Consider the following 112928-nt stretch of genomic DNA (forward strand, 5'->3'; position numbering starts at 1 on the left):
TCGGCGAGTATGAGGAAGATCTCCAAGTCCCGCCGCTCCACTTCGTGAACCTCCATGTTAACGATCGTTGCCGACACTCTCATTGTTGCCGATCCGGGCGAACAGCATCGTTGAGGCATGACAAACATGACTCTTGTCCTTGGCGGAACCGGCAAGACCGGGCGGCGCGTGGTCGAGCGGTTGACCGCGATGAACGTGCCGGTCCGGATCGGCACCCGCTCGGGCGGTGTCCCCTTCGACTGGGCGGACCGCTCGACCTGGGCGCCCGCGCTCGACGGAACCCGCACCGCGTACGTCTCCTACTACCCCGACCTGGCCGTGCCCGGCGCGACCGACGACATCGCGGCCTTCACCGAGCTGGCCGGCTCACGGCGGCTGGTGCTGCTGTCGGGCCGCGGCGAGGAGGAGGCGCAGCAGTGCGAGAAGATCCTGGCCGCCTCCGCGGCCGAGTGGACCGTGGTGCGCTGCAGCTGGTTCAACCAGAACTTCAGCGAGGGCTACATGCTCGAACCCCTCCAGGAGGGACACGTCCACCTCCCGGCGGGTGAGGTGCCCGAGCCGTTCGTGGACGCCGACGACATCGCCGACGTGGCGGTCGCCGCGCTCACCCGGGACGGGCACGCGGGCGAGGTCTACGAGCTGACCGGGCCAAGGCTGCTGACGTTCGCCCAGGCCACCGCCGAGATCGCCGCGGCCGCCGGGCGCGAGATCGGCTACACGCGGATCCCGGTCGAGGCGTACGTGGAGCACGTGCCCGAGGACCTCGCCGGCTTCCTGACCTACTTGTTCACGACCGTGCTCGACGGTCGCAACGCCTCGCTCGGCGACGGGGTCCAGCGCGCTCTGGGCCGGGAACCGCGCGACTTCGCCGACTACGCCCGGGAGACCGCGGCGACCGGGATCTGGCGCGCGCGATGAGATCAGCACCACTGCTCGGGGCCACCCTGGCCGCCGCCCTGATGGCCGGGCTGTTCGCCGGGTTCGCCTACGCGGTGATGCCGGGGCTGGCCGGCGCGGGTGACGCGACGTTCGTCGAGGCGATGAACCAGATCAACGTCGCCATCGTGAATCCGCTGTTCTTGCTGGTGTTCCTGGGCGGGCCGGTGCTCGGCCTGGTGGCGCTCGTCCTGGAGCGCCGCCGGGCGGTCGCGGTCGGGTTCGCGCTGTCGGTGGTGATGCTGCTGGTCACCATGGCGGCGAACGTGCCGCTCAACGACGCGCTCGCGGCGGGCACGGTGACGCGGGCCGGGTTCGAGGGGCCGTGGGACACCTGGAACGTGGTGCGGGCGGTGGCCGGCACCGGCTCGCTGGTGGCCTTCAGCTGGGCGCTGCTGACCAGAGGAAAGCCTCAGTTGAAAGGGTGACCGCGAGCGCCCACTCGCACGACCGGCCTCGCACCGCCATCAGCACACCGAAACATTTCGAAATTAAAATTCCATGAGAATGGCGGATTGATAAATCTTCAACCCTTGAATTCGAAACGAAGGGGATGACAATGTTTCCTGGAAGATGTCAAGTTCCTTCGCCTTGAATTCCTGGAGGTTCTGTGAGATCAATCCGACGTGCGGTCAGGCTGCTGCTGGGCGTCACCGCCGGCGTGGCACTGACGCTGACCTGCACCTTACCGGCCTCGGCCGCCACGACCGGGGCCACGTGGGAACTGCGCGACCTCGGGCAGCGCATGTGCGCGCCCGGCGGCCATCCCAATACGTACTTCGTCGCGTACGTCTACGGAAAGTGGAAAGACAAGATCACCCTAGGCATCCGGAACCTGCCGCCCGGATCATACAGCAACGGCGGCGCCGTCTGGCCAGGAGAGAATTACGGCAACACCATCCTCGGATTCGTCCACGTATCCATCGCACCGGCCACGCCCGCCGTCTACGTCGCCGAACTGTGGGCCTCGGACGGAACCGTGGAGCAGACCAACCCCATCCGCATCAACATGCGGGAGGATTGCTGGTCACACGGGAACCCGGATATCTGGCCCTGACAGTCACGCCTTTCCACGCGAGGCAGGCAGCCGACCGGCCACCCGGACGGTGGACCGTCCGTCGACGGCTGAGCGTCGGTGGTACCTCTTCCTGATCGCGTCCTTGGCCGGGGTCAGGAAGAGGCTCGTGTTCGAGGTCCACGCTCACCGTCTCTCGACTCTGTGTTGCCTCTTCGGCGTAACCGCTGGCTGAGCTTTCACTCTGGCCGATGGGCAGCATCCGTCCGCGTCACAAGGCTCTCGTCGGGTGAGTGATGCCGTTGGCGGCATGCCAGGCTTTCCAGGTCTCGGGGCGGAGTCTGCCGCGGTCGGCGACCGGGAGTCCTTGTTCACGTCGCCGAAAGCCCGATTCAGCGCTTCACCGCGACTTGACGGATGGCGGCCTCGGCGGCCGGAGCGCCCACCTAAGGTGACTGTCATCCTCATGCGGACCGAGCCCTCGACGCCCCCGAATCCACAGCACTCGCGAAGGAACAACTTACTGTCGTAGGTCACAGACCATGACCACCGTCTGTCGTCGGTGAGTTCCTTCGGCGTCGGCCCGCCCCGCAGAAGAAGATCTCACCTGCCGGTCAGGTCATCCGGTGCCACCAGCACGGGGGTCGGCCAGCGTGGCCATCGTCTCGAGCAGCGTCGTGTAGACAGGTCCGGGCTCAGCGGATTCCTCCCAGCCCGGCTCCTCCCCGGCCACCGGCTCGGTTTCCGCCGCAGGAAAGAACAGCCACCACAGGTTGTGCCAGGGGTCGAGGAACCGGGCGATGCCGTACCCGCCGTAGAAGGCAGACACCGGAGTGACGACGGTCGCACCGCGTTCGACCGCTCTGCGCATCGTCTCCTCGGGGTCGGCGACGTACACCTGGGTCAGGGCCGGGGTGAACGGCCAGCCGCCCTTGCGGTCAGCGACCATGAGCAGCGAGTTGCCGATCTCGACTTCGGCGTGGATCAGCGTTCCGTCTCCGGCGTAGAAGTCAGGGGTGTGGGCTTCCCTCCGCTCGGTCGCATCGAAGACAGCGATGAGGAAGTCGATGAAGGGCGCGGCTCCGTCAACGACAACGAATCCGTTGACGGTGTTCTCGCCCTGGGGTTCGGGATCTTGCTGGGTCATCTCCATGCCGTGAGGCTAGGGATGATTGCGGTCGGTTTGCTGCCGCAATAGCGGCCCGGGGGGCGCCCTGCCGGGTCCGGCTCGTTGGCCTGAACCGCCGCCATGGTGGCCGCCACACTGGAGGAGGCGGCCGGGGGCAGCGCGGAAGGTGCCCGAGCCGGTGCTGCCAGCCGGGCATGTGGTCACGTGTCAGAGCGGCGACAGGGTGTTTCTGTCAGGGGGTGAGGGCGCTGGTGAGATGGGCGGTGATGGCGTCGACGGTCTCCAGGTCCCAGGCTAGTTCGGCGTCGACGAGCAGGCCGAAGTGGTCTTCGATGTCGACGCTGAGGGTGAGGGCGAGAATCGAGTTAAGGCCGTAGGTCTGCAGGGGGGTGGCCGGGTCGATGAGGTCGGCGGGGAGGCTGAGGTAGTCGGCGATCTGGCGGATGAGCCAGGCGCGGATTTCGGTGTCGCTGGTCACAGGATGGTCTCCCTCAGGGCGTCGTTCAGGGCGTCGTTCAGGGCGTCGGTCAGGGCGTCGGTCAGGGCGTCGGTCAGCGGTTCGGGCAGGGGGGCGCCGCGGCCGGTGCGGCGTTCGCCGAGGCGGTGCAGGCAGGCGGGAAGCCGGACGGGGTCGGCGGCCCAGTGGTCGGCGCACGCGCGCGAGGCCAGGGCCAGGAGGTGGTCCTGGGGGGCGTCCTCGCGGTCGAGGAGGTCGGGCAGCGCGCGCAGCCAGGCGCTGTAGGGCGCGTACTCGCCGTCGCGGAGGTAGCCGCGGGCTCCGAGCAGGACGCTGAGGTCGCGCATCGCCTCCCGGACGCAGCGGGCGGTCACCTGGCGGCGGGCGGCGTCCTCGATCGTGCGGGCGGTGACGGCGTCGACGATGAGCAGGTCGGTGTAGGCCCCGGCCAGCAGGGCGCGGGCGTGGGGAAGCTCGGCGACGGTCGTGCCGTACATCCGGCGGGTGCGGGCGAACCGGGCGGCGAGTGCCAGCGACTCGGCCAGGGCGGTGCGGGCCGTCACGGCAGCACCGTCAGGGGCCGGTCGGCGCGGGCCTTGGAGAGGAGGTCGTCCAGGAGGGCGCCGTCCAGTGCGGGGTCGGCGGGTGGCCGCAGGCCGAGCCTGGCCAGCGCCCGTCGCACCACCGCCAGTGGCCACTGTCCGCCGTCCCAGAGCGGCTCGGTGGGCGCCGCCGCCGTGGCCTGCCAGATCTCCAGGGCGGACGCGGCGAGGGCGCAGTGCGCCAGGCGGGCGGCGCTGTGGAAGTGCGCGGCGGCCGGATGCCGCCGCACGCCGGGCAGCCGGGCCAGTTCGTCGGACGCCTGCTCGTGGAGCAGTTGTGCGGCCTGCGCGAGCGGGCCGGGTGGCAGCCGCCGGACGGTCTCGGGCAGGCGGGCCAGCAGTGACAGTCCGTTGCGTGACAGCGGCGTCAGATCGGCGAGGCGCGGGGCGGGTGGTGGCCGGTGCAGGTCGAGGGGGGCGCGGTCGGGGCAGGGCCGGGTGAGGGTGGGGAAGTGGTTGATGATGGCCTGCAGATTGGTCACGGTGTTCCCGTCGAAGATGCCGACGATGGCGCTGTCGCGGGCGGCCTTGCGGAAATGCGGGTCTGCGGCGGCGCCGAGCGCGGCGGTCAGGGCGGAGACGGCGTCGTCGATCCAGGTCGGCACGGTGTACTTGGCGATGGCGCTGATCAGGGCGGCCTCGTCCGGCTGGGTCTGGAGCATGCGGGCGGCGGCGAGGGTGAGCGCTTGGGCGCCGAGCAGGTCGGCGTAGGCGTCGCTGAGGATCTGGCGGGCGGCGGGTCGCTGCCGGGCGGCCAGGCGCAGTGCCTGTTCGCCGGTTCCGGTGGCGAATCCGCAGCACATGGTCCGGGTGATGGTGAGAGTCTTCAGCAGGGTGGGCATCCCGCTGCCGGACGGTCCGATCCTGGCGGATTCGGGAACTTCGGCGCCGCGGAAGACGATGCCGGACAGGTCGAGCCCGCGGATTCCGTGGGTGGGCGTCCTGGGCAGATGGTCGTAGGTGGCCGGGTCGAGGGCGTGCTTGTCGACGATGATCAGGTCGAAGGCGTAGATGCCGGGCCTGGCCGAGGTGCGGGCCAGCATGATTACCATGTCGGATCGGGTGGCGTTGTTGATCGGCCATTTCTCGCCGTCCAGACGGTAGCGGCCCTGCCGGAGCGTCGCGGTCGCCTCGCCGGACAGCAGGTCGCCGCCGTGTGCGCGCTCGGAGATCCCCCAGGCGAGGGTGGTGCCCGCCAGGATGCGGTCGGCGAGCCGGGCCGCCTGCTGCTGCTCGCCGGCCAGCCAGACCGCGGCGGCGGCGCCGAAGGTGATGAAGTGGGCGGCCGCGACGGTCATGTCGGCCCGGGACACCTCGGTGTTGAAGCGGATGAGCTCCTCGTAGGAGGTGAACCGACCGCCGTGCGCCTGCGGGACGTACCACTGTGGCAGCCCCCAGCCGTCGAGGACGCGGCAGGCGGCGGCGGGGTACTCGGCGCGGTCGTCGCGGCCGAGCACCGCGGCGGGCGTGAACTCGCCGGACGCGGCCAGGTGCCGGGCCAGGCCGGTCACGCGCCCACCAGCTCACTGACCCCGGGCTGAAGTGCCTGGTGCAGGGGCCGGAGCTCCCCGCGAAGGAAGAGTTCGCGCATGTGGCGTCGCCTGACCTTTCCACTGGTGGTGCGCCGGATTGCGCCGCGGGTGAGCAGGACCAGGCTCACCGGCACCCCGAACTCCCTGCTCACCCGCCGCAGCACGCTCGCGGCGACGGCGTCGGGCGGCCCGTGGTGCAGCTCCTGTATCAGGACGACGTGCTCGGTGTCGGCCCGGCTCAGCCCGAACGCGGCGGCGGCCCCGGCGCCGGTGTGGGCCTCGTGGGCGGCGTGCTCCAGGTCCTGCGGGTAGAGGTTGCGGCCGTTGACGATGATGAGGTCGCCGTGGCGTCCCGTGACGTACAGTTCGCCGTCCAGGCGGAAGCCCAGGTCGCCGGTGCGCAGGTAGGGGCCGTCGCCGTCGGAGGTGTGGGCGTGGAAGACCTCCTCGGTGGCCGCAGGGTTGCCGTGGTAGCCGCCGGCGACGCTGCTGCCGCTGAGCCAGATCTCACCGACCCGCCCGTCCGGGAGCGGGGCGTGGCTGCGCGGGTCGACGATCCGCATCTCCAGGTCGACCGGGCTGCCGCACGACACCAGCGGTGTTCCGGTGGCCGAGGGGACGGCCCGGTGCGATTCGAGGTGTTCGGTGGCGAAGCCGCGGACGGCCGCTCCACGGCTGCAGGAGGCCAGCAGGGTCGCTTCGGCCAGCCCGTAGCAGGGGTGCCAGGCGCCCGGATCGAACCCGGTGGCGGCGAAGCGCTGGGTGAAGGCGTCCAGCGTGGCCGGGCGTATCGGCTCGGCACCGGTGATCGCCACCGACAGGCCGGACAGATCGAGGCCGGCCAGTTGCTCGTCGGTGACGCGCCGCGCGGCCCACGCGTACCCGAAGTCGGGCGCGACGGTGAGCCCGGCCCGGGAGGAGGTCAGCAGCCGCAGCCAGCGCGCGGGGCGGGTGATGAAGGCGGCAGGCGAGCAGAACGTGAGGTCCGCCCCGAGGTAGAGGGCGGACAGGTGCAGCCCGACCAGCCCCATGTCGTGGTGGTGCGGCAGCCACCCGACCATGCCTCGCCGGGCGGCGGGGCCGAAGAGCCGATCCAGCGTCGCCAGGTTGTGGTGCAGGGCGTCGTGGGTGACGGCGACGCCGCGCGGCTCGCTGGTGGAGCCGGAGGTGTACTGCAGGTAGGCGGTCTCGCCGGGGGCAGGAGGCGTCCAGCGGCCGAGGCCCGGGTCGGGCCCGCTGGGGACGGAGCCCGGCCCGAGAACCGCGGCGGCGCTCGCGTCGCGGCGGATCCGGTCCAGCCGGGCCTCGGCGAGGCGGGCCCCGGCGGGGTCGGGGACCGGGATGGCGAGGACTCCGGCGTACAGGCAGCCGAGGAAGGCGGCGGTGAACTCCGTGCCGGGCGGGTAGGCGAGCAGCACCGCACGGCCGGGCAGCCCCTGCTCGGTGAACCATCTTGCGGCTGCTCTGGCCTGGGCGGCGAGTTCGGCGTGGGTGATCCGGGCCGCGGGCCCGGTGTCGGGCTGGAAGGTGAAGGTCGCGGTCGCGCTGATCCGCTCGTGGAGGATCATGGCCGGGGCAGCCCGTGCCGGACGTACCAGGACACGAGCCGGTCCAGGACGGCGGCGTCCACGTCGGGCGGTTCCGGGCCGATCAGGCGGTCCAGGTTGCCGCGCGGGAACTCGTAGTGGTGGGCCATGTAGGACGTGAGGTATTTGCCACGCATGTTCAACACCGCCTCGAAACGGGTGTACGGACGGTCGGCGATCTCCTCGGGATCGACGGCGACCAGTTCGATGGGCAGATGCTTGTTGATCGTCTCCAGCAGCGCGCCGATGCTGACCGGGGCGGCGTCCACGACGTGGAAGACAGCCGGATCGGGATGGTCGGCGATGCGCATCAGTCGCGGCACGCACCGGTCGATCGGGCTGAGGTGCAGGTTGGCCTTCGGGTGGCAGGGGATGCGGGCGCGCCGGCCGGGGTCGCGGCGGGCGAAGAACCCGACGGTGCGCAGGAAGTCGTACAGGCCGAGGTCCGTGAGCGTCCGGCCGGTACCCGAATGGCCGCACATGGAGGCGAGCCGGGCCACGATCGCGGAGCGGCCGAGCGCGTGCTCGGCGGCTCGCTTGGAGTACTCGTAGTCGTTGCGGTAGGCGGCCGGCTCGCGGGTCGCCGGCCAGTCTTCGGGGACGTCCCGGGTGTCGGAGCCGCACTGGTAGGCGGTGCTGAGGTAGACGAAGCGGGAGCCCGGCCTGGCGTGCCGCTGGAAGGCTGCCATGGCGTGCGCGGCGCCGGTGGTGTTGACGCGGAACAGCTCCGCGCGGCGCCGTGGGAAGTAGCTGATGAGCGCGGCGGTGTGCCAGAACACGCACGGCTCGGCGAAGACCGCGGCCGGGTCGGCCAGGCCGAGGCCGGAGTCGGCGAGGGAGAAGGGCAGGAGCGACGGTTCGGGCCCGGCGGCCAGGCCCAGGCAGTCGCGGGCGTCGGCGAGCCTGCGACGGGTCGTCTCCGGCGCGGCCCTGGCCAGGCCTATCACGCGTTCCCCCCGGTCGATCAGGGCCGCGATCAGGTGCGCGGCGATGAAACCGTTGGCGCCGGTCACTACGTGAGTGCTCATCGTTACTCCCTTCACGAACAAGCTAACAGAGAGTAACGTTTAACTACAGTGAGTAGTCAAACAGCAAAGGGAGGGTCATGCTCAACGCCTTGCAGGAGCGCAAACTGGGGCACCTGTTCACCCTGCTCGACACCGACGACGACGGCGTGCTCGACAGCACCGACTTCACCGCCATCGCCGACCGGCTGGCCACCAGCTTCGGGTTCGCGCCCGACTCCGCGCAGGCCGCCCGCCTGCGCGCCTGCTACGGCCACCTGTGGCAGGGGGTCATGAAGCCCGTCGACTCGGACGGCGACGACCGGGTGAGCCCGGCCGAGTACGCCAGCGGGTTCGGCGCCCACGTCGCCCTGCCGGAGGACGGCTACCTGCGGCACCTCAGCGCCGTCGCCGACGCCTTCTTCGACATCCTCGACGGCGACTCCGACGGCCGGATCGGCGAGACCGAGTACGTCCGGGCGGCCACCAACGCCTTCCGGATGGACGAGGCCGCCGCCCAGGCCGCGTTCCGGCGGCTCGACGCGAACGGCAACGGCTGGCTGAGCCGCGAGGAACTGCACACCGCGACCGAGCAGTACTTCCGCAGCCCCGACCAGACGGCACCGGGCAACTGGATGTTCGGCCCGCTGTGAGACCAGGCGCCGGGCCGGGTCCCGCGCTCGTCGTGGAACCCGGTCCGGCGGCCTCCGCTGAGCGCGACGAAGCGGTGGGCGCACGCAGCCCGACCCGACCGCGGTATCGGACAGTCAAGCCCTTCTCTAAGCTGAAGCCGGACCGCCATTTCGAGTCGACCTGGCCAGCCATCGGGTCCACCGCAGGACCATCCTCGGTGGAAGGCTCGGGCGTTTCCCGGGGGCATTCCTCCCGCACCTGCGGCTGATATCCAGTTGGCAGCAGCCAACGTCGTCGTAATACTGCCGGGATGTTCACCGATGCTGACGCTGCTGCCCTGTATGACCTGCTCAACCCGTGGGACCCCACTCGCCATCCCAGCGACGCGTTCTTCAACGAACTGGTGATGGCTGCGGACGCGGTGCTGGATGTGGGATGCGGCACTGGCAGCATGCTGCACCAGGCGCGAGAACTCGGTCATCGCGGGCGACTTGTCGGGCTCGATCCGGATCTGGCTGCGCTCGATCGGGCTCGGCGACGTACTGACATCGAGTGGGTTGCCGGTGTTGCGGCGGACGCGGCCTGGGATCGCGAGTTCGACTTGGCGACCATGGCCAGCAACGCTTTCCAGTGCTTGGTCAGCGATGAGGAACTGTCCACCTCGCTGGCTGCGATTCGCAGGGCGCTTCGTGACGGTGGCCGGTTCGTGTTCGACACGCGTAACCCCAGGGTGCACGCGTGGGAAGAGTGGAATCCGTCGAACGCCACCGAGGTCGTGGACGGAGCCGGCCGTACGCTTCGCGTGGCTCACCATGTCGAGTCGTTGGTCGGCGGTGTGGTGACGTTCACCGAGACGACCAGCGCCGATGATGGCGCCGTCTTGCGAGTCGATCGTGCGAGTCTGCGATTCCTGGACGTGCCCACGCTGGGGATGTTCCTGAACGAGGCCGGCTTCGAAGTCGAGGCGCACTATGGTGGCTGGCGCCACGAGCCGGTCTCTGATGCCAGTCGCTCGATTGTCACGATCGCACGGCGAGTCTAGCCGCGTCCCGCACGTCATCGGCCTGCACTCGATCCAGGTGTTCGCGCTCACGGTGCTGCGCCCTCGCAGCCCGGATCGGGCTCTTGCGCCATGAACGCGTACGCGCCCAGCTCACCGGGGTCACCATCACCGCCTGGCAGGCCCTGCGCGGCCAGTCGCTGATCCACCCCGACACGGCCACCTGGACCGCGCTCGCGGCGCCGATGGCCCGGCCCATCGCAAGAAGCTCGCGTACGGCGATATGGTGCGTCTCCGTGAGCGTTTCCCGGACCGATCCCGCGCAGGAGAGTGGCAGTGATCTGCATCTGGAGCTCACCGGGAGCGGCGGAGCACGCGTACGCCTGATGCGGGCACTGCGCGAGGCCATCCACTCGGGGCGGCTGGCGCCCGGTACCCGGTTGCCGCCGTACCGCGCTCTCGCGCTCGACCTGGGCATCGCCCGCAACACCGTCGCCGCCGCGTACGCCGAGCTGGTCGAGGAGGGCTGGCTCACCGCGCGTCAGGGTTCCGGCACCCAGGTCGCGCACCGTGCCACGCCGGTGGGGCCGGATCTGCGCCGCGCGCCCGTACGCCCGTCCCGCCCGCGGATCGTGCACGATCTGGCGCCCAGCTCTCCTGACGCGGCCGCCTTCCCGCGCTCGTCCTGGGCCGCCTCGGCCCGGCGGGCGCTGGCCGCCGCGCCCAGCGACGCCTTCGGCGTCGGCGATCCCCGAGGCCGTCCGGAGCTGCGCCAGGCGCTGGCGGACTACCTGGCGCGCACCAGAGGCGTGCGCACCAGGGCGGACCGCATCGTGATCTGCTCGGGGTACGCGCACGGGCTGCGGCTGATGTGCGAGGTGTTGCGCGGGCCGGTCGCCGTCGAGGCGTACGGGCTCGGCTTCCACCGCTCACTCCTGACCGAGGCCGGCCTGACGACCGTGCCGCTCACCGTGGACGCCCACGGCGCGCGCGTGGAGGAGCTCCCGGCCACCGGCGCGCGGGCCGTCCTGCTCACGCCCGCCCACCAGTACCCCACCGGGGGAGCCCTGCACCCCCGGCGTCGCGCGGCGGTCATCGACTGGGCCCGCGCCACCGGCGGCCTGGTGCTGGAGGACGACTACGACGGCGAGTTCCGCTACGACCGCGAACCGGTCGGCGCCGTGCAGGGCCTCGACCCGGACCACGTCGTCTACTTCGGCTCCACCAGCAAGAGCCTGTCACCGGCGCTGCGGCTCGGCTGGATGGCGCTGCCCGGCCGGCTGGTGGACGACGTCCTCGCGGCCAAGGGCCCGCGCGAGTTCTGGTCGGGCGTCACCGACCAGCTGACCCTGGCCGACTTCATCGTCTGCGGCGCCTACGACCGCCAGCTCCGCCACATGCGCAAGATCTACCGGCACCGCCGCGACCTGCTCACGGCCACCCTCGCCCGGCAGGCCCCGCACATCACCGTCAGCGGCATCGCCGCCGGCCTGCACGCCGTGCTCGACCTGCCCCCGGGCACCGAGCAGGCCACCCTCCGCGCCGCCCGCCGCCTCGGCCTCGCCCTGGACGGCCTGGGCCCCTACCGGCATCCCGGCAGCACGATGCCGCCCCGTGACGGCCTGGTCATCGGGTACGGCACACCGCCCGAGCACGCCGTCCCGGCCGCGCTGGAAGCCCTCTGCCTCGCCCTGCCCGACGGAAATTGACCCAAGAAATGCTCGCTCTAATGCACCACACCATGGGCCGATCGCGTCCCTAGCGTGGTGGTCATGACGAACATCGCCATTGCCGAACGAATGAACCTCTCGCGTGTCGCCCCCAGGGTCTTCAAGGCCGTGCTGGCCCTGGACGCCGTGGCCCGCGAAGGGCTGGACCCGGTGCTGGTCGAGCTGGTGCAGATCCGCGCCTCGCAGATCAACCGGTGCGCGTACTGCATCGACTACCACACCGGCGACGCCCGCCGGGCGGGCGAGAGCGAGGCGCGCATCTACCAGCTCAGCGCCTGGCAGGAGTCCAGCCTCTACACCGCGGAGGAGCGCGCGGCCCTGGCGCTGACCGAGGCGGTGACGCTGCTGCCGCAAGGGGTGGAGGACGAGGTGTACGAAGAGGCCGCCCGGCACTTCGACGACAAGCAACTGGCCCAGCTGATCGCGCTGATCTTCACGGTCAACGCCTGGAACCGGATGAACGTGACCACGCGCAAGACCCCCGGCACCGAGTAGCCGCGCCCTTTCCCCTTCCGGCGGGTGGCGGCCGTCCCTTCGCGGCTGCCGTCCGCGCCTTGACCACGCCCGGAAAGGCCGACACTTGTGACCTCCATCGACGTGCGACCTGCGCCTCGCGACACGGTGCGCGGCTGGCTCGCCATCCTCGCCGTGACGCTGGGCATCTTCGCCCTGATGACCTCCGAGCTGCTGCCCGTCGGGCTGCTCACCCCCATCGGCGCCGCCCTCGACCTGTCCGAGGGCACCACGGCGCTCATGGTCACCGTGCCCGGACTGGTCGCCGCCGTCGCGGCGCCGCTGGTCACCGTGGCCACCGCCAGGATCGATCGCCGCCTGGTGCTGGCCCTGCTGATCGGCATCGTGGGCGCGGCCAACCTCGCCTCCGCCTTCGCCACCAGCTTCGCCGTCGTCCTGCTCGCCCGCTTCCTGATCGGCGTCAGCGTCGGCGGCTTCTGGTCCCTGGCCGGCGGCATCGCCCTGCGCCTGGTGCCGGAACGCTACGTCACCCGCGCCACCGCGGTCGTCTTCGGCGGCGTCGAGACCGCCTCCGTGCTCGGCGTGCCCGCCGGCACCCTGGTCGGCGACCTGGCCGGCTGGCGCACCGCGTTCGGCGCCGTCGGCGTGCTCGGCCTGATCTCGCTGGCCTGCATGGTCGTCGTCATGCCGAAGGTGCCCCCGGAGCGCACGATGACCTTCGCGGACCTGCCGCGGGTGCTGCGCGCCCACCAAGCGGTACGCGTCGGCATCGCCATGACCTTCCTGGCCATCACCGGGCACTTCACCGCCTACACCTTCGTCCGGCCCGTGCTCCAGGACGACGGCGTCGCCGACGGCCTGATCAGTGTGCTGCTGCTGGTCTTCGGCGTGGCCGGCATCTGCGGCAACTTCCTCGCCGGCGCCCTGATCACCAACCGCCTGTGGCAGACCGTGTGCGGCATCGGCCTCCTGCTCGCCGCCGCCATGGCCGCCCTCGCGATCGGCGAGCACGACGTCCTCTCGGCGGCCGTGGTCCTCGTCGTCTGGGGCCTCGGTTACGGCGCCGTCCCGGTCACCTTCCAGACCTGGATCCTCAACGCCGCGCCTGCCGCGACCGAGGCCGCGTCCTCCCTGTACGTGTCGATGTTCAACCTGTCCATCGCGCTCGGCGCCCTGGCCGGCGGCCTGGCGGTCGACCTCGCCGGGACGGCGAGCGTGCTGTGGATCGGCGCCGCCCTGGCCGTCCTGGTGCTGCCCCTCGTCGGCGCCACCCGCCGCAGGACCTGACGCCCCCGCTCAGCGTTCGCCGCGCAGAGCGGGGATGATCCGGTGTCCGCTCTGATAGACGAGATTGTGCAGGTCGGCGGTGGCGATGGCGCGCAGCGTGGGCAGCTCGGCGGCGGCCTGCTCAGGGGTGAAGACGTTCAGCGGCCATTGGCCGACGGTGCCGCCCTGCAGGTGCGGGTGGTGGAAACCGGCTCCGTAGAAGGCACGCAGCCGTACGGGGGAGAGGCCGGTGTCACGTTGCGCGGGCCAGGACAACTCCCAGAGCGCGTCCAGGCCGCGTTCCAGGGTGCGGCGCACGCCGGTGGCGCTGGTCAGGCCGGCGTCGAGCAGCAGATGGGTGTTGATCTCGGCCAGGGCCTGCCGGGCGTAGGGGTCGAGGAGCGGCACCGTACGCAGGAACAGCAGCTCCTTGTCCTCGCGGGTGTGCGCGGAGACCGCCGGCGGGTGGCCGTGGGTGCCGTCGCGCAGGTCGGCGAAGTGCCGCAGCAGCGCGGCCAGATGCGGCGGGGGCGTACTGGAAGGGGTCATGGGACTCCTGCCCGTCGGGCCGTCCCGTCCGGGACGAACGTGCCCGGACGGGACGGCTGGGTCGTGGCTTGCTCAGCTCAGGTCGTCGAGTTCGAACGCGTCGGCCATGGCGCGGTAGCCGGCCGCGTTGGGGTGCTTGTGGTCCCCGCTGTCGAACGCGGAGCGCAGCCGTTCGGGGTTCTGCGGGTCGGCGACGGCCTTGTTGAAGTCGACGACCGCGTCGTACTCGCCGGACGTGCGGATCCACTGGTTCAGCCGGTGGATCTTGTCGGCCGACTCGGCGGTGTGGTACTCGGCGCCCTCCATCGGCAGCAGCGTCCCGCCGATCACCTCGATGCCCTGGGCGTGCGCGCGCTTGATGATGGCGCGGTGCCCCGCGATCAGCTCGGCGACACTGCGGTCGGGGTTGGGCTTGAACGTCGGGAGGTCCACCTCGCTGAAGCCGATGTCATTCAGCCCCGCCAGCACGATCAGCGTGCCCACCCGCGGGTTGTCCAGGACGTCCCGGTCCAGGCGGGTGCCGACCTTCTCGCCGTACCAGGCCGAGTCCGACAGGACCATCCCGCCGCCGATCCCGGCGTTGAGCACCGGCCGGGACAGGCCCGCGGCGCTCAGCCGGGCGGCGAGCTGGTCGGGGTAACGGGTGTTGGCGTCGTTGCCGGACCCGAACCCGTCGGTGATCGAGTCGCCGATGGCCACCACCGTGTCACGGCGTACCGGGGCGCCGCTCACCTCGACGCCGGACAGGTAGTACCAGGAATGCGTGCTCTCGCCCTGCTCGAACGCGGCTCCACCGGTGTCGGCCCGCCGGTCGCCGGAGGCGCGGTAGGAGGTGGCGTACCCCTGCAGGTGGGTGGTCGCCGGTCCGGTCGTCTCAGGCAGGTAGAGGGTGACGGTCAGCGACTCCAGCGGCTTGACCCGCAGGCCGGCCAGGTCGCTCACCACCTCGCCGCCCGCCGGGACGACCACTGACCGCGCGCCGCCGCCGAACGTCAGGTGGCGCAGCGTGCCGGGGCTCACCGCGGCTCCCTGGCCGGCTCGCGCGATCGTCGCACCGGCCACCTTCAGCGGTGAGCCGCCGTACTGGTTGGACAGCCGGATCCGCACCTGCGACCCGGCGGCCGTGACGCGCACCACCTGGCGGACGCTCTGGTCGGAGAACCCGGTCTCCGACCAGTTGGGCTCGAAACCGGCGCTCGGTCGCTGCATCGCCGCCGACCAGGCCTCCGTCACCGCGGGCTGCCCGCGGTCCTGCGTGGTCGCGACGGCCGCTCCCGAGGTCGCGAGGACCAGCGCCACGGCCGGCACGAGCATGGTCAGCGGACGTCTCATCGATGACATGGGGATTCCTTCACTCGCTGCTGGATCAACAGCCCGATCCGCCGTCGCCGGGCACGGCGGCGCCGTACGACCGGGACACCACATGGCGTTTCGGGCATGTCCACAATCCGGGGCCGCGCACGTCCGGAACAAGACCGATCTGTAGCGGAATCGGTGAGCGAAACTCATCGATACAGGGTGGCGGGATGGAGCGGCACGAGATCGAGACCTTCTTGGCACTGTCCGAGGAGCTGCACTTCCGTCGTACGGCCGAACGGCTGGGCCTGGCGCAGGGCCGCGTCAGCCAGATCGTCAAGAAACTGGAGCGCGGCATCGGCGCGCCGTTGTTCGAGCGCACCAGCCGTCGCGTGGTGCTGACCCCCGTCGGGCAGCGACTGCGTGACGGACTGCTGCCCGGCTACCAGCAGATCCAGCGCGCCATCGCGGAGGCCAGGGCCGCCGCGCGCGGCGTCGCCGGCACCTTACGCGTCGGGTTCTCCGCTCCGTGGTGCGCCGAGACCCTCATCGCGGCCGCCGACCTGTTCCTCGGCCGCAACCCCGGTCACGAGGTGAACATCACCGAGATCCAGCTCCACGATCCGCTCGGCCCCATGCGTGCCGGGCAGCTCGACCTGCAGCTCACGGAGCTCCCGATCGACGAGCCCGACATCACCGTCGGGCCGGTGGTGTTCCGGGAGCCGCGCGTGCTCATCGTCCCGGCCGCCCACCCCTTCACCGGGCGCGCCTCGGTCTCGCTGGAGGACTACGCCGCCGAGCCAGTGATCTCCATCGGCGGTGCGGTGCCGGACTACTGGCTGGAGTATCACTACCCGTCCAGGACCCCGGCCGGACGCCCGATACCCCCTGGACCGGTTGCCACCTATTGGTCCGAGATCCTGCCCCTGATCAGCTCGGGCAGAGGCGTCTCGCCCTCCAACCTGCGAGCCGCCCGCTACCACGCCTATCCCGGCACCGCCTTCGTCCCGGTGCACGACGCCCCGGCGATCGAGTACGGGCTGCTGTGGCCGGCCGCTCGCGAGAGCGCCACCGTCCGCGAGTTCAGCGAACTCGTCCGCCAGGTGGCCGGCCGCCCACCCGGCGGCGTGGACGGTGAGCCGGGTTCACCGGTCGTTCCCTGATCCGTGACTGTTCGCGACCTTCGGCCGTCGGCAGACTTCTGAGGCGACCACCGCAGGAGGCCGAGGCCACGAGCGGGCGAGCCGGAGCGGTGGTCAGGCGCAGCCCTCCACATGACCCCTGATGGGTGTGTGGCGTCCTGCGAGTCATCGCTGAGCACAGCGGCGGCCACCTCGAAGGGAACCACGCCGTCATGTCCACCACCGCATCGCTGTCATCCCTGGCGCACGAGGCGCCGCCGCGACGTCTGACCGGCCGGCTCAAGGTCGTCCTGGCCGTGCTGCTGGTCGCCCAGTTCATGCTGGCCGTCGACTTCTCGATCCTCAACGTGGCTCTGCCCGTCATCGGCGACGGCCTCGGCTTCTCCCTGGCGAACCTGCAGTGGATCGCCACCGCCTTCGCCCTGTCCGCCGCCGGCTTCACCCTCATCATCGCCCGCGTCGCCCAGGGACTCGCCACCGCCGCCGCCACACCCGCCGGGCTCGCCCTGCTCACCACCTCCTTCCCCGAAGGGCCGCTGCGGCAGAAGGCCCTCGGTTTCAACGGCGCCCTCATGTCCGCCGGGTTCATCGCCGGAGCCGTGCTCGGCGGTGTACTCACCGACCTGCTCTTCTGGCGCTGAGCCTTCTTCATCAACGTGCCCGTCGCCCTTGCCGTGCTCGCCGTCGCGCCCGCCGCATATCGTCTGTCGCGTGAACTGCTCGGCCGGGGCGGCGACGCAGCGGCCGGCCATGCTGTCCCGTGCGGCGGGAAGACGGCATGGCCGGTGCGACGATCACGACCAGTGGGCTGAACTCCTGCGTCCAGCCCACCACACGTCAGCCGACGGCGGTGACGACCCATTCAGGGACGATGACCCCACCGGAGCGCGGCTGGTACCGGGTGCCGAAACGACCGTTACCCAGTCCGGGATAGACCCACAGATCGCGGTCCCCGCTGACGGCGACCAGGTCGGTCTTGCCGTCACCGCTCAGATCCATGGCCGCGACCTTGTAGTTGGTCCAGCCGCTGCCGGCGTGGGTGCGGGCGCCGAGGGTGATGCCGCTCTGGCTCGTGTTGGGATAGAACCAGAGGTCACCGTTGCGGTCGATGGCCATGATGTCGGTGCGGTTGTCGCCGTTGAAATCGAAGGGGAAGGTGCGGTAGCCGGTCCAGCCGCTGTTGCCGATCTGGATCCTGGTGGCACCCGCTGCCCCGTCCGGGTAGTGGAACAGCGTGCCGTTGGCGTTGTGGATGGCGAACAGGTCGGCGTGCGGGTTGCTGTTGGCGTTGCCCGCGGTGAAGGTGTATTTCTCCCAGCCGGAGCCGACATCATCTCTGCTACTGGTGGTCAGATATCCGCCCTTGTTGGGATACATCCACAGAACGCCGTCGGAGCCAGACCTGAGGAGGTCGGCCAGGCCGTCCCCGTCCCAGTCGGTGACGACCCATCCCATGCCCCAACCGCTGCCGATCTTGACCCGGTTGCTGACGCTGACCGTGTTCTCTCCCGAACTGCTCTGGTTCGGATACATCCACAGGTCACCGGCGCTGTCGGTGAGAATGAGATCGTTGCGGCCGTCTCCGTCGAAGTCGTGGTTGTTCTTGGCGGGCGTCAGCGAGACCCTGTTCCAGGTCCGGACCGTGGACAGCACACCGCTGAAGTAGCCGCCGAGGCTCGCGGCGCCGGTCTTGTGCGCGCCTACGCGCAGCGCGCCGGTGGCCTTCCACTTCGTTGTGTGCCGGACACTGGCGACGTTCTGGCCGTTGACCCAGAGGATCACCAGGCCGGAGGCGGCTTTGTAGGTCACGGTGACCTGCGACCAGACACCCAGCGCAGCGCTGCCCGCGGGCGCGACGACGGTGTCCCAGACGGGACTGGCCACGTCCGACTGGCTCATGGCGAAGTGCCAGGCCCCGTTCTGGATCCAGAGCTTGAAGCCGGCGGTGTTGACGCCGTCCTGGGAAAGTACGGTGCCACCGGCGGTGGAGGGGGCGGAGTTAGTGCCCTGGATGGTGGGTTTGGCCCAGGCGCTGAGGCTGAAGTCGGCGTCGGTGGCGACGGCGGGGCCGCCGGCCGCGAGCGTTCCGGTGGTGCGGTCGAACGTGATGGCCGGGCTGTAGGTGTCGCCGGTCTTCCAGGTCGCGCCGGCGGTGGCGGTCAGCGGGAGGCCTGTTCCGGTGAAGGCGCTGTCGGCGACGGTGCCGACCGCGGTGCCCGACGTGGCCGTGGCGGGCAGGTCGGCCAGGGTCCAGGTGTGGTCCGCCGCGGCGGTGGTGATGGAGTTGACCCAGGTCGTCAGATCGTCAGCGCGGGCGGCGGTGAGGGAGCTGTCGCTCCCGGCGGGGTCGGGGCATCCGGCCTGGCCGGCCTGGCTGAGCACGGCGGCGAGCTTGCCGCCGTTGAGTACGGGTGCACCGGCCATCCCGCTGCACACGAGCGGGCCGGTCGCGGTGGTCAGCGTCGTGGCGGTCGCGGCCGTGAACGTGACCTGCGCGGTGCGCTGCTGGTCGTTGGTCCAATCGGCGGCGGTCACCCCGGCGCGGCTGTAGCCGACCGTGGACAGTTCGACACCGGTGGGGGCGGTGGTGGCCAGCGGGATCGGGGTGATCCCTTCGACCGGGGTGGCCAGCCGGGCCAGGACCACGTCGCGGCCGGGGCGCGGGCTCAGCCAGTCGGCCTTGATGCCGGCCTTTCCGGGGAACGTGACATAGGTCGCGCCGGCCGGCGCGCCTTCGGCGAGCTGCGGTTGGTTCGGGTCGGGGGCCAGGCAGCTCGCGGCGCCCAGCACCCAGCTCGGCGCGACCAGCGTCGCGGTGCACTCGCGGCCGTCGCCGGCGAGTTTGCCGACTGCCGCCTGTGCTCCGGTGCCGGGCGCGGGGCCGGTGCCGGCGCGCAGCTGCAGCAGCATGGTGGGGGAGGCGGTCGGGTCGGTGCCCTCGCCGACTTGGGTGTAGCCGTCAGGGTCTACGTTGACGGTGAGGCTTTCGCCGTCGTCGTTGCGTAGTTTGGCGGTCACTTGGTGGCCGGTGCCCTCGCGTAGGCCGTCCCCGCGGATCTCGTACACGCCGGGAACTTCGAGGTTCAGTACGCCGGAGTTGGCGGCTACCCGGAAGCAGACACGGCCGATGCCGTCGGCGCCGATGGCCTCGTCGGTGGTTCGGATCTTCAGCAGGCCGATGTCACCCTGCACCGGCGTGGCGCAGTCGGCCAGCAGGATGTGGCCGTCGCCGGAGATCAGTCTGACGTTCTGCGCCTCCAGGATCTCCGCCGCACCAGGGTAGGGATAGACGCCGTTGTCCACCAGTGACGGAAGCGAGATCGCAGACGCGCCGGCCGCCGCCGGCCAGGCAGCCACCGATAAGGACGCTGCCATCGCTGTGGCGACGCCCAGCGTCACCCAGCGTGGGAATGACTTCATGACCACAAACCTCCGATGTTGCCTGTGCGGAAGTTCCGATAGGCCTGCTGACGCTTGAAGGGTTCACGACCCGTGCACGTTGCTCGCGCCTCTGCGGATATGGAACGAGGCTAGAGAAGCCCGGTATGCCGGTGGTATGTCCGATCATGTCTGGGATTGCCCGGCATTCGAGCATCGTGTGACACTCCGCTGTGCTGAATGGCGGGTGAACCGGATTCGCCTCGTCAGCGCTTCCCGTATGCGAAACCCTTGAGTGGTGATGGAGGCTGCGGTGCAGCTGAATGTGTGTGCGCGGATACCCATACGGTGGCAGGCGGTGATCGCGACATGCACCGTCCTGGCTGTGCTCGCCAGCCTGCTGTACGCGCCGCCGGCGTATGCCCAGGGGACGGTTCCCGCTGATCGCCCCCTCGTGGTGTCGGCCTGGCAGGAGGGCGGTCCGCAGGTCCGATTAGCTGCCGAGGCCGCGTTGCTGGGTTCGGACGCTCAGGTCAGCGCGTTCCTGGATGGCGGATGGGCCCAGGCCCAGCGTCTCGATCAGCGGGAGAATCTTGCGCGGGTCATCAGTAACGGTGGTCCCGCCCTGCGCGCGAAGGCGCAGGCCGCCCTGGACGCGGACGTCGCAGGTGACCAGAACGCGATCCCCACGTTCCTGAAGAGCGGTTGGCAGGGCCCGTCGGACATCGACACCCGGGTGTCGGTGAACCAGCTGATGGCCTCCGGCGGCGATCAGGTCAAGCAGGCGGCGCAGGCCGTACTGGACTCCGGGACCGCCGAGGAGATGCGGAACTTCCTGGAGTCCGGCTGGCAGGCGCAGTGGAACACCGACCAGCGGCTGCGGATCAACCAAGCCATAGCCACAGGTGGCCCGCAAGTCCGCGCCGCGGGCCAGAAGGCACTGGACGCAGGCGCGCCGGAGGCACTGGAGGCGTTCCTCTCCTACGGCTGGGCCGTGGCCTCGGCGCGGGACGAGGAGACCGCGACCCTAGAAGACCTGCTGGGCCAGGCGAAGGAGGCCAAGGCGCTGGCGGAGCAGGAGACCGCCAACGCCACGAGCGAGGCCGATCGCGCCAGGGACTCCGCAGCCGCGGCGCGCCGGTCGGCGGCGGAGGCCGCTGCCGCGACCGCGGACGCACGCGACAACATGGCTGAGGCGAAGGCGCAGGCCAAGCGGGCGGCCAGGGCGGCGGAGCAGGCGGCTGAGGCGGCGCAGGTGGCCGTTCAGGCTGCGGCTGCGGCGAACCGGGCGGCGCGTGCCGCAGCCACCGCGGCGGCACGCGCCGCGCAGATGGCGTCGAAGGCCAACCAGAAGGCTTCCGAGGCTTATCAGCATGCCGCAGCCGCGGCCGTCGATGCCACTTTTGCGGAGAACGCACGGCAAGCGGCGCAGGCAGCCCAAAGGATCGCCCGGGAGACGGACGAGTTCGCCGAGCTGGTCAACTTGGCGCTCACGGCGGTCAGGGCCAACTCCCACGCGGTCACAGCGGCTACGGCTGCGGCTGAGAATGCTCTGGCGGCAGCGGCTGCCAATGACGAGGCTGTACGGTACGCCAACGCGGCCGGCGCGAACGCCCAGGAGGCGGTCGCCGCGGCGGCAAGGGCACGGGCCAACGCCGAGCGGGCCGCGCGGGCGGCACGGGCGGCACAGACGTACCTCCAGACGGCCATCGATGCCGCGATCAAGGCGCGAGACGCCGCCATCAGGGCGGCAGCCAACGCCCGGGCCGCGGCCGCCGCGGCCCTCGAAGCCGCCGAGCACGCGGGCGACGCCGCCAAGGCGGCGGAACGGGCCACCGAATACGCCAACCTGGCCACCACGGCCGCGCAGCAGGCGCTGGACACCGCGACCCAGGCAGCCGCGGTCTACGAAGCGGCGCGTGTCGCCGACGCCGAACGCCTGGCGGTGGCCCGGGACGAGGGGTTGGAGACCGCCCGGACAGCCAACGTCGCGTATGAGAGGCAGCAGCGGGCCGCCGACTGGGATGTCGACCAGGCCGCCAAACGCGACGCCGAGACCAACAGGCTCATCGCGGTGGTCCTCGACCCGGCCACCGAGCGAGCGGCCGCGGTCGCGGCCGCTCGCAAGGTCGCGCTCAATCTGGCCGGCGGCCAGAGCGCCTGGACCAAGCAGGCGGCGCTGGGCGCACTGGGCGGCGCCGACGATCTCGTGCTGGAGTTCGTGCGCGCCGGCCTCGCCCGCGCTGAGGCGCAGGACAACCGCATCGCAGTGACCAAGCTGTCGGTGACCGACAACGCCGCCCTGGAGACGGCGGCCATGAACGCCCTGGCCGGCAGCGACCAGACGGTTGCGACCTTCCTGCGTACGCAGAGCTATCCCGGCCGGTACACGGCGGACCGGCTGAAGGTCAACCAGATCCTGGCCGCGGCCAAGACGGCCGGCGATGCCGTGCTGGCGCAGCGAGCCGAGCAAGCCCTTGATGCCGACACGCCGCAGGCGTTGCGAGACTTCCTCGACACCGGCCAGTACACCGCGGCGGTCATCGGTGAGCGGGTGCGGGTCAACCAGATCCTGGCCAGCCCGGACAGCGGGCCGGAGGTGAAGGCGGCAGCGCAGATAGCCTTGGAGGGACCCGCTCCGGGTCTGCGGCAGTTCCTCAGCACCGGACGGTTCACCGCGGCCGAGCGGGACCACGAAACCGCGGTTCACCTCGCTGTGGTCGCCGGCCTGCTGACAAAGATCAGCCAGGCCGCCGAGTCGGCCGTGGAGAGCGCTCTGGAAGCGCAGGCCGTAGCCGCCCGCGCCCGCGACGACGCCGCGTTGGCCGCATCCTACGCTGAGCAGGCGATCGACTCGGCGCAGCGGGCCGCCGGCCACGCCCAGCAGGCCAGGGTGCACGCCGACCAAGCCGCTGCCTCGGTGGAGAAGGCCGCGGCTGCGGTCAAGACCGCCGTCGGGGCGGCCACGAAGGCCAGAACCTCCGCCCACAGCGCCCTCCGGTCGGCCACCTGGGCGATCGCCTCCCACGCGATGGCCGTCGACGCCGCCAACAGCGCCACCCGAGCAGCACGCCTTGCCTACGATTCGGCCATCAACGCCGGTCAGAGTGCCGACGCTGCCGCCAGGGCGGCCGATGCGGTTTCCAAGGATTACGAGTACGCCGCCGGCGCAGAAATCGCCAAATGCGACTTCGAGTACAACCGGGATGACTATGCTCGGCTGGAGGATGCATACGGCTTAGAAGAGGGCCAGTTCTATCGCGACTGCATCTACAATGTCCTCGGGGACCCGGAGGAGCTGGCCACAAGGGTATACCTCAACTCCGCCTTCTGTGACATCTATCCGCAGGACAGCCAGTCCTACGAGAACTGCATTGCCTCCACATCGGCTCCCGGCTTCGAAGCGATACAGGAATACAACCTCACCTTCGAGGCGCTCAGGTACGCGCTCACGATGTTCGAAGTGGGGTGGATGCCGGCCATTGTCGGCTGTCAGGTCACACTGGTCTGCGGAGCAGCACTTACCATCGCCACGGTAGGTGTTGAAGTATATCGTTTCGTCCAGGGCGACCAATCGCTGGCCAAGACGCTGCTCAACGTCGGCACGATCGCTCTTGAATCGCTGGCCGGATATGGGATCGGAAAACTGCTCAGCAGTGGGTTCCGGGCACTCAAGAGGGCCTTCGCGGCTTCCAAGACGGGCACGAGCGCGATATCGGAGATCCGTAGAGGCCTGCTCCAGACCGAGCAAAAGCTGGTACTCGCGCACGTCCGGGCGATGCTTGCCAGCGACTACCCCACGGTCAGGGACACCGCCTTCTTCTGGTCCGGCCGCACGCAGATAGCACCCGACAAGTATGTGAATGCCGGACCCGATCTCGTCGCTGAGATTGCGAAGGCGAAGGGCGGCACCTCGCTCGAAATGCTCATGGACAGCCGTGGGATTCCACAGGCGCAAATTCCGAAAAAGACGGAGTGGGACCCTTGGGAGGTGCCATGGGACGCCATCGAGGACCAGGTCAATGATGCGTGGACCCAGGTCTCCCTGAATTACGCGCGAAACGCCTCCGGCGTGGTCAGGGTGGTGCACGGGACAAGCCTGCGCCCGGGCAACGTCTGGGAGACGACGGAGTTCCCCGCGCTCAAGGCCAATCCCAACGTCACCAAAATAATCAGAATAACCATCGTCGACGCGACTACGCGGACGGAGGAAGTGATCTTCGAGCGATAGTCGACAGAAGACCGTGCTGGTACCCTGTTTCGGTGGAATTTGCGATCAGCGAAGAATGGAAAGAGCGGGTCGTCTACCGCGAACAGGGTGCCAGCTTCACTTTCGACTGCGCCTGGGGCGTCAAGCCTCACACCGTCTTCGTGCCATCCGCCGCATACTGGCCGCAGGCGACTCCGGCCTGGATGCACGATCGGCGGGACGAGATCATCGGTCGCCTCCGCGCTCATTTGGGTGCGCGCTACGTCATCGAGGAGTTCGAGAAGAGCGACACGGGTCCCCGGCCATGGGTGACGGTTCTGGGGGCCCGCCATTCGGATGGGTCAGTTCCCGGCGAGTGGATCGCCGTGCTCATGGATCCCGAAGAAACAGCCACCCCCCACGCCTCCTGGACGCCCGAACAGCGCAGTCGGTTCTTCGCTGATCACGCGGGGCGGGTCGGCGGTGGGTCCACACCGGACGAGGCGGTGGAAGATCTCCGGCAACGGGTCGGCCAGCCCGAATTGCGCTGGGGAACCTGAACGAGACATCCGCGTGCCGCACAGCCACAAGGGCTGCGGCCGGGAACGGTCAGATCCAGTCGGCGACCCTGCGGGGCTCAGGAACACGATTCGTCGCCAGCGCCGGGGTTCGTCGTCTGGTCGGGCCGGGCGTTTCTGGGACAGCGGGCGACTGGTGTTCGGGTGGTGTTGTGCCGTATCAGGTGCCGACGAGCAACCACGCGGCGGATGGGCATCCCTTGACCCTACGCATCCATGCGTTGGCCGACCGGAACACGTGATCCATCCGTGGTCTCGGTGGCTCGGATCGCTGACTCGCAGACCTGGAATCGCCGGTTACTCGGCTGTGAGGCCCGCGTCGTTGAGCCGCTTGATGAAACTGGGCTTGCCCTGGTGCCGTTCGCGCAGACGGGTGAGGCGCTGGGTGAAGGTGGGGGTGTGATCGTCGCGGATGGCCAGGGCGCGCAGGTCGCGGAGGAGTTCGACGGCCTGGTCGTATTCGCGGGGCTTCTTGGTGTCGATGGAGGCTTCCACCACGTCCCACGCGGCGTCGAGGTTCTGGGCGAGCCGGTTCAGGCGCAGTTCCCTGGCCTGCCGCTTCTCTTGCTCCCTGCGGGCCTGCTCTTCGGCGCGCCGGGCCGCCTCCTGCTGCTCGCGGCTGTGACGGCGGGCGGCGGCGGCGTCCAGCAGCTCGGCGACCGTCCGCCCTGTCTCCACCTCCTGGCCGGTGATGCCACCGCCGAACTCGCGCAGCAGTTCCCACCGAACCTTCGCGCCGTCTTCCTCGATCACCCGCAAAGGCAGCGCGTCCTTGCGCTTGGCGGACAGAGCGCCGATCCAGGCGGCCAGGGCCTTTTGATCGTGCTGTACGGGTTGCACCGGAGCGCTGGCCTCGGCGGCTGCCGCGAGCAGGTCGTCGTCCAGGCGCAGAAAGTCGGCCAGGGCCCGTTGTGGTGCGCTGAGCGAGCCTAATCCGGGTGGGATGGGCGGCTCGAGTTCGTCCTCCTCCTCGTAGTCGAAGGCGTCCTCGTCACGCTCCCAGCTCCCGTACGCCGACAGCCAGGCAAGATAGAGCGGCCGCAGGTCACCGGCGGCCAGTTCGGCGCGGATGCCGACGATCGCCGACAGGGAGCGTTCGACGTCGTCTTCCCAGGACTCCTCCTCCGCCTCGCTGGTGAAGTCGAGGATGAGGTGGCCGCCGCTGGTCCAGGTGCTGACCTGCTCGCCGACGCGGTAGCGTTCGGCTTGCTTGGGGTCGAGCACGGCCTTGGGCAGGCGCAGCATGATGCGGTGGGTGCCCCAGTTGGCCAGATACAGGTGGGCGTCGTAGTAACGCTCCATCAGGCGGGACGGGTCTCCGTGGAAGTCGCCCCAGTGGTACTCGTTGGTGAAGCTGCTTGCGGTGATGTGGGCCCGGGTGGACAGGGCGCACCTCGGCCTGCTGCTGGTCGGTGAGCGGCCGGTCGATGGCCAGGAACTCGTAGTACTGGTACTCGCTCACGCTCTCACTCGATCCAGCGTCCGAACGCGCCGGTCCCCTCGGCTCCGGCCGATGACGGGTCGGGCAGCAGCACGTCGAGGATGCCGATCGCCGGCTGGATCGTCAGGGGGCCGAGTCACAGGAGCACACGATACTCCTGCGGGAATCCCTGTGATCACCTTGGCGAGGGCTGCTGGACCGTCAAGGCTGCGCGGGGGTGATGTCAGTGTGCGGGAAGTCCTCGTCTTTGAAAGAGCAGGGGCTGGTCGAGGGCGTAGGCGATGCAGTTGCCCATGTTGAGCTTGCCCTTGGAGTTGTTGCCCTTGCCGTAGGTCTGGTACGCCCGGCGCGCGATCCTGGCCTGATGGGGCGTTCGGCTCGACCATGAGGCCCACCATCTCATTGATGAGCGGTCGACAACTCCCCAGCTATGCCGCCGAACTCGCCAGCATTTCGATTCTTATCGGATGCCACCGGCGACGCTATTCCCTGGAGGGAATCGCGGCACCGCAGGCCGGGGCTGCATGCTGCAGCGCATGAACAACCAACTCGATGTGAAGCTATGGGCTGACCGTTATGTCGCCCAGTGGAACGAGTCCGATCCGGACAGGCGGAGCGCGCTCATCCGTACGCTGTGGGCCGCCGACGGAACCCAGGTACTGGTCAACCCGCCCCAGGAAATCCACGACGCCGCGGTTGCCCTCGCGTTCCCGGTGCCGCCGCTGGAGGCCCGCGGGCACGACGCCTTGAACGCCAGGGTAGCCCGTGCCTATGAGACGTTCGTGTTGCTGCCCAACGTGCTCGGCGTCCGCTGGTCAATGGTATCGACCAGCACGGGGCAGGCCGTCGGCGGCGGCCTGGACATCCTCGCTCTGGACGGCGATGGTCGGCTCCGCACTGACCACCAGTTCATCGGGGTGAGCTGATGCGCTACACCAGAATTGCCCGCACTGAGGACGGCGGATCGGCGTTCGAGGACGGCCAGATCGCGCTCGAACACCGGCATGTCGCCGATGGGGTGCCCGCCATGGCAGTCGGCATGATGCAGTCCGGCGGCGGCGCGCAGTTCTTGCGCAGCGCCGCGTTCGACAGCACCTCACATCCGGCGCCACGCGAGCAGTGGGTGGTGATGCTGCGCGGGATGATCGAGGTAACGGTCAGCGACGGCAGCCGGCGCCGCTTCGGCCCTGGCGACCTGGTGCTTGCCGCAGACACCACGGGAATGGGGCACGTCACGACCGGCGTCGGCGACCCACCGTACGAGGCACTGTTCATCCCAGTCTGACCGGCACATACGGCCCAAGCCGAAAGGCGATGGGTACGGCTTCTCCTGAGTGGTGCGACACGAAGTCTCGGTGCGCTGGACTTCCGGTCCGGCTTGTCGCGTCTGAACGTGACCGCCCGCGCAGGAAGCGCAGCGAGGAGAGCCGGCTCGCGATCCTGACCGCAGCCTGACGATCGAGGGCATCGCGGCCCGCTCCGGCACCGGCAAACAGACCATCTACCGCTGGTGGCCGTCCAAGGCCGACGTGCTGATGGACGCGATGGCCATCAAGGCCGGCCTGTTCATCCCGATCCCCGACACGGGTCGCTACGCCGCCGACCTGCGGGCCTTCCTGGGCGCCGGTCTCGCGCCGGCCCGCCGGCCTGCGCGCTCTCATAGCCGAGGCGCAGATCGACCCCGCGTTCGGCGAACGCGTCCACGCGTCGTTCCTACTGCCGCGCCGCGAGGCGCTCGGCGTTGTCCTGAGCCGCGCCGTGTCCCGAGGATGAGGCCCGCTGTTGGCGGTGTCGAGGAGAACCCGTCGCCCATGACGGGAGAAGTGCGGGGGGCCGCTGTTGCGGGTTCGCGCGCGGGGAGGTGGGAAGCCGTCATCAGTGGATGTGGGAGCCGCCGTTGACGTCGTAGGTGGCTCCGGTGATGTAGCCGGACTCCTCCCTGCACAGGTAGGCGATGAGATCGGCGACGTCCTCCACCCGGCCGGTGCGTCCCGCCGGGATCGCCTCCAGGAGCCGCGCCCTGTGCTCCTCGTCCAGGGCGCCGCCGGTGATGTCGGTGTCGATCAGCCCGGGCGCGACGGCGTTGACCGTGACGCCGGCCGGCCCCAGCTCGCGGGCCAGCGCCCGGGCGAAGCCGAGCTGGGCTGCCTTGGCGGCGGAGTAGGCCACGCCGCCGAAGACGCCGCCGCCGCGCTCGGCCGACACCGACGACAGGAAGACGATCCGCCCGAAGCCGCGCCCGGCCATGCCGGCGGCGACGCGGCGGGTGATGTTGTAGGCGCCGCGCACGTTGACGGCGAAGATGCGGTCCCATTCCGCCCCCGTGACCTGGAGGAATGGGACGGGTGAGGTGATGCCGGCGTTGTTGACAAGGGCCCCGGCGGGCGGCGCGGCGCTGTCGAGGTAGGCCAGCGCGGCCTTGACGGAGCTCTCGTCGGTGACGTCGCAGCCCAGGCCGAACGCCTGGACGCCGTGGCGGTGCGCGACCTGGTCAGCGCTCTCCTTGGCGCCGGCTTCGTCCAGGTCGAGGACGGCGAGGTGCCAGCCGGCGGCGGCCAGGGCGTGGGCGGTGGCGCGGCCGATGCCGCGCGTGGAGCCCGCGCCGGTGACGATGGCGGTCCGATCGGTGATGGGCATGAAGGTTCCCCCGAGGGTCAGGAGCGGGCCAGTTCGGCCCGGATGGTGGTGATGACGGCGCCGGTCGAGAGCCCGTACCTGTCATGCAGGGTGGGCAAGGCGCCGGCGGCCAGAAACTCGTCGGGCAGGCCGATGGGGACGATGCGGGTGCCCGCACCCGCGTAGGCCAAGGTGGCGGCGACGGATTCGGCGAGCCCGCCGATCACGCTGTGGTTCTCCAGCGTGACGACGAGCCGGTCGGGACGCGCCGCGCGCAGGATGGCCTCGGTGTCGAGGGGCTTGATGGTCGGCACGTGCAGGACGGCCGCGTCGATGCGGTCGGCCTCCAGCCGGGCGGCGGCCTGCAGCGCGCGCATGGTCATCAGCCCGGTCGAGATGAGGACGACGTCCCGCCCGGTACGCAACTCGGCGGCCTTGCCCAGCTCGAAGCGGTAGTCGTACTCGTCCAGGATCCTGGGCACGGCGCCGCGCAGGAGCCGTAGGTAGGTGGGGCCGGAGGTGGCGGCGAGGGCGGGGACGGCCTGTTCGATGTCCACGGCATCGCACGGGTCGACGATCGTCAGGTTGGGGCAGCCACGCAGGATGGCCAGGTCTTCGGTGGCCTGATGGCTGGGCCCGTAGCCGGTGGTGAGGCCGGGCAGGGCGCCGACGACGTTGACGTTGAGGCGGGGTTCGGCGATGTCCAGGCAGAGAAAGTCGTAGGCGCGGCGGGTGGCGAACACCGAGTAGGTCGAGGCGAACGGCACCAGCCCGGCCTCGGCCAGCCCGGCGGCGGCGCCGAGCATCGCCTGCTCGGCCATGCCCATCTGGAAGAACCGTCCCGGGTGGGCGTCCCGGAAGACATGCATGTCCGTATATTTCGCGAGATCGGCGGACAGGCCGACGATCTCCGGCCGCTGCTCGGCCAGGCGGGCCAGCGCGTGCCCGAAGGGGGCCGGCGTGGTGCGCTGACCGGGGTCGGCGATCGATGCGATCATCGCCGACGTGGTGAGCCGCTTGGTCGTGGTCATCGGCGCGAGCCCTCCTCCAACTGATCGCGGGCGATCTGCCATTCGTGCTCTTCCACCCGCATGAAGTGCGCCTTGTCGCGGTTCTCCAGCAGCGGCACCCCACGTCCGATACGGGTGTCGCAGATCAGCACGGACGGCGCGTCGCGATGCTCCCGCAGCCGCTCGAACGCGGACAGCAGCGCGGCTATGTCGTTGCCGTCGACCCGCAGCGCGTGCCAGCCGAAGGCGCGCCACTTGTCGGCCACCGGCTCGGTACGCAGGACGCCCGCGGTGGCCCCGTCCGCCTGCAGCCCGTTGACGTCGACGATCGCCGTCACGTTGCCCAGCCCGTGATGCGCGCAGGCCAGGGCGGCCTCCCAGGTGGAGCCCTCATCCAGCTCGCCGTCCGACAGCAGGTTGTACACGCGAGCCGGGTTGCCGGTGTGCCGCAGCCCGAGCGCCAGGCCGCAGGCCACCGCCAGCCCGTGCCCGAGCGAGCCGCCGGAGATCTCCACGCCGGGCGTGTAGGAGGCCATGGCCGACATGGGCAGCCGAGAGTCGTCGCTGCCGTACGTCCGCAGCTCCTCCACGGGAATGACCCCGGCTTCGGCCAGTGCGGCGTACAGGGCGATGGCGTAGTGGCCGATCGACAGCAGGAACCGGTCCCGTTCCGGCCGGCGAGGGTCGTCCGGGCGGTGCCGCAGCTGGCTGCCGTAGACGACGGCGAGGACGTCCGCGACGCCCAGGGCCTGGCCGATGTAGCCCTGCCCTTGCACCTCGGCCATCTGAAGCGCGTACCGGCGGATCCGGTGAGCGGCTGCACGCAGCCGCTGCTCCTCTGTAGTGACGGTGGACGATGAGGTCACCGCGCCGTCCTCCCTTCTTCGGTGTTCGTCGCGAGCTCCAGCGCCGCCACCCTCGCGCGCTCGTCCGGGCCCCAGGTCTCCCGAGTCACCAGCGTGGCGAACAAACCCAGCAGCCCGTACGCGCTGACCAGCGCGGCGGGGCCGATCCAGCCGAACGACGCGTACAGGGCCGTGGCCAGCAACGGCGTGAACCCGGAGACGACCGCGGAGAGCTGGTAGGCCAGCGACGCCCCGCTCGTGCGGGTCCTGGCCGCGAACAGCTCCGAGAACCACGCTCCCTGCACCCCGGCCAGCGAGTTCTGGCAGACCGCGTAGCTGATGACGAACGCCACCACGATCCACGCCGCCGCGCCCGTGTTGACCATCAGGAACATCGGAACGCCCCAGACCAGCGTGATCGCGGTGCCCAGCAGGTACACCGGCCGGCGCCCGATCTTGTCGGTCAGCGCGCCCCAGAGCGTGGTGGCGGCGATGCCGATCCCGGCCGCCAGCATCAGCCCGGCCAGGGTGACGGACCTGTCGGCCAGCTTCTCGCTCGTCAGGTAGGACAGCATGAAGGTCACCGTGACGGCGTAGCCGGCGGTCTCGGTGATGCGCAGGCAGAAGGCGCGCAGCACGTTGCGCCAGTCGTCCCGCAGCACCTGCAGCAGCGGGTTCTTGACGATCTCGCCGCCTTCCTTCAGCTCCTCGAACTCCGGCGACTCCTCGATCTTGAGCCGGATGACGATGCCGACCACGATCAGCACCACGCTGAGCAGGAACGGCACTCGCCAGGCCCACTGCTCGCCGAGCGGGACGCTGATCAGGAAGGCCAGGTTGGCCAGCAGCAGACCGACCGGGAAGCCAGCCTGGGTGATGCCGGTGTACAGGCCGCGTCGCCGCCAGGGCGCGTGCTCGAAGCACATCAGGATCGCGCCGCCCCACTCGGCGCCGAAGGCCAGCCCCTGCACCACCCGCACGGCGACCAGGAGGACCCCCGCCCAGATCCCCACCTGCTGGTACGTCGGCAGCACCCCGATGAGCACCGTCGCGACGCCCATCAGCAGCAACGAGCCGACCAGCACGGGTTTGCGCCCGATCTTGTCACCGAGGTAGCCACCGATGATCCCGCCGAGCGGCCGCACTGCGAACCCGATGCCCAGAGTCGCGAACGAGAGCAGCGTTCCCGACAGTGGATCGCTCGCCGGGAAGAAGACGTCGTTGAAGTACAGGGCGGCGGCGGTGCCGAAGCCGATGAAGTCGTAGGTCTCGATCGTGGCGCCGATCGAGGTGCCGACGGCGACCTTCTTCTTCTCCGGCGTGCCGTCGATCGGATGCCGTGGATGGAGATGCGTGTCAGCCATGGAGTGCTCCAGGGGGTGGGTGGGGAGGGTCATGGCCCGTCCTCACGTCGGCTAACTGCCAACTGTTAACAGTCGGTTGTATGACTGTGGACACCAGCATGGCCTCCTGTCAAGGGAGGATCGATTGAACTGTTAACAGTCGCCACTCGCGCGGCCCCGCATTACGATGGGCACGTCAGCGACCGAAGGAGCGTGCGTGACCAGCGTCGAACCTCTCCCCAGTCTCGACCGCAGCACCCTGCGCGAACGCGCGCTCCAGGCCCTGCGGTCGGCGATCACCTCCGGCCAGTACCGGCCCGGTGACCACCTCGGAGAGGTCGAACTCGCCGCCCGTCTGGGCATCAGCCGGGGCACCGTCCGCGAGGCCCTGCGCCACCTGCAACAGGAAGGCCTCGTCACCCCAGGCCATCGCGGCATGCTCCGGGTCAACACCCTGACTGCCAAGGAGATCCGGGGCCTCTACCAGGTGCGGGCCGCCCTTGAAGGGCTCGCGGTGGCGACCGTCATCAACTCTCCGAACCGCGACGCCGCCGTCCGGACGCTCCGCTCGGCCCTGTCCCGGCTCTCCGCCGACCACGCCGGCCTTCCCGAGCGCGTCGCTGCCGACCTGGGTTTCCATCTGCTGCTGTGTGAACTCGCCGACAATCCCATGCTGGTGGAGTCGTGGAAACACCTGGAAGGGCGCATCCGGGTCGCGATCATGAGCCACGACGCCGCTCAGCTACCGGAGATCATGTCTCATGACCGGCACGCGCCCATCCTGGAGGCGATCGAGCGGGGTGACGTGGCCGCCGCGGTCCAGGTGGTCGAAGACCACATGGCCGCCGCCGCCAAACTCTACGCCGGCGTGTGATCCAGCAAGAGATCATCAGCGGACGGAGGGTGTGCTGGACCTGGCTGATCCTCGCCGTCTGCACCCAACTCCGGCCGGCCCGTCCTTGGAAGGAGCCGGAAATCCGTTACCCCACGTCCTCGACGCACAGGTCTGCAGATCAAGCTCGCTCCTTGCGATGAGTCGTCGCGACGGCCAGGGCCATCGGCGGCGCGGTCATGACGGCCGTCGCCGCGAGCGCGACCCAGGTGGCCGCGTCGGGCTGGATCAGCGACTGGCCGCGCAGTGCCTGCCAGGCGGTGATGGTGAACACCGCGCTGTAGCCCAGGATGACGACTCCGGTGAGCTGGGCGCGTACGCGTTCATGGCGCAAGAACCCGATCCGGCCGCGAGGGCGGTGAGAAGCAGCACCGTGAGCACGAACACCTGGATCGAGTGCAGGCCGATGACGTGCGGACGAGCATGAAATTGGCCATCTTCGCCTCGCGGAAGACGGCCGAGCGCCGAGAAAATGCAGGTCAAATGGGGTCTGGAGTGGTAGGGCGCCCGGGGCTCGAACCCGGAACCTACGGATTAAAAGTCGCAGTTCTCAATGTCGCCCACTATCGGATCGTGTCTTATTGTGTCACGGTGTCATCGGTTGTCCTTGCTCGAAATGCTCAGAAATGCCGATCGGTGTTATGTCGTTTCAGGTGCCGATGAGCAACCAGCGAGCAACCACAGCGTGGATAGCATCCCTTGACCATTGAATCTGTCAGTCTGATTACTGGTCTCGCCTATGACCTGTGCCCTTGAGGAGCCATCAACGATCAGCATCGAGCTACAGGGCGCTCCAAAAAATGCTGGTTTAGCCCTATGCGGCCGGTTTCGATACGGCACAGTTCGTCGAGATGCGGTACGGGCGAAGCTGGAAGTTCCAACCTTGTTGAAGGACGATGGCCGCGATCTCGATGCTCGTCAGCGGCTTTTCATTCCTCAAGTGCAAAATGTCTGACCAGTACAGGTCTCGTTTCTTCAGGGCGCTGAGCAGCAGTTCCACCGTCGTCGGATCGACCGTCAGATCGGCCAATTGTCGCATATGGCGAGCACCGTCTGTCACGATGTGGCCCCATCCGCGCTCGGCGCAGTACGCAAACATGGCTGCAGCCTTGACACGGTTGATGGACGTGGCCATTTCAACATGTGGTTTGACCTCAACGAGAAAGCACCGTTGGTCCTTTGTCACGGCCAGGAGATCGGGATAGTAGGTGTGTTTCTCGCTGCCGAACTGGTAAGGGATGGCCACAGGTTGTTCGCAATACCAGGCGATTTGATCGGCTAGATCAAAGGTTTGAATCACTCGCAGTTCAGCAATTGACTCGTAGGCGACCTTGCGGCCCAGCTTAAGGGAGTCCCATAGGCCGCTGTGTTCCCGTTCACGGATTGAGCGACGTGCCCGTACCTGTCGTGCGTCCGGAAGGCTGCCTCTGGTGGAAGGCCACACAACCGCGGCGAGCAGCCTGGTACAGCGTTCGGTGGCACGCCTTGCCGCACCCGTCTGCCGAAGGTGCTGCCGCTCCCTCTCACGCCGCCGGGCGAGGATGCTGGTGGTCTGCGCAGCGAATTGCTTGCCTTCCTGCAAGCTGTACTTGGCGACTGCGGCCATGAACCGGACGGCCAGGCGCGGATCGGCGTTCGGTAGTGCAATCTCGGAGATGGTGAGCAGAGCTTCAGCGGAATCAACCGAGGACTCGCCGGCCTGTTCCAACGACCGGTGGACGAGGCTTCGGACATGATCGATCGCCCATGGCATCCGGTGCTCGGCCCGCAGCCGCTGCAGGGCCTTCTCCTGAAGCTGACGTGCTCGCTCTTTGCTCACCTCATGTGCTGCACCGACGGTCTCCAGAGACTGCGGCTGATAGTCGTACAAGCCGAGTCTACGGGCGAGGACGTCTCGACGACGGGAGTTGCTGACGCCGCTGATCGCTGCTGCCGGCAACTCTCGAGCGTGGATATGGGTATCTTCATCGGCCGAGCGGAGCGCCTGCCAGCTCAAGTCAACCAGTCCCAGCCCAGGCCAGGAGCATTCCACCACCCACGGCGTCAACAGTAGGCGGCCAGTGTGTTCCAGTAATGCGCGGCCTGCCCGATCGAGATCGCCCTTCGAGTACCTAAGCAGGTCGGCGATCTCCGGTCGGGTATGAAACTCTGCCTGCCGCTCGGCGTCCAGGCTGGTGCCCGTGATGGTCTGCCAGATGTTCAGGACGCGATCGATATGTGCTCGATGCCAGGTGTATGCGTCGAGGGGATCCACACCTTCGCTGGGAGGAATCATTTCGGCCAGGCGTACCTGAAGGGTACTGATGGTGCGTCCGTGCAAGTTCGCAATGTCTGCAAGGGGGATCCCTGCTCGTAGCTCGGCGAGGAGCGTGTTGATTTCCTGCCGTTCCCATCGGGCTCCGTGCCGTGGGGGCAGTACAGCTGTGGCGGGTGGTCGTGTTATTGAGCTGTGGTCTGCCGCTTCAGGCAAAGCGTGCTCCATACCATCGTGAACTATGAGATTGGCTGATCTCGCGGTTTGGAATCAAGTGCTTGGAAGGTTGGTGACGAGCTGTCGTCTTGATAGTGGACCGTCCGGCACATGAGGCTGTGGCTCGCCGGCCTGAGCGCCATCGGGCCGGCACAAGAGCGACGGGTTCATCGGCGGTGTGGCGGGCGCTTCGGCAAGCTGATGAGAACGTCGAGCCCCAGATGCTCCTTGCACAGGTAGACGAGTTCCTCGCACTCGATGAGCTGGATGCGTCCGTGGCGGGAGGCGAAGTCACGGCTGTCCTTGCCGACCCAGGAGGTGGTTACGAGGATGCCTTTGGTGGCGTGCTTGTCCTCCATGACGCCGGCCAGGGCGCGGACTGGTTCGATGCCGACGGTGCTCTTGGTTCGCTTGGCTTGGATAATGCATACACCGCCGAATACTGGGTCTTCGTTGACGGCGACGGCGTCCACGCCGTCGTCGCGGGAGGGCTGGGTGACCCAGCTCTTCATTCCCATGGCTTCGAAGAGTTGGCGGGTCAGGTGCTCGAACTCCGTGGGGGTCATGGCCAGCAGGTCGGGGCGGCTGTCGAGTCCGGCGACGGCGTCGATGCCTTCGACGAACTTGTACTGGGCCAGGAGAGCTTCAAAGTCGACGACTGGACGTACCGCTTCCAGTTCGTACGGGTGCGGTGATACCAGGGCGTTGAGTTTTTGCTTGAGGCAGTGGACGGGGTCGAGGTCGGTCAGCACGAACGTGGAGAACACGTCCCTGGTCGCGGTGACGCTGATGAGGCAGGGCCGGATAGGTTGGCCCGTCGCCCGGTCCTTCGTCGACGCGTGGCCGTTGAAGGTGGCAGTGTCGACGAGGCTGGCGAGGACGGAGCTGAAGACGTCGTGCAGCGTGCGCAGGGAGACCTGGGCGATGAGGTTGCCGTACCGGTCTTTGATCTCCTTGGGAGGGCGGGGCAGGGCGTCGAGCTCATCGCGTGACTGGACGTAGCGGTATCCCCGGGTAGTGGGAATCACGTCCTGGGAGGGGAGTTCATACTCGACAACAAGTTCTTTGGCTTCTGGGCGGTAGATCACTCGTGTCTGGTGCGGAAACGTCTCCGGGTACGGTGAGGCGTCGAGGACCAGGGTGAAGAATTGCGCCACAGCGTCGGAGTCGCCGGCTCGTGCCCTTCGCTCGAAGTCGTCGACCTGGGCGTTATAGTCCTCTGCTTCCTTGCGCTGGCTAACCACCCACTGCTGGTAGGAGCGCCGCCGCTTCTCCAGCTGTTTCTGGCGCTCGGCGACAGCTGCCTCGTAACGCGTCACTTCGCCCTGGTATCTCTGCCGGGCTTCGGCTTCCGCGCGCTCGTATCGTGCGGCGTTGAAGAGCCGGCCGAACACGCCGGGTGGGCGGGGAGCGAACGAAGCCCAGTGCGGCTTGCCAGGCGGAGGGGCATCCAGACCCGCAGGGTCGAAGGTGGTCGGCTGAACGGTGCGTTTGAGGGAGGCAAAGGTGAGCTCTGGCCGCCGTCTGACGCCTGTGACGAGCACGGAGTCTAGTTCCTCGACGACGGACTGAAGGTCGGCCGTCGATTCGGCGGCCTCGGACTTGCGGGACTCGACATATAGACGTTTGCGCTCACGCTCGTTCACAGCGGCACGCTGCGCGGCGGCACGCTGAGCACGCACCTGTTCACGTTCTGCTCTGGCCGCTGCCTGAGCTGCTGTTCGGCGGGCCTGCTGCTCCAATCGCTGCTGACGTGCTCGCTCACGCTGCAGTTCGGCCCATATGCCGCGCTTCTTGGCCATGTCCCCTCCGAGCTTGCTGATCTTGTTCAGCACCTCCGTAAGTAACGTAGCGAAGCCCTACGACAGTTTGAAGTGGATAAACTTAATTCACTTTTCGGGCATGCCGATAAAGCGGTCTCGTCATAGCGGGGAGACTGGTGTTTGAGGAGAATCTTTGAGGCAGGGCCAGCCGCTAATAGAACGAGGCGTCGGCGCTGGCTGTATCCATCACTGACGTCGACGTCAAAGAAGCACTTCGCCCCGTTTCCTTAAAGAAGGTGATGCACGATGGGTGGGAACGCGCTGATCGTCTACCGCCGCTGCGGGTGCCAGGGAGCGGAACGGTCTTGTCTGCGATTGGCCGAGCCCCGGCATGGGTCGTGGTACTTCGCGGTCCAGGTGGTCGGCGCAAGCGGACGGCGTGAGCGGGTGCGCAAGGGCGGTTTCGCCAGCGCAGAGGAAGCCGAGCAGGCAGGCGAACAGCTGATTGCGGCTGATCGAGAAGGAGCGGTTGGCGCCACCTGCACCGTGGCGCAGTGGCTTCGGGCCTGGCTCGGCAGCGATCAATCGATCCGCCCGCGGACACGGCAGGGGTATGCCGACCACGTCCGGCTCCATCTCGTCCCCGGCCTGGGGCGCGTGCGGCTGGCGGAGCTGTCGAGCCGGAATGTGCGCCAGCTGTTCAGTGCGCTGGCCCGGCGCCGTAACCGGTATGGGCGGCCGTTGTCGCCGTCGACGTTGCAACGAATTCACGCGACGCTGCGGGCGGCCCTGAACGCGGCGGTCCGTGAAGGGCTGCTGACCAGCAACCCTGCCCGCCACCTGCGGTTGCCGCGACCACGACGTCCTCATGCCGTGGTGTGGTCACAACGTCGGGTAGCGGCCTGGCAGGCCGACGGACAACGGCCGGCAGTGGCCGTGTGGACCACGCAGCAACTGAGAGCGTTCCTCGCGTTCGTTCACGGTGATGCCTTGTTCGCACTGTGGTGGTTGGCGGCGTTGCGCGGGCTGCGTCGCGGGGAACTGGCTGGACTGCGCTGGGTGGAGGTCAATCTGGAGGCCGCCGAGTTGACCGTGGCCCAGCAGTTGATCCAGCACGGCGGTCAGATTCGGGTCGTGCCGCCCAAGAGCGCGGCCAGCCAGCGCACCGTAGCCCTGGACGGTGAGACGGTTCGGCTACTGCTCGAACACGAACGACGTCAGGCCGAACAGCAACAGCGCTGCGGCTCGGAGTGGAACGCCGACGGGTATGTGTTCGTCCGGGGTGACGGCCGACCCATAGCACCGGACTACTTGACGCAAAGGTTCAGGCAGCTTGTGCTGGCCAGCAGACTCCCACCGGTGCGGCTCCACGACCTCCGTCATGGAGCCGCCTCAACCGCGCTGGCTGCGCAAGTGGATCTGCGTACCGTTCAGGGGCAACTCGGGCACGCCAGCATCGTGCTGACCGCGGACACCTACACGTCCGTGCTGCCGGAGCTGTACCACGAGGCGGCGGAGGCAACGGCCCGGCTGGTGCTGACGACGGCGCGCACGACCGCCAGAAAAGTCCGAAGAATCCGGTTGCCCCAGACGTGACCCAAGCATGACCCAGATCAAGAACCAGGATCTTGCACAGACCAGAAACCCAAGGTCGGAGTGGTAGGGCGCCCGGGGCTCGAACCCGGAACCTACGGATTAAAAGTCCGCAGCTCTGCCAATTGAGCTAACGCCCCTCGCACGAGCAAGGGTACAGAGATTACCGCCCTGCCCGCGACGCCTCCATCACCGGTAAGCCGCCATCCCCGTCAGCGCCTCCCCCAGCACCAGCGTATGAATTTCTTGCGTCCCCTCGTACGTCAGGACGCTCTCCAGGTTGTTCATGTGCCTGATCACAGGGTACTCCAGCGTGATCCCGTTCCCGCCCAGGATGCTGCGGGCCTGCCGGGCGATGTCGAGGGCGGCCCGTACGTTGGCGAGCTTGCCGAAGCTGATCTGCCGAGGCTCCAGTTGCCCCGCGTCCTTCAGGGAGCCGAGGTGCAGGGCGGTGAGGCCGGCCTGGGCGGTCCCGACGTACATCCAGGCGAGTTTCTCCTGGGTGAGCTGGAACGACCCGATCGGCTTGGAGAACTGGACGCGGGTCTTGGCGTATTCGACGGCCGACTCCAGGCAGGCGCGGGCGGCGCCGGTGACGCCCCAGACGATGCCGTAGCGGGCTTCCGAGAGGCAGGAGAGGGGGCCGCGCAGGCCGGTGACGCCGGGGAGGGCGGCGGAGGCGGGCAGGCGGACGTCGTCGAAGTACAGGGAGGACGTCACGGAGGCCCTCAGGGACATCTTCTTGTGGATCTCAGGGGCGGAGAAGCCGGGGGTGGAGGTGGGGACGACGAAGCCGCGGATGCCGTCGTCGGTCTGCGCCCACACGACGGCGACGTCGGCGACGGAGCCGTTCGTGATCCACATCTTGGAGCCGTTGAGCACCCAGTCGGTGCCGTCCTTCTTGGCGTACGTCCGCATGCCGGCGGGGTCGGACCCGTGGTCTGGCTCGGTGAGGCCGAAGCAGCCGATGGCCTCGCCGGCGGCCATCCGGGGCAGCCACTCCTCTTTCTGCTCGTCGGAGCCGTACTTCCAGATGGGATACATGGCCAGCGAGCCCTGCACGGACACGAAGGAGCGCAGGCCGGAGTCGCCGGCCTCCAGCTCGCGGCAGGCCACCCCGTACGACACCGCGTCCGTGCCGGCGCAGCCGTACCCCTGGAGGTGCATTCCGAGCAGGCCGAGCGCGCCGAGCTCGGGCGCGAGCTCGCGGGCGGGGAAGACGGCCTGGTCGAACCAGTCCCCTACGTGGGGGAGGACGCGGTCGGCGACGAAGGATCTGACGGTGTCGCGGATGAGCCGCTGGTCAGGGTTGAGCTTGTCGTCCAGGCGCAGCAGGTCGTCCATGGCGGGTCCTCTCGTGCAAGGGGGACTACCAGGGTTCTACCAGGGGCAATCCTGATGTGCGAACACCGGGCCGCCGGGCAGTCTTGAGGCATGAGCGAATACAACGTCAAGAAGCTGCGTCGCACTCACAAGGGTCGGATCATCGCGGGTGTCTGCTCGGGCGTCGGCGAGTTCGTGGGGATCGACGCCAACCTGGTGCGGATCGCGCTGGCGATCGCGACCCTGTTCGGCGGTGCCGGTGTCGCGCTGTACGCGATCGGCTGGCTCCTGATGCCGGACGAGGAGCACGACACCTCGATCGTCCAGGACCTCATCAACAAGCAGCAGAACAAGGCCACCTCGACCGACTGGAGCGGCGAGCAGAAGCCGCAGCAGTGATCAGGCGGCGGCCTCGGCGGGCACCCGGGCGGTCTTGTCGCGGGACTCGGTCCAGATCATGGCCAGCACGGCCGCGCTGATCACCCCGGCGATCCCCGCCAGCGCGACCACCGGCTCAGGGCCGAGTCTCTCCGCCGCGAACCCGCCCACCAGGATGCCGATGCCCTGCACGGCCATCAGCCCCGACTGCACGAGGCCGAACGCCTGCGCGCGACGTTCGGCCGGTACGTACTGGACGAAGGCGGCGTTCGCCGCGAGCTGGTAGGCCCCGCCGATCCCTGACAGCACCCACGCGGCCAGCACCACGGCCAGCGGCGGGCGGATCGCGGTCACGATCAGGGGCGCGCAGCTCAGCATGGCCATCCAGCCCATGAGCCGCAGCCGCCGCTGCGGCGTGACGAACCTGCTGAACAGGAACGCGCCCACGACCGTCCCGGCGGGCATGGCCGCCATCAGCAACCCGGTGATCACGGGTACGGGCAGGTCTCCGGTGGCGAGCCTGGCCGCGTACGGGGCCGCGATGCCCTCGGGCAGGATGTAGAACCCGCACAGCCAGGCGAACAGCACCAGCGTGCGCAGCTTGCGCGAGCCGAACACGAGCCGGGCGCCGCTCGCGGTCATCGACCACATGGACGGCTTCGCCGCTCCCACGCTGGCAGGGCGGCGGCGTACGCCGGAGACCAGGATCAGCGCCGATCCGAGGAACGTGGCGGCGTCGAGGGCGAGCGCGCGGTACGGCCCCATGGTCGCGATGAGCGCTCCGCCGGTGGCGAAGCCGATCATCTGCACGGCCTGGTTGGTCATGTTCTGGAGGGCCGAGCCGATGACGTACGCGTCGCCGTCCAGCACCTCGGGCAGCAGCGCGGCCCGCGCGGCCGAGAACGGCGCGCTGAGCAGCACGACCAGGAACACCAGCGCGCACAGCGCCCAGAACGGCACGCCCGGCACCGCCATCACGCCCACCAGCGCGGCGCGCAGCAGGTCGCAGGCCAGCATGACGCCCCTGCGCGCGAACCGGTCGGCCAGCCCGGCCAGCAGCGGCCCGCCGACGATGGAGGGCAGGTACGTCAGCGCGTACACCGCGGCGGTGGCCAGCGGCGAGCCGGTGCGGTCGTAGACGAGGACGGCGAGCGCCACCTGGGCGAGTTGGTCGCCGAGGAGCGACAGGCCCTGGCCGTACCAGAGAGCCCGGAACTCCTTGACGGCGATGACTTCCCGATATGTGACTTGTCGTGCTTCTCCGGCACGGCGATGCCGTCCCGGCGGCCGTCGCGCCCGCATGGCCCCCACTGGACTCCGCTGTGCCTGACTCAGGGTGCTCGCTATGTGACCTAAGGTGCCCGACGTCAAGGGGTGACCGCAACCGAAAGCAGCCAACCAAAAGCAAAGGGTTACCAGCCCAATTCGTGAAGGCGGGCGTCGTCGATGCCGAAGTGATGCCCCACTTCATGGACGACCGTGATGCGGACCTCGTCGATCACGTCTTCCTCGGTATCGCAAATTTCGCATATGGGATTGCGGTAGATCTCGATCCGGTCGGGCAGAACTGCTGAGTACCAGTCGCCGCGTTCGGTGAGGGGGACACCGGTGTACAGGCCGAGCAGGTGGGGCTCCGGCGGGTCATCGACGACCGTGACGACGACATTACTCATGGCACGCGTGAGATCCGGCGGAATCGTGTCCAACGCCTCGGCCACGAGCTCCTCGAACTTCTCCCGCGAAACCTCAATCACCCTTGCCATTCTGCCCCGCCCGACAGGTAAGCAAGAAACCGTATGAAGTTCGTGCACAGGTCAAAGGCAGTCCTTCGATCGCGCGGCGCGAGGATCGCCGCGGTGCTCCTCGTGGCCGCCGTGGGTGCCTGGCTCGGCATCTTCCTCAGCGGCACCGTACGCGCCCAGGTGGGCCCGGTGGAGACCGGAATGTCCCTCCGCCCGGCTTGGGACGGCGAAACGGTCGTGGACGCCAGCCCGCTCGGCACCCTCACCTTCCAGACCCACAGCGCGCCGCTCCGGCTGCGCATCACCCTCGAGAACATCGACCAGGAACGCGCCAAGGCCTTCCTGGAGGACCCGCGCATCGCCGACCGCCTGCCGGACGTGATCGAGCAGGACCTCCTGGACGGCGTGCGCGCCCTCGTGATCCGCTCACTGCTCTGTGCGGGCGCGGGAGCCCTGATCGCGGTCCTGATGGTCTTCCGGCGTCCGAGAACGGCTCTGGTGGGCCTTCTGGCGGCTTCTGTCGCCCTCGCCGCCACCGGAGCCCTCGCAGCCTTCACGTTCCGGCCCAGCTCGCTCGTCGAGCCGCGCTACTCGGGCCTCGTCGCCGCCGCGCCGTCACTCGTCGGCAGCGCCGAGTCGATCGTCACGCGCTTCGAGTCGTACCGCTCCCAGCTCACCAAACTCGTCACGAACGTCTCGAAGCTGTACGACACGGTCTCCACCCTGCCCCTGTACGACGCCGACCCCAAGACCATCCGTGTCCTGCACATCTCCGACATCCACCTCAACCCGATCGCCTGGAACGTCATCCGCTCCCTCAAGGACCAGTTCGCCGTGGACGCCATCGTCGACACCGGCGACATCTCCGACCACGGCACCAAGGCGGAGAACAAGTTCGTCGACGAGATCGCCGGCCTGGAGGTCCCGTACGTGTTCGTCCGCGGCAACCACGACTCGATGACCACGCAGAAGGCCGTCGAGAAGCAGAAGAACGCCGTCGTCCTGGACGACACGTCCAAGCAGGTCGCCGGCCTGACCATCTACGGCCTCGGCGACCCCCGCTTCACCCCGGACAAGTCCGTGACCGTTGACTCCGACCCGGCCGCGCTCGCCGAGTTCGGCCGCGCCCACCAGTCCAAGGTCGGCAAGGCCGACCTGATCGCCGTGCACGACGGCGAGGTCGGCCGCGGCTTCTCCGGCGCGGCCCCCATGATCCTCGCCGGCCACACCCACGAACGCCGCACCACCATGCTCCCCTCCGGCACCCGCATGCTCGTCCAGGGCTCCACCGGCGGCGCCGGCCTGCGCGCACTCGAACACGCCCAGCCCACGCCCGTCCAGGCCTCGGTCCTGTACTTCGACAAGGAGACCAGACGCCTCCAGGCATGGGACGACATCACCCTCGGTGGCCTGGGGGAGCAGTCGGTGTACATCCAGCGTCACGTGGAGCCCGACCCACAACGTATGATTTCCCCGGAGCCAACGAACGCCCCGTCGCCAACGGGATCGGTCACTGGCACCCCCGCTTCGCCGGTCGCCGGTCCGCCACTTTGGCATCAAGGGCAATCGTCCCCTATGCTTCAGAGGTCCCCGACGGAAGGCGACAGGGAAACCTAAGCCCCCATCGTCTAGCGGCCTAGGACACCGCCCTTTCAAGGCGGCGGCACGGGTTCGAATCCCGTTGGGGGCACCGCGAGCGCCTAGCGCACCCGCAAAACGGCCGGTCGAAGACCACCGAAGAGCTGGTAAGCTAAGCGAGCGCAAACAGAACGAAACGCAAGACGCAAGGTCCTGTAGAGCAGTTTGGAGTGCTCGCCACCCTGTCAAGGTGGAGGTCGCGGGTTCAAGTCCCGTCAGGACCGCTCTGGGTCAGGTAGCTCAGTTGGTACGAGCGTCCGCCTGAAAAGCGGAAGGTCGGCAGTTCGACCCTGCCCCTGACCACCAGCATTGAGCAGTAAAAACGCCCCATCCACGATCATGTGGACGGGGCGTTCGTGTTTCTGCGTGTCTAGCCGAGTGACTACGGTGCCGGGGCGAGGGACTGGCCTTGACATCGCCGGGAACGAGAGCCTGCCGGGCCGCCGGGGTCTTCGCCTGCATGCTCGGCGACGACGACAGATGGACCCTTGATGGCCATCTGGTCCGGCATGAAGGGACCCTGGGCGGACCGGCACTTACCGCGAGCAGGCTAGCTGTGATCCCTTAGCCCTTCTTGACCGCCTCGCTCACCGAAGCCGGTGAGTGCGCCAGGGGACGCCGTGGCCGGGAAGCACCCAGGATGCCAACAGCCCGGTGAGCCGGTCCAGGGAGGACAGTACTGTGGCGGGGTCGTCGGTGAAGGGTGCGGGCTGCGGGCCTGTGCGCCCGGTGAGGACGTGCCGCGTGGTCAGGGCGTCGCCGATGAAACCGCGTCGGCGAGTGGGATGTGCACCGCCACGCTGCCCGGCGAGTGCCCGGGCATGCCCACGATCACCGGCTTGCCTGGCAGGTCCAGGACGTCGCCGTCCCCCACTCGGTGACTTCGCTGACGTAGCGGGTGCGCAGGCGTTCCAGCGGAGGGAGTAGGCGAAGAAGCCGAGCGTCGGGCCGAGACGCATTGGGACCCATCGGGGTCTTGGGCTTTTCTCCGTGCGGGTGCGGACCGCGTCGGCGGCGTGCACGAACACCGGAACTCCGTGTTCGCTGTCGGTGTCGACGAGGTAGCAGGGCACGGTGTCGTTGCCGAAGCGGTGCAGATGGGGCGAGAGTTTCCTAGGTTCCCTTACGAGGCTGGGCGAAGGCGTGCGATAGCTAAAGATGTTTGCGCTGACGACGAACGTCAATAGCCTTCATCGGGAGGACAACGATGCCCACTCCTGAGAAGAACCTCGCGGGAGAAGATCTTCGCTGCGGGACGTGATCTGCTCGGGACAGGCGGCCCACAGGACCCGACGATGCAGAGAGTCGCCGAAAAAGTGGGCGTGCGCGCTCCGTCCTTGTACAAGCACGTCGGCAACCGCGCGGCCCTGATGACCGCCGTCGCCGAGGCCACCGTCCACGACCTGGTGGTCCGGCTGGAGTCGACCGACGGGTCGCTCGAGGCGTTGGTGCGCGGCTTCCGGCAGTTCGCCGGGACCTGGCCGGAGGAATTCCGGCTGATGCACTCCGCGCAAGCACCTCCCGAGGTTCTCGCCCGCGTGGCCGCTCCGGTGCTGCGCGCATCGAGGGAACCCGTGGGCGAACAGGAGGCGCTTGACGCCGCCCGCCTGGTGACGGCCTGGGCCAGTGGCTTCCTCGGGATGGAACTCATCGGCGCCTTCCGGTTCGGGGGCGATATCGACCGCGCCTTCGAGTACGGCCTGGCCGGCATACGCCGCGCACTGACAACCGGTCACCAGAGCAGTGGAACGGCCCCTTGACCTGCCGCTGGGCACGGCCACAACGCCGGCGCAAGGTGGCAGCCCACGGCAGCTTCAGCCGGGCTTGATGAGGGCCATGAGGGCGTCGATCACTTCCGGGGAGTCCCGCAGGACGTCCATGCCCGCGTACTCCTGACTCGTCTGTTCGTGTGACTGCGGAGGCGCCACCCACACGACGCGCGCCATCTCCGCGAGCTCGCCGTGCGACCGCAGCGCGGCGGGATCGGGGACGGGCGCCGCCGCCGAGTAGAGGACGACCGTGGCCGGGGGAGTGAATTCACCCGACTGCAGGTCGCGGTGTACGGCGGTGCTGAGCTCGGCGAAGAGCGCGCTGAATCTCGGCCGGAGGTCCGGCCGTCGCAAGCGCCTGGTGGTCAGCCGGCCCGCCGGTTCCGGGGGGCTGATCGAGAGCCGGGCGGGGTCCGAGAGGATCCGCACCTGGAACGCGGCGTCCATGCGGGCGGCGAGCGCCTGGTCGAGGGCCACCATCAGCGCGCAGCCCCGCTTCCACAGGGCTTTGTCGTCGAGAACGGGGCGGTAGGCGACGGCCAGGTGGACGAGCATCCGCGGACACGGTCCGGCAGGCAGGTGAGCCGGTGGCCGGTGACGGGCGCCGCGCGACCAGGGGAGCCATCGCCGGGGTGACGGAGCGGCCTGCTGCGGCCCAAGGAACAGTGGCGGGATCTCCGCCGGAGAGCGGTTCTTCGCCTCCTGGAGCAGGATGACGGGGTCGTCGGGGGTGCCTAGGCTGAAGCCCGCACTCTTGCGCAACCTGAGCAGGTCGGCTGTGTCGAGGCCGGGTTCGTTCCCGCTGGAGAACTCCAGGAGCAGCGCGTCTGCCCAGTCGCGCAGTGAGGCGACCATCGTCTGCTGGGTCCAGACACCGGAGCGCGGAACGGCGATCTCGAAGCCTGTCTCGCCGGTGAGATCCCGGTGGGCGGCCAGGCCGCGGAGCCGGAGGGGCAGCGCCGCGATCGTGGGGTCCGCCTGGCAGGCGGTCAGGAGCCGGGCGGCGTCGCTCTCGTCGGCGTCGATGACGACGAGGCCGAAGTAGGTGCGGCTCACCCCGCTGATCTGCCGGGTGAGCTCGTCGGCTATTCGTGTCACCGCGTCGGGGCGGACGGTGTCCTCCTTCGGCCTGCGGCCGAGGTCGGCCGCGCGCAGCTCGATGAAGTCGCTGAGGGTGGGGGACATCGAGATCCGGTCGACAGTGTCGTCGATCGGCGCCCCGATGGCTCGGAAGATGTCGGAGTAGCTAGCGACGACGAGCACGCAACCCTGCGACCCGGATTCTTCGGACATGTCGCTCCTACAGGTCGTTCTCATCGGGCAGGGGGGTGACCGGGCGCAACTGGATGGTCGGCGGGGCGTTGTTGCCGTTGGCCTGCGCCGTGGAGGCGTTCGAAGGCAGGGCCGTCTGCAGTCGCGTGCTCCAATCGTGCAGCGAGCGGCCGATCACTGTCTGCATCTCCTTGGCCACGTACTTGTTCACGTCCAGACCGAGCTGCTTCTCCCGCTGCCTCATGTCCTTCTCGATCTCCGTGCGGACCTGCGCGCGGTCCTGCGCGATGATCCGGTCCACGTCGTGGTAGGCCTCGCTCTGGATGATCCGCGAGTTGTCGCGGAGCTGGACCTCGGTCTCGTAGGGGGTGATCGGGCCGAGGTTCATGAGGACCTTCACGGTCACGGGAAGCATCTCGAAGAGCACGAACAGCAGGAACAGCACGAGATGCATGGTGCCCAGCGCGCCGTCCTCCTCGCTGAGCTGGAAGAGCGCCTGGATCTGGGCGGAGATGTTGTTGTTCGCCGTGTTGATCCGGGTGCCCTCGTCCGCTCTGCTCTTGAGCACGGTGTTGATCTCCGCGAGCTGCTTCTCCCAGGTGACCAGGTCGGTGCGCGCCTGCTGCTGCGCTTTGACCAGGAGTTCGTTCCGGTTGTTCGTGATCTCGTTCTGGGCGGTGCGCACACTCGCGTTGGCGGTGGCCAGTTTGCCGGTCACCTTGGCGTAGGCCCGCTGGGCCGCGTCGTACTGGCGCTTCTTGGCCTCGGCCAGCGGGCCGGGGCCCGGCAGGTCGGTGGCCCGGTGACAGCGCGGGCCCTGGCCGTACAGCTCGCACTGCCATTCCTCGTACTTGCGGTCGCGTGCGGCGCGCTTCTTGTCCTGGTCCTTCGTCAGGTCGTCCACGCGTTCCCTGGCGGCCTGCAGTCGCGGGGTGGTCACGGTCTGGGGCAGCTTGCCGCCCAGGGTGTCCTTCGCCGTGGCGATCTTCGCTTCCAGGTCCGTCTTGCGCTGCTTCTCGAACGAGTTTCCCTCCCGCTCCTTCTGCCACGCGGACTCCGCGAGCTGGTTCTTGTGGATCTTCAGCTCGACCTCGGTGTCGAAGATGCGCAGGACCAGCGGGGTGGAGACCACCATGGAGATGATGAGCGCGATGAACAGGCGGGGGAGGGCCAGCGCCAGCAACCGGCCGCGGGTCCTGCTGGAGCCGATGCCGAGCACGAGCATCCGGTCCAGATTGATGATCATGAAGCCCCAGACGATGCCGATGAGCACCGCGACGGCCATGGGCACGTCCAGCCCGTCGTGCATGGCGAACGTCATCGAGACCACGGCGATCAACGCGGTCGTCAGCAGCACCAGGGCCATCTGGATGAACCTGGGTCGTTCGGACGGGATCTGCCGGAGCACGCTCTCGTCGGCTCCGGCGAGTCTTGACAGCAACCTGCTCACGCCGCGGGGTTGGGTCACGGCCGGCCCCCTTCACGCTCGATCTCCTTGAGCCTTTTCCTGATCACCGGTCTGAGTACGGCTGCCATCCCGGTTCCCGCCCGCGCAATGAGATCCGTGACGTCCGCCGAGGCCGTGGCCGCCGAGGCGCCGAAGTCCTGCGGGAAGACCGCCACGGGGTCGGCAGGGACGAGGCTGCGGACGAAGTCGAAGGGCCGGACGTCCGGTATCTCCACCGTGGAGAGCCCCACCGCGATCCTCGGCCGGCCTTCCAGCGTGGCCGCCAGGTTCGGCGGCTGGTACGCGTCGAGCTGCGCCATCTCCGGCCGGGGCAGGTTGATGTCGATCCTGACCTCAGGGACCTCGTACAGCATCAGCCACCCGAGGTCGGCCAGGACGCCGCCGTACTTGTTGTTCGCCTCGACGAGCACGCGTCCGGAGGCGTTCGGCCTGAAGCTGTAACCGCCGGGGTGCGCGGCCGGGTCGACGACGAGCTGCTCGGCGTTCCCGTAGGTGATCACCACCTCCGAGGCGCCGTCGATGTCCCACTCGACCGTCGCGTCCTGGCCTCGGACCACGTAGGGGACGAGTACCCGCAGGTGGCGTACGTCCGGCACCTTGATCCGGGCCATGACGGCCTGCTTCAGGTAGACGTAGAGCTCCTTGGCCGTGGGCCGGGCGGCGGGGTCGTCCGAGATCGCCCGTTCGATCAGGGCCCTGCCCGTGTCGTCGATGCTTCCCGCGGGCAGGCGCCCGATCTTGTCGCTGGTGCTGGCGCCCTTCCCAGGGGTTAGGCAGCGGAGGGTGGCGAGGCCGAGCTTGTAGACGTCGGTCCTGGTGTCCTGGAGCCGCTGCGTGAAGGGTGGCCTGCACTCCGGCGGCTCCCAGTACGGTGTGTGCGCCTGCCGCCGGTTCGCGTCCGACAGGGGTGCGGCGCCGTCGCAGTCGACAAGCAGGATCTTGGGCGGGTCGAGGGCGAACGTCGCGTTGCGGAGGCTGATGTCACCGAAGACCCAGCCATGCCGGTGCAGGCGGCCGATGATGTAGACGAGCTGGGCGAGCATCATCAGGCGCTCAGTGCGCTCGACCGGAGCGAGTTCGAGCCCGGCCGCCTTGCGCGTCGCGGCGCTGGAGATGAGCCAGACCAGCTCCCGCGGCTTGGACGTCGGCAGGCCCGTCTTCTCGTCGTTGATCACGCAGAAGAACTCATCGGGGATCAATCGCATCAGCAGACCCGTGACGGACGAGGTGGAGTCGGCGATCACAACGGCCCGCGGCCACACGGAGTAGACGCCGAGGTTGACGCGGTCGGCTTCGGGGAGGGACTCCAGGAAGGCCACCGCCTGCTTCGCCGTCTGCTCCTGGAGCTGGAACTCCTTGGTGAACTTCTTGTAGGCCAGCGGAGTCGGATCTCCCGGCAGCGTGTAGTCGTTGACCTTGAACACATCGGCGAAGCCGCCGGACGAGAGCAGGGTCAACGACCCCAGCTCCGACTCTTTGACAGTCATCATGGCGAGGCCTCTCCGTCCGGTAAGCCGGGATCCGGCCAGAACGCCACGACGGTGCGGTCGTCCAGGTGCGACTTGCGGCTGAAGGCGGCCTGGGCCGCGAAGGTGAACGGGTCGGGCGGGGCCGTCCACCAGTCCGCCAGGGCTTCCTGGACCTCGCGGGCCCACCGCAGCGGGTTGGCGATTCCGTCGGTCATGAGGAACAGCGCGCCGCCGTTCAGGCGGACCGGCCTTGTCCGGCAGGATCCGTCCCGGTTGGGCAGCGGGCGCACCTTCGTGGTGTGGAACCCGTCCGGGTCCTCTTCCTCCTGGTCGGTGAGGCACAGCCACCGGCGCTCGGGGGTGAGCCAGAGCAGGGCGGAGTCGCCGACCCAGGCCAGCTCGCCGATCCACTCGCCGCCGGTCCATCCGATCGACAGGGCCACCATCGTGGTGGCCATGCCGTCCGCCGCCGGGTCCGCATCTGGGCGTGTGAGGACGAGTTCCGCGTGTGCGCGCAGTTCCTGGTTGGCCTTGTCGACGCAGACCGGCCAGTCGCCGCCGGTCTGGCTCAGCTCGACGAGCCGCCTGCTGACCATCTCCGCCGCCTCATGGGAGCGCCCCAAGGAGCCGATGCCGTCGCAGACCACGGCGATGGCCCGGGTCGTCTCGCAGGGTCGCTCGAACTGGCCCAGGGCGTAGGCGTCCTGACGGGCCTCGGCGCGGGAGCGGTGCCGCAGCCCCCGGATCGTGGCCGCCCGGATCAGGACGCCGGGCAGGGACACGGCGCTCAGCCCGACGTCCGGCAACCCGGGATGCGGCCCGGGAGGGCCGGCGGGCAGTTCCCGCCCCGCCCGCCCGGGATTGCCGATGTCGAAAGGGGACGCCGCGACGCGCGGATCTCCTCTTGTGTCCATGGAGTCAAATCCAGCTGTCGGTGTACTCGGAGTCGCCCTGGGAGATGCCGGAGCCGGGAGCCGGCGCCGCCTGCACCAGGGCCGGGCGGCCTCCGCTCACGCTCATTCCCGAGGAGATGACCGTGTGCATGATCACGCCGATGATGCCCTGCAACGCGGCCTCGACGCCCGTGTTGCGGGCGAGGTACCACTTGGCCTTCTCCGGGGGATAGGCGAGCTTCTTCAGCACGCTCTCAGGCGCGGATCGGTAGCCGAACGGCACGAAGATCGGGTGGGCCTTGTTCCCCTGGCCGGTCCGCTTGTCGTAGGTGAGGGTCTGGTGGAAGGTCTGCTCCCAGTCCGGGTCCGTCGGCGCGCCGTCACTCAGGAAGAAGGCGCACGGCCGGAAGATCCGGTGTCCCTGGCGCTTCAGCTCCTCCCGGTCGGTGGCGATCGCCTGGGCGAGCGTCTGGAAGGCCGCGCTGTAGTTGGTGGCTCCCTCGGGTTGCAGGCGCGGAAGCGCGCTCTCACTCAACTGGCCGAGGGGCATCAGCACTCTCGCCGTACTCGAGAACGAGATGATCGAGAGCTGTACGACGTCGTCGACGGTCGGTTGGTTGACGATGGCCCGGTGGAGCTGACCGAGGTTGGTGTTGAGCGTTTCCATGTCACCGCTCATCGAACCGGAGACATCACAAATGATGTAGAAGGGCATGACTATCTGCCCCTCCTCCACCCGGGTCGATTCCAAGACGCGCTCGTCATCCATTTCGGACGTCCCTTCTTCGAATGGCGCAGGGGTGTCGAACCACAGGAGCCACTTCTCGCGTATCCATTGATGAACGTCTTCTTGGCCGGCGAAGACATAACCGGTAAGCCTCTCCATGGCCTCGGCCGTCATGTCTCCGTTCCGGACGGCTGCCTCCAGATCGCGGGGTAGCCAGGAGAGGTAATAGGGGCGTGCCTTGCCATGCAGCATGCGGGTTGTTTCGTCCGGGTCCTGATCCATGCCACACCACGCCGTGATGAATTCAGCCAGATCTCGGGTGATCATGTGCATTTCCCCCTATCTCTGGGATCCGGTCTTGGGAAAGCAGGTGACGAGTCGCCAGTGGCCGTCGTCCCCCAGTCCCCAGCGAGCGAAGCACGTCGCGTCGTCACCGAAGCTCGTGGTACGCGTCCGCCCGTCGGCGGCCAGGCTTCTGCCGTCTACCCGGCTCCGCCAGTCGGGGCCGAGCGCGTCCCGTAAGGCCGCCTCGCCGAAGATCTTCGGGCGATCCGTACGGCCGGCGTGGTACAGAGCCTCCTGGCGTTGCTTCATCTCCCTGAGCTCGGCCGAGTTCCAGACCGCGTCGGCGCAGCGCAGCAGGTCCCCGTCGGAGCGGCAGAACCGCGTCGCGTCGCGTACCTGGCGTTCCTCCTTGATGCCGCGGGCGTTGACCTGCGTGAGCACCCTGCGGTCGAGTTGCTCCAAGCTCACGTCCCGGTGTTCGGTGAAGGCGTGACCGTCGCCGCGGCGCTCGTCTTCCCGGATCTGGTCGGCGCGTCGCTGATCCCGCCCGTCGTCGCGGTCCCGCCGCGTGTCGTTTCTGTCTCGCATGGCGAGCGCATCACTGCTGGAGGTCGATGAGGAAGGGGCGGTCGGAGATGTCGCGCGCGTGAACGGTCCCCGCGTAGGGGCCGAACGGCGGGGCCATGATCTCGCGCACCCCCAGGATGGGCGCCATCTGCGTGTTGACCGTGTGGCTCGTCGAACGCCCGGCGCTCGCGGTCGAGGAGCCCATCGAGACCGAGGCCGTCTGCACGGGGTGCTCGCCGACCCGCTCCGACATGGCCTCCGCGCTCTTGCGCGAGACGCCGCTGAGGCAGATGAGGGTTCCGCAGTTGGCGAAGACCACCGAGCGCTGGTTCTCGTCCTTGAACTGGCGGGCGTCCTGGACCGCGATGACCATGGCCACGCCCGCGGCGCGGGCCACGCTGAGCACGTTCTCGTAGTCGATCCGGTCGGCGATCTGCGCCGCCTCGTCGAGGACCAGGAGCAGCGGAGCGCCGCCAGGACGGGTGAACCTGTCGTAGGCGCGGTGCAGCAACTGGTTGACGAATAGGCTGGACAACATTTGCGCCATCTGGCCGTCCTGGAGCGGCGCGACGATGGACACGAAGTGCTGGCTGTCGAGGATGTCGGCGAGGCGCAGGTCGAGACGGTTTGTGACGGCGACGACGCTGGGTTTGGCCAGGGCGTCCAGTTTGACGGCGACGCCGGTGACACGCTTGGCGTAGTCGGCGGGGCCGAGGCCCGGCAGGTCGGAGAGCCGGGTGTTGGCCGGGCTCGCCGGATAGCGCTTGAGGGTCTGCTCCAGGCGGTTCTGATCCTTGACGATCTTGAGTAGCTGGGCTGCCGTGATGCTGCCACGCCGTGGGGAGACGCTGACGAGTTCGAGCAGCCCGCGCAGGAGCTGGGAGTCCAGGTGGTAGAAGAACGGGTCGGTGCCCTGCGGCGCGGCACGTCCGAGGATCGAGGTCACCGCCTGGTCGATGGCCCGGTCGTCGTCGAGCTCGGCCAGCCAGCTCCAGCGGAACGAGGTGGCGGGCCGGGTGTAGTCGAGCGTCATGGCGCGCAGGCCGACGCGGGGGGCACCGCTGAGGGCCGCCTTGACGCGTCCGAGGAGGTCGCCCTTCACGTCGATGGTGACGACGCTGTACCCGGCGCGGAGGCCCGCGATGATCCACGGGACGATGAGCCCGGTCGTCTTGCCCGAGCCGGCCGGTCCGATCAGCGCGACATTGTGGTTGATCACCTCGGGCGGCAGGCCGATTGGCTGCCGGGGCCCGCGGGCGGGGTGCACGTAACGGCCGAGCGGGAACGCCGCCCGCTCCAGCGCGGCGGGTACTGTGCGCAAGGCCAGCACGCCGCGGTAGTCGTGGTACGAGCCGCCGGCGCTAGGTGGGGGCGCGGGGTCGCCGGGCGACAGGACACCGCGCCGGGCGCCGCGACCGCGATGGTAGGTGCCCATGGCGTTCGCCACTTGAGTGGCGATGGCCTGGGACACTTTGAACGTCACCTTGATGATCCAGGTGGTGAGCTGCAACCACGCTCTGAACAACTCGGTCATGCGTCACGCTCGTGTTTCCCGTGGGCGGGGATTGCTCCACGCCGCCTTGCCCGCAAGAAATTCGCCCGACCCCGTGGGCTATTGTCCCAATTTTGCCGGGATATCCAGATCTGCTTGATCGAAATGTCCTGGATCGGTGTGTGCTCCAGGTGAAGGGACTTTCTATCAGCCCAATGGCTTGCTTATGGTGCTTAGTGTGACCTTTGTTCGGGGGATATCGATGGGGGGAGGTGTCCGATATGCCCGAGATAGAGGGTACGTGTCGCTTACTCGTAAAAATGCTCTTGGAAGTGCACGAGTATCGGAAACTGTGGCATCGGGAAGTCGCACGCGTACGCAACTCCACCTTGAGTCAGGCGGGTGTCTCCCGAGTGATCGGACGCTACTTGGTCGACTCGGGCATCGTCGCGGAACGGGACGAGGCGGGGCTCGACCGGAGACTCCGCCACCGGGTACGGCGGGCCATGGCCGGCGACGGGCTGACAGTGGAGACCCTGGAATGGTTCATCGCCGCCTTCGGCATCGTCGAGTCGGACGTCGAGCGGTTGTGGGCGACCTACTTCGGTGGCAGGAACGAGCCCGAGGTGGGCGTCGCGCACACCGTCATCAGGGAACGTTCCGTCGCCCAGCGGCAGCGGCATCGGACCATGGCGCTGTTCGAGCGTTACGAGGCCGATGCCAGCGGGGCGATCTTCCGCCGCTTCACCACCCAGATGATTCTGGCGCTGGAGAACGACGTTCGCAGCTACCTGTTCGATCACGAGGCGCACGTGGAACGCATCGTCGTCCACGCCGGCGGCTCGCTGGGGCCCCGGCACGTCTACGGGGAAGGCCTGCACGGCCATGAGATTCTGTTGGACCGTTCCCTCCAGCGCATGCAGCGCACCACGCTGGAGTACCGCACGTACTACCGGACGGTCGCCGGCCCGCCGCTGACGGAGGTACGGCGCTCGGCCCGTGGCCGGACCGAGAACGTGTCCTTCTCGGTCCGCTTCGCGTCGGAGCGGCTGCCCGCCCGCGCCTGGTGGTCCATCTGGCCGGACCAGCTCGAAGGGACCCCGCTCGTGGAGATCCCCGTCCAGGTGAACGCCTCGGCGTGCATCACGCGGGCGTTGCCCTACATCGAGCAGACCGTGGTCGGGTTCCACTGGGAGTGGTGAGGAGGTCTGAGCGGGTGCCCGTTCATGAGTAGAGGCGTGGATCATGAGTGGGCTTGAGCGGGAGAGGTCGGTAGTGTCGCCTTCGACCGGTCGCGGGGGCTGACAGGAAACTGAGGAGGCCGACATGGCCGCTACCGTCGCCGTCGTCACCGGAGCCGCACGGGGTGTCGGGCGCGGGATCGCTCTCGTGCTCGGCGAAACCGGCGCGACCGTCTACGTCACCGACCGCGAGAGCCGCGACCGGCACCACCCCACCCTGCCCGGCACCGTGGAGGGCACCGCCGAGCAGGTGAGCGAGCGGGGCGGCACCGGGGTGCCGGTCCGGGTGGATCATGCCGATGACCGGGCGGTGGAGGCGCTGTTCGCCCGGGTGCGGGAGGAGCGGGGCGGGCTGGACCTGCTGGTGGCGAACGCCTTCGCGGGCAACGCCCTGCCGTTCCGCGGCGGCCCGTTCTGGACGCTTCCGCTCGACCACTGGCACAACATGATCGACGTCGGCCTGCGCAGCCACCTGGTGTCGGCCTGGTACGCCGCGCCGCTGCTGATCGAGCGGGGCGGCGGCCTGATCGTGCTCACCGGCTACACCGACCCGGACGCCGAGGTGATCGCCGGGCACCTCTTCTACGACCTCGCCATGACGGGCGTCAGCCGCCTGGCCCGGTCGCTCGCCCACGACCTGCACCCGCACCGGGTCACGGCGCTGGCCGTCTCGCCGGGGTTCACCCGTACGGAGGCGATCCTGGCGGAGCTCGGCGAGGGCTTCACGGAGGGCGATCCGGTGGAGTTTCCCGGGCGGGCGGTGCGGGCGTTGCTGGAGGATCCGGACGTGGGGCGGTTCGCGGGCCGGACGCTGCCCGTCGCGGACCTGGCCGAGGAGTACGGCCTCCCGAGGTAGAAGTCCATCCACCGTTCGGTGGGTTCGCGGGTCAGCATGATGCGCGCCCGATCATGGCCGCCAGGTCGATTCGCCTCGGACGCGGCCGCAGGAAGCTTGATCCATGGCAGTCATCGAGGTCACGGACCTGCGCAAGGCGTACGCGGGCCAGACGGTCCTGGACGGGGTGTCGTTCTCCGTGGAGGAGGGCGAGATCTTCGGCATCCTCGGCCCGAACGGCACCGGCAAGACCACCATGGTGGAGTGCGTGGAGGGGCTGCGGCGGCCCGACAGCGGGACGATCAGGGTGCTCGGGCTCGACCCCGTCAAGGACGCGCGTGACGTGCACGAGCGGATCGGGGTGCAGCTCCAGCAGACCCAGTTGCCGGAGAACCTGAAGGTGTGGGAGGCGCTCGACCTGTACGCCTCGTTCTACGCCCGGCCGCGTGACTGGCGGGAGCTGCTGGAGGAGTGGGGTCTGGCGGACAAGCGGAACGCCCGGTTCGGAAAGTTGTCCGGCGGCCAGAAGCAGCGGCTGTTCATCGCGCTGGCGCTGGTGGGCAACCCGGAGGTGGCGTTCCTGGACGAGCTGACCACCGGCCTGGACCCGCAGGCCCGCCGCACGACGTGGGAGCTGATCAAGCGAATCAGGGCGAGCGGGGTGACGGTGGTGCTGGTCAGTCACTTCATGGACGAGGTGGAGGAGCTGTGCGACCGCGTGGCGGTGCTCAGCGGCGGCAGGGTCGTGGCGGTGGACACGCCGTCGGGGCTGGCCGGCGGCGAGCAGCGGATGCGGTTCACGCTGAAGGGGGAGCACCTCCTCGACCTGGCGGACGTGCCGGGGGTGACCGGGGTGTCCAGGGAGGGGAACCGGGTGACCGTCACCGGCAGGGGTGACTTCGCGACGGCGGTCACGGCGCATCTGGCGCGACAGCAGGTGCTGGTCAGTGACCTGCGCATCGACAAGCGGACGCTGGAGGACGCGTTCACCGCTCTGACCGGCCCGTCCTTCTGAGAGAGAGAACGATCATGATGAAGCTCGCCGTCGTCGAGACCAAGCTGCTCACCCGCGACCCCGGGACGCTGTTCTCGTTGCTCATCCCGCTGTTCATCCTGGTGGTGTTCGGCAGCTCGATCGAGCCGGGCGACACCGTGCTGCTGCCGATGGCGCTGGCCATCGCCGTGGGGCTGGTGGGCCTGTACCTGCTCCCGACCACCCTGGCCGGCTATCGCGAGCGGGGGATCCTGCGCAGGCTGTCCATCACGCCGGTGCGTCCCGGCAGCCTGCTGGTGGTGCAGTTGCTGCTGCAACTCGTTCTGGTGGTGGTCGCCTGCGGGCTGCTGGTGACCGTCGCCGGCACGGTGCTGGGCGCGCGGCTGCCGGGCCTGGTGTTGTCCGGTGTGCTGGCGTTCCTGCTCGGTACGGCGAGCATGTTCGCGATCGGCTCGCTGGTGGCGGCCCTGGCGCCGAACGGCAGGGCCGCCAACGGGATCGGCGTGCTGCTGTACTTCCCGATGGCCTATCTGGCCGGGCTCATGCAGCCGGTCGACCAGATGCCGGATATCGTGGCGACTGTCGGGAAATTTACCCCTCTGGGGGCTTTTAGGGAGAGCCTTCAGGACGTCTGGGCGGGGAGTGCTCCCAGCCTCGTGGCCCTGGGCGTGATGGCCGTGTACACCCTGGTCATCGGCCTCGCGGCAACCAAGCTCTTCCGCTGGGAGTGAAGAATGGCCGGTCGCCTCGACCGCTGGGAACGGCTGCTGGAGCGTCAGCTCGCCGCCGCACCGTACGTCCTGCTGGCGATCTCCACGATCCTCAGCCTGCTCACCGGCGGCCGGCCGTGGATCACGGCCGGCCTGGCCGCGCTCGCCGCCGCGTGGCTGTGGCTGGCGCCCCGGGGCGCGGTCTACGTGGCGGGCCTGGTGGTGCTGATCGGGGCACTCTGTACGCAGGGAGCGTGGTTCGCCAGCTTCTTCGGCTTCACCGGATACCTCCACTCCTGGCAGTACCTGAAGGGTAAGTGGCGGTTCGCCGGAGTGAGCGCCACGGCCGCGATCAGCGTCGTGGCCTACGGCGGCGGCCTGCCGGAGCCCACCCCGGTCGCGATCCTCACCTACCTGTTCTTCACCGCCGCCATCGTGGCCGGAGTCGGCCTGTTCAGCTTCGTCGGCGAGGTCACGGCCGAGCGGAGCGACGAGCGCAAACACATGGTGACGCGCCTGGAGCAGACCATGCGGGAGAACGCGGGACTTCAGGCCCAGCTCCTGGTCCAGGCCCGCGAGGCAGGTGTGCTCGACGAACGGCAACGCATGGCCGCCGAGATCCACGACACCCTCGCCCAGGGGCTGACCGGCATCATCACCCAGCTCCAGGCGGCCAAGCAGGGCCAGGACTGGCACCACGTGGACGTCGCGGTACGGCTGGCGCGCGAGAGCCTGGCCGAGGCCCGGCGTTCCGTGAACGCGGTCGGCCCCGGCCAGCTCGACACCGCGCCCCTGCCGGAGGCGCTCGAAGAGATCGTCGGCCAGTGGCGCGAGTTGCACGGGACGCGGGCCGAGTTCACCGTCACCGGTACGGTTCGGCCCATGCACCCAGAGGTCGAAGAGACGCTGCTGCGCACCGCGCAGGAAGCCCTGGCCAACGCCGCCAAGCACGCGAACGCCTCCAGGGTGGGGCTGACCCTGTCGTACATGGAGGATCTGGTGACTCTGGACGTACGCGACGACGGCATCGGCTTCGACCCCAGGCTGACGGCGTTCGGCCTGACCGCGATGCGCAAGCGGGTGGACCGGCTGGCGGGCACCCTGGAGATCGAGTCCGAGGCCGGCGCGGGCACCGCGATCTCGGCCAGCCTCCCGGCGGTGACCCGTGGTTGATCAACAGCGGATCCGGTTGCTGATCGCCGACGACCACCCCATCGTCCGCGACGGCCTGCGCGGCATGTTCGCCGGCGACCCCGGCTTCGAGGTGCTCGGCGAGGCCGCCGACGGCGCCCAGGCAGTCGCCCTCGCCCAGGCGCTGCACCCGGACGTGATCCTCATGGACCTGCGCATGCCGGGGATGGACGGCGTCGCGGCCATCAAGGAGCTCGCCAGGCTGGGCAGCCCGGCCCGTGTGCTCGTCCTGACCACCTACGACACCGACCGCGACGTCATGCCCGCCATCGAGGCGGGCGCCACCGGCTACCTGCTCAAGGACACCGGCCGCGACGAGCTCGTCCGCGCCGTCCGTACGGCGGCGCGGGGCGAGGCCGTCCTGTCGCCGTCCGTGGCCACCCGCCTCCTCGGTCAGGTCCGCACCCCGGCCGACCCGCTGAGCGCCCGCGAGCTGGAGATCCTCCGGCTCATCGCGGACGGCGCGACCAACCGCGAGGCCGCCGCGCGCCTGTTCATCAGCGAGGCCACGGTGAAGAGCCACGTGCTGCACATCTACAACAAGCTGGGGGTCAACGACAGGGCGGCCGCCGTCGCCACGGCCTTCCGGCGCGGCCTGCTCACCGTGGAGGACGGCTGACGGTGAGCAGGCGGCCGTGAAGCTCACTGGGTCGTGCAGACCGTGCCGTTCAGGGTGAAGACGGACGGCAGCACGTTCGGCCCGCTGTAGTTGCCGACGTACCCGATCGTGGTGGTGGCGCCGGTGGCGAGCGACGGGTTGGCCGCCTCGTTCACGGCCTTGACGTCCGACCCGGTCTGCGTCCAGACGGCGCTCCACCCGCTGCCCAGGCTCTGCCACGCGCGGGGCCAGGAGAACGACAGGGTCCAGCCGTTGATCGGGGCGCCGTTGTTGGTGATGTCGATGGAGCCGACGTACCCGCTGGCCCAGTCGGTCTGGTTGGTCAGGCGGACGGAGCAGGAGCTGGTGGCGGGGGTGCCGGTGGTGAAGGTGAGCGGGGGCGAGGGGTCGGAGGTGGCGCCGCCGGTGTCCCTGGCGATCACGTTGACGGTGTAGCGGGTGCCGGGCTTGAGGTTGCGGACCGTGAACGTGGTGCCGCTGGTCTCGCCGAGCTGCTCGGTGATGGCGCCGTTCTGGCGGTGCAGCTCGTACTTGGCGATCGGGCGGGCGCCGGGCTCGGCGGCGGGCCAGGTGATGGTGGCGCTCTTGTCCGTGACGCCGGTGACGGCGGGCTGGCCCGGGGTGCCGGGGCGGCCGGGCTGCGCGGCGGACGGCTTGAGGATGACGGTGGTCAGGGAGAGCGGCGGCAGCGTCTGGGTGGTGGCGGTGCCGGAGGTGGAGGTGGTGATGCTCGTGGCGCCGTTCGTGTGGGTCAGGACGGTGGGCGCGCCGGCGGCCGGGCTGAAGCCGGAGTAGCCGAGCTCGACCGGGTACGACGTGCCGGACGAGGTGTTGATCAGCATGACGGCCAGGTCGCCGTTCGGGCGGCGGGCCGCGTGCGCGGTCACCTCGGGCTGGTCCGTCGCGGCGCGGATGAACCGGTCACCCGGCCGGGCGAACCTGCTGGTTATCTGCAACGCGTAGTAGGGCGCGAAGGGCGTGTTCAGTGCGGGCTCGCAGACGCTGCCGTCGGCGGTGCAGGTGCCGCTCGACAGGAGGCCGAAGTCGCCGTAGTCGGTGTGCCCCTCGACCTCGCTGACGGTGCCGATGCCGTTGTGCACGTTCCACCAGTCCACGGTGAACACGTCGTTGGCCAGCAGCGTCGCATACGCGTCGGCGGCGGCCAGTGCGCCGGGCTGCGTGTTGGTGCCGTTGCTGTTGGATCCGGTGTTGAACTCGGTCATCGCGATGCCGATCCGCTCCGAGCCTGGCCCGGCGTACTCGGCGATCTGCTCGCGGGTGAGCTGGATCATGTCGGGGACGTGCCCGGTCTTGTCGAGGGCGCCGGGGTACCAGTGCAGGATGACGAAGTCGATCTTCGATCCGGCGGTGGACAGCACAGTCTTGTTCCAGGTGCCGCTGTCACCGGCGGCCACGATGGCGTCGGGCCAGTTCGCGGGCGTGGTGAGAACCGCGCCGATCTTGATGGTGGGATCGACGGCCTTCATCGCGTCGGAGTAGGCGACGACGTGGCGGGCGTACTCGTTCGGGCTCTTGTCGGCGTGGTTGTCGGCCTCCCAGGCCGAGCCGTAGTGGCCGTTGCCGTAGTTCTCGTTGCCGATCTCCCAGTACTTGACGCCGTATCCCTTGGTGATGTTGGCGTGCCGCACCCAGGCGGCGGCCTCCTCGGCGGTGCCGGTGCCGTAGTTCGCGGTGACCATCGGCTGCGCCCCGGTACGGCGCACGCCCCGCATGAACGTGTCGAAGTCGGTGTCGGGCGCCACGTACCCGCCGGGGGCGGTGTGGTCGGCCCAGTGGTAGATGTCGGAGTAGGAGCCGCCGGGGTAGCGCAGCACCTTCATGCCCGCGTCCTTGAGCAGGTCCGCGGTCTCGTTCGTGCCCAGGTTGCTGTCCCAGATCGCGTGGTTGGTGCCCAGCCCCGTCTCCGGGACGGTGGCGAGCGCGGCGCGGGCGTTGACCGTCACCTGGACGGCGTCTGTGTCGGCCGCGTGGGCGGCGGGGGCGTTCAAGGCGGTCAGCATCAGCAGGGCTGCTGACGCGGCTCGCAGGGGGATCTTCGGCATCGGCGCACCTCGTGCTGGATTTGCGGGTATTCAGCTCGACGCCTCCTCCTGACCAGGAAGCATCATGATCATGGGTGGTGGCCGCACGGCCGTCAATCGACGCTGAAACTTTCACGCGGAAGGCACGGGATGACGTTCGATCACAATGATCATTACCACGCCAGGCTCCTGCGTCTGGTGCCGGGCGGCGCCAGGACGGCGCTGGACGTCGGCTGCGGCACCGGCCGGTTCGCCCGGCGCCTGGCCGCGCGAGGACTCCAGGTGGACGCCGTGGACCCGGCCGCCGAGGTGATCGAGGCCGCGCAGCTCGCGCCGGGCGTGCGCTACCACCGAGCCGACATCACCGGGATGGACCTGGAAGAGGGCCGCTACGACTACATCTCCTGCCTGGCGAGCATCCACCACGTGCCGTTCGGCACCGTCGCCAGGCTGCGCGACGCGCTGGCCCCCGGCGGCGTCCTGGCCATCCTGGGCTGCTACCCCGAGGTGAGCCGCGCCGACCACGCGTGGAGCCTGGCCGCCGTCCCGGTCAACGCGGTCGCCAGGCTCGCGACGGCGGGCCGGGGCACGCCGAGCCCCGCCCCCGTCAAGCGTCCGGAGCTGCCGCTGACGGAGATCCGGCGGGAGGCGGCCGAACTGCTGCCCGGCGCCACGATCCGCAGGCTGCTCTTCTGGCGTTACCTGCTCGCCTACCGGAAGGGGTGACGGTGGAGCTGCTGCTGTCCCGGCTGCGCGCGGCCGGGTTCGAGGCTCAGTCCGTACGGGCGGCGCCCGGCGGCGTGGTGGCGCTGGCGGGCCTGGCGACGCTGCGCGACGGGTCGCGGGTGTTCGCCAAGACGATGCGCGACGGGCCGCGGGTGCCCGCCGAGACGTCGCGTACGCCCGCCTCTGACCTGTTCGAGATCGAGGCGGCGGGGCTGCGCGCCCTGCGCGAGCTGGGCGGCGTCACCACCCCGCAGGTGCTGGCGGTGACGCAGGACCTGCTGGTGCTCGAACCGCTGCCGCCGCGCCGCGACGACGACGAGCGGTTCTGGGAGGAGCTGGGTCTCGCGGTCGCGGGCCTGCACGCCGCCACGGTGGGGGCGCGGTTCGGCTGGCACCGGGACGGCTGGCTGGGCCGCCTGCGCCAGGACAACACCTGGGACGCCGACGGGCACGCCTGGTTCGCCGAGCGCCGGATCCTGCGCTGGCTGCCGGAGCCGCTGGTGGAGGCGGCGCTGAGCCGCGAGGAGCGCCGGGCGCTCGAACGCCTCTGCGCCGCCCTGCCCGACCTGCTGCCGCCCGCGCCACCGGTGCTCACGCACGGCGACCTGTGGCGCGAGAACATCATGGCCACGACGGCGGGCGGCCCCGCGCTCATCGACCCCGCCGTCTCCTATAGCTGGGCGGAGGCCGACCTCAGCATGTTGTGGTGCTCGCCGCGCCCGCCGGCCGCCCGGCGCTTCTTCGAGGTGTACGCGGCCACCGCGCCCCTGCCGGACGGCTGGCAGGAGCGCATGCGGCTGTACCGCCTGCGCGAGCTGCTGAGCAGCATCGCCCACGACGACGACGCCAGAGCGTGCGCCGAGGCCGTACGGGAGACCGTTCAGTTGTACTTGTAGAGCCTCGTCGCCTTGCGCCGCCCGTGGTCGAACGCCGAGGCCCGGTACATGCTGATGGACAGCTCGCCGTGCTCGGCCTTCCCGCAGGTGCCGACGCCGGCGAGCTGGTGGATCTCGTAGCGGGTGGTGGGGTCGCCGCCCACGAAGTACTCGGCGCGGGCCTGGTACTCGTCGGCGGCGGTGTCGCAGGCGTAGACGAACGTCTTGCGCTCGGCGAAGCAGATGGTGGCGGCGGCCTTCGTGGAGGAGCAGGTCCTGGACTTGGCACGGGCCTCGGCAGGGGTGGTGCGGGTGTCGCGCTTGACCGGATATTTCGCGACGTTCTGGACGGTCTTCCAGCGGCCGTACTTGATCCGGCGGTTGCCCTGGTACAGGGCGGCGCGGAACGTCACGACCTTGCCGATCTCCCGGCTGCCGCGTACCTCGCCCTTGCGGCCCATGTTGTGGATGACGTACACGGTGCCGAGGTAGCCGTTCAGGTAGTACTCGACCGCGGGATGGCGGTGGTCGTCGGCCGTGTCCTCGATCGTGATGCCGGGCCGGTCGCTCCCGTCGGGGCCCACGCAGGCCTCGGCGCCCTTGACCCGCATGCAAACAGGTTCGGCGGTGGTGGCGGCGGTGGACGCGGCGGCCGGTTCGGCCGTCGGCACCGGCGCGGCGGCGGCTGGCGTCTGGACCTGCTGGATCGCCGGGCGAGGCGGCGCGGCCGTGGCCGCCGCCCCGTCGGCGCTGAACGCGGTGGCCATCATCGCGGCCGCCGCGATGACTGTGCGACGTAATGCCACTTGCAACCTCACCAGCCTCACCCTGTCACAGTGACTTTGCCTGGGTGAGACGCGAGGAATGCGGGAAAGGTTCAGATTCGTTCAGCGGTCGTTCAGAGAACGCCCGATGCCGGCGTGCCCCCGATCGAGGACGCCGGCACCGGGATGCCCAGGATCAGGCCGCGCGCCTCTTCGGCGTCACGCTGGCCAGCAGCAGGAGCAGCGCGCTCTGGGCGAGCATGCCGGGGGCGAGCGGCGGCGCCATCCCGACCGACTTCGTCAGTGCGTACCACCACTGGGTGAGCGGCGAGTACGAGTCCCACTGCGGGTCCATCGCCCCCATGCCGTAGTTGACCGACACGTGCGTGTAGACGCCGTACAGCGAGCACAGCAAAACGACCGCCGCGAGCACGCGGGCGACGGTGAGCACCGGTCCTGAGTCGCGCAGGAGCAGCAGCACCAGCGCGACCACCTGGACTGCCAGCGCCACCCAGGGGATGAGCTGCACCGGGCTTTCCCAGTGCCGTTCGAAGGCGAGCTCCAGCGCGGCGCCCACGATGCCGATCGCGACCAGCGCCAGCAGGCCAAGCCGGAGCAGCGTGGTGCCCGGTGAGGCCAGGCGGCGCGACTGCCGCGCGGTCGTCTGAGGGGGAGATGAGGTCATGTGGGGGACCACCGTCCGATGCGAGGGTCTCTTTCGAAGTCGCCTCCAACGTCTCCAGGCATCCTCAGAGGAATCTGGTTGAATTCTGAAGAATTGGTGAGAAGTCAGGTCTGCTCGCGCCGCAACACGGCGTCGAACACCTGCGCCAGCTCGGCCGCGTCCTCGCCCGCGTGGTGCGTGTGCGGGAGTTTCTCCAGGCCGAAGCGCTTCTTGATCTGGCTCTTGTGCGAGCCGGACCACTCCGAACCCGTCACGCCCATCCAGTAACTTCTCAGGTCCACGCCGGACCCGGTCGTGCCGAACGGGTTCCTCCCGGTGAACCGGACGAAGTACCAGTGCACGTACATGCCGTCCCACACCGCCGGCGCGGCCAGGAACACCGGCCGCCCGATCCTGCGGAGCCCGTTCACCCAGCGGGCCGCGGCCGCCATCGCCACCTCGGGCGGCGGCGCCTCGCGCAGCAGCCGGTCGCGGTCGAGCCCCGACACGGCCAGCGCCTCGGGCACGAAGTCATCGGAGATCGGGCGCAGCTCCGTGTAGAACGACAGGTCCGGGCGTCCGGCGACCGCCATGCCGAGCGAGAGCATGCTGTAGGGGCCGGGGATCGGCCCGTCGGCCTCCACGTCCACCGCGACGTACAACTCGGGAAGTTCAGGCACGGCGGCAAGGATAACTGCACGACATCTTCACGACATCCGCACACCGGCCTGGTGGAGTGGGCGGGCCGTCCGGGGTGTGCTCGAAGGGAGACCTGAGGGGGTGCCGCCGGTGGAGAACTGGATCGACCAGCCGATCACCGACCCCGCCATTCCCGAGCGGGACCGTCGGCGCATGACGTCGGCCCAGGACGGGTGGCGTTCCGGGGTGTCGTCGCGCCTGCTCGGCCGGCCGGAGTCCGAGCCGCCGCGCTGGGTGCGGCACCTGTTCGGCCTCGGCGGGTTCTGCGCCGCCGAGTCAGGGGCCTTGCTCGGCCTGATGGCGTTCGACACGGGCCGCGAGAGCACGGGCCTGGCCGCGATGATGATCTTCCTCACCGGGGTGCTGTTCGTCGGCGTCTCCCGGCCGAACCCGGTCGAGCGGCTGGCCCGCAAGCACGCCGGCCGCTACGTCGTCCCCGCCGAGCTGGACGACCCCGCCCTCGACCTGCTGGCCAGGGCCAGGAGGGCGATCAGGGACGTGACCGGCTCCCGGGTGCACCGCCTGGGCCTGCTCGACGCGATCGCCAATGACGTGGTGCTGCCCGAGCGCCTGTGGGAGATCGCGCACCTCGTACGCGTGCACACCGACCTGCGGGCCGAACAGGCACTCGCGCTCACCGAGGTGATCACCCCGGAGCTGACCGCCGTGCTGAAGCCCCAGCAGGACGCGCTGCGCCGCTCGGTGGCGGCGGTCACGGAGCGGGTCTGGGAGCTGGAGGCGTACGCCTCCCGCGTCCGCTCGGCCGATTCCGCGTTACGGGCGAGCGAGCTGCAGGAGAGCAACGGCAAGTACCTGGAGCTGCTGGCCAGGACGGGCGACGAGGAGAGCGTGCGCGCGCTGAGCGCCGAGGCGGACGCCCTGACCCGCACGCTGCGCGAGGCCGTCGCCGTGGGGCAGACCCTGTGATCGGTACGGCCGGGCCGTACCGATCAGCGTCGATACCGCTTCACATGTTGATCATGTGACCCGCGAGCCCGTGGACGGCCTCCTTGACGGCCTCGCCGAGCGTCGGGTGCGCGTGCACGTTGCGGGCCACCTCGTGCACCGTCAGGTCCCACTGCTGCGCCAGCGTCAGCTCGGGCAGCAGCTCGGTCACCTCGGGCCCGATCAGGTGCGCGCCGAGCAGCTCGCCGTGCGTGTTGTCACTGATGATCTTCACGAACCCGGCGGAGTCGCCCAGGCCGTGCGCCTTGCCGTTGGCCGTGAACGGGAACTTGGCCACCTTCACGTCGTAGCCCAGGTCGCGGGCCTGCGCCTCGGTGTAGCCGAAGCTGGCCACCTGCGGCTGGCAGTACGTCGCCCGCGGGATCATCACGAAGTCGAGCTCCATGGTCTCCGCGCCCGCGATCGTCTCGGCGGCGATGATGCCCATGGACTCGGCGGCGTGCGCCAGCATGAGCTTGGCCGTGACGTCACCGATGGCGTAGATGCTGGGCACGTTCGTGCGCCCGCGCCCGTCGACCGCGATCGCGCCGCGCTCGGTCAGCGCCACGCCGGTCTTCTCCAGCCCGTAGCCGTCCACGCGCGGCTGGAACCCGATGGCCTGCAGCACCTTGTCGGCCTCCAGCACCTGCGTCTGGTCGCCGCGGGTGACCGTGACCTTGACGCCGGAGCCGGTGTCCTCGATGGAGTCGACGCGGGTGGAGGTGAGGATCTCGATGCCGAGCCGCTTGTAGCGCTTGGCCAGCTCCGCCGACACCTCCTCGTCCTCCAGCGGCACGACCCGGTCGAGGAACTCGACGATGGTCACCTTGACGCCGTAGTTGTGCAGCACGTACGCGAACTCCACGCCGATGGCGCCGGCGCCCGCGATGATGATGCTGCCCGGCAGCTCCTCGGTGAGGATCTGCTCCTCGTACGTCACCACGCGCTCAGACAGCTGCGTGCTCGGGATCAGCCTGGTGGTGGCGCCGGCCGCGATGATGCAGTGGTCGAAGGTGATCGTCTCACCGTTCACCTGGAGCGTGTTGGCGTCGAGGAACGTGCCCCGCCCGTCGTACTCCGTGATGGCGTTCTTCTTCATCAGGTAGTGAACGCCCTTGACCCGCCCGTCGGCCACCTTGCGGCTGCGCTGGAAGGCCGCGCCGTAGTCGAAGGTGACCTCGCCGCTGATGCCGAAGGTCTTGGCCTCGTTGTGGAAGATGTGGGCCAGCTCCGCGTTGCGCAGCAGCGCCTTGGACGGGATGCAGCCCACGTTCAGGCAGACGCCACCCCAGTACTTCTCCTCGACGACCGCGGTGCGCAGTCCGAGCTGGGCGGCGCGGACCGCGGCCGTGTAACCTCCAGGACCCGCGCCGAGAACGACGACGTCATAGTGAGTGCTCATGAGTCGGACCATACCGCCCGGCTGACTCTGCCCCTGACCTCAGACCTCTACCTTGTACGACAGAGTGAGCTCATCTGCGGGAACACCACGAATTCCCCAGTTGACCTTGGGTGTCTCGATGATGTTGATCTCCACATCCTCAGGATCGAATCCCGATTTGTCGTAGATCGCACGAATCAGTGCCCGCTTGGCGTCGTCACTGCGGCCCGTGAAGCAGAGCACCTCGATGATGAGATACCGCTCACTCCGCTGCGGGCAGACGAAGTCGTCCTCGTCCAGCAGCAGGAACCGGTGGAACCGCTTCTCCTCCGGCATTCCCCACGCCTCCACCAGACACGACTGCAGGAGATCCGAGAGCTCCCGCTGCCGCCCCGCCCACACGTCCCTGCGCCCGTACACCTTCACTTGTCCCATGGTCGGCCAATATAGATGACTGTGATCCGCATACTCCTGGCCGACGACGAAGCCATGATCAGAGCAGGGGTCCGGGCGATCCTGGAGTCCGACCCCGAGCTGGAGGTCGTGGCCGAGGCCGGCGACGGCAGGCAGGCGGTCGACCTGGCCATCAGCCACCACCCCGACGTCGCGCTGCTCGACATCCGCATGCCCCGGCTCGACGGGCTGGCCGCCGCCGCCGAGCTGCGCAGGGCCGCGCCCGGCACGGCCGTGGTGATGCTGACCACCTTCGGGGAGGACGACTACATCGCCAAGGCGCTCGACATCGGCGCCAGCGGGTTCCTGCTCAAGTCGGGCGACCCGCGCGAGCTCATCGCCGGCATCCACGCCGTCGCGGGCGGGGCCGCGTACTTGTCGCCCAAGGTCGCCCAGCGCGTCATCGCGCAGCTCGCCGGCGGCAGGATGTCCAGGGGCGCGCAGGCCCGCGACCGCATCGGCGCGCTCACCGACCGCGAGCGCGAGGTGCTCGCCCTGCTCGGGGCCGGCCTGTCCAACGCCGAGATCGCCCGCGAGCTGCACATCGTGGAGGGCACGGTGAAGGCGTACGTGAGCGCCATCCTCACCCGGCTCGACGTGCGCAACCGCGTACAGGCCGCGATCATCGCCCACGAGGCCGGCTTGGTAGCCTGACCCGTGATGTATCGCCTCGTGTTCTCGCAGGTCTTGCAGCGTCTCGACGCCGAGGCCGTGCACCATTCGACCGTGAGCGCCCTGGCGCTCCTCGCCCGGCTGCCGCTGCTCAAGCGGCTGCTGCACCGGCTGCTCGCCCCGCACGACCCGGCCCTGCGCGTGACCGCGTTCGGCGTGCACTTCCCAGGGCCGCTCGGGCTGGCCGCCGGCTTCGACAAGGACGCCGCCTGCGCGGAGGCCGTCGCCGCGCTCGGCTTCGGCCACGTCGAGGTCGGCACCATCACCGCGCACGGCCAGCCGGGCAACCCGCGCCCCCGCCTGTTCAGGCTGGTGCGACAGCACGCGGTGATCAACCGGATGGGCTTCAACAACGCCGGCGCCGCAGCCGCCGCCCGCAGGCTGCGCCGCACGCGGGGCGTGCCGGTCGTGATCGGCGTGAACATCGGCAAGACCAAGGTGGTGCCCGAGTCCGAGGCGACGGCCGACTACGTGGCGGGCGCGAAGGTGCTCGCCCCGCTGGCCGACTACCTGGTGGTCAACGTCAGCTCGCCCAACACGCCCGGGCTGCGCAACCTCCAGGCGGTCTCGCTGCTGCGCCCCCTGCTCACCGCCGTCAAGCAGGTCGCCGACGCCACACCGCGCCGCACGCCGCTGCTCGTCAAGATCGCCCCCGACCTGGCGGACGAGGACGTCGACGCGGTCGCCGAGCTGGCCCTGGAGCTGGGCCTCGACGGCATCATCGCGACCAACACCACGATCAGGCACGACGGCGAGACCGGCGGCCTTTCTGGCCGCCCGCTCAAGGCCCGCTCCCTGGAGGTCCTGCGCCGCCTGCGCGCCAAGGTCGGCGACCGCCTCACGCTGGTCTCCGCGGGCGGCGTCGAGGACGTGGACGACGTCTGGGAGCGCATCCTGGCCGGGGCCACCCTGGTGCAGGGCTACACGGGCTGGATCTACGGCGGCCCGCTGTGGGCCGCGCGCATCCACCGGCAGCTCCTGCGCCGTGTCCGCCGCCACGGCCTCAAGTCGGTGACGGAGGCCATCGGCCGCACCGCATGAAGCCCTCTATCGTGGGACGGTGATCGAACCAGTCTCCCTCACCGACGACGTCGTCCTCCGCCTCGCGACCGAGCAGGACCCTGAAGCCCTCCACGTGGCCTACGTCCGCAACCGCGACCACCTGACGCCCTGGGAGCCGCGCAGGCCGGAGGAGTTCTTCACCGTGGAAGGCCAGGCCACGCGCCTCAAGGGCCTGCTGGAGCAGCAGGCCGGAGGGCAGGCGGCGGCGTGGGTGCTGGCCGACGGCGACCGCGTCGTGGGCCGCATGACGCTGGCCGACATCGTCCGCGGCCCGTTCCTCAACGCCCACCTCGGCTACTGGATCGACTTCGGCTACCTCGGCCGCGGCCTGGCGACGAAGGCCGTGCGAGAGGTGTGCAGGATCGCCGACGAGGAGCTCGGCCTGCACAGGGTCGCCGCGGCCACGCTGGTGCACAACGAGGCGTCGCAGAGCGTGCTGCGCAAGTGCGGCTTCGAGCTGTTCGGCACCGCACCCCGCTACCTGGAGATCGACGGCCGGTGGCAGGACCACCGGCAGTACCAGCTCATTCTCAACGACCGCCCGGCCTACTGACCTCCCCGCGGCTGACTTTCCCGCGCCCCGCCGACGCGGGATGCGCCCTTCTCCCCGAAGGGACGGGGCCGGCGGTGGCACGCCGGGGGACGTGGCGAGCGGGTCAGATGCTCGGCCGCGTCGACTCCGCGTGGTGGGTCATGGCGTCGATGCGGTCCATCACCTCGGTGACGCGCACGCTCGCGGGCCGGTGCGGGCGGCGCCGCTGCCACGGGCGCGGCCCGTTCGCCGGCCGGTACTCGACGCCGAGCGCGTCCAGCCGCCCCAGGTGCTCGGCCAGGCGCCCGTCGAAGCCGGCCGAGGTCTCGCCCGCCCAGGCCACCTCGGCCAGCGCGCAGGCGCGCGGCCACAGCCGGTAGTCCACCGTGCGGGCGTCGGGCACGCGCTCCGTCCAGAGCTGCGCCTGCACCCCCAGGACGTGGTCCCGCTCCTCCTGCGACCACCCGGCGGGCGCGGGCGAGAACGCCGCCACGTCCGCGACCGAGATCGCGTCACCGATGGCCATCGGCTCGTCGGGGGAGGAGGCCTCGGCGTAGTCGAAGTACAGCGGGAACACCGGCGTCGCCACCACGTCGTGGCCCGCGGCGGCTGCCCGGCGGCCCACGTTCATGCCGCGCCAGGGCATGACGATCGTGTCCTGCCGCAGCCCGCCGCTGACGAACGCCTCGTCCCACACCACGGCCCGCGCGCCCCGCTCGGCCAGCGCGTCCGCCAGCCGCCGCAGGAACCACGCCTGGAGGTCGTTGACGCTCTCCAGCCCGAGCGACTCGCGGTAGGCGTTGATCTCCGCCGACGCCGTCCAGTGGTCGAGCACGACCTCGTCGCCGCCGATGTGCACGTACGGGGTCTCGCCCAGCGCACCGAGCAGCTCGTCGAAGATCGTGGTGAGGAACTCCACGGTCGGCGGCAGCGGCGACAGGATCGCGGGCGAGATGCCCCAGCGGTCGAGCACGTCGTAGCGCTCCCCGGTGGCGCCGAACTCGGGGTAGGCCGCCAGGATCGCCGACGCGTGCCCCGGCACGTCGATCTCGGGCACGACGGTGACGCACCGCGAGCGGGCGTAGGCGCCCAGCTCGGCCAGGTCGTCGAGCGTGTAGTAGCCGCCGTGCGGCAGGTCGTCGTAGGTGTCCGGCTCGCGGTGGTGGTTGGTCGCCGTGCGCGGCCGGTGCGAGGAGACCTCGTGCAGCAGCGGGTACGCCCGGCTCTCCACCCGCCAGCCCTGGTCGTCCACCAGGTGCAGGTGCAGCCGGTTCAGCTTGTGCGCGGCCATCAGGTCGATCAGCCGCATGACCTCCCGCTTGGGGAAGAAGTGCCGCGCCACGTCGAGGTGCAGGCCCCGCCAGGAGAAACGCGGCTCGTCCTCGATCCGCACGCCGGGCACGGGCCACGACCCGCCGCCGGAGAAGCGGTAGGAGGCGTCGGGCAGCAACTGGTGCAGCGACTGCGCCGCGTAGAACGCGCCGGCCCGGCCGCCCGCCGCGATCTCCACGCCGCGGGAGCCGACCGTCAGCCGGTAGGCCTCCTCGCCGAGCCCGGGGTCCCGCCGCACGTCGATCTCGCCGGTGTCGCCGGGCAGCGGGTCGAGCCGGGCCAGGGCCGTGCGCACGGCGTCCACCAGATCGCCGGACACCGTCGCGCCCGAGGTCAGCACATAGGAGGAGGAAAGATCACGAAGCAGTCGCGGGCGAGGAATCATGCTTCGAGATAGTGCTGCAATCCGTTCGCGAGCGCCAGGGCGATCTTCTGCCGGAACTTCGGGTCCTGGAACTTGGCCGCCTCGCCAGGGTTGCGCATGTTGCCGCTCTCGAACAGGACCTTCGGCACCGTGGAGAGGTTGAGCCCGCCGATGTCACTGCGGTAGTCGAGCGCGTTCTTGCCGATGTAGTTGGAGTAGGGGATCCCCGTGCCCTTCCGGTACGCGTCCCGCACGGCGATGCCCAGCTTGCTGGAGGCGCCCACGACCTTGTCCACCGGCCCGTTGATCTTCTTGGGCAGGATGACGTGGAAGCCGCGATGATTGACGTTGTCCGAGCCGTCGGCGTGCACGGAGATCGCGGCGTCCGCCTTGGCCTTGTTGCCGATGGCGGCCCGCTCGGTGATGCAGGGCCCCACACCGTTGTTGCTGGTCCTGGTGAGCTTCACGGTGGCGCCACGGCTTTCGAGGATCTTGGTCATCCTCTTGGACACGTCCCAGGTGAAGGCCGCTTCGCTGTATCCGCTGTTCGTGGCGGTGCCGGTGGTGTCGCACTCTTTCCACTTGGTCAGCACGTTGACCTTGCGGTTGATCTCAGCGGGGTGGCGGTAGTTCGCGCCGTTGTGTCCCGGGTCGATGACGATGACCTTGCCGTCCAGCGGCTTGGCCTCCGGAGGCGCCTGCTTGGCGGTCGCCGAGGAGGGGGAGGCCTGCGCGGCCGTGGTCGCGGGGGCGGCCTGACCTGCCGCGGCGCCACCGGATCCGGTGCCGCCACACGCGGAGGCGATCAGGCCGCAAACGGCGAGGACTGAGGCTGGTAGAGCACGCATGCCGTCCAACTTACGGCAGTGTGGGAGCTCAAGCCCGTCTTATGCCAAGCGCGGCGAGCCATCGGGACGCGTTCACCAGACGCGCTCGCCGACCTCCTGCCGTTCGAGCAGGGCGGCCAGCTCCCGCGCGTCCTCGGCGTCGAGCCCGAGGACGACGCGGGGGCGGCCCCACGGATGATCGAGCGAGTGGGCGACGTAGCTGGCGACAGACTCGGCGCCACCGTCGGTGCCCCGTCCCCTGCCCGCCCGCCACTGTCCCCAGGCGCGTTCGAGCTCGGCCGCCGCGCGCTGGGCACAGGACACCAGTTCCGGATCACGCATGACTGTTCCCCCGGATCAGACCGTGGCCGGATTGGATCCGGCCACATTTAGCATGACCCTGCCGAGTTAACCGCCGTGTGGCCGCGCCGCCACACGGCTTGACCCAGCCTTGGCACATCCTTAGGCAGGTCCCGTGCTCCGTCGCACGATCAGCTCGGGGCGGACCTCCCGCATGCGCGCGACCTTGGCGGGATCCCCGATCCGGTCGCTCAGCAGCGCGGCCGCCGACCTGCCCATGCTGCGGCGGGCCTGGTCGACAGAGGTCAGCGAGATGTGAGTGGAGGCCGACAGGTGCGTGTTGTCGTAGCCGACCACAGAAAGGTCCTCGGGCACGCGCAGGCCCAGCTCGCTCGCGGCGGAGAGCACGCCGAGCGCGACCACGTCATTGGCGGCGAAGATCGCCGTGGGCCTGGGGTCGCGGGTGAGCAGCGCCGTCGCCGCCTCCCTGCCGCCCTCTTCTGTCGAGTCGGCTGCCTCGACCATGATGTACGGCGCCAGCGAGTGCCTGCGCATCGCCACGAGATAACCCTCGCAGCGCGACGATCGCCGGCCCTCGATGTGCGCGATTCTCTTGTGGCCGAGCTCGACCAGGTGGTCGATGGCCAGGCGGGCGCCGAGCTGGTCGTCGTCGACCACGATGTCGACGCCGTCGAGCTCGATGTCACGTTCCCCCACGACGACCGTGGGCGTGTACGCGGTGGCCTCGATCAGCGTCTCGCTGGTCGGCGGGATGCCGAGCAGGACCAGCCCGTCGACCCGCAGTTCGAGGAAGGCCTCCACGGCCTCGTCCTCGAACGCCGGGTCCCACTGGCTGTTCCCGATCAGCATGCGCAGCCCGTCGCCGTGCAGGCTCTCCTGCAAACCGTCGAGGAATTCCGCGTAGAACGGGTTGTGCAGGTCGGCGACGAGTGCCCCGACCAGGTGGGTGCGGCCTTCGACCAGGCTCCGCGCGACCGCGTTCGGCCGGTAGCCGAGCTCGCGGGCGGCCTGCAGCACGGCCTGGCGCCGGTGCTCGCTCACGTGCGGGGATCCGCGCAGCACGAGTGAGACCAGCGATTTCGACACGCCGGCTCGTTCGGCGACGTTACGGATGGTGGGTCTGGGCCGAGGCAGTGCGTCTACCTCTCTTAGCTCAGCGATGGTTGAAGTGTTGACGGGCGGTCCTGACATGTGTCTCCCCCGCGATGCGGATATGGGCACCTGTCTGACCAAACGATCGAGTTCGCCGCAGGGTACGGCTTTCGTTACGGATTGGCTCAACCTCAGTGGCGACAGCCGGATATTGACTGGAAGCTTCCACGTCAGCTATTGGGCGGGGCGTCGGATACCGTACAGATGTGACACCCGGGAAGTCAGCCGAGACGGCACGTCCGGCGCGGCGCAGGCTCAGCGTGGACCGGCGCAGGGAAGAGCTCATGGCGGCGGCGCTGGAGCTGTTCAGCACCCGTGACGCGGAGGACGTCTCGATCGACGACGTGGCGTCCGCGGCAGGGGCTTCGCGGGCCCTGGTCTACCACTACTTCGGCGGCAAGCAGGAGCTCTACGTGGCCGCGCTGAGAAGCGCGGCGGAGCAACTGGAGTCCCGGCTGCGGCCCCAGGGGGGCGGCAGGCCGCTCGACGAGCTGGCCTCGGGTCTTGAGCGCTACTTCGACTTCGTCGAGGAGCACGCGGCGGGCTTCGCGGCGCTGCTGCGGGGCGGCCCGGCCAACAGGACCGGCGAGGTCGGCGAGATCGTCGACGGGGTGCGCAGGCGGCTGTTCCGCCTGATCCAGAAGCAGATGGGCGTCGAGGAGCCGAGCCCTGTGCTGCGCACGACCCTGCGGTCGTGGATCGCCTCCGTGGAGACGGCCGGCCTCGACTGGCTGGAGCACCGCGACCTCGAACGGCCGATGCTGGAGAAACTGCTCGTGGAGCACATGGCCGCGCTGCTCGGGGTGGCCGCCGCCCATGACGGCGAGGTCGCCAGGCTGCTGGAGCGGCTGGCGTGACAGATGCCGGTCCGGGGTGACTGGGTTCGGTTCCGGGCGGCAGGGAAGTGTGGCGCCGGCGCGGACGACGCCAACCTCCCCATCTTCACAGCGGTGGACCCTGCCAAGCGGCGGCCTGGCCCACCCCTATTCAAACCCCCCTGAGGTCCAGCTACTCGGAGCGCTGCTGCGGAATCCCCGCGAGCAGTGCGCGAACCTCGGTCTCCCGGTAACGCCGATGACCGCCGAGGGTACGAATCGACGTCAACTTGCCCGCCTTGGCCCACCGCGTAACGGTCTTGGGGTCGACCCTGAACATGGTCGCGACCTCAGCGGGCGTGAGCAGTGGCTCGGCCTCGGGTGTACGAGCTGACATTTGTGCGGCCTCTCCTCCGTGTGGACCGGCGTAGCGATCCTGTGACTGCCTTTGCGCGTGTCACGGATGTCCCCCTATGGCGCAGAGCGTGCGGCTTTTCTGAGCCATATGCGGCATCACCCGATGTGACCATACCGCCACGCAGAGCGATTGGCGAGCCCTTCTTTGACCCAACTGCCCGCCCCCGTGGCCATGTCACGCTCGGTGATTCTAGCGACACGGTTCGTGGTATCGCAGTGAAAACGGCAAACTACTCAGTTCGCAGAAGAGAGCAGCCGCGAGACGTGACCTACTCATGCAGGTCAGACGGCCGTATTGGGGCTCAGTTGGCAGATTCCAGCAGTTGCATTGACTTCCACCGCAGGATGACCCTCTGGTACATGGCGTAGGCAAGTTCTTCTTGACCCGTGTCCAGGCCCGTCAGAGCCGCCGAGAGCTCCGCCACGGACTGGTCGGCCTGCAACGCGTCGTCGTCCATGAGGTGGACGAGGCCGCCGTAGTCGAGCTCCACCAGCGAGTGGGGGTGGAACTCCTCCAGCCACCTGGCGACGTCCTCCACGTCGAAGTTGGCCGCGACGTCGCCCAGATGCCTGCGCAGCACGCTCAGCGCCCGCGCCGTCCGCCTCCTGGCCTGGGCCATGGAGGTGACGTAGATCAGGTTACGCCCCGTAGTGGTGGTCACGTCCTGTCCCGGGTTGGCGGAGCCGAGCACCAGCCAGCGCTCGTTCCCATCAAACGGCACGAACCACGATGGCGGCACATGCCACGCCGTGGTGCGGATGTGCGTGCGCAACGCGTCCGAACCGGCCTGCCGCTTGTAACGGTCGAAGTCGTCGGCCGTCTGCTCGGCGATCGTCTTCGGGACGAGATGGTCCATCAGTTTCACCGGGGTGGTGCCACGCAGCCGTGAGAACGCCAACCACGAGCGCAAACGGGTTTGCCAAGGGCAGACATAGAGCCGGTCCTCAACGCGCCGTAGGTAGGCGTTGGGGCTCTCCTGCGCGGGAACGGGTTGAGGGGGCATGCCGAGCAGGCGCATGACGGACTCGCCGTGCTCCGCATTGAGCGCGTTCGCGCGCCGCGGGCGGTCACGTGAGTCGGCATAGTCGGCCCACACCTTGCGCTCGGGCTCGGCGAACGCGGTCAGTGGCTCATAGACACGGAGGTAGGCGGCATAGGGCAGCACGGAGGCATCGTGTCACGAAGCGAACCTGCGTGCACCGTCGAGGCTTACTACTCTGTGAGGTGATCTCCGCCGCGACGGTGCGGCGGACCGGACAGGGAGTCACTACCGTGACCGACGTCTTCGGAGCGTCTCACAAAGACGTTCACGAGCAGGTCGTCTTCTGCGCCGACGAGCAGAGCGGCCTGCGTGCCATCATCGCCATCCACAACACGGCGCTGGGCCCCGCCCTGGGTGGCACCAGGTTCTATCCCTACGACAGCGAGTCCGCGGCCCTGGCCGACGTGCTCAACCTGGCCAAGGGCATGGCGTACAAGAACGCCCTGGCCGGCCTCGACCTGGGCGGGGGCAAGGCCGTGATCATCGGCGACCCGGCCCGTGACAAGAGCGAGGCGCTGCTGCGCGCGTACGGCAGGTTCGTCGAGTCGCTCGGCGGCCGTTACATCACCGCCTGCGACGTGGGCACCTACAGCGAGGACATGGACGTCGTCGCCCGGGAGTCGCGCTTCGTCACCGGCCGCACGCTCGCCCACGGCGGGGCGGGCGACTCCTCGATCCTGACGGCGTTCGGCGTGTTCCAGGGCATGCGGGCCTCGGCCGAGCGGGTCTACGGCACGCCGTCCCTGCACGGCAGGCGGGTCGGCGTGGAGGGGGTCGGCAAGGTGGGGCACCGCCTGGTCGGGCTCCTGCGCGAGGACGGCGCCGAGGTGGTGATCTGCGACGTCGACCCCAAGGCCGTCGAGCGGGTTCGGGTGCGGCACCCGGAGGTCGACGTGGTGGCCGACGCGCGCGCCCTGATGGCCGCCGACATCGACGTGTTCGCCCCGTGCGCGCTCGGCGGCGCGCTCGACGACGACACGGTGGCTTCGCTGCGTGCGAAGATCGTCTGCGGCGCGGCCAACAACCAGCTCGCCCATCCCGGGGTGGAGAAGCAACTCGCCGAGCGGGGCATCCTGTACGCGCCCGACTACGTCGTCAACTCGGGCGGCGTGATCCAGGTCGCCGACGAGATCGGCGGCTTCGACATGGAACGCGCCAGGTCGAAGGCCACCCAGATCTACGACACGACTCTGAAGATCTTCCAAATCGCGGCCGATGAGGGCGTTCCGCCAGCGGTCGCAGCAGATAGGCTTGCCGAGCGCAGAATGTCGGAAGTCGGGCGTATTCGGGCCATTTGGCTAGGCCACTGACGCCCCGCGCCCATACGACGTACCGAGCTGGGCACAAAACAGGTACGGTAATAGGCGAACGATAGGCTGACGCCCGTAGTCAGGCGGCGTCAGTGTGTGGTGCGTTAGCGACGAGGGGTCGGGGACGACCCCACACGAGGGGGTCGAGCCAATGGGGCGCGGCCGAGCAAAGGCCAAGCAGGTCAAGGTTGCTCGCCAGCTGAAGTACAACAGCGGTGGCACGGATCTTGACCGTCTTCGCGACGAACTCGGGGTCGGAGACTCCAGCCGCAATGACGACGCCGACGACCTCAACGATGAGCTGGCGGATCGCTATGCCGATTACGCCGATGACTATGGCGCCGGAGACGACGACGATGGCCGTACGTCCGGCCGTCGATAGCCGTTCTCCTGAGTGATGTGGCCGAGGGGCCCGGCGGCAGGTGCCGGGATCCTCGCTCACGTTCGTCGGGCCCCACGGGCAACCGTGGGGCTTTCGTCATGTTTCCGTCCGGGGAGAACTGCATGGCCTTCCATGGGGGGGGCGCTGCGCGCAAGGGATTCCAGACAGCGTCTCCCAAGGGGGGCAAGCCCCCCTTTCGAACCCCCCGACAAGCCTGCTCGCTGACGCTCGCCGTCGAGCCCGCGCGGGTCCTCGTCACACGACGGGATGAAACCCGAGGGGATCGGGGGCTGGCCGTTGTCGTCCATGCCCGGCGACTCAAGGCTGTGTCGAGAGTTATCGCGCCATGACGCGGTTGCAGTAGCGCGAACCCAGATGGCTGGTCTCATAGGCTGTCTTCCTGCTCCATGCCATCCGTTCAGCGCACCGTAAGCGCCCGCCGTGCCGCATGGATCAGATTGTGAGCGTCGGAGCCGTACACTGCCGACTCCTTGAGCGTTCGCCAGGTTCGCAGGTAAGTGTCCACGCTGGCACGGTCGTCGATCCACAGTTCCGCGTGCCAGGTCTCCACGATGACCTGACGATCGTCGTAGACCCAGAAGGCCGTGGCTGGAGGGATCTTGAGGGGTGCTGACAGAGGGACGATCCCGAGCTGGACCGTGTCCATGCCGACAACGCCGGCGAGGCGGTCGAGCTGGCCGGCAAGCGTCGAGGGCGGGCAGACCAGAGCACGAAGGGCGGCTTCCCAAAGGAGGAGATGAAAGCGCTTGGAGGAGTCGTAGAGCACTTCTTGTCGCTTCATCCGGGATCGCACGGCCTCTTCGACGTCGCTCGGGGACCGCTGCAGCTCCGCATATCTGCTGAATATCGACCGAGCGTAGTCCGGTGTCTGGAAGATTCCGAAGATCATCGAGGACTCCCAGCCCCGGAAGAGCGCCGCGTCAGTGTGCGCACTGAGGTGGGTGTCCTGGACCGGCTTGTGGCCGGCGGCAAGTTGACGCCGCCATGATCGAATATGGGATTCAAAGCCTCTGAGTCTTGCCAGCAACTCGTCATACGCTTCGGGCTGGCCGGTCGTCTCGACCCACTTGCGCAGATCATCCGGAGTGGGAGTCTGCCTGCCGTTCTCCAGCTTGCTGACCTTGGACTTGTTCCATCCGTGTTGACCGGCGAGACGAAGTTCGCGCAGGCGCGCTCCCAGCGCTTCCCGTGCTTGCTGATAATCCGTGCTCACCGGTACGCATCCTCCTACTCTTTCGTGGTGAGCTGTGCCGCGAACTCCTCGTACGGGATGGCGTGATGCATCGCCGCGTCACGCGCGATGGAGTATCGCAGTACCGCTGCGGGTTCCGTGATCAGTTCGACGTCCACCAAGTTGTCTGCGTCGTCGAAGTTGAGCAGCGCGACCAGGCGCGAGTCAAAGAGCCAGAAGTCCTCGGCGGGTAGACCGAGCCGGTCGGCGTCCGCGCGCCAGAGATTGGAGATCCTCTCACCGACAGCGCTGTTACGGCGGGCGTTGTCGAGCAGGTACATCTGTCCGGCGGTGGGCGGGTTGTCGACGATGCGGACGCGTTCGAATCGCTTGCCTTGAGCGGTCTGTTCGCGGCGCTCAGCGCACCACACCGCGTCCACTCCGTCCCAGCTCACGGCCTCGCCGCGGGCGAACTGAGCGTAGGTGCCGGTGAGCTCGTCGGAGGCGTAGCGGCGGCGCGTCTCCAGCCGCCACGCGGTATGTCCGAACCGCGTGAAGAGCTGGTCGAACTCCTCGAGCGCGATGATGTTCGGCACGCGAACAACCTCCTTCGGGCCGAAGTCCACGAGCAGCTCGCGCGGAACAACGACGGGTATCTCACCCTCGTTCAGGTGGTGAAGCTGGGCAATGTCCTCGGGATCGGTGAGCGGTGGCCCGTGAACGATGATCTCGTTCGAGCCGAGATCCTCATGGATGGCAGGGCATCCGTTGACGCCTGAGCTTGTGCCGTTGAAGCGGAGCCGTCGCGCCATGGCCTTCCCTTCGCTCGGGGTCGCGATCTCTCACAGGTTCTCGCGAGATCGGCGCCTCCACACGAGGTTCCGCTCCGCCAATCAAGGAACATCGCGCAACATCGCGACTCAAACAAGAAACTCTGCGAAACTTCGTGGCGTTCCAGAAGGGGCCGTCCCTAACGTTTCGTGCATGGACGGTCACGGGTCCGAACCTCCATGCGAGCGCCTGCCCCGCTGCCGGGCACAGGCGCCACCCGTTCGCGCTGGCCGTCACCCAGGTGGTCGAGCTGTACGGAATCAGGCGTGTGAACACATGAACCGGCCCGACGACGAGGGCTCGACCCGCGGCCATGCCCCTCTGAACCCTGGCGGCGCCGATGCCGGCCGGGGTCTCACCACTGCACCAGAGGAGACACCAGTGCCCCGACACGAAGACCCCAACAGCCCCAAGGACAAGGAAGTCGACGGGACCGAAGGCGGTACCGGCAGCACCAACGACCAGCAGCAGGAACCTCAGGGCGACCACGCCAAGGGCAAGGGCGAGAAGTGACCGCCACCCCCGAGCGTCTCGACCGGCTGACCGCCGCCCTCGACCCCGAGGGATCCGGAGACATCAGCCAGGCCGTCATCGACGCCGTGCGGGCTGTGCCCCGGCACCTGTTCATCCCCGACGTCGGCCTGGTCGTCGAGGAGGACGGAGCGCCGTACCTGATCGACAAGCAGGCTGACCCCTGCGCGTGGTGGGACACCGTCTACTCGCGCAGCATCATCGTCACCCAGCTCGACGACGGCGCGACCGGCCTCGACGCGCTGGCCGGCGACTCCACGTCCTCGGCGTCGGCGCCCAGCACGGTCGCGGACCTGCTCAACCATCTGCGGGCCGAGCCTGGCATGCGGGTGCTGGAGATCGGTACGGGCACCGGTTACACTGCCGCGCTGCTGTCCCGGCTCGTCGGAGATCAAGGGGAGGTGACCTCCATCGAGGTGGATCCGGCCGTCGCCGAGCAGGCCGCCAAGAATCTCGCCGCGGCCGGGCTCACGCCGCGGCTGCTCATCGGTGACGGGGCGCTCGGCCGCGCGGACGGGGCGTCGTACGACCGTGTCCACGTGACGTGTGGCGTACGCGAGGTGCCGTACGCCTGGGTCGCGCAGACCCGGCCGAGCGGGGTGATCGTGCTGCCCTGGCATCCGGGGTACGGCACCAGCCACGCGCTACGGCTGGAGGTGCGCGACGACGGGACCGCCGTGGGCAGGATCGAGGGGTTCGCCGGGTACATGATGCTGCGCTCCCAGCGGCCCCGGCCGTGCGAGAACCAGGCGCCGGGGGAGGAGCGGCGGCACTACCGGACCGCGCTCGACCCGCGGGCGCTAGACCAGCTCGGTGCGGGCGCTGATCTGGCCATCGGCGCGCTGACCGGCCTGCGGTCGCACACCAGCGAGGGCACCGACGAGGACGGCGCGTATGTGCGCGTGTTCGTCGCCGACCCCGACGACTCGCGTTCGTGGGCATCGGCCACCTGGCGGCCGGGCAGCGTCACGTACGGCGTGCAGCAGGTGGGCGACCGGCCGGTTTGGGATGAGGTGCTGCAGGCGTACGCGCAGTGGGTGAGCTGGGGTGAGCCACACTGGCGGCGCTTCGGCGTGACGGTCGCGCCAGAGGGACAGTGGGTGTGGCTGGACACCCCGGAACGGGTGCTGACCAGCGCCTGAGCGCCGGTTGAAGCCCGGGGCGGTTCCCCGCGACAGGGGTCCGCCGCCGGGCTGCCAGCTCGTGCATCACGGCCATCGGGAAACCTTTCGAGGAGGCTCCGCGCTCAAGGCTGGGACTGTTGAAACCCCCGAGCAGATCGGATCGTCGGGCTGGCCGTTGCCGGTCGTGCACGGTGTCTCAAGGCGGTGTCGGGTCGGGTCGCTGCTGGTCGAGCCGGGTCTCATGGCTCAGATGTTCGTACAGTTCGCGCAGGGTCGCGCCACAGCGCACGTTGGACAGACCGCTCTTCCTGGAGACCAGGACGGTACGGAAGGCGATGTAGGAGCCTCCGGCGCCCTCCAGAATCTCCCAGCCGGGAAAGTCTCCATCTTCGGGCCCACACTCACTCCACCCGATGCCGAGACGGACGAGAACGTTCCACAGCGGCTGCCTCTTGGGACCGGTCCGTCAGCGGCAGCAACGCCCACACGACCCGCTCACCCGCTCGTGTCCGCGTGCCCCAGCGGCCATCCGTCAGTTCGTCCACGAGCCACAGGCCACGGCCGGACGTCATGACCTGCGTCATTCCAGAACGGGTTAGTGGCCACAGCTACTGGAGTGTGTCCTTTTGGCCGGACGCGAATGACACTGTGCGACTGGTCGGAAGCATATAGTCAGCGCTAGGTGTGTGTGGCGGCCGTCCTCTGAGCGCTCGCTACCGAAGTCCGTGACTCACCCCCGCAGCCGTCACGAGAAGGAAGACAGCATGGGTAAGGGAAAGCACGAAGACCCGAACAGCCCGAAGGTCAAGCCGTTCGAGCCCGACCCGGCCGCGATCACTCCTGATGGCAACAAGGAGTCCACCGGGGAGCACGGCAAGAAGAACGGTGGCAAGAAGTAGTGGGCGACCCTGCATCCGAGGGGGTCGAACGCCTCGCCCGGTATGTGGAAGGGCTCGGCGGCAACCCGGCCTGGGTCATGGACGCGTTCCGCGCCGTTCCCCGGCATCTCTTCGTTCCCGCTGTGGCGTTCGCCACTCCGGACGACGTCCCGGTGGTCATCGACCGGGACGCCGATCCGGGAACCTGGTGGGACACCGTTTACTCGAAAGAGCCGATCATCACCCAGCTCGACGACGGCGCGACCGACCTCCGCACCGCGGTGGGCGCTTACACGTCGTCCTCTTCGGCGCCGGCCACGGTCGCCGAGTTGCTGCGCGTGCTCGACCCGGAGCCGGGCGACAGTGTGCTGGAGGTCGGCACCGGCACGGGGTGGACGGCGGCGCTGCTGTCCCATGTCGTCGGCGAGCACGGGCGGGTGACGTCCATTGAGGTGGACGCGTCGGTCGCCGAGCAGGCCGCGAAGAACCTCGGCGACGCGGGATTCCATCCGGTCCTGCTCGTCGGTGACGGTGCGGATGGCTGCGCCCACTTCGCCCCCTACGACAGAGTGCACGTCACCTGCGGCATCAGGCGGGTGCCGTACGCGTGGGTGGAGCAGTGCCGGCCAGGCGGGGTGATCGTGGCGCCGTTCTCTCCCGGCGTGGGCGAGGAATTCGTTCTACGGCTGCGTGTCAGCCGGGACGGGACGGCGCTCGGCCGGTTCCCCGGGTTCGCCTACTACATGCGGATGCGCTCCCAGCGGCCGATCAGTCACGTCCCGGACGACGGCACCGGCCGGTACGTTCCTACGGCGGTGCATCCCCGCACGATCGGGCTCGCACCGCCCGGTGCCGATCTGGCCATGTCGGCGTTGACGGGCCTGCACGCCCACGTGAGCCGGGAAGAGGACCGGTTCGTGGTGTACGTGCGCGACCCCGACCATGCGGACCGGTGGGCGGCGGCCACGCATCGGCGGGGCAGCCGCGACCACGAGGTGTACCAGATGGGCGATCGGCCCTTGTGGGAGGAGCTGTTGGACGCCTACTTCCGGTGGGTGTCGTGGGGCGAACCCGGCCCCGAACGGTTCGGGATGACCGTCACCTCGGGGGGTGAGCAGTTGATCTGGCTCGACACGCCGGAACGGGTGCTGAGGCATGACCTGCCCAGGGAATGACCGAACGGCCACCCGCCTACGCCCGGCCGCCCGCGCCATCCGCAAGAAGCAGCAGACGATCCGTCGGCCGGGCGACTTCTGTGCGAGGTGACCAAGGGTCAGGCGCGCGGAAGCCCATGCGGTTCAGCGGTAGCGGGCCTGCCCGCTGCCCGGCACGACCTCACCCATCACCCACGCGTCCACACCCCGCCCGGCCAGCAGCCGGACGGCCGCGTCCGCCGCGTCGGCCGGCAGCACGGCCGCCATGCCGACGCCGAGGTTGAACGTCCGGTCCATGTCGCGCTGCGCCACCTTCCCGTACGTCGACAGCACCCCGAAGACGGCGGGCGGCGTCCACGACGAACGGTCCAGCAGGGCGTCGAGCCCCGGAGGCAGGGACCGCGAGAGGTTGCTCTCGATCCCGCCCCCGGTGATGTGCGCGTAGGCGTGCACCTCGACCGTCCTGGCCAGCTCCAGGCAGTGCAGCGAGTAGATCCGCGTCGGCTCCAGCAGCTCCTCGCCCAGCGGCCGCCCCAGCTCGGGCAGCACGGTGTCGAGCGACAGGTCGTTCTCCCGCAGCACGTGCCGGACCAGCGAGTAGCCGTTGGAGTGCACCCCGGAGGAGGCCATCGCCAGCACCACGTCACCGGCGGCCACCCGGTCGGGCCCGAGCATGGCGGACGCCTCCACCACGCCGGTGCCCGCGCCTGCGAGGTCGTACTCGTCGGCGCCCATCGCGCCCGGGTGCTCGGCCGTCTCGCCGCCCACCAGCGCGGCCCCGGCCAGGCGGCAGCCCTCGGCCACGCCGCCGACGATCTCGGCGATGCGCTCGGGCACCACCTTGCCGCAGGCGATGTAGTCGGTCATGAACAGCGGCTCGGCCCCGCACACCACCAGGTCGTCGAGGACCATGCCGACCAGGTCGATGCCGATGGTGTCGTGCTTGCCGTACCGCTGGGCGATCATGACCTTGGTGCCCACGCCGTCGGTCGAGCTGGCCAGCAGCGGGCGCTGGTACTTCAGCAGGGCCGAGGCGTCGAACAGGCCGGCGAAGCCGCTGGCGTCGTCCACCACCTCGGGCCGCCGCGAGCGGGCGACCTTGTCCTTCATCAGCTCGACGGCACGCTCGCCCGCCTCGATGTCGACACCGGCGGCCTCGTACGTACTCACGAGGCCTCCTTCGTCGGCAGTGCGAGCACAGTACTGCTGCGTCTGATGGTTCGTTCGCTACGCTCTCTCACGCTTTGCTCTCCAACACGAACTTGCCCACGTTGTCCTGGTCGATCGGGATCGGGTACTCGCCCGTGAAGCAGGCCCTGCAGAGCCGGTCGGCCGGGATCGTGGTGGCCTCGGTCAGGCCCTCCAGCGAGATGTAGCCGAGCGAGTCGGCCCCGAGCGAGGCGCGGATTTCCTCGACCGACAGCGAGCCCGCGATCAGCTCCGCCCTGGTGGCGAAGTCGATGCCGTAGAAGCACGGCCACTTCACGGGCGGCGAGGAGATGCGTACGTGCACCTCGCGCGCCCCCGCCTCGCGCAGCATCTTCACGATCGCCCGCTGCGTGTTGCCGCGCACGATCGAGTCGTCCACGACGACGAGCCGCTTGCCCTCCACGACCTCGCGCAGCGGGTTGAGCTTGAGCCGGATGCCGAGCTGGCGGATGGTCTGCGAGGGCTGGATGAACGTGCGGCCCACGTAGGAGTTCTTCACCAGGCCCTGGCCGTACGGGATGCCGCTCTCCTGGGCGTAACCCACGGCGGCGGGCGTGCCCGACTCGGGCGTGGGGATGACCAGGTCGGCCTCCACCGGGTGCTCGCGGGCCAGCACGCGGCCGACCTCGACCCGGGTGACCTGGACGCCGCGCCCGGCGATGGTGGTGTCGGGGCGGGCGAGGTAGACGTACTCGAACAGGCAGCCCTTCGGCTCCGCCAGCGCGAAGCGGCGGGACCTGACGCCCTGCTCGTCGATCGTGAGCAGCTCGCCCGGCTCGACCTCGCGGACGAACGTGGCGCCCACGATGTCGAGGGCGGCCGTCTCGGAGGCCACCACCCAGCCGCGCTCCAGGCGGCCCAGGACCAGCGGGCGGATGCCCTGCGGGTCGCGGGCCGCGTAGAGCGTCTTCTCGTCCATGAACACCAGCGTGTAGGCGCCCTTGACCTGTGGGAGAAGCTCGGCGGCCGCGTCCTCGACCGAGCGGCTGCGGTCCTGCGCGAGCAGCGTGGTCAGGACCTCGGTGTCGGTGGTGGCGCGGATGGAGCCGGGCGCCAGGCGCTGGGCCAGCTCCGGGGTGTTGATCAGGTTGCCGTTGTGGGCCAGCGCCAGGCCGCCCACCTCGGTGGAGCTCAGCGTGGGCTGCGCGTTCTCCCACACACTGGATCCGGTCGTGGAGTAGCGGCAGTGCCCGATGGCCAGGTGGCCGCGCAGGGTGCTGAGCACCGACTCGTCGAAGACCTGGGCCACCAGGCCCATGTCCTTGTAGACGAGAATGCGGCTGCCTTCGCTGACCGCGATGCCCGCGGACTCCTGGCCGCGGTGCTGCAACGCGTACAGCCCGTAGTAGGTGAGTTTGGAAACTTCCTCGCCCGGAGCCCAGACGCCGAAGACACCGCAGGCGTCTTTAGGTGCGCGGTCGTGGGGGTCCAGGTCATGGCCGAGCCGGCCGTCGCCCTTCAGCACATGCCTCAGTTTAGGTCGGCCGCTTCCGTGCTCGCACACCCGGGGTTGAATCAGAGGGCGTGGGCTGACCTGCCCGCATTCGAACCGTCCCGGATGATCTCTCCCGTGAGGTTGTGGTTGGCCGCCGACCCGAGGAAGACGATCAGCGCGGCCATGTCGTCGGCGGTGGAGAGCCTGCGGGTGGGCGTGCGGGCCGCGAGCCGGTCGAGGACCTCCTGCGGGAACGGGCGGACGCCGGTGACGGTGAGGCCCGCGACGGCCACGTTCACCAGGATGCCGTCCCTGCCCGCCTCCCAGGCCAGCGCTCTGGCCATGCCGTGCAGGGCCATCTTCGCGGTGCCGTACGGGCCTGGGCCGGGCACGCCCTCCTCGCCGATGCCGGAGGAGACGAGCACGATCCGGCCCCACTTCCTGCGCCGCATCTCCGGCAGCACCGCCCCGGCGAGCAGGGCGTTGCCGACCACGTTGGCGTGCATCATGGCGGACCACTCGGCGGCCGGGACGTCCTCGAACGCCACGCTGCCCGGCTGGACGTTCCCCCAGCGGACGGCGTTCGCGACGAGCGCGTCCACGGGGCCCGCCTGCGCCACGGCGGGCGCGATGGTGGCGTGGTCCTCCAGGTCGAGGTGGACGGCCGCGCCGCGGACGCCCGTGGCCTGGATGCGCTCGACGACCTCGGCGGCGCGGTCGGCGCCCGTGTTGTAGGAGATCGTGACGTCCGCGCCCGTTCTGGCGTACGCGAGCGCGGTGGCGGCGCCGATGCCGGACGAGCCGCCGGTGACGAGTACGTGCATGGATGTAGCCCTCTTTGAGTTCACTTAGCCGACTAATTAGCCAGCTAACTTCAGAGGATGCCGATGTACAAGGGTGTTTCGCTAGCAGTGAAAGCGGCCTTCGGGCGTGACACGCAGCAGCTTGGCGAGCAACTCGCGCTCCTCAGGCGTGAAGCCGCGCTGCAGATCCTCGTCGAGCTGGTTCCACACCTGCTGCACCGGCTCGCGCAGGGCCTTACCCGTGTCGGTGAGGTAGACGCGGCCGATCCGGGGGCGGTCGGGGTCGGGGGCGCGGTAGACGATGCCCGCGCGCTCCAGGCGCTGGAGGGTCTTCGTGACGGTCGGCGGCTCGACGCCCAGCCTGGCGATCAGGTCGCCCTGTGTCAGGCCGTCCTCGCGCCAGAGCTGGTTGAGCAGCAGCTCCTGGCCCACGTGCAGGCCCAGCGGGACCAGCGCGGCGGCGAGCTGGTTGCGGTGGGCCTTCATGAGCTTGATGAGCGCGTACGTCAGGGTCTCGTCCAGCATGCACTCATCTTGCCTCCCGCCTGGTGCTTTGGCGCATGGTGACCCAAGGATGAGCGTCGTCTTACCGTGTCGCGTGGTTTAGCCGACGGCTTCCGCGAAAGGGTGAAGTATCCGGCATGCAGACCCTCGGGAGACGCAGACGTGACCACACCTGAGGACCCGAACGAGCCCCGCGAAGGGCAGCGACCGCACGGTGACCGGCCGCAGGAGGGCCGGCCCGAGAGCGCGCCGCCTCAGCATGAGCCTGAGTGGTGGAGCGAGGGCACGCTGCCGGAGGACGAATGGCCACCCGAGTCCCGTCCGCCCGAGCCGGGCCCGCCCGAGCCGGGCCCGCCCGAGCCGGGCCCGCCCGAGCCGGGCCCGCCCGAGCCGGGCCCGTCCGAGTCGCGTCCGTCCGAGTCGCGTCCGTCCGGGGCGAGCCCGTACGAGCCGCGTCCGTACGAGAGCGGGCCCACGGGTGGTGACCAGGAGCCTGAGGAGTGGTCAGCCGGCGGCCCGCCCGGCGCGGGTCCCACCGGCGGCGCGGCCCCGGACGAGCGGGAGCCCGGGGAGGAGGAGCCGATCGCGCCCGTCCCGCCCGTGGTGCCGCGTCCCGACGTGCCGCCGACGCACGAGCCCAGGCCCGTCGGCGAGCCGTCCCACCCCGACCTGCCCACCTCGCCCGAGACCCCGCAGCCCACGGGAGGCGACGCGGAGGCCACCCAGGCGTACCCGATCCCCGGCGCCACCCCGTCCTACCCCGGCTGGGGCGGCCCGCCGCAGGAGGAGCCACCCTCCCGGCCGGAACCGTCCCGGTACGAGCAGGGCGACCAGCCGCAACCGTCCCGCTACGAGCAGGGCGACCAACCGCAGCCCTCCCGCTACGAGCAGGGCGACCAGCCGGAGCAGGATCCGACGGTGCCGGGCACGACGCCCTCCAGCCCGTACGGCGGCCCGCCCGGCTACCCGCCACCCCCGCCTCCAGGAGCCCCCTACGGCTCCCCAGCAGGCCAGTACGGCCAATCAAGCCAGCACAGCCAATCCGGCCAACCGGGCCAGCCCACGCCACCCGGCCAGTACGGCCAGCCCAGCCCCTACGGTCAGCCCAGCCCGTACGGCGAGCCAGGCCAGCCAGGCCAGCCAGGACAGTCGGGCCCCTACGGTCAGTACGGTCAATACGGCCAGTACGAGCAGGACAGGCCAGGCAGCGGCCTGGCCACCGCCTCACTGGTCCTCGGCGTAGCCAGCCCGTTCCTGGTCTTCGTCTGCTTCACGGGCCTGATCACCGCGATCCTGTCGATCGTCTTCGGCTGGGTGGCGCTGGCCAAGCACGCGGGCAAGGGCCGCGCCATCGCCGGCATCGCGATCAGCGTCCTGTCGCTGATCCTGTTCGCGATCGTGGCCATCTGGTTCTGGAACGTGGTCCAGGAGTGCGCCCACCTGCCGGGCCAGCTCGCGGACCGGTGCTTCGAGAGCAAGTTCCCCTGGATGAGCGGCACCCGCTAAAGCGGCAAATATCCGGACAAGTCGGCTCGGGAGCCGCTCGCCGAGATCGCGCCTCGGGCCATGGCCTCGTCCCACGTCAACCGCCCGAGCGCGAGCTCGATCCAGGTCCGCCCATCCATCTCCACCACGTTAGGCGGCGTGCCGCGCGTGTGCCTGGGCCCCTCGATGGCCTGCACGGCCGCGTACGGCGGCACGCGCACCTCGACGGTCCTGCCCGGCGCCGCGCTCGCCAGCCTGTCCAGCAGGTGACGCACCGCCATCCTGGCGGCGTCGCGCTCGGGCCGCAGCCCGCGCTCGTAGGCGGCCAGCACGGCGGCCACCAGCGCGGCCGTCAGCGCGGAGGCGGGCCCGTCGTAAGGGGGTTCGTCGAGCGCGACGAGCTGGCCGTCGAGGGCGGCCCTCAGCTTTTCCTGATCCATCTTGCGTGGTGGCACCCCTACATTCTCTCCCGGTAAGCGTTCATCGAGACGGAGGTCGTCGTTCACCTGAGGTTTCGACGGCGACCGTAACCTCCCGGCGGTATAACCGCGCACATATATGGAGGACCTGTGGCGAACCCTAACGCGGGGAGGCGGCTGCTGCCGCTGCTCTCGACCCCGCACAAAGGTGGCCGATCCGCGTTGACCTGTCAGTTCCGCTGCGGCAACGCGTGCGCGCATGACGTGGCCAACACGACTGACAACGCCTACTTCGGCGACGTGGTGAAGCAGGCGCTGTCGCGCCGTGGCGTGCTGCGCGCGGGCGCGCTGGGCGCGATCGTGGTGGGCACGGGCGTGGCCGGCGCCGTGCCCGCCCTGGCCGACGAGCCCGAGGCGGACGCCGCCAGGCACGGCGGCAGCGGCGACAGCGACATCCGCTTCACCGCCGTACAGCCGAACAAGGATGACAAGCTGACCATCCCGGACGGCTACCAGTCCTCCGTGGTCGTGCGCTGGGGCGACCCGGTGCTGCCCGGCGCGCCGGAGTTCGACTTCGACAACCAGAGCGCCGACGCCCAGAACAAGCAGTTCGGCTACAACTGCGACTACGTGACGGTCTTCCCGATGGGCCGGGACCGCGCGCTGATGTGGGTCAACCACGAGTACACCGACGAGAGCCTGATGTTCCGCGGGTACACCGGCGGCGCGGCGGCGACCGAGGAGCAGATCAAGATCGGTCTGGCCGCGCACGGCGGCTCGGTCGTGGAGATCGAGCGGGCCGGCAGGACGGGCGAGTGGAAGCTGGTCACCAAGGGCCGCCGCCGCTACAACCGGCGCATCACCGCGCAGACCAAGATGCGGTTCACCGGCCCGGCCGCGGGCAGCGACCTGCTGAAGACGGCCGCCGACCCGAGGGGCACCACGCCCGTCGGCATGCTGAACAACTGCTCGGGCGGCACCACCCCGTGGGGCACGGTGCTCACCACCGAGGAGAACTTCAACCAGTACTTCGTCAACGCCGACAAGGTCCCCGAGGCGCAGAAGCCGTACATTACGCGGTACTCGATCACCACCGGCACCCCGTCCTCCAGCCGCCGCTTCGACCGCGTCGAGGAGCGCTTCGACCTGGCCAAGCACCCGAACGAGGCCAACAGGTTCGGGTGGATCGTGGAGATCGACCCGTTCGACCCCGACTCCACGCCGATCAAGCGCACGGCGCTCGGCCGCTTCGCGCACGAGGCCGCCACCACGACCCTGGCCCGCGACGGCCGCCTGGTCGTCTACATGGGTGACGACGGCCGCTTCGAGTACATCTACAAGTTCGTCTCGAAGGACCGCTACATCCCCGGCTTCGACCGGCACAACCGCGGCCTGCTGGACGAGGGCACCCTGTACGTGGCCAAGTTCACCGGCGACAGCCCGGCCGCCGAGCTCGACGGCACCGGCAAGCTGCCCTCCGACGGCCAGTTCGACGGCTCGGGCGAGTGGCTTCCGCTGGTCTCGGGCGACAAGTCGTTCGTGGACGGCATGACCGCCCAGGAAGTCCTGGTCTACACCCGTTCGGCCGCCGACAAGGTCAAGGGCGGCGCGACGAAGATGGACCGCCCCGAGGACATGGAGCGCAACCCGGTCACGGGCGGCGTCTACGTGGCGCTGACCAACAACACCAACCGCACCGCGGCCCAGGTGGACGAGGCCAACCCGCGCCCCTCGAACAAGCACGGCCACGTCCTGGAGATCGTGGAGCGGCGCAACGACGCCGGCGAGAAGACGTTCGCCTGGTCGCTGCCGCTGGTCTGCGGCGATCCGAACGACGCCTCGACCTACTTCGCCGGCTTCGACAAGACCAAGGTCTCGCCGATCTCCTGCCCGGACAACGTGACGTTCGACAAGGACGGCAACCTCTGGATCTCCACGGACGGCAACGCGCTCGGCACGAACGACGGCCTGTTCGTGATGCCGGTCAGGGGCAAGGAGCGCGGCTACGTGCGCCAGTTCCTCACCGTGCCGGTGGGCGCCGAGACCTGCGGCCCGCTCGTCACGGACGATCAGCGCAGCGTCTTCGTGGCGGTCCAGCACCCGGGTGAGACCGACGGCGCCAGCCCGGAGGCCCCCAGCAGCCGCTGGCCCGACGGCGAGGGCAGCCAGCCGCGCCCGTCGGTGGCCGTGGTCTGGCACGCGCGGGGCAAGAAGGTCGGGGCTTGACCTCGACTTAACTTGAGGTCGTAGCGTCCATGTCATGAGCATGGAAGTGACGGCCTGGCACCAGCTGTATTCGATGAACGACCGGCCGGAGCGTCGTCCTGTGTCCAGGGCGACGCTCCGCCGCATCGGGGCCTTCGCGCGCCCGCACCGCCGCAAGCTGACGCTGTTCCTGCTGCTCAGCGTGGTGATGGCGGGCCTAGCAGTGGGGGCGCCGCTGCTGGCGGGCCGGGTGGTGGACGCCATCTTCGCCGGCGAGCCGATCGGCGTGGTCGTGGCGGTGGCGCTGGCGATCGCGGGCCTGGCCATCGCGGAGGCGGGGCTCGGCCTGGTGAACCGCTGGCTGTCGGCGGGCCTCGGCGAGGACCTGATCCTCGACCTGCGGACGGCCGTCTTCGACCACGTGCAGCGCATGCCGGTCGCGTTCTTCATGCGCACTCGCACCGGCGCGCTGGTCAGCCGGCTGAACAACGATGTGATCGGCGCGCAGCGGGCCTTCACCGACACGCTGTCCGGTGTGGCGGGCAACGTCGTGACGCTCCTGCTGACGCTCGTCGCGATGATCGGCATCTCCTGGCAGATCACGCTGCTGGCGCTGCTGCTCCTGCCCGTGTTCGTGCTGCCGGCCCGGCGGATGGGCACCAGGATCGCCCGGCTGCGGCGCGAGGCGGCCGACCACAACGCGGCCATGGGCACCCAGATGACCGAGCGGTTCTCCGCGCCGGGCGCGACGCTGGTCAAGCTGTTCGGCCGGCCCGCGCACGAGTCGGCCGAGTTCGCCGCCAGAGCCCGCCGGGTGCGCGACATCGGGGTGCGCTCGGCCATGACCCAGTCGGCCTTCGTCACCGCGCTCACGCTGGTCTCGGCGCTGGCGCTGGCCCTCGTCTACGGCCTCGGCGGCTTCTACGCCCTGGCCGGGCAGCTCGCCCCCGGCGCGGTCGTGGCCATGGCCATGCTGCTGACCCGCCTGTACGCGCCGCTGACCGCGCTGGCCAGCGCCCGCGTGGACGTGATGAGCGCGATCGTCAGCTTCGAGCGGGTCTTCGAGGTGCTCGACCTCAAGCCGCTCATCCAGGACAAGCCGGACGCCCGCGAGGTGCCGGAGGGCCCGGTGGCGGTCGAGTTCGACGACGTGCGCTTCGCCTACCCCGCGGCCGACAAGGTCTCGCTGGCCTCGCTGGAGGAGGTCGCCACCCTCGACACGCGCGGCGGCGTCGAGGTGCTGCACGGCCTCTCGTTCCGGGCCGAACCCGGGCAGATGGTGGCGCTGGTCGGCTCGTCGGGCGCGGGCAAGTCCACGATCGCGCAGCTCCTGCCCCGCCTGTACGACGTCGACTCCGGGGCCGTGCGGCTGGGCGGCGTGGACGTCCGCGACCTGAGCGCCGACTCGATCCGCGACACGCTCGGCATGGTCACCCAGGACGGCCACCTCTTCCACGACACGATCCGCGCCAACCTGCTGCTGGCCAGGCCGGAGGCGAGCGAGGAGGAGATCTGGGACGCGCTCACCCGCGCCCGGCTGGCCACGCTCATCGGGTCGCTGCCCGACGGCCTCGACACGATGGTGGGGGAGCGCGGCTACCGGCTGTCGGGCGGCGAGCGCCAGCGCCTCACGATCGCCCGCCTGCTGCTGGCCAGGCCGCGGGTGGTGATCCTGGACGAGGCCACCGCGGCGCTCGACTCCACCTCCGAGGCGGCCGTGCAGGCGGCGCTGGGCGAGGCGCTCGAAGGCAGGACCGCCGTGGTGATCGCGCACCGGCTCTCCACCGTCCGCGCCGCCGACCTGATCCTGGTGATCGAGGACGGCCGGATCGCCGAGCGCGGCACGCACACTGAGCTGCTCGCCGCCGGGGGCCGCTACGAGGAGCTGTACCGCACTCAGTTCGAGGACCCGACGGCCTCCGGGGTGGCGGCGGCCTGAGGCTCCTCGACGTCAGGCTGGGGGCGCAGCGAGTAGAGCGCGACCGGGATGGCCGCCAGCACCACGACCGCGGCGACGACCAGCGTGAACTGGTAGCCGTCGAGGAAGGCGGGCAGCGGCGGCAGGCCGCTCGCGTTCTGCCTGGCGGTCAGCAGCGCCCCCAGCACGGTGATGCCGAGCAGGCCGAAGACCTCGCGGGAGACGTTGAGCACGCCCGAGGCGACGCCTGAGCGCTCCTTGGGCATGCCGTTGAGCACGGCGGAGGTCAGGGGGACGAGCAGGCCGCCGCCGAGGCCGTACAGGATGAACCAGGGCGCCACGTCCGCGTAGTCGCCGCCGGCCCCGACGCGGGAGAGCAGGAAGATCGCGGAGCCCATCAGCGCCATCCCGAGCGCGACCGTGCGGCCGATCCCGAGCCGCGCGCTGACCTGCTGCGACAGGATCGCCATCACGCCCATGACGACCGCCATCGGCACGAACGAGGCGCCGGCCTGCGTGGGGGAGAAGCCGAGCACGTTCTGCAGCCACAGGGCGCTGAAGAAGTAGATGCCGAACACCCCGAACGACCAGATGCCGCTGGTCAGCACGCCGCCGCTGAAGACGCGCGACCTGAACAGCGAGACCGCGATCATCGGCTCCGCAGCCCGCGTCTCGACCGCCAGGAAGCCGGCGACCGCCGCCGCGAACACGCCGAACGCGGCCAGGATCGGCGCCGAGGCCCAGCCGAGGCTCCCGCCCTCGATGAGCGCGAACGTCAGCGCGAACAGGGCCAGCGCCGACAGGGCCAGGCCAGGCAGGTCGAGACTGCGGCGCACCCGCGTGAAGGCGGGCCGCACGGCCCACAGCGCGAGCCCGCCGGTGACCACGCCGATCGGCACGTTGATCAGGTAGATCCAGCCCCAGTGCAGGTTCTCGCTGATGAAACCGCCCAGGGTGGGACCGAGCGCCATGGACAGCGCGCCCGAGGCGCTCCAGATGCCCACCGCCCTGCCGCGCTCGGCGGGGTCGGGGAAGATCTGACTGATCAACGACAGCGTGGTCGGGGTCAGCAGCGCGGCGCCGACGCCCTGCACGGCCCGCGCGGCGATCAGCATCCCGCCCGAGGTGGCCAGCCCGGCGGCCAGCGAGGCCAGCGTGAAGACGGCCAGCCCGCCGAGGAACACCCTGCGGGCGCCCAGCACGTCCGCGAGCCGCCCGCCGGCCAGCATGAGGCCGGCGAAGACCAGGATGTAGGAGCTCATGATCCATTCCAGCCCGGAGATGGTCAGCCCCAGTTCCCGTTGGATCGTGGGCAATGCGACGTTCCCCACGTTGTTATCCAGATAAGTCATGAATGTGCCCAAGGTCACAGCGACCAATGCCCACCAGCGCATGGCGGCGCCTCCTATACAGCGTACTTGTACGTCGTATAGTGGAACTTGTACGGCGTATAGTTGTCAACCGTGATGGGAAAACTGACCGCGCAGGCCATCGCGGAACGGGCCCTGGAGATCGGCGACACCGAAGGCATCGACGCCGTGACCATCCGCCGCCTGGCCACGGACCTCGGCGTGACCCCGATGGCGCTCTACTGGCACTACAAGAACAAGGAGCAACTGCTGGTCGGCATGGCCGACCACCTCATCGGCGGCTTCGCGCCCGAGCCCGCCGACGAGCGCCCCTGGCAGGCCCAGCTCCGCGACCTGACCGAGGGCCTGATCAGGGCGCTACGCACGCACCCCTGCGCCAAGAACGTGCTGGAGCAGATCGACCCCGTCGCGGTGCCCAACTTCCTGGCCGTCTGGGACCTCGCGCTCGGCCTGGCCCGCACCGCCGGGTTCGGCGTGGACGAGAGCTGCCTCATCACCAAGTACCTGCTGCAGAGCGCCATCGCCATCGCCGACGCCCCGGTCCACGGGGCGGCCGAGCCCGACCGGGCGGAGCGCGTCAGGGCCAAGCAGGTCGGGCTGCAGACGCTGCCCGTGGACAGGTACCCGCACCTGGTGGAGATGGCCGGGCCGCTGGTGGGCGGCACGGACCCGATGTTGTACGACACCTTCGGCGTCGATCTCGTGCTGAGCGGCATAGAGGCGCTCGCGGCCGGACGTTAGAGTCGTGATCATGCCCTTTGAGCTGATCTGCGAGATCGAACCGCCGACCAAGCCCGATCTGAAGCACGTACGGCACCAGATCGGCACCATGAGCAAGATCGCCCACGGGTTCCTCATCCCCGACAACCACATCGGCCGCGCCACCGTCTCCAGCGTGGCCGTGGCCCACGAGGTCGAGGCGATGGGCGGGCGCGGCATCGCCTGCCTCAACTCGCGCGACCGCAACCTGCTCGGCTTCCGCCGCGACCTGCTGACGGCGGCGGCGTACGGGGTCGACCAGTTCCTGTTCGTCTACGGCGACAAGCCGACCAGCGGCAACCGGACCAGCGACCTGACCGTGCGCTCGATGATCGAGGAGGCGCGCGACTTCTCGCCGGCCTTCCGCGTGGGGGCCGCCGCCGGGCTGCGCCCGCTGCCCGCCTGGAAGCGTACGGCAGACTTCCTGTTCTCCCAGGTCAGCTTCTCGGTGGAGGAGCAGCTCCGCTGGCGCGAGGAGCACCCGGTCGAGGTGCCCGTCTACGCCGGCGTCATGGTGCTGGCCAGCGAGCGGCACGCCCGCACCCTGGCCGCCGCCATCCCGGACATCGCCCTGCCCGAGCGGCTCGTCGAGGCGGTGGCGGCCGACCGCATGGCGGGCGTGGAGGCGGCCTGCGAGCAGGTGCTGGCCCTGCGCGACACCGGCGCCTTCGCCGGCGTGCACCTCGTCCCCGTCGCCCGCTACCGCGACGTCGAGTCCCGCCTGGCCGCCGCTCTCTGAGGCCGGGCGAAGGCCGCGAGGACCGCGCCGAGCAGCGCGACGCCGAACAGCACCGCGTACGCCCGCTGGAACCCGTCCATGAGCTGGCCCACCGCCACCGGTGACAGCGTGGACAGGGTTCCGGCGTACACCTGGGCCCGCACGCCGGGTCCCACAGAGGCGGTCAGCATGCTCAGTGACAGGCCGACGCTGATCACGATGCCGACGTTCATCACCATGACGCGGAAGCCGTTGACCACGCCCAGGCTGCCGGGCGGCAACGCCCGCATGACCTGCGTGGTGTTGCCCGTCAGGAAGGTTCCGCTGCCGCAGCCCGCCACGAACAGGCTGATCCCGATCACCCAGTACGGCGTCGCGGGATCGGCCGTCAGCATCAGCGTGCCGAGCCCGGCCGCGCTGAGCACCGCGCCGCCGATCGACAGCGCGTACGGCGACACCCTGCTCCCCAGCGCGCCCACGATCGGCGAGGCCAGCCCGATCCCGACCGGCACGGGCAGCACGCTCAGCCCCGCCGTGAACGCGTCCACGCCCCTGGCGGCCTGGAAGTACAGCGCGACCACGAGGATCAGCGCGGAGCGGGCCAGGGCGTTGCAGAACGAGGCCAGGTTCGCGTAGGTCAGCAGCCGTCCGCCGAACAGCCGCAGGTCCAGTACCGGGTTGGGGGCCCGCCGCTCGGCCAGCACGATCAGCGGCACCAGCACCGCGAAGACGCCGGCGCCCGCCAGCACCACGGGGCTGAACGGCCCGCTCGACCCCGCCGTGGACAGCGCCAGCAGCAGCGCCGACAGCGCCGCGAACACCAGCACGTTGCCCAGCGCGTCCACCGGCTCCCTCGGCTGCCTGGGCACCTTGCGTAAGATCGCCGCGCCCACGCCGAGCGCCAGGAGCCCGGCGGGCACGTTCACCCAGAAGATCCACTGCCAGCCGGCCGCCTCGGCGATCAGGCCGCCCAGGGTGGGCCCGGCGAGCTGGGCCACCGACAGCGTGCCGATGTAGACGCCCATGCCCTGGCTGAGCCGCTCGGGCGGGAACGCGTCGGTGATGATCACGGTGCCGTTCGCGAGGATCATGGCGGCGCCGATCGCCTGTAAGACGCGCATCGCGATCAGGAACCACACGTTCGGCGACAGCCCGGCCAGCAACGAGGCCACGGTGAACAGCGCGAACCCCGTCAGGTACACCTCCCGCCTGCCGAGCAGGTCGGCCACGCGGCCGAAGAACACCAGGCTCGCCGTGTTGACCAGCAGGAACGACAGGAGGATCCAGTTCGACTCCAGCGCGTCCGCGTGGAAGTGCCGCACCACGGTCGGCAGCGCCACGTTCAGGGTGCTGCCTGCGATGCCGATGAGGACGAGGCCCAGGCTGGTGACCGCGCACACCCGCCAGGCGTAGCGCATCCGGGTGTCGTCCTGGGGGGTGACCGCGACCATGCCTCCACTATGACGTACGGCGTACGTCCGGTTTCGCCCCAGGGGTCACCTCGCTCGCTTGCGCAACCCTTCGAGGTCGTGGATCACCACGCGCCGCCTGCCCGTCTCGATCAGGCCCCGGTCGCGCAGCGTGCGCAGCGCCTTGCTGACGGCCTCGCGGGAGGCACCGGTCCACCCGGCCAGCTCGTCCTGCGACAGGGGCAGCGCCACGCGCACGCCGCTGTTGGTCTTCTCGCCGTACCGGTCGGCCAGCTCCAGCAGCCGCGTCGCCACCCGGCCCGTGGTGTCGAACGCGCCGTACTCGATGCGCTTGCGGTCGGAGTCGCGCAGCTTGTTGCTGATGAGCTGCATGAGCAGGACGGCGATGCGCCCGTGGCTCTCCAGGAAGGAGGTGAAGTCACGCACCACGATGCCGGAGATCGGCTCCAGCGCGGTCACGGTGGTCGAGCGGGGTGAGCCGTCGATCGCCGACAGCTCGCCGAGCAGCGCGCCAGGCCCGCGCACGGCCAGCACCACCTCGGTGCCGCCGCTCGTGTGGGAGGAGCACTTGACCCGGCCCTCCATCAGCACGAGCACCCAGTCGGACGTGTCGCCCTCGGTCATGATGGTCGTGCCCCGGTCCCAGCGCCGCAGCCGACCGGCCGAGCGCAGCGCCTCGACCTCCTCGGGCGTGAGCATGGTCAGGAACTCGCCCGGCTCTGAATCCATGCGCCCGATTATGTCGGTACGCGCACCGTCCCACTATGTCATTTCGGTCAGAACGTACGCCGTGACGAGCTCCTCCTTGCCCTTGAGGTTGAGCGGGCCCAGCGGATTCACCTTCGCCCCGTCGCCCAGTTGCCGGAAAGTGGTATCCCCGATGACCACCGTGCCCGGCTCGGCCAGCGTCTGGAGCCTGGCGGCCACGTTCACGGCGTCGCCCATGGCGTTGAAGCCGCGCAGCTCGGGGCTGCCGATGTTGCCGACCAGCGCGGGCCCGGTGTTGACGCCCACCCGGAACGTCGGCCACTCGACCGTGTCGACCCTCCAGGCCATCTCCTCGGCGATCTCGGCGGCGGCCCGCTGCATCTGCAGCGCCGCCTTGCAGGCCTGCCGCGCGTGCCCGTCCTGCGTGGCGGGCGCGTTGAACAGGGCCAGCAGCGCGTCGCCGACGAACTGCACGATCGTGCCGCCGTTGTTCAGGATGCAGGGGACGGCGGCCGTGTGGTAGCGGTTCAGCATCTCGACGATCTCGCCCGGCGTGACCTTCTCCGAGAACGTGGTGAAGCCCTTGAGGTCGGCGAACAGCGCGGTCAGCTCCTTGAGCTGGCCGCCCAGCGCCGCCTGCGCGGGGTCTGCGAGCAGCGCGTTGGCCACGTCGGGCGACATGTACTGGTGGAAGAGCGTGTGCAGCTCCTGGTAGAGGCGGGCGTTCTCCAGCGAGATCGACAGTTGCCCGGCCAGTGTGGCGGCCAGCGCCTCGTCCTGGCTGGTGCGTCCGACCGGCACCTCCAGCACGCCCGCCAGGTTGCCCTTGACGGTCAGCGGGAAGGCCAGGAGCTGGTCGCGCCTGATCGGGTTGCCGTCGGTGAACGCGTAGTCGCGCGAGCCGATCTGCGTCCTCCCCTCCGAGACCAAGGCGATCTTGACGTCGCCGTACGCCTGCCGCACCCGCTCCAGCGACACCGTCAGCAGCTCGTTCTCCGGCAGCCCGACCTTGGTCTGCGCGCTCACCGACACCAGCGCGGCCAGCCGCTCCGACAGCTCCCGCTCGTTGGCGAGGGCCTCGCCCGCCCGGTCGAGCACCGCCGCCTGGCCCTCGTTGAGCCGGAACTTGCCCGACAGCCGGGTCGCGGCCAGCGGCTCGCCCCTGCGTACGTGCTCGACCAGCTCCTCCAGCGCCTCGTCGTAGTCGCGCTGGATGCGCCGGACGGTCGCCGCCAGCGCCACCGAGTCGAACAGGCCCGCGCTCGACCCCTCTCGCCTGAACTGCAGGTACGCGCTGTAGGCGACGAACACGAAGGCCAGCGTGAGCAGGATGTGCCACTCCCACCAGGACAGGTGCCAGTTGAGCTGCGACATGCCCGCGATCATCGACTCGGCCAGCAGCGCGTACGCGGTGATCAGGCTGATCAGCATCGCCGCCGGCCGCTGGCGGTGCAGCAGGAACATCATCACGCTGGCCGCCCCGTACGCCAGCAGGCCGGGCACCGACGCCCACACCAGCCAGTCCATCGGCGAGACCATCGGCGGCTCGCTCAGCGGCGTCAGGCCGGGGATCAGCGACACGAGCCCCCAGAGCAGCAGGAACCCGAGCAGCGCCCCCCGGATGAAGTGCTGCGACCCCAGCACCGCCTTGGCGGCCCGCTCCCGCAGCGGCAGCGCCGAGGCGAGCGCGAACACCGAGGCGATCGAGAGCCCCACCTGCTGCCCGAGGTCGAACCCGACGGACCCGGTGGGCAGGATGACCTTCGGCGTGGCCAGGCCGTGCAGGAAGAAGAACCCGGCGCTGGTCAGGAAGACCATGGAGACCAGGAAGAGCCGCGCGTCCTGGCGGCGTCTGGAGGCCTCGCTGATGAGCACGCCGAGCACCACGTTGACGCCCGCCACCAGGACGATCAGCCAGAAGTGGCTGGCGTTGTGCTGCCAGAAGACGTTGATGTGCGGCTGGGCCAGCAGCAGCCAGAGGCCGAGCAGCGGCAGGATCAGGTGGATGGCCCAGACCACGCCGCGCACGGGCTGGGTGGCCGGGGGAAGGTAGGGCGAGGGACCGGGCGTTGGCACAGACCCGATTATCCACGCGAGATCGCTGTCTCCAATGCGTCGTTTTACTCACCCGAGTTCGCGACAATCCGTCAAACTGGTCAGTAACCCTCCGTTTTGTGACAGATACGTTATGTAGTTACTGTCATCCATTGGAACGGTCGAAGCGTGAATCTCATGCACCACATGAGCATCACTCGTTCCTCTGGAAGGAAAGCCGTGGCTATCAAGGTTCGAGGCGGGCGCACGATCACGCTCGCCGCCGTCGGGGCGCTGGCCGCCTCGCTCCTCACCGTGGGCGGCGTCGCCACCGCCTCGTCCGCCGCCGCCTCCGAGGTGCACGCCTGCGTGCACAAGAAGACGCGGTACGCGCGCATCGTCAACCCGACGACGAAGTGCAGGAAGACGGAGGAGCGGATCCTGATCGGCGGCTCCGCCACCTCGACCACCACCGTCCAGACGGGCGAGCAGGGCCGCCAGGGCGAGCGCGGCCCGGCGGGCCCGCAGGGCAAGCAGGGCGTCCAGGGACCCAAGGGCGAGACCGGACCGGTCGGGCCGCAGGGCAAGCAGGGCGTCGCGGGCCCGCAGGGTCCCAAGGGCGAGGACGGCAAGGACGGGCTGCCCGGCAAGGACGGCAAGGACGGCCTGCCAGGTAAGGACGGCAAGACCGGTGCCACCGGCCCGCAGGGTCCCAAGGGCGACACCGGCCCGCGCGGCCCCGAGGGGCCCAAGGGCGACCCCGGCAGCGGCGCCAACTACACCACCTACATCAAGCAGGACTCCATCAGGAGCACCGGCTCCGAGACGGTGAGCTGCGGCAGCGGCGGCCTGGTGACCGGCGGCGGCTTCTCGTTCGGCACGCTCAAGAACGCGGTCGTCACCGGCAGCGCGCCCTCCTCCGGCAACAGCTGGACCGTCACCGTGGCCAAGGATGACAACGGCGGCGGCAACGACTACGACCGGCAGGCCGCCGCCCCGTCGGCCTCGCCCTCCGCCCAGGCCGAGACCTACACCCACGGCGGCGGCAACAACGGCACCAGCGTCAGCGGCACCGTCTACGTCGTCTGCCTGAAGAAGGCGTAACGACACGCAGAAGGGCCGGCACGGAACCCCGTACCGGCCCTCCTGAAAAACCCGTCAGCCGAACAGCGCAGGAAGCGCAGCCGTGTGCGCCCCCCGCAACTCCTCGACGGAGATCTCGAACGCGTCCTTGACGACCAGCGACTCCCCGCCGGTCACCCCGAGCCCGTAGCACGGCACATCATGCCGCCCGCACAACGACGCGAACTCCTCATAAGCCTCAGGCCGCACCACGACGAGCGCCCGAGCCGCAGACTCGCTGAACAGATCGGTGAACGCGTCACCGGTCAGCTCGACCTCGGCCCCCACCCCCCGGGCCAGGCACGACTCGGCCAGCGCGATGGCCAGCCCGCCGTCCGACAGGTCGTGCGACCCGTCCAGCAGCCCCCGCCTGGCGGCCTCCACCAGCACGGTGCCCAGCGCCTGCTCGGCCTCCAGGTCGGCGTGCGGCGGCAGCCCGCCCAGGTGATGGTGCTCGACGTGGGCCCACTCGGAGCCGCCGAACTCGGCGCCGGTGTCGCCGAGCAGCACGACCCGCAGCCCCTCGGCGGTGAACCCGGACGGCACCCGCTTGGCCACGTCGTCGATGACGCCGAGCACGCCCACGACGGGCGTCGGGTGGATGGCGGTGGAGCCGGTCTGGTTGTAGAAGGAGACGTTCCCGCCGGTGACGGGCACGCCGAGCGCCTTGCAGGCGTCGGCCAGGCCGCGGGTGGCCTCGGCGAACTGCCACATGACCTCGGGGTCCTCGGGGGAGCCGAAGTTGAGGCAGTTGGTGACGGCCAGGGGCTTGGCGCCGGTCACGGCCACGTTCCGGTACGCCTCGGCGAGCGCGAGCTGCGCCCCCGCGTACGGGTCGAGCTTGGCGTAGCGGCCGTTGCCGTCAGTGGACAGCGCGATGCCCCGCGTCGTCGGCTCGGCACCCTCGATCACCTCGGAGATGCGCAGCATGCCCGCGTCGGCCGGCTGGGCCAGCACGGTGTTGGAGCGCACGTACCGGTCGTACTGGTCGGTCACCCACGCCTTGGAGGCGAGGTTGGGCGAGCCGAGCAGCTTGAGCAGGGTGGCCCGCAGGTCGGCGGGCCGCTCCAGCCGGTCGGGCGTGTCGCCGTTGAGCGCGGCCTGCCCGGCGGGCTCGTGGAAGGGCCGCTCGTAGACGGGGCCGTCGTCGGCGGCGGTGCCCGGCGGGATGTCCACGATGATCTCGCCGTCCCAGGTCATGACGAGGCGGCCGGTGTCGGTGACCTCGCCGATGACGGTGGCGGGCACGTCCCACCGCTCGCAGATCGCCATGAACGCCGCGATGTCGTCCGGGCGGACGACGGCCATCATGCGTTCCTGCGACTCGCTCATGAGGATTTCCTCGGGCCTGAGCGAGGGGTCGCGCAGCGGGACCAGGTTGAGGTCGACGGTCATGCCGCCGGTGCCCTTGGCGGCCAGCTCGGTGGTGGCGCAGGAGACGCCGGCCGCGCCGAGGTCCTGGATGCCGACGACCACGTCGGCCGCGTACAGCTCCAGGCAGCACTCGATGAGCAGCTTCTCCATGAACGGGTCGCCGACCTGCACGGCGGGCCGCTTGGCCTGCGACTCGTCCTCGAACGTGGCGCTGGCCAGCACGGACGCGCCGCCGATGCCGTCGGGGCCGGTGGACGCGCCGAACAGGACCACCTTGTTGCCGGGGCCCGGCGCGGTGGCCAGCTTGATCTGGTCCTTGCGCAGCAGGCCCACGCACAGCGCGTTGACCAGCGGGTTGCCGATGTAGCAGGGGTCGAAGACGACCTCGCCGCCGATGTTGGGCAGGCCCAGGCAGTTGCCGTAGCTGCTGATGCCCTCCACCACGCCGGGCAGCACCCGGCGGGTGTCCACGGCGTCGGCGGCGCCGAAGCGCAGCGCGTCCATGACGGCGATGGGGCGCGCGCCCATCGACATGATGTCGCGCACGATCCCGCCGACGCCGGTGGCGGCGCCCTGGTGCGGCTCGACGTAGGACGGGTGGTTGTGGCTCTCGATCTTGAACGTGGCCGCCCAGCCGTCGCCGATGTCCACCACGCCGGCGTTCTCGCCCATGCCCACGAGCAGCGCCTCGGACTTGGGCGCCTTGGTGGCGAACTGCTTCAGGTGCACCTTGGACGACTTGTACGAGCAGTGCTCGGACCACATGACGCTGTAGATGGCCAGCTCGGAGCCGGTGGGACGGCGGCCCAGGATCTCCTTGACCCGGTCGTACTCGTCCTGCTTCATCCCCAGCTCGGCGAAGGGCATCGGCTCGTCGGGAGTCTCCGCCGCCCGCTTCACACTGTCTGTCATGCGTTCACCAGGTTCTTCAGGATGGAGGTGAAGATGCCGAGGCCGTCGGTGCTGGGCGCGCCGACCAGCTCCTCGACGGCGTGCTCGGGGTGCGGCATGAGGCCGACCACGTTGCCCGCCTCGTTGCGGATGCCGGCGATGTCGTTGAGCGAGCCGTTGGGGTTGCCGACGTAGCGGAACACCACGTGACCGCCCGCCTCCAGCGCGGCCAGCGTGTCGTCGGAGGCCACGTAGCGGCCCTCGCCGTGCTTGATCGGCAGCACGATCTCCTGACCGGGGGTGAACGAGTTCGTCCAGGCGGTGGCGGGCTGCTCGACCTTGAGCCGCTGGTCGCGGCAGACGTAGTGCAGCGAGGCGTTACGGGTCAGCGCGCCGGGCAGCAGGTGCGCCTCGCACAGGATCTGGAACCCGTTGCAGGTGCCGATCACGGGCAGCCCCGCTCTTGCGGCGGGGACGAGCTCCTCCATGAGCGGCGCGAAGCGCGAGATGGCTCCGCAGCGCAGGTAGTCGCCGTAGGAGAAGCCGCCGGGCAGGAAGACGGCGTCGACCCCCTTCAGGTCGTGGTCGGCGTGCCACAGTGGGACCGCCTCCGCGCCCACCAGGCGAACGGCTCTTGCGGCGTCCTGGTCGTCGAGAGTTCCTGGAAACGTGACTACGCCCACACGGGCAGCGCTCATGACTGTCGTCCCCTCCGGAGGAATGCGCGCGCGCACCACCGTCCCTTCGGGGCGGACGGCGGTGTCATCAGGTTATCGGGTGCTCCCCGGTGGTCGGCATCGACTCGGCGGTGGAGCGGACACGCAGGTCAGGCGGCGGCGGGCACGCAGGTCAGGCGACGGCGGAGACGCGGGTCAGACGGTGGCCAGCTCGCGGGGACGCGCCTTGGCGGCGCCGTCGTCCCAGGCGAGGTGCTTGCGCAGGTGGACCGTGGTGCCCCGGCCGGGCGTGACGCCGAAGGAGATCTCGTCGACGACGGAGCGCATGATCAGCAGGCCGCGGCCGTTCTCGGTGTCGGGTGGCGGAAAGTGGTGCGGCATGGACGGGACGCCCACCCCGTTGTCGGCCACGCGTACGTCGCACTGGCCGGCGCCGATGGCGGCCGTCACCTCGTAGCGGTTGGCCGGCCCTCCGTGCCGGACCGCGTTGGAGCATGCCTCGGAGACGGCGAGCAGCATGTCGGCGATGCACGTCTCGCTCACGTTGAGTGAACGCATGGCGTCACCTAGCACTCGCCTGACCATCGGTATGCCGATCGCATCCCGAGGCAGTGCCAACGAGAACTCAATATCCACCGGACTCCTCCGGGTGCCGGAATCTCACCTGGAGTAGGTTTCCCTGAGAAAACGGGGCTAACCGCAAAATCACGTTGTTGTTATTTAGTGTTGGCACGCCCGTGGCATTGTGGCACGTCGCAACCGGGCTTTAACCGCCCCAGGGGAAATCGGGGCGGCAAATGTGCCTTAGCCCTCGACCCGGACGCTGTAGTCCTCGATGACGGTGTTCGCCAGCAGCGTTTCCGCCATCTTGCGCACCTCTTCGAGCGCGGCGTCGTCGGCGGGGCCGTCGAGCTCGACCTCGAAGCGCTTGCCCTGGCGGACGGCTGCGACGCCGGAGAAGCCGAGCCTGGGCAGCGCCCTGGCGATGGCCTGGCCCTGCGGATCGAGGATCTCGGGCTTCAACATGACGTCCACGATGACGCGGGCCACTGCGTTCCTCCTGGGAGCGGTGGGTGGATGGGAAGCACAGCCTACCGGCGCGTGTGGCTGCGACCACAACGGGAACGGGGAGGACATGGGGCTTGCGCACAGGGCTGTGACGTCTGCCACGATGGCCCCAAAAGCGTACGAACCACCACCTCTCGGTTCGTCGTTAGGTAAGGCTGGCCTAAGGTGGCAACCCCATCGCATAGTCCGGCCCCTGACCAGCAGGAGTGGCGCATGACCATAGACGCCTCGGGAGCATCGTCTCCTGAGCTCGTCCAGCTGCTCACCCCCGAGGGCGAGCGGGTCGAGCATCCCGACTACGACATCGATCTGACCCCGGAGGAGATCCGGTCGCTCTACCGCGACCTCGTGCTCGTCCGGCGAGTCGACCTGGAGGCCGTGGCCCTGCAGCGCCAGGGCGAGCTGGGCATCTGGGCCTCGCTGCTCGGCCAGGAGGCCGCCCAGATCGGCTCGGGCCGCGCGCTCACCGACGCCGACATGGCCTTCCCCACCTACCGCGAGCACGGCGTGGCGTGGTGCCGCGACGTCGACCCGGTCAAGCTGCTCGGCCTGTTCAGAGGCGTCAACCATGGGGGATGGGACCCCAAGGAGCACAACTTCCACCTCTACACGATCGTGATCGGCAGCCAGACCCTCCACGCGGTCGGCTACGCCATGGGCATCCAGCGCGACGACGCCAGCGCGGCGACCATCGTCTACTTCGGCGACGGCGCCACCTCACAGGGCGACGTCAACGAGTCGTTCATCTGGGCCAGCGTGTTCAACGCGCCGATCGTGTTCTTCTGCCAGAACAACCAGTGGGCCATCTCCGAGCCGCTGGAGAAGCAGACCCGCATCCCGCTCTACCGGCGGGCCTCCGGCTTCGGCTTCCCGGGCATCAGGGTCGACGGCAACGACGTGTTCGCCTGCCTCGCGGTGACCCGTAAGGCGCTCGAAGCCGCCCGTACCGGGCAGGGGCCGACGCTCATCGAGGCGTACACGTACCGGATGGGCGCCCACACCACCACCGACGACCCCACGCGCTACCGCGTGGCCAGCGAGCTGGAGGCGTGGAAGCTCAAGGACCCGATCGAGCGGGTCAAGGCGTACCTGTTCAAGAACGAGCAGGCCGACCAGGCCTTCTTCGACTCCGTGGACGGCGAGGCCGACCAGCTCGGCGCGGACCTGCGCAGGCGCTGCCTGGCCATGCCCGACCCCGAGCCGCTCGACATCTTCGACCACGTCTACCGCGAGCCCCACGCCCTGATCGACCAGGAGCGCGCCCAGTTCGCCGCGTACTTGGAGGGGTTCGAGCAGTGACTGTACTGAGTTTGTCCAAGGCCCTGAACGAGGGCATGCGCAAGGCGATGGAGGACGATCCCAAGGTCCTCATCATGGGCGAGGACGTCGGCAAGCTGGGCGGCGTGTTCCGCGTCACCGACGGGCTGCAGAAGGACTTCGGCGAGGACCGCGTGATCGACACGCCGCTCGCCGAGTCGGGCATCATCGGCACCGCGATCGGGCTGGCGCTGCGCGGCTACCGGCCGGTGTGCGAGATCCAGTTCGACGGTTTCGTCTTCCCGGCCGCCGACCAGATCATCACGCAGCTCGCCAAGATGCCGATGCGCTCGCTGGGCGCGATCAAGCTGCCGGTCGTCGTACGCATCCCCTGCGGCGGCGGCATCGGCGCGGTCGAGCACCACAGCGAGTCGCCGGAGGCGTACTTCACCCACACGGCCGGCCTGCGCGTCGTCGCCTGCTCCAACCCGGCCGACGCGTACACCATGATCCAGCAGGCCATCCGCAGCGACGACCCGGTGCTCTTCTTCGAGCCCAAGCGCCGCTACTGGGAGAAGGCCGACGTCGACACCTCCTCCACCGACTGGTGGGCGCCGCTCCACTCCGCCAAGGTCGTCCGTCCCGGCGCCGACGTTACGCTCCTGGCCTACGGCCCCATGGTCAAGACCTGTCTGGAGGCCGCCACGGCGGCCGAGGACGACGGGCGCTCCCTGGAGGTCATCGACCTGCGCTCGCTCAACCCGCTGGACGAGCCGGTCGTGATGGAGTCCGCACGCCGCACCGGGCGGGTCGTGGTCGTCCACGAGGCGCCCGTCAACAGCGGCTTCGGCGCCGAGCTGGCCGCCAGGATCACCGAGCAGTGCTTCTACCACCTGGAGTCGCCCGTGTTGCGGGCCGGCGGCTTCTCCACCCCCTACCCCCCGTCCAAGCTGGAGGAGCACTACCTGCCCGACCTGGACCGCGTGCTCGACGCCGTCGACCGGACCTTCGGGTACTGAGGGGGTACGCGCACATGCGACGCGAGTTCAAGCTTCCCGACGTCGGCGAAGGGCTGACGGAGGCCGAGATCGTCCGCTGGCACGTCAAGGCGGGTGACGCGGTCAAGGTCAACCAGATCGTGGTGGAGATCGAGACGGCCAAGTCGATCGTCGAGCTGCCCATCCCGTGGGACGGGGTGGTGGCGGGGCTGATGGCCGAGGAAGGCGACACGGTCGACGTCGGCGTCGCCATCATCGCCGTCGACACGGTGGAGGAGGGCGAGACGCCTTCTCAGGTGTCAGGTTCAGATGATCGTGCCGCCCTGGCCGACGACATGGTGCCGAAGCCGCCTGCGGAGGGCGCGGTGGAACCGGGCGCTCACGGCAGCCCGGCGCCGAAGGAGGAGCGGCAGGCGGTCCTGGTCGGCTACGGGGTGAAGGTCGGCGCGACCAAGCGGCGTGCCCGCAAGCAGTCCGGCATCCCCGCCAACCCGGTGGCCAACCCGTCCCGGGTGGAGGTGGACGGCCCGCCCAGCCAGGCCCAGAGCCCGGCCCCGGCCCTCGCCCAGAGCACACCACCGGCCCCGGCCCCCGCTCAGAGCACCTCGCCGCCGGGCCGGGTGGCGGTCCTGGCCAAGCCGCCCGTCCGCAAGCTGGCCAAGGACCTCGGCGTGGACCTGGTCACGATCACCGGCACGGGCCCCCAGGGCTCGATCACCCGCGACGACGTCCACGCCGCCGCGGCGCCGCAGCCCGCGGCGGAGCAGCAGCCCGCACCGGCCGCCCGCGAGGAGCGCGTCCCCATCAAGGGCGTCCGCAAGGCGACCGCCCAAGCCATGGTCACCAGCGCCTTCACGGCCCCGCACGTCACCGAGTTCCTCCAAGTGGACATGACGCAGACCATGGAGGCAGTGCGCCGCCTGCGCACCCTCCAGGACTTCGCCGACGTCAAGGTGGGCCCTCTGCTCCTCGTCGCGAAGGCCGTCCTGACCGCCGTCAAGCGCCACCCGGCGATCAACGCCACCTGGGACGACCAGGACATCGTCATCAAGCACTACGTCAACCTGGGGATAGCGGCCGCCACCCCCAGGGGCCTCCTGGTCCCCAACATCAAGGACGCCCAGGACCTCTCCCTCCCGGCTCTGGCGAAGGAACTGGCCGCCCTGACCGAGACGGCCAGGGCGGGCCGCACCCAGCCCGCCGAGATGTCCGGCGGCACGTTCACGATCACGAACGTGGGCGTCTTCGGCGTGGACGGCGGCACCCCGATCATCAACCCGGGCGAGGCCGCGATCCTGGCGGTCGGCCAGGTCAGGGAGATGCCGTGGGTGGTGGACGGCGAGCTCGCGGTCCGCAAGGTGGCGACCCTGTCGCTCTCGTTCGACCACCGCATGGTGGACGGCGAGCTGGGCTCGCGCTTCCTGGCGGACGTGGGCGCGATGCTGGAGGACCCGCTGCGCATGCTCGCCTGGAGCTGAAGTGGTACGGCGACCGCCGGGAGGACCCCTCTCCCGGCGATCGCCGTACGGCGGGGACGCCCGCACCCACCGACACAGAGCGGCCAGGGCCCCGGGAAATACCTCGATAAGGTGACCAACATGATTCGCCACATCGTGCTGTTCACCTGGACCGAGGCCGCCACGGCCGAGCAGAAGGCCGCCGTCACGGCTGAGCTGCGCAAACTCCCCGGCCTGATCCCGCAGTTGCGCGCGTACATGGTGGGCGAGGACGCGGGCATCAACCAGGGCAACCACGAGTACGCCGTGGTGGCGGACTTCGACAGCGTCGACGACTACCTGGTCTACCGCGACCATCCCGACCACCAGAAGGTGATCGCCGACAGCATCAAGCCGATCCTCGCCAGTCGCGCCGCCGTGCAGCTGAGTCTCTAGACGCTGCTAGACCTCGGGCGGGTTGTTCTCGCGGTGCATCAGCCTGTTGTCGGAGGTCTGGCCCCTCCTGGGGGCCAGCACGATGCTGAGCACCACTCCCACGCCACCGACGATCATGAAGATGAGCCCGATGACGTCCATGTGCACGCTCTGCCCGAACACATCGGGCTCGATCGCGAACCTCAGGATGGCGCCAAGCGTGAGGAAGAAGATGCTTACCCCGACCCCCATGACAACCTCCACGCAAACGGCGAGTACAGCGACGGTCATACCCGGCTATCCGCCGAGTCTCACGCGAGGCACGACAATGGCTGCCCGCCGTTGTAGGTGATCATGTCGAGCACGGCGGTGACCAGGTCGATCGGCGTGCCCAGAGGTTGCCCGTCGAGCTCGGAGTAAGCGCGGTGCAGGTTGCCCACAATGCGTTCTGGGTCCAGCAGGCCCGCCCACTCGCCGAGGTCCGTCTGCCTGGCGGCCTCCAGCGGCGTCAGGCCCGCCTCCTTGCCGCGCCTGGCGACGTCCTGGACGAAGCGCAGGTAGCCCTCCACCGGCTCGTACGCCTCCGGCCCGCACACCTCGCCGTGCCCGGGCACCACGGTCTCCGCCCCGAGCCCCTTGAGCTGCTCGACGGCGCGCAGCGCCCCGGCCACCGAGCCCATCAGCACGAACGGCGTGCCGCCGTTGAAGACCAGGTCGCCGGCGAACAGCACCCGCCGCTCCGGGATCCACACGTAGGAGTCGTTGGTGGTGTGGGCGGCGTGCCCGACGTGCCGTACCTCGCAGCGCAGCTCGTCGGAGTGCAGCGTGAGGCGGTCGGTGAAGGTCAGGAACGGCGGGGTCGGCTCCATCTTGCCCCACTCGACCCCGGCCGACCACGCGGCGCGGTAGGCGGGGACGCCGTCGGCGATGATCTGCTCGCGGACGCCCTCGTGGCCGACGATCGTGGCCTCGGGGAAGAGCCAGTTGCCGAACGTGTGGTCGCCGTGGTGGTGGGTGTTGAGCAGCGTGGTGATCGGCCGGTCGGTGACCTTGCCGATGGCCTGGCGGAAGGCGCGCGTGCGGCGCTCGGTGGAGCAGGCGTCGATGACGATGACGCCACGCCGGCCGGCCAGGAACCCGGTGTTGTTGATCCACCAGCTCCCGTCGGGCTGTACGTAGGCGTACACGCCGTCGGACACCTCCTCGACGCGCGGCGGCGGCAGGGGGTGGTCGTGGGGGGAGGAGCTCATGCCGAGGACGCTACACAAGGCGGCAGGGCGCCCGCTCGCGGTCGGGCGCCCTGCCGGTGGTGACTGCCGCGGGTGGCAGTGAGGTGTGGCTCAGAAGGCTTCTTCCGGCAGCTCCATCAGCTCCAGGTCGGTGGCGGTGAGCACGCGCCGCTCGGCGGCCAGCCGGGGCAGCACGGTCTTGGCGAAGAAGGAGGCCGCTGCGACCTTGCCCAGGTAGAACGGGTCCTCGCCGGAGGCGAGCTTGCCCAGCGCCACCTCGGCCTGGCGCAGCAGCAGCCAGCCGATGATCAGGTCGCCGAGGGAGAGCAGGAACCGGGTGGTGTTCAGCCCGACCTTGTAGACCTCCTTCGGCGCCTCCAGCGAGCCGAGCGCCCAGCCCGCCATGGTGTCGCCCATGGTCTTGACCTCGGCGGCGGCCTCGGCGAGCAGCTTGCGCTCCTCCTTGAGCCGCCCGTTGCCCGCCTCGGACGCGGCGAACTCGTTGATCTCGGCCAGCAGCGCGCCGATCGCGGCACCCTGGTTGCGCAGGATCTTCCTGAAGAACAGGTCCTGGCCCTGGATCGCGGTGGTGCCCTCGTACAGGGAGTCGATCTTCGCGTCGCGGATGTACTGCTCGATCGGGTAGTCCTGGAGGTAGCCGGAGCCGCCGAGGGTCTGCAGGGAGCGGGAGAGCAGCTCGTACGACCGCTCGGACCCGACGCCCTTGACGACGGGCAGCAGCAGGTCGTTCATGGCGGCGGCGTGCCGGTCGTCCGGGTCGGCGAGCAGGGTGTCCTGGAAGGTGGCCGTGTAGAGCACCAGCGCCCGCATGCCCTCGGCGTACGACTTCTGGAGCATCAGCTCGCGCCGCACGTCGGGGTGGTGGGTCACGGTGACGCGGGGTGCGGCCTTGTCAGCCATCCTGGCCAGGTCGGCGCCCTGGACGCGGGACTTGGCGAACTCGAGGGCGTTGAGGTAGCCGGTGGAGAGCGTGGCGATGGCCTTGGTGCCGACCATCATGCGGGCGTGCTCGATCACCATGAACATCTGCTTGATGCCCTCGTGCACCTCGCCGACCAGCCAGCCGATCGCGGGGTGCTTGTCGCCGAAGGTCAGCTCGCAGGTCGTGGAGACCTTCAGGCCCATCTTCTTCTCGACGTTGGTGACGTAGACGCCGTTGCGCTCGCCGGGCTCGCCGGTCTCCAGGTCCACGTGGTACTTCGGCACGAGGAACATCGACAGGCCCTTGGTGCCGGGGCCGTGGCCTTCTGGGCGGGCCAGCACGAGGTGGAAGATGTTCTCGGACATGTCGTGCTCGGCGCTGGTGATGAAGCGCTTGACGCCCTCGATGTGCCAGGTGCCGTCGGGCTGGCGCACCGCCTTCGTCCGGCCGGCGCCGACGTCGGAGCCCGCGTCGGGCTCGGTGAGCACCATGGTGGCGCCCCAGTTGCGCTCGATGGCCAGCTCGGCGAAGCGCTTCTGCTCGGGCGTGCCGACCTTCCACAGCGTGTAGGCGAAGTTGGGGCCGGCCGCGTACATGTACAGGGCGGGGTTGGCGCCCAGCACCATCTCGGCCGTGGCCCAGGCCAGGCTGCGCGGGATGCCGGGGCCGCCCAGGTCGGTGGGCAGGTCGAGGTGCGCCCAGCCGCCGTCCACCAGCGCCTTGTACGACTTCTTGAAGCCCTCGGGCACCTTCACGGTCGAGGTGGCCGCGTCGAACACGGGCGGGTGCCTGTCACCCTCTTCGAAAGAGTCCGCGAGCACGCCGGTCGAGAGGCGGTTGACCTCGTCCAGCACGCTGCGTGCGACGTCCTCGTCCACTTCCGCGAAGGGCCCGGTGCCGAGGATCTCGCCTCTCCCGAAGACCTCGAAGA

Annotated in this window: 107 protein-coding genes, 4 tRNA genes and 1 pseudogene (1 of these 112 running past the window's edge); 53 read left to right on the forward strand and 59 right to left on the reverse strand. The window is 69.5% G+C overall.

Annotated features, from left to right (window positions below; translation table 11 throughout):
* Positions 1-126: 126 nt before the first annotated feature.
* The 3 genes from FXF51_RS46490 to FXF51_RS46500 all read left to right on the forward strand — a co-directional run bounded on the left by FXF51_RS46490 (position 127) and on the right by FXF51_RS46500 (position 1993).
* Positions 127-918, forward strand: coding sequence for an NmrA family transcriptional regulator (locus tag FXF51_RS46490; protein WP_316247672.1), 792 nt, complete (start codon positions 127-129; stop codon positions 916-918).
* Positions 915-1364: a DUF1772 domain-containing protein gene (locus FXF51_RS46495; RefSeq protein WP_148441231.1), complete on the forward strand. Its 450-nt coding sequence runs from the start codon at positions 915-917 to the stop codon at positions 1362-1364. Before FXF51_RS46490 ends, FXF51_RS46495 begins: the two co-directional genes overlap by 4 nt.
* 182 nt (positions 1365-1546) lie before the next feature.
* Complete coding sequence (locus FXF51_RS46500) at positions 1547-1993, forward strand: DUF5980 family protein (RefSeq protein ID WP_148441232.1); 447 nt, start codon at positions 1547-1549, stop codon at positions 1991-1993.
* 577 nt (positions 1994-2570) lie between these two features.
* Here the strand turns inward: FXF51_RS46500 and FXF51_RS46505 are convergent.
* The 6 genes from FXF51_RS46505 to FXF51_RS46530 form a co-directional block, all read right to left on the reverse strand.
* Positions 2571-3104 (reverse strand): VOC family protein, encoded by a 534-nt coding sequence (locus FXF51_RS46505; RefSeq protein ID WP_148441233.1) that lies wholly within the window; start codon positions 3102-3104, stop codon positions 2571-2573.
* A 208-nt stretch (positions 3105-3312) separates the two neighbouring features.
* Complete coding sequence (locus tag FXF51_RS46510) at positions 3313-3558, reverse strand: acyl carrier protein (protein WP_148441234.1); 246 nt, start codon at positions 3556-3558, stop codon at positions 3313-3315.
* Positions 3555-4100: a hypothetical protein gene (locus FXF51_RS46515; RefSeq protein ID WP_148441235.1), complete on the reverse strand. Its 546-nt coding sequence runs from the start codon at positions 4098-4100 to the stop codon at positions 3555-3557. The genes FXF51_RS46510 and FXF51_RS46515 overlap by 4 nt, the downstream gene beginning before the upstream one ends.
* A complete protein-coding gene (locus FXF51_RS46520) occupies positions 4097-5650 on the reverse strand; it encodes an acyl-CoA dehydrogenase family protein (RefSeq protein ID WP_148441236.1) in 1554 nt (517 codons plus the stop codon). Before FXF51_RS46520 ends, FXF51_RS46515 begins: the two co-directional genes overlap by 4 nt.
* Positions 5647-7239, reverse strand: coding sequence for a fatty acyl-AMP ligase (locus FXF51_RS46525; protein WP_148441237.1), 1593 nt, complete (start codon positions 7237-7239; stop codon positions 5647-5649). Before FXF51_RS46525 ends, FXF51_RS46520 begins: the two co-directional genes overlap by 4 nt.
* Positions 7236-8285: an SDR family oxidoreductase gene (locus FXF51_RS46530; protein ID WP_148441238.1), complete on the reverse strand. Its 1050-nt coding sequence runs from the start codon at positions 8283-8285 to the stop codon at positions 7236-7238. The genes FXF51_RS46525 and FXF51_RS46530 overlap by 4 nt, the downstream gene beginning before the upstream one ends.
* Before the next feature lie 77 nt (positions 8286-8362).
* Between FXF51_RS46530 and FXF51_RS46535 the strand changes: the two genes are divergently transcribed.
* The 5 genes from FXF51_RS46535 to FXF51_RS46555 all read left to right on the forward strand — a co-directional run bounded on the left by FXF51_RS46535 (position 8363) and on the right by FXF51_RS46555 (position 13385).
* Positions 8363-8914: an EF-hand domain-containing protein gene (locus FXF51_RS46535; protein ID WP_148441322.1), complete on the forward strand. Its 552-nt coding sequence runs from the start codon at positions 8363-8365 to the stop codon at positions 8912-8914.
* Positions 8915-9204: 290 nt separating this feature from the next.
* Positions 9205-9936: a class I SAM-dependent methyltransferase gene (locus tag FXF51_RS46540; protein WP_148441239.1), complete on the forward strand. Its 732-nt coding sequence runs from the start codon at positions 9205-9207 to the stop codon at positions 9934-9936.
* Between the two features lie 83 nt (positions 9937-10019).
* Complete coding sequence (locus tag FXF51_RS46545) at positions 10020-11603, forward strand: PLP-dependent aminotransferase family protein (RefSeq protein ID WP_262380288.1); 1584 nt, start codon at positions 10020-10022, stop codon at positions 11601-11603.
* A 63-nt stretch (positions 11604-11666) separates the two neighbouring features.
* The gene (locus FXF51_RS46550) at positions 11667-12119 is read left to right on the forward strand and encodes a carboxymuconolactone decarboxylase family protein (RefSeq protein WP_222871779.1); all 453 of its coding nucleotides are present in this window, start codon (positions 11667-11669) and stop codon (positions 12117-12119) included.
* Between the two features lie 102 nt (positions 12120-12221).
* Positions 12222-13385 (forward strand): MFS transporter, encoded by a 1164-nt coding sequence (locus FXF51_RS46555; RefSeq protein ID WP_262380289.1) that lies wholly within the window; start codon positions 12222-12224, stop codon positions 13383-13385.
* Positions 13386-13394: 9 nt separating this feature from the next.
* Here FXF51_RS46555 and FXF51_RS46560 read toward each other — a convergent pair whose 3' ends face one another.
* The gene (locus FXF51_RS46560) at positions 13395-13913 is read right to left on the reverse strand and encodes a hypothetical protein (RefSeq protein WP_148441240.1); all 519 of its coding nucleotides are present in this window, start codon (positions 13911-13913) and stop codon (positions 13395-13397) included.
* Positions 13914-13985: 72 nt separating this feature from the next.
* Positions 13986-15254 (reverse strand): SGNH/GDSL hydrolase family protein, encoded by a 1269-nt coding sequence (locus FXF51_RS46565; protein ID WP_148441241.1) that lies wholly within the window; start codon positions 15252-15254, stop codon positions 13986-13988.
* A 185-nt stretch (positions 15255-15439) separates the two neighbouring features.
* Between FXF51_RS46565 and FXF51_RS46570 the strand changes: the two genes are divergently transcribed.
* Positions 15440-16372: a LysR family transcriptional regulator gene (locus tag FXF51_RS46570; RefSeq protein WP_148441242.1), complete on the forward strand. Its 933-nt coding sequence runs from the start codon at positions 15440-15442 to the stop codon at positions 16370-16372.
* Between the two features lie 191 nt (positions 16373-16563).
* Positions 16564-16992, forward strand: a complete 429-nt coding sequence (locus FXF51_RS46575; RefSeq protein WP_262380291.1) for an MFS transporter — start codon at positions 16564-16566, stop codon at positions 16990-16992.
* A 196-nt stretch (positions 16993-17188) separates the two neighbouring features.
* Here the strand turns inward: FXF51_RS46575 and FXF51_RS46580 are convergent, their stop codons facing one another.
* Complete coding sequence (locus FXF51_RS46580; RefSeq protein ID WP_148441243.1) at positions 17189-19771, reverse strand: FG-GAP-like repeat-containing protein; 2583 nt, start codon at positions 19769-19771, stop codon at positions 17189-17191.
* A 271-nt stretch (positions 19772-20042) separates the two neighbouring features.
* Here FXF51_RS46580 and FXF51_RS46585 point away from each other — a divergent pair, with 271 nt between their 5' ends.
* Positions 20043-23960, forward strand: a complete 3918-nt coding sequence (locus FXF51_RS46585) for an ALF repeat-containing protein (RefSeq protein ID WP_187414957.1) — start codon at positions 20043-20045, stop codon at positions 23958-23960.
* A gap of 32 nt (positions 23961-23992) precedes the next feature.
* Positions 23993-24478 (forward strand): hypothetical protein, encoded by a 486-nt coding sequence (locus FXF51_RS46590; protein ID WP_148441245.1) that lies wholly within the window; start codon positions 23993-23995, stop codon positions 24476-24478.
* A 315-nt stretch (positions 24479-24793) separates the two neighbouring features.
* Here FXF51_RS46590 and FXF51_RS46595 read toward each other — a convergent pair whose 3' ends face one another.
* Entirely contained in the window at positions 24794-25798 is a 1005-nt protein-coding gene (locus tag FXF51_RS46595; RefSeq protein ID WP_262380292.1) for a hypothetical protein, read from the reverse strand.
* A gap of 675 nt (positions 25799-26473) precedes the next feature.
* On the opposite strand from FXF51_RS46595, the gene FXF51_RS46600 reads away from it, so the two are divergent.
* The 4 genes and pseudogenes from FXF51_RS46600 to FXF51_RS63970 all read left to right on the forward strand — a co-directional run bounded on the left by FXF51_RS46600 (position 26474) and on the right by FXF51_RS63970 (position 27710).
* Positions 26474-26863 (forward strand): hypothetical protein, encoded by a 390-nt coding sequence (locus FXF51_RS46600; protein WP_148441246.1) that lies wholly within the window; start codon positions 26474-26476, stop codon positions 26861-26863.
* Positions 26863-27222 carry a cupin domain-containing protein gene (locus FXF51_RS46605; protein ID WP_148441247.1) on the forward strand — a complete coding sequence of 120 codons (360 nt, stop codon included), beginning with the start codon at positions 26863-26865 and terminating at the stop codon, positions 27220-27222. The genes FXF51_RS46600 and FXF51_RS46605 overlap by 1 nt, the downstream gene beginning before the upstream one ends.
* Before the next feature lie 172 nt (positions 27223-27394).
* Positions 27395-27460 (forward strand): annotated as a pseudogene (locus FXF51_RS63965) (TetR family transcriptional regulator); the annotation flags it as partial.
* 124 nt (positions 27461-27584) lie between these two features.
* Positions 27585-27710, forward strand: coding sequence for a TetR-like C-terminal domain-containing protein (locus tag FXF51_RS63970; RefSeq protein WP_222871787.1), 126 nt, complete (start codon positions 27585-27587; stop codon positions 27708-27710).
* Positions 27711-27812: 102 nt separating this feature from the next.
* Here FXF51_RS63970 and FXF51_RS46615 read toward each other — a convergent pair whose 3' ends face one another.
* The 4 genes from FXF51_RS46615 to FXF51_RS46630 form a co-directional block, all read right to left on the reverse strand.
* On the reverse strand, positions 27813-28574 hold the full coding sequence (locus tag FXF51_RS46615; RefSeq protein ID WP_148441248.1) for an SDR family NAD(P)-dependent oxidoreductase: 762 nt from the start codon (positions 28572-28574) through the stop codon (positions 27813-27815).
* Between the two features lie 17 nt (positions 28575-28591).
* Entirely contained in the window at positions 28592-29584 is a 993-nt protein-coding gene (locus FXF51_RS46620) for a transketolase family protein (RefSeq protein WP_148441249.1), read from the reverse strand.
* Positions 29581-30348 carry a transketolase gene (locus FXF51_RS46625; protein ID WP_222871781.1) on the reverse strand — a complete coding sequence of 256 codons (768 nt, stop codon included), beginning with the start codon at positions 30346-30348 and terminating at the stop codon, positions 29581-29583. Before FXF51_RS46625 ends, FXF51_RS46620 begins: the two co-directional genes overlap by 4 nt.
* A 77-nt stretch (positions 30349-30425) precedes the next feature.
* Positions 30426-31772, reverse strand: coding sequence for an MFS transporter (locus tag FXF51_RS46630; RefSeq protein WP_148441251.1), 1347 nt, complete (start codon positions 31770-31772; stop codon positions 30426-30428).
* A 196-nt stretch (positions 31773-31968) separates the two neighbouring features.
* Here FXF51_RS46630 and FXF51_RS46635 point away from each other — a divergent pair, with 196 nt between their 5' ends.
* Positions 31969-32625: a GntR family transcriptional regulator gene (locus FXF51_RS46635; RefSeq protein ID WP_222871782.1), complete on the forward strand. Its 657-nt coding sequence runs from the start codon at positions 31969-31971 to the stop codon at positions 32623-32625.
* Between the two features lie 139 nt (positions 32626-32764).
* On the opposite strand, the gene FXF51_RS46640 is transcribed toward FXF51_RS46635, so the two are convergent.
* The 3 genes from FXF51_RS46640 to FXF51_RS46650 all read right to left on the reverse strand — a co-directional run bounded on the left by FXF51_RS46640 (position 32765) and on the right by FXF51_RS46650 (position 36948).
* On the reverse strand, positions 32765-32977 hold the full coding sequence (locus tag FXF51_RS46640) for a hypothetical protein (protein ID WP_148441253.1): 213 nt from the start codon (positions 32975-32977) through the stop codon (positions 32765-32767).
* Positions 32978-33457: 480 nt separating this feature from the next.
* Complete coding sequence (locus FXF51_RS46645) at positions 33458-34963, reverse strand: TnsA endonuclease N-terminal domain-containing protein (protein WP_187414958.1); 1506 nt, start codon at positions 34961-34963, stop codon at positions 33458-33460.
* A 317-nt stretch (positions 34964-35280) separates the two neighbouring features.
* Positions 35281-36948: a restriction endonuclease gene (locus FXF51_RS46650; protein ID WP_222871783.1), complete on the reverse strand. Its 1668-nt coding sequence runs from the start codon at positions 36946-36948 to the stop codon at positions 35281-35283.
* 234 nt (positions 36949-37182) lie between these two features.
* On the opposite strand from FXF51_RS46650, the gene FXF51_RS46655 reads away from it, so the two are divergent.
* Positions 37183-38472, forward strand: coding sequence for a tyrosine-type recombinase/integrase (locus tag FXF51_RS46655; RefSeq protein WP_148441255.1), 1290 nt, complete (start codon positions 37183-37185; stop codon positions 38470-38472).
* A 61-nt stretch (positions 38473-38533) separates the two neighbouring features.
* Here FXF51_RS46655 and FXF51_RS46660 read toward each other — a convergent pair.
* Positions 38534-38609 (reverse strand) — tRNA-Lys (locus FXF51_RS46660).
* A gap of 49 nt (positions 38610-38658) precedes the next feature.
* A complete protein-coding gene (locus tag FXF51_RS46665; protein ID WP_148441256.1) occupies positions 38659-39813 on the reverse strand; it encodes an acyl-CoA dehydrogenase family protein in 1155 nt (384 codons plus the stop codon).
* A gap of 90 nt (positions 39814-39903) precedes the next feature.
* Between FXF51_RS46665 and FXF51_RS46670 the strand changes: the two genes are divergently transcribed.
* Positions 39904-40191: a PspC domain-containing protein gene (locus FXF51_RS46670; RefSeq protein ID WP_148441257.1), complete on the forward strand. Its 288-nt coding sequence runs from the start codon at positions 39904-39906 to the stop codon at positions 40189-40191.
* Here FXF51_RS46670 and FXF51_RS46675 read toward each other — a convergent pair whose 3' ends face one another.
* Positions 40192-41472, reverse strand: coding sequence for an MFS transporter (locus FXF51_RS46675; RefSeq protein WP_148441258.1), 1281 nt, complete (start codon positions 41470-41472; stop codon positions 40192-40194).
* 110 nt (positions 41473-41582) lie between these two features.
* A complete protein-coding gene (locus FXF51_RS46680; RefSeq protein ID WP_411268431.1) occupies positions 41583-41933 on the reverse strand; it encodes a metallopeptidase family protein in 351 nt (116 codons plus the stop codon).
* A gap of 93 nt (positions 41934-42026) precedes the next feature.
* Here FXF51_RS46680 and FXF51_RS46685 point away from each other — a divergent pair, with 93 nt between their 5' ends.
* The 4 genes from FXF51_RS46685 (at position 42027) to FXF51_RS46700 (ending at position 43856) form a co-directional block, all read left to right on the forward strand.
* Entirely contained in the window at positions 42027-43529 is a 1503-nt protein-coding gene (locus FXF51_RS46685; RefSeq protein ID WP_262380293.1) for a metallophosphoesterase, read from the forward strand.
* Positions 43530-43602, forward strand: a tRNA-Glu gene (locus FXF51_RS46690).
* A 97-nt stretch (positions 43603-43699) separates the two neighbouring features.
* A tRNA-Asp gene (locus FXF51_RS46695) sits at positions 43700-43774 on the forward strand.
* 5 nt (positions 43775-43779) lie between these two features.
* Positions 43780-43856, forward strand: a tRNA-Phe gene (locus tag FXF51_RS46700).
* Between the two features lie 442 nt (positions 43857-44298).
* Here FXF51_RS46700 and FXF51_RS63145 read toward each other — a convergent pair.
* Positions 44299-44424, reverse strand: coding sequence for a hypothetical protein (locus FXF51_RS63145; RefSeq protein ID WP_262380294.1), 126 nt, complete (start codon positions 44422-44424; stop codon positions 44299-44301).
* A gap of 367 nt (positions 44425-44791) precedes the next feature.
* Between FXF51_RS63145 and FXF51_RS46710 the strand changes: the two genes are divergently transcribed.
* Complete coding sequence (locus FXF51_RS46710) at positions 44792-45310, forward strand: TetR/AcrR family transcriptional regulator (protein WP_262380305.1); 519 nt, start codon at positions 44792-44794, stop codon at positions 45308-45310.
* A gap of 54 nt (positions 45311-45364) precedes the next feature.
* On the opposite strand, the gene FXF51_RS46715 is transcribed toward FXF51_RS46710, so the two are convergent.
* The 7 genes from FXF51_RS46715 to FXF51_RS46745 are packed head-to-tail and all read right to left on the reverse strand — an operon-like array spanning position 45365 to position 53534.
* Positions 45365-46612, reverse strand: coding sequence for a hypothetical protein (locus tag FXF51_RS46715; protein WP_148441261.1), 1248 nt, complete (start codon positions 46610-46612; stop codon positions 45365-45367).
* Positions 46613-46619: 7 nt separating this feature from the next.
* Entirely contained in the window at positions 46620-48059 is a 1440-nt protein-coding gene (locus FXF51_RS46720; protein WP_148441262.1) for a DUF4407 domain-containing protein, read from the reverse strand.
* Positions 48056-49549 (reverse strand): serine/threonine-protein kinase, encoded by a 1494-nt coding sequence (locus FXF51_RS46725; protein WP_148441263.1) that lies wholly within the window; start codon positions 49547-49549, stop codon positions 48056-48058. Before FXF51_RS46725 ends, FXF51_RS46720 begins: the two co-directional genes overlap by 4 nt.
* Positions 49546-50442 carry a protein phosphatase 2C domain-containing protein gene (locus tag FXF51_RS46730; RefSeq protein WP_148441264.1) on the reverse strand — a complete coding sequence of 299 codons (897 nt, stop codon included), beginning with the start codon at positions 50440-50442 and terminating at the stop codon, positions 49546-49548. The genes FXF51_RS46725 and FXF51_RS46730 overlap by 4 nt, the downstream gene beginning before the upstream one ends.
* 4 nt (positions 50443-50446) lie before the next feature.
* The gene (locus FXF51_RS46735; protein WP_187414959.1) at positions 50447-51475 is read right to left on the reverse strand and encodes a vWA domain-containing protein; all 1029 of its coding nucleotides are present in this window, start codon (positions 51473-51475) and stop codon (positions 50447-50449) included.
* A gap of 12 nt (positions 51476-51487) precedes the next feature.
* Complete coding sequence (locus FXF51_RS46740) at positions 51488-52021, reverse strand: hypothetical protein (RefSeq protein ID WP_148441266.1); 534 nt, start codon at positions 52019-52021, stop codon at positions 51488-51490.
* Positions 52022-52031: 10 nt separating this feature from the next.
* Positions 52032-53534 carry a type IV secretory system conjugative DNA transfer family protein gene (locus FXF51_RS46745; RefSeq protein ID WP_148441267.1) on the reverse strand — a complete coding sequence of 501 codons (1503 nt, stop codon included), beginning with the start codon at positions 53532-53534 and terminating at the stop codon, positions 52032-52034.
* Between the two features lie 371 nt (positions 53535-53905).
* Between FXF51_RS46745 and FXF51_RS46750 the strand changes: the two genes are divergently transcribed.
* The 6 genes from FXF51_RS46750 (at position 53906) to FXF51_RS46775 (ending at position 59082) form a co-directional block, all read left to right on the forward strand.
* Complete coding sequence (locus tag FXF51_RS46750; RefSeq protein ID WP_148441268.1) at positions 53906-54694, forward strand: hypothetical protein; 789 nt, start codon at positions 53906-53908, stop codon at positions 54692-54694.
* A 124-nt stretch (positions 54695-54818) separates the two neighbouring features.
* The gene (locus FXF51_RS46755; protein ID WP_148441269.1) at positions 54819-55589 is read left to right on the forward strand and encodes an SDR family oxidoreductase; all 771 of its coding nucleotides are present in this window, start codon (positions 54819-54821) and stop codon (positions 55587-55589) included.
* A 103-nt stretch (positions 55590-55692) separates the two neighbouring features.
* A complete protein-coding gene (locus FXF51_RS46760) occupies positions 55693-56583 on the forward strand; it encodes an ABC transporter ATP-binding protein (protein ID WP_148441270.1) in 891 nt (296 codons plus the stop codon).
* 14 nt (positions 56584-56597) lie between these two features.
* Entirely contained in the window at positions 56598-57293 is a 696-nt protein-coding gene (locus tag FXF51_RS46765; RefSeq protein ID WP_148441271.1) for an ABC transporter permease, read from the forward strand.
* A 3-nt stretch (positions 57294-57296) separates the two neighbouring features.
* Positions 57297-58445, forward strand: a complete 1149-nt coding sequence (locus tag FXF51_RS46770; protein ID WP_148441272.1) for a sensor histidine kinase — start codon at positions 57297-57299, stop codon at positions 58443-58445.
* Positions 58438-59082 carry a response regulator gene (locus FXF51_RS46775; RefSeq protein ID WP_148441273.1) on the forward strand — a complete coding sequence of 215 codons (645 nt, stop codon included), beginning with the start codon at positions 58438-58440 and terminating at the stop codon, positions 59080-59082. Before FXF51_RS46770 ends, FXF51_RS46775 begins: the two co-directional genes overlap by 8 nt.
* A 23-nt stretch (positions 59083-59105) precedes the next feature.
* On the opposite strand, the gene FXF51_RS46780 is transcribed toward FXF51_RS46775, so the two are convergent.
* On the reverse strand, positions 59106-61145 hold the full coding sequence (locus FXF51_RS46780; protein ID WP_148441274.1) for a cellulose binding domain-containing protein: 2040 nt from the start codon (positions 61143-61145) through the stop codon (positions 59106-59108).
* A gap of 129 nt (positions 61146-61274) precedes the next feature.
* Here FXF51_RS46780 and FXF51_RS46785 point away from each other — a divergent pair, with 129 nt between their 5' ends.
* Together FXF51_RS46785 and FXF51_RS46790 are read left to right on the forward strand one after the other, a co-directional pair.
* Positions 61275-61850, forward strand: coding sequence for a class I SAM-dependent methyltransferase (locus FXF51_RS46785; RefSeq protein WP_148441275.1), 576 nt, complete (start codon positions 61275-61277; stop codon positions 61848-61850).
* A 2-nt stretch (positions 61851-61852) separates the two neighbouring features.
* Entirely contained in the window at positions 61853-62746 is an 894-nt protein-coding gene (locus FXF51_RS46790; RefSeq protein WP_222871785.1) for a fructosamine kinase family protein, read from the forward strand.
* Here the strand turns inward: FXF51_RS46790 and FXF51_RS61345 are convergent.
* The 3 genes from FXF51_RS61345 to FXF51_RS46805 all read right to left on the reverse strand — a co-directional run bounded on the left by FXF51_RS61345 (position 62731) and on the right by FXF51_RS46805 (position 64833).
* Positions 62731-63543 carry a hypothetical protein gene (locus FXF51_RS61345; RefSeq protein WP_187414960.1) on the reverse strand — a complete coding sequence of 271 codons (813 nt, stop codon included), beginning with the start codon at positions 63541-63543 and terminating at the stop codon, positions 62731-62733. The two genes, FXF51_RS46790 and FXF51_RS61345, sit on opposite strands and share 16 nt — an antisense overlap.
* Before the next feature lie 142 nt (positions 63544-63685).
* Complete coding sequence (locus FXF51_RS46800; RefSeq protein WP_262380295.1) at positions 63686-64174, reverse strand: hypothetical protein; 489 nt, start codon at positions 64172-64174, stop codon at positions 63686-63688.
* A 104-nt stretch (positions 64175-64278) separates the two neighbouring features.
* Positions 64279-64833: an exonuclease gene (locus tag FXF51_RS46805; protein ID WP_148441277.1), complete on the reverse strand. Its 555-nt coding sequence runs from the start codon at positions 64831-64833 to the stop codon at positions 64279-64281.
* A gap of 109 nt (positions 64834-64942) precedes the next feature.
* Between FXF51_RS46805 and FXF51_RS46810 the strand changes: the two genes are divergently transcribed.
* Positions 64943-65779, forward strand: a complete 837-nt coding sequence (locus FXF51_RS46810; RefSeq protein WP_148441278.1) for a hypothetical protein — start codon at positions 64943-64945, stop codon at positions 65777-65779.
* Positions 65780-65819: 40 nt separating this feature from the next.
* Here FXF51_RS46810 and lpdA read toward each other — a convergent pair whose 3' ends face one another.
* Both lpdA and FXF51_RS46820 read right to left on the reverse strand, forming a co-directional pair.
* The gene (gene lpdA / locus FXF51_RS46815) at positions 65820-67199 is read right to left on the reverse strand and encodes a dihydrolipoyl dehydrogenase (RefSeq protein WP_148441279.1); all 1380 of its coding nucleotides are present in this window, start codon (positions 67197-67199) and stop codon (positions 65820-65822) included.
* Between the two features lie 39 nt (positions 67200-67238).
* Entirely contained in the window at positions 67239-67613 is a 375-nt protein-coding gene (locus FXF51_RS46820; protein ID WP_148441280.1) for a tautomerase family protein, read from the reverse strand.
* Between the two features lie 21 nt (positions 67614-67634).
* On the opposite strand from FXF51_RS46820, the gene FXF51_RS46825 reads away from it, so the two are divergent.
* Genes FXF51_RS46825 through FXF51_RS46835 form a run of 3 tightly spaced genes read left to right on the forward strand, consistent with a single transcriptional unit; the run spans position 67635 to position 69918 of the window.
* Complete coding sequence (locus tag FXF51_RS46825; RefSeq protein ID WP_148441281.1) at positions 67635-68285, forward strand: response regulator; 651 nt, start codon at positions 67635-67637, stop codon at positions 68283-68285.
* Positions 68286-68291: 6 nt separating this feature from the next.
* A complete protein-coding gene (locus FXF51_RS46830; RefSeq protein WP_187414961.1) occupies positions 68292-69344 on the forward strand; it encodes a quinone-dependent dihydroorotate dehydrogenase in 1053 nt (350 codons plus the stop codon).
* Positions 69345-69363: 19 nt separating this feature from the next.
* The gene (locus FXF51_RS46835) at positions 69364-69918 is read left to right on the forward strand and encodes a GNAT family N-acetyltransferase (protein ID WP_187414962.1); all 555 of its coding nucleotides are present in this window, start codon (positions 69364-69366) and stop codon (positions 69916-69918) included.
* A 103-nt stretch (positions 69919-70021) separates the two neighbouring features.
* Here FXF51_RS46835 and FXF51_RS46840 read toward each other — a convergent pair whose 3' ends face one another.
* The 4 genes from FXF51_RS46840 to FXF51_RS46855 all read right to left on the reverse strand — a co-directional run bounded on the left by FXF51_RS46840 (position 70022) and on the right by FXF51_RS46855 (position 73932).
* Positions 70022-71614, reverse strand: coding sequence for a beta-N-acetylhexosaminidase (locus FXF51_RS46840; RefSeq protein ID WP_148441283.1), 1593 nt, complete (start codon positions 71612-71614; stop codon positions 70022-70024).
* Positions 71611-72441 carry an N-acetylmuramoyl-L-alanine amidase gene (locus FXF51_RS46845; RefSeq protein ID WP_148441284.1) on the reverse strand — a complete coding sequence of 277 codons (831 nt, stop codon included), beginning with the start codon at positions 72439-72441 and terminating at the stop codon, positions 71611-71613. The genes FXF51_RS46840 and FXF51_RS46845 overlap by 4 nt, the downstream gene beginning before the upstream one ends.
* A 72-nt stretch (positions 72442-72513) precedes the next feature.
* The gene (locus tag FXF51_RS46850) at positions 72514-72762 is read right to left on the reverse strand and encodes a hypothetical protein (RefSeq protein ID WP_106241771.1); all 249 of its coding nucleotides are present in this window, start codon (positions 72760-72762) and stop codon (positions 72514-72516) included.
* A 120-nt stretch (positions 72763-72882) separates the two neighbouring features.
* Positions 72883-73932: a LacI family DNA-binding transcriptional regulator gene (locus tag FXF51_RS46855; protein WP_411268432.1), complete on the reverse strand. Its 1050-nt coding sequence runs from the start codon at positions 73930-73932 to the stop codon at positions 72883-72885.
* A gap of 167 nt (positions 73933-74099) precedes the next feature.
* Here FXF51_RS46855 and FXF51_RS46860 point away from each other — a divergent pair, with 167 nt between their 5' ends.
* Positions 74100-74750 (forward strand): TetR/AcrR family transcriptional regulator, encoded by a 651-nt coding sequence (locus FXF51_RS46860; RefSeq protein ID WP_262380296.1) that lies wholly within the window; start codon positions 74100-74102, stop codon positions 74748-74750.
* A gap of 151 nt (positions 74751-74901) precedes the next feature.
* Here FXF51_RS46860 and bldC read toward each other — a convergent pair whose 3' ends face one another.
* Positions 74902-75105 carry a developmental transcriptional regulator BldC gene (bldC, locus tag FXF51_RS46865; protein WP_013133571.1) on the reverse strand — a complete coding sequence of 68 codons (204 nt, stop codon included), beginning with the start codon at positions 75103-75105 and terminating at the stop codon, positions 74902-74904.
* Between the two features lie 322 nt (positions 75106-75427).
* Complete coding sequence (locus FXF51_RS46870; RefSeq protein WP_148441285.1) at positions 75428-76291, reverse strand: hypothetical protein; 864 nt, start codon at positions 76289-76291, stop codon at positions 75428-75430.
* A gap of 107 nt (positions 76292-76398) precedes the next feature.
* Between FXF51_RS46870 and FXF51_RS46875 the strand changes: the two genes are divergently transcribed.
* The gene (locus FXF51_RS46875) at positions 76399-77478 is read left to right on the forward strand and encodes a Glu/Leu/Phe/Val family dehydrogenase (RefSeq protein WP_148441286.1); all 1080 of its coding nucleotides are present in this window, start codon (positions 76399-76401) and stop codon (positions 77476-77478) included.
* A 151-nt stretch (positions 77479-77629) separates the two neighbouring features.
* Complete coding sequence (locus FXF51_RS46880) at positions 77630-77860, forward strand: DUF3073 domain-containing protein (protein ID WP_080047438.1); 231 nt, start codon at positions 77630-77632, stop codon at positions 77858-77860.
* A gap of 418 nt (positions 77861-78278) precedes the next feature.
* Here the strand turns inward: FXF51_RS46880 and FXF51_RS46885 are convergent, their stop codons facing one another.
* Together FXF51_RS46885 and FXF51_RS46890 are read right to left on the reverse strand one after the other, a co-directional pair.
* Positions 78279-79094, reverse strand: coding sequence for a Scr1 family TA system antitoxin-like transcriptional regulator (locus tag FXF51_RS46885; protein ID WP_148441287.1), 816 nt, complete (start codon positions 79092-79094; stop codon positions 78279-78281).
* A 14-nt stretch (positions 79095-79108) separates the two neighbouring features.
* Entirely contained in the window at positions 79109-79864 is a 756-nt protein-coding gene (locus FXF51_RS46890; RefSeq protein WP_148441288.1) for a DUF6879 family protein, read from the reverse strand.
* A 400-nt stretch (positions 79865-80264) separates the two neighbouring features.
* Here FXF51_RS46890 and FXF51_RS63150 point away from each other — a divergent pair, with 400 nt between their 5' ends.
* The 4 genes from FXF51_RS63150 to FXF51_RS46900 all read left to right on the forward strand — a co-directional run bounded on the left by FXF51_RS63150 (position 80265) and on the right by FXF51_RS46900 (position 83591).
* On the forward strand, positions 80265-80396 hold the full coding sequence (locus FXF51_RS63150) for a hypothetical protein (protein WP_262380297.1): 132 nt from the start codon (positions 80265-80267) through the stop codon (positions 80394-80396).
* The gene (locus FXF51_RS46895; RefSeq protein ID WP_262380298.1) at positions 80393-81556 is read left to right on the forward strand and encodes a methyltransferase domain-containing protein; all 1164 of its coding nucleotides are present in this window, start codon (positions 80393-80395) and stop codon (positions 81554-81556) included. Before FXF51_RS63150 ends, FXF51_RS46895 begins: the two co-directional genes overlap by 4 nt.
* Before the next feature lie 746 nt (positions 81557-82302).
* Positions 82303-82437 (forward strand): hypothetical protein, encoded by a 135-nt coding sequence (locus FXF51_RS63155; RefSeq protein ID WP_262380299.1) that lies wholly within the window; start codon positions 82303-82305, stop codon positions 82435-82437.
* Positions 82437-83591, forward strand: a complete 1155-nt coding sequence (locus tag FXF51_RS46900; protein WP_148441289.1) for a class I SAM-dependent methyltransferase — start codon at positions 82437-82439, stop codon at positions 83589-83591. Before FXF51_RS63155 ends, FXF51_RS46900 begins: the two co-directional genes overlap by 1 nt.
* Before the next feature lie 123 nt (positions 83592-83714).
* Here FXF51_RS46900 and purM read toward each other — a convergent pair whose 3' ends face one another.
* The 4 genes from purM to FXF51_RS46920 form a co-directional block, all read right to left on the reverse strand.
* Positions 83715-84740, reverse strand: a complete 1026-nt coding sequence (purM, locus tag FXF51_RS46905) for a phosphoribosylformylglycinamidine cyclo-ligase (RefSeq protein ID WP_148441290.1) — start codon at positions 84738-84740, stop codon at positions 83715-83717.
* A 67-nt stretch (positions 84741-84807) separates the two neighbouring features.
* A complete protein-coding gene (purF, locus tag FXF51_RS46910; RefSeq protein ID WP_148441291.1) occupies positions 84808-86244 on the reverse strand; it encodes an amidophosphoribosyltransferase in 1437 nt (478 codons plus the stop codon).
* A gap of 50 nt (positions 86245-86294) precedes the next feature.
* Positions 86295-87038, reverse strand: coding sequence for an SDR family NAD(P)-dependent oxidoreductase (locus tag FXF51_RS46915; protein WP_148441292.1), 744 nt, complete (start codon positions 87036-87038; stop codon positions 86295-86297).
* Positions 87039-87119: 81 nt separating this feature from the next.
* Positions 87120-87542, reverse strand: a complete 423-nt coding sequence (locus FXF51_RS46920; RefSeq protein WP_148441293.1) for a MarR family winged helix-turn-helix transcriptional regulator — start codon at positions 87540-87542, stop codon at positions 87120-87122.
* Between the two features lie 141 nt (positions 87543-87683).
* Here FXF51_RS46920 and FXF51_RS46925 point away from each other — a divergent pair, with 141 nt between their 5' ends.
* A complete protein-coding gene (locus FXF51_RS46925; protein WP_148441294.1) occupies positions 87684-89027 on the forward strand; it encodes a DUF4190 domain-containing protein in 1344 nt (447 codons plus the stop codon).
* Here FXF51_RS46925 and FXF51_RS46930 read toward each other — a convergent pair.
* Complete coding sequence (locus FXF51_RS46930; protein ID WP_148441295.1) at positions 89024-89446, reverse strand: sterol carrier family protein; 423 nt, start codon at positions 89444-89446, stop codon at positions 89024-89026. The two genes, FXF51_RS46925 and FXF51_RS46930, sit on opposite strands and share 4 nt — an antisense overlap.
* Positions 89447-89575: 129 nt before the next feature.
* Here FXF51_RS46930 and FXF51_RS46935 point away from each other — a divergent pair, with 129 nt between their 5' ends.
* Both FXF51_RS46935 and FXF51_RS46940 read left to right on the forward strand, forming a co-directional pair.
* On the forward strand, positions 89576-91651 hold the full coding sequence (locus FXF51_RS46935; protein ID WP_148441296.1) for a PhoX family protein: 2076 nt from the start codon (positions 89576-89578) through the stop codon (positions 91649-91651).
* A gap of 34 nt (positions 91652-91685) precedes the next feature.
* Positions 91686-93569, forward strand: coding sequence for an ABC transporter ATP-binding protein (locus tag FXF51_RS46940; RefSeq protein ID WP_148441297.1), 1884 nt, complete (start codon positions 91686-91688; stop codon positions 93567-93569).
* On the opposite strand, the gene FXF51_RS46945 is transcribed toward FXF51_RS46940, so the two are convergent.
* Positions 93527-94942: an MFS transporter gene (locus tag FXF51_RS46945; protein ID WP_148441298.1), complete on the reverse strand. Its 1416-nt coding sequence runs from the start codon at positions 94940-94942 to the stop codon at positions 93527-93529. The two genes, FXF51_RS46940 and FXF51_RS46945, sit on opposite strands and share 43 nt — an antisense overlap.
* 72 nt (positions 94943-95014) lie before the next feature.
* On the opposite strand from FXF51_RS46945, the gene FXF51_RS46950 reads away from it, so the two are divergent.
* Both FXF51_RS46950 and FXF51_RS46955 read left to right on the forward strand, forming a co-directional pair.
* Positions 95015-95659: a TetR/AcrR family transcriptional regulator gene (locus tag FXF51_RS46950; protein WP_262380307.1), complete on the forward strand. Its 645-nt coding sequence runs from the start codon at positions 95015-95017 to the stop codon at positions 95657-95659.
* A 10-nt stretch (positions 95660-95669) separates the two neighbouring features.
* Positions 95670-96416, forward strand: a complete 747-nt coding sequence (locus tag FXF51_RS46955) for a methylenetetrahydrofolate reductase (protein ID WP_148441300.1) — start codon at positions 95670-95672, stop codon at positions 96414-96416.
* Here FXF51_RS46955 and FXF51_RS46960 read toward each other — a convergent pair.
* Genes FXF51_RS46960 through FXF51_RS46970 form a run of 3 tightly spaced genes read right to left on the reverse strand, consistent with a single transcriptional unit; the run spans position 96377 to position 100609 of the window.
* A complete protein-coding gene (locus tag FXF51_RS46960) occupies positions 96377-97846 on the reverse strand; it encodes an MFS transporter (protein WP_148441301.1) in 1470 nt (489 codons plus the stop codon). The genes FXF51_RS46955 and FXF51_RS46960 overlap by 40 nt on opposite strands.
* A gap of 45 nt (positions 97847-97891) precedes the next feature.
* Positions 97892-98554 carry a Crp/Fnr family transcriptional regulator gene (locus FXF51_RS46965; RefSeq protein WP_148441302.1) on the reverse strand — a complete coding sequence of 221 codons (663 nt, stop codon included), beginning with the start codon at positions 98552-98554 and terminating at the stop codon, positions 97892-97894.
* 33 nt (positions 98555-98587) lie between these two features.
* On the reverse strand, positions 98588-100609 hold the full coding sequence (locus FXF51_RS46970; RefSeq protein WP_262380301.1) for an adenylate/guanylate cyclase domain-containing protein: 2022 nt from the start codon (positions 100607-100609) through the stop codon (positions 98588-98590).
* 198 nt (positions 100610-100807) lie between these two features.
* Between FXF51_RS46970 and FXF51_RS46975 the strand changes: the two genes are divergently transcribed.
* Entirely contained in the window at positions 100808-101671 is an 864-nt protein-coding gene (locus FXF51_RS46975; protein WP_222871786.1) for a collagen-like protein, read from the forward strand.
* Between the two features lie 54 nt (positions 101672-101725).
* Here FXF51_RS46975 and purL read toward each other — a convergent pair whose 3' ends face one another.
* The 4 genes from purL to purS all read right to left on the reverse strand — a co-directional run bounded on the left by purL (position 101726) and on the right by purS (position 105681).
* Positions 101726-103975 carry a phosphoribosylformylglycinamidine synthase subunit PurL gene (gene purL, locus FXF51_RS46980; protein WP_148441303.1) on the reverse strand — a complete coding sequence of 750 codons (2250 nt, stop codon included), beginning with the start codon at positions 103973-103975 and terminating at the stop codon, positions 101726-101728.
* Complete coding sequence (gene purQ / locus FXF51_RS46985) at positions 103972-104652, reverse strand: phosphoribosylformylglycinamidine synthase subunit PurQ (RefSeq protein ID WP_148441304.1); 681 nt, start codon at positions 104650-104652, stop codon at positions 103972-103974. The genes purL and purQ overlap by 4 nt, the downstream gene beginning before the upstream one ends.
* A gap of 174 nt (positions 104653-104826) precedes the next feature.
* Entirely contained in the window at positions 104827-105216 is a 390-nt protein-coding gene (locus FXF51_RS46990) for an ATP-binding protein (protein WP_148441305.1), read from the reverse strand.
* Positions 105217-105435: 219 nt separating this feature from the next.
* Positions 105436-105681: a phosphoribosylformylglycinamidine synthase subunit PurS gene (gene purS / locus FXF51_RS46995; RefSeq protein WP_148441306.1), complete on the reverse strand. Its 246-nt coding sequence runs from the start codon at positions 105679-105681 to the stop codon at positions 105436-105438.
* Between the two features lie 231 nt (positions 105682-105912).
* On the opposite strand from purS, the gene pdhA reads away from it, so the two are divergent.
* The 4 genes from pdhA to FXF51_RS47015 all read left to right on the forward strand — a co-directional run bounded on the left by pdhA (position 105913) and on the right by FXF51_RS47015 (position 109846).
* Positions 105913-106998, forward strand: coding sequence for a pyruvate dehydrogenase (acetyl-transferring) E1 component subunit alpha (pdhA, locus tag FXF51_RS47000; protein ID WP_148441307.1), 1086 nt, complete (start codon positions 105913-105915; stop codon positions 106996-106998).
* Positions 106995-107975, forward strand: a complete 981-nt coding sequence (locus FXF51_RS47005) for an alpha-ketoacid dehydrogenase subunit beta (RefSeq protein ID WP_148441308.1) — start codon at positions 106995-106997, stop codon at positions 107973-107975. The genes pdhA and FXF51_RS47005 overlap by 4 nt, the downstream gene beginning before the upstream one ends.
* A 14-nt stretch (positions 107976-107989) precedes the next feature.
* Positions 107990-109432, forward strand: a complete 1443-nt coding sequence (locus tag FXF51_RS47010) for a dihydrolipoamide acetyltransferase family protein (RefSeq protein WP_148441309.1) — start codon at positions 107990-107992, stop codon at positions 109430-109432.
* A 120-nt stretch (positions 109433-109552) separates the two neighbouring features.
* Positions 109553-109846, forward strand: a complete 294-nt coding sequence (locus tag FXF51_RS47015; protein ID WP_148441310.1) for a Dabb family protein — start codon at positions 109553-109555, stop codon at positions 109844-109846.
* Between the two features lie 6 nt (positions 109847-109852).
* On the opposite strand, the gene FXF51_RS47020 is transcribed toward FXF51_RS47015, so the two are convergent.
* The 3 genes from FXF51_RS47020 to FXF51_RS47030 form a co-directional block, all read right to left on the reverse strand.
* A complete protein-coding gene (locus FXF51_RS47020) occupies positions 109853-110077 on the reverse strand; it encodes a hypothetical protein (protein ID WP_148441311.1) in 225 nt (74 codons plus the stop codon).
* Between the two features lie 59 nt (positions 110078-110136).
* The gene (locus FXF51_RS47025; protein ID WP_148441312.1) at positions 110137-111075 is read right to left on the reverse strand and encodes an MBL fold metallo-hydrolase; all 939 of its coding nucleotides are present in this window, start codon (positions 111073-111075) and stop codon (positions 110137-110139) included.
* A 90-nt stretch (positions 111076-111165) separates the two neighbouring features.
* Positions 111166-112928, reverse strand: partial view of an acyl-CoA dehydrogenase gene (locus tag FXF51_RS47030; RefSeq protein ID WP_148441313.1) — the 3' portion only. 43 nt of this gene lie beyond the right edge of the window; only the last 1763 of its 1806 coding nucleotides appear in the window; its start codon lies off the right edge, out of view — the gene reads right to left on this strand; its stop codon occupies positions 111166-111168.

Source organism: Nonomuraea sp. PA05 (assembly GCF_008086045.1).
Classification (GTDB): Bacteria; Actinomycetota; Actinomycetes; order Streptosporangiales; family Streptosporangiaceae; genus Nonomuraea; species Nonomuraea monospora.

Coding starts and splice junctions, on each gene's coding strand:
- FXF51_RS46490 (WP_316247672.1), top strand. CDS start 127: ATGACTCTTGTCCTTGGCGGAACCGGCAAGACCGGGCGGCGCGTGGTC.
- FXF51_RS46495 (WP_148441231.1), top strand. CDS start 915: ATGAGATCAGCACCACTGCTCGGGGCCACCCTGGCCGCCGCCCTGATG.
- FXF51_RS46505 (WP_148441233.1), bottom strand. CDS start 3,104: ATGGAGATGACCCAGCAAGATCCCGAACCCCAGGGCGAGAACACCGTC.
- FXF51_RS46525 (WP_148441237.1), bottom strand. CDS start 7,239: ATGATCCTCCACGAGCGGATCAGCGCGACCGCGACCTTCACCTTCCAG.
- FXF51_RS46530 (WP_148441238.1), bottom strand. CDS start 8,285: ATGAGCACTCACGTAGTGACCGGCGCCAACGGTTTCATCGCCGCGCAC.
- FXF51_RS46535 (WP_148441322.1), top strand. CDS start 8,363: ATGCTCAACGCCTTGCAGGAGCGCAAACTGGGGCACCTGTTCACCCTG.
- FXF51_RS46540 (WP_148441239.1), top strand. CDS start 9,205: ATGTTCACCGATGCTGACGCTGCTGCCCTGTATGACCTGCTCAACCCG.
- FXF51_RS46550 (WP_222871779.1), top strand. CDS start 11,667: ATGACGAACATCGCCATTGCCGAACGAATGAACCTCTCGCGTGTCGCC.
- FXF51_RS46560 (WP_148441240.1), bottom strand. CDS start 13,913: ATGACCCCTTCCAGTACGCCCCCGCCGCATCTGGCCGCGCTGCTGCGG.
- FXF51_RS46565 (WP_148441241.1), bottom strand. CDS start 15,254: ATGTCATCGATGAGACGTCCGCTGACCATGCTCGTGCCGGCCGTGGCG.
- FXF51_RS46570 (WP_148441242.1), top strand. CDS start 15,440: ATGGAGCGGCACGAGATCGAGACCTTCTTGGCACTGTCCGAGGAGCTG.
- FXF51_RS46575 (WP_262380291.1), top strand. CDS start 16,564: ATGTCCACCACCGCATCGCTGTCATCCCTGGCGCACGAGGCGCCGCCG.
- FXF51_RS46580 (WP_148441243.1), bottom strand. CDS start 19,771: ATGAAGTCATTCCCACGCTGGGTGACGCTGGGCGTCGCCACAGCGATG.
- FXF51_RS46595 (WP_262380292.1), bottom strand. CDS start 25,798: ATGGAGCGTTACTACGACGCCCACCTGTATCTGGCCAACTGGGGCACC.
- FXF51_RS46600 (WP_148441246.1), top strand. CDS start 26,474: ATGAACAACCAACTCGATGTGAAGCTATGGGCTGACCGTTATGTCGCC.
- FXF51_RS46605 (WP_148441247.1), top strand. CDS start 26,863: ATGCGCTACACCAGAATTGCCCGCACTGAGGACGGCGGATCGGCGTTC.
- FXF51_RS46615 (WP_148441248.1), bottom strand. CDS start 28,574: ATGCCCATCACCGATCGGACCGCCATCGTCACCGGCGCGGGCTCCACG.
- FXF51_RS46620 (WP_148441249.1), bottom strand. CDS start 29,584: ATGACCACGACCAAGCGGCTCACCACGTCGGCGATGATCGCATCGATC.
- FXF51_RS46625 (WP_222871781.1), bottom strand. CDS start 30,348: ATGGCCGAGGTGCAAGGGCAGGGCTACATCGGCCAGGCCCTGGGCGTC.
- FXF51_RS46630 (WP_148441251.1), bottom strand. CDS start 31,772: ATGGCTGACACGCATCTCCATCCACGGCATCCGATCGACGGCACGCCG.
- FXF51_RS46655 (WP_148441255.1), top strand. CDS start 37,183: ATGGGTGGGAACGCGCTGATCGTCTACCGCCGCTGCGGGTGCCAGGGA.
- FXF51_RS46665 (WP_148441256.1), bottom strand. CDS start 39,813: ATGGACGACCTGCTGCGCCTGGACGACAAGCTCAACCCTGACCAGCGG.
- FXF51_RS46670 (WP_148441257.1), top strand. CDS start 39,904: ATGAGCGAATACAACGTCAAGAAGCTGCGTCGCACTCACAAGGGTCGG.
- FXF51_RS46675 (WP_148441258.1), bottom strand. CDS start 41,472: ATGCGGGCGCGACGGCCGCCGGGACGGCATCGCCGTGCCGGAGAAGCA.
- FXF51_RS46680 (WP_411268431.1), bottom strand. CDS start 41,933: ATGGCAAGGGTGATTGAGGTTTCGCGGGAGAAGTTCGAGGAGCTCGTG.
- FXF51_RS46715 (WP_148441261.1), bottom strand. CDS start 46,612: ATGTCCGAAGAATCCGGGTCGCAGGGTTGCGTGCTCGTCGTCGCTAGC.
- FXF51_RS46725 (WP_148441263.1), bottom strand. CDS start 49,549: ATGATGACTGTCAAAGAGTCGGAGCTGGGGTCGTTGACCCTGCTCTCG.
- FXF51_RS46730 (WP_148441264.1), bottom strand. CDS start 50,442: ATGGACACAAGAGGAGATCCGCGCGTCGCGGCGTCCCCTTTCGACATC.
- FXF51_RS46735 (WP_187414959.1), bottom strand. CDS start 51,475: ATGATCACCCGAGATCTGGCTGAATTCATCACGGCGTGGTGTGGCATG.
- FXF51_RS46740 (WP_148441266.1), bottom strand. CDS start 52,021: ATGCGAGACAGAAACGACACGCGGCGGGACCGCGACGACGGGCGGGAT.
- FXF51_RS46745 (WP_148441267.1), bottom strand. CDS start 53,534: ATGACCGAGTTGTTCAGAGCGTGGTTGCAGCTCACCACCTGGATCATC.
- FXF51_RS46755 (WP_148441269.1), top strand. CDS start 54,819: ATGGCCGCTACCGTCGCCGTCGTCACCGGAGCCGCACGGGGTGTCGGG.
- FXF51_RS46760 (WP_148441270.1), top strand. CDS start 55,693: ATGGCAGTCATCGAGGTCACGGACCTGCGCAAGGCGTACGCGGGCCAG.
- FXF51_RS46765 (WP_148441271.1), top strand. CDS start 56,598: ATGATGAAGCTCGCCGTCGTCGAGACCAAGCTGCTCACCCGCGACCCC.
- FXF51_RS46770 (WP_148441272.1), top strand. CDS start 57,297: ATGGCCGGTCGCCTCGACCGCTGGGAACGGCTGCTGGAGCGTCAGCTC.
- FXF51_RS46780 (WP_148441274.1), bottom strand. CDS start 61,145: ATGCCGAAGATCCCCCTGCGAGCCGCGTCAGCAGCCCTGCTGATGCTG.
- FXF51_RS46785 (WP_148441275.1), top strand. CDS start 61,275: ATGACGTTCGATCACAATGATCATTACCACGCCAGGCTCCTGCGTCTG.
- FXF51_RS46800 (WP_262380295.1), bottom strand. CDS start 64,174: ATGACCTCATCTCCCCCTCAGACGACCGCGCGGCAGTCGCGCCGCCTG.
- lpdA (WP_148441279.1), bottom strand. CDS start 67,199: ATGAGCACTCACTATGACGTCGTCGTTCTCGGCGCGGGTCCTGGAGGT.
- FXF51_RS46820 (WP_148441280.1), bottom strand. CDS start 67,613: ATGGGACAAGTGAAGGTGTACGGGCGCAGGGACGTGTGGGCGGGGCGG.
- FXF51_RS46830 (WP_187414961.1), top strand. CDS start 68,292: ATGTATCGCCTCGTGTTCTCGCAGGTCTTGCAGCGTCTCGACGCCGAG.
- FXF51_RS46840 (WP_148441283.1), bottom strand. CDS start 71,614: ATGATTCCTCGCCCGCGACTGCTTCGTGATCTTTCCTCCTCCTATGTG.
- FXF51_RS46845 (WP_148441284.1), bottom strand. CDS start 72,441: ATGCGTGCTCTACCAGCCTCAGTCCTCGCCGTTTGCGGCCTGATCGCC.
- FXF51_RS46850 (WP_106241771.1), bottom strand. CDS start 72,762: ATGCGTGATCCGGAACTGGTGTCCTGTGCCCAGCGCGCGGCGGCCGAG.
- FXF51_RS46855 (WP_411268432.1), bottom strand. CDS start 73,932: ATGTCAGGACCGCCCGTCAACACTTCAACCATCGCTGAGCTAAGAGAG.
- bldC (WP_013133571.1), bottom strand. CDS start 75,105: ATGTCAGCTCGTACACCCGAGGCCGAGCCACTGCTCACGCCCGCTGAG.
- FXF51_RS46880 (WP_080047438.1), top strand. CDS start 77,630: ATGGGGCGCGGCCGAGCAAAGGCCAAGCAGGTCAAGGTTGCTCGCCAG.
- FXF51_RS46890 (WP_148441288.1), bottom strand. CDS start 79,864: ATGGCGCGACGGCTCCGCTTCAACGGCACAAGCTCAGGCGTCAACGGA.
- FXF51_RS63155 (WP_262380299.1), top strand. CDS start 82,303: ATGGGTAAGGGAAAGCACGAAGACCCGAACAGCCCGAAGGTCAAGCCG.
- FXF51_RS46915 (WP_148441292.1), bottom strand. CDS start 87,038: ATGCACGTACTCGTCACCGGCGGCTCGTCCGGCATCGGCGCCGCCACC.
- FXF51_RS46920 (WP_148441293.1), bottom strand. CDS start 87,542: ATGCTGGACGAGACCCTGACGTACGCGCTCATCAAGCTCATGAAGGCC.
- FXF51_RS46930 (WP_148441295.1), bottom strand. CDS start 89,446: ATGGATCAGGAAAAGCTGAGGGCCGCCCTCGACGGCCAGCTCGTCGCG.
- FXF51_RS46940 (WP_148441297.1), top strand. CDS start 91,686: ATGAGCATGGAAGTGACGGCCTGGCACCAGCTGTATTCGATGAACGAC.
- FXF51_RS46945 (WP_148441298.1), bottom strand. CDS start 94,942: ATGCGCTGGTGGGCATTGGTCGCTGTGACCTTGGGCACATTCATGACT.
- FXF51_RS46950 (WP_262380307.1), top strand. CDS start 95,015: ATGGGAAAACTGACCGCGCAGGCCATCGCGGAACGGGCCCTGGAGATC.
- FXF51_RS46955 (WP_148441300.1), top strand. CDS start 95,670: ATGCCCTTTGAGCTGATCTGCGAGATCGAACCGCCGACCAAGCCCGAT.
- FXF51_RS46960 (WP_148441301.1), bottom strand. CDS start 97,846: ATGGTCGCGGTCACCCCCCAGGACGACACCCGGATGCGCTACGCCTGG.
- FXF51_RS46965 (WP_148441302.1), bottom strand. CDS start 98,554: ATGGATTCAGAGCCGGGCGAGTTCCTGACCATGCTCACGCCCGAGGAG.
- purL (WP_148441303.1), bottom strand. CDS start 103,975: ATGACAGACAGTGTGAAGCGGGCGGCGGAGACTCCCGACGAGCCGATG.
- purQ (WP_148441304.1), bottom strand. CDS start 104,652: ATGAGCGCTGCCCGTGTGGGCGTAGTCACGTTTCCAGGAACTCTCGAC.
- FXF51_RS46990 (WP_148441305.1), bottom strand. CDS start 105,216: ATGGTCAGGCGAGTGCTAGGTGACGCCATGCGTTCACTCAACGTGAGC.
- pdhA (WP_148441307.1), top strand. CDS start 105,913: ATGACCATAGACGCCTCGGGAGCATCGTCTCCTGAGCTCGTCCAGCTG.
- FXF51_RS47010 (WP_148441309.1), top strand. CDS start 107,990: ATGCGACGCGAGTTCAAGCTTCCCGACGTCGGCGAAGGGCTGACGGAG.
- FXF51_RS47015 (WP_148441310.1), top strand. CDS start 109,553: ATGATTCGCCACATCGTGCTGTTCACCTGGACCGAGGCCGCCACGGCC.
- FXF51_RS47020 (WP_148441311.1), bottom strand. CDS start 110,077: ATGGGGGTCGGGGTAAGCATCTTCTTCCTCACGCTTGGCGCCATCCTG.
- FXF51_RS47025 (WP_148441312.1), bottom strand. CDS start 111,075: ATGAGCTCCTCCCCCCACGACCACCCCCTGCCGCCGCCGCGCGTCGAG.